We start from the raw sequence: 108,982 nt of genomic DNA on the forward strand, positions 1-108,982 counted from the left end.
GCAGGGCCTCCTTGGAGGTCCAGGGACGCTTGTAGGGACGGATCGACGTCAGCGCCTCGAAGACATCGCAGACGGTGCTCAGCCGCACCGGCAGGTTGAGCGCTTCCTGCTTGAGCCCCAGCGGATAGCCCGATCCATCCAGCGCCTCGTGGTGCAGGCGACAGATATCGAGCACCATCGGCGGAATGCCGGGATAGGTTTTCAGCAACTGGTAGCCGACCTCCGGATGGCTGCGGATCACCTCGCGCTCCGCACGGGTCAGTTCGCCCGGCTTGGTCAGGATCTCGTTGGGGATCAGCAGCTTGCCGATATCGTGCAGCATGCCCGCGACGCCGAGCACGCCGACCATTTCCTCATCGACATTGAGCGCATTGCCCAGAAGGGTCATCATGCCGCTGACGGCCAGCGAATGCACATAGGTGGTTTCATCCTTGCTTTTCAGCCGGGTGACTTCGAGCGCGATGACAGCGCTGTCCTTCCAGGTTCGCGCATTGCTGTCGGCGACAGCCGAGAGATCATCCAGATCGAGAGCGCCACCGGCGACCATATCGGTCAGCCGCGTCTTCAGCGCCTGGCGGGACTGGTCGAGATCGTTGCGCACCTTCTGGATCTCGGCGGCCTGTGCGTCCGCAGCCGAATTCGGGGCTGTACGGCGCCGGGACGGGCGCGCCTCAGGCATGCGGCCCTCGGCATCCAGACCCAGCGCGACATTGATCAGCACGTCGCTTGCCGAACTCTTGGCAATGGCGGCCAGATCACGGTCGCTGGTCAGAATGAAGCGGCGCTTGGCGAACTCCCCGCTCGGGCAGGCGACGCTTTCGATGAACATGCCCTTGCGGATGCGGTCCTTGGTCAGCTTGACGAGCATGGATAGAAACGGCGCTCCGCGGTATCCCACCTTTCTGCCGCGAGACGCAGAGAGGCTTCAGTTTCGATTATCATTATATTTTACGAGAATTATTGAAGGCAGGTAAATATTCTAAAATACAAACAGGACCTGTCGATCCGGCACAATTCTTCTGTCCGGAATGGGCCTGGGGGCGGCACCATGGCGCGCCGGGCACCCGTCCAGTCGCAAGGACCCGGACGGTTTGGCAGGGTCGAGCTGCAGGGCAGAGCCAAACTGGGAGGCTCGCTCAGCCCCGTTTCAAAAGGGTCTGAGGTCGGTGCCTTGCGGCGTGGGCAATGCCGGGAGGGTGGGCAGTTCGACGCGCGGCCAGATGGCCTGGGTGTCCAGCCGTTCGTGGCGGATGCCGGTGAAGAAGAGGATTTCGGCCTTGGTGCCGCCGGTCTCGGCCTTCAGCGGTGCGCGGGCGCGCCGCGCCGCATCCTGCCGGTCCTTGATCCTGATGATGTCTGCCATGCTCGTCTCCTTTTCATCAAAAAAGATCGAGAGGGATGAAGAGAGGATCTCACCCTGCCCCGCTTTCGAGCGGGCCGGCACATTCCGGGTCATGTCGCCTGGTTTTCGCCACGGCCCGGGGTCATCTGCGCCTTTCTCCGACGCCTGTCCCGTTCGCGGATCCGCCCGCGAAACCGGGCCACGCATATGCCTAATATCTTATACTTGTAACGAATCGCCACGCTTTAGCCATCCGTTCGGCCACAAGAAGCCATAGGTTAGTTAACAGCTTGCTAACAAATTCGTTCTAAAGTGACACGCATCTGTATTGCGTTGGAGTGCTTTAGTCGTGAGCGAACAGTTCAGGGAGCTTGAAAGGCCGGCCGGCGCGCGGAACAAGGATGTCGTTCTGATGGCCACCGTCACGAGTTTCCAGGCGCTCTCCTATCCCGGCAAATCCGAACTCCGACAATTTGCCGAGCTCTTCCAGCCGCTCTATGCGAATTCCTCGCCGGAAGCGCGGCGGGATGCTGTGGCGGCCCTGTCGCAAAGCCCCAATCTGCCGCTTGCGGTGGCGGCCTTCATTGCCAGCCAGCCGATCGCGATTGCCGCGACGTTCCTCGCCTCCTCCCCGGCACTGTCCGACGACATGCTGATCATGATCGCCCGCACGCAAGGGGCCGACCATGCGCGCGCCATCGTCAAGCGCGAGAAGCTTTCGCCAACGGTGATCGATGCGCTTGTCGGCCTGCGCCACGCGCTTCCGCCGCGACCGGAACGGCCGGCCCAGACGGAACGCGTCGTACCGCAGCTTTCATCGACCGCATCGAACTTCGAGCGGATCATGCTGGACCTGACGATGACGGACCTGCCGGGTGCGGCCAATGTCGACGCCGAGGCGGTGGCGGCCGAGGCCGATGCCGCGGCAGCGGCGAGAACGTCGCGCGAAGAGGCGCTGCGCCAGACCATCAAGCGGCTCGCCTATCAGCAGACGCCGGCCGCCGATGACCGGCTCGGCCGGCGGCAGATCGGGGCGGTGCAGACCGCTCTCCTCGTTCGGTTTGCCCGGGCACGCGACGGCGGGGCCTTTGCGACGACGCTCTCGGACCTGCTCAGCTCCAGCCGATGGCTGGCCGAACGCATTCTGCTCGACATTTCCGGGCGGCAGCTGGCGACGACGCTTGCCGGTGTCGCCATGGCCGACGCCGACAGCGTCTTCATCCTCGAACACATCTATCCGCATCTCGCGCGCAACGAGGCGGGCGAAAGCCGGGCCGAAAGCCTCATCGCCTCGATCGATCCGGATGCCGCAGAGGCCCGCATCGACAGCTGGCTGCGGGCAGACCGGTATACGTTCGGCGACATGGATGGGCCGGCGACGGAGCGCGAGGCCGAGGGCCTGGCAAAAACGGCGCGGGTGGCGGGGTCGCGCAAGCCTGTCGGCGACGAGCATGCCCGGCAGGTGCTGAGGGCCCGCAAGCGGTAGGCTGTGGGGCAGCAGGATTAGGCAGTAGCCATTAGGCAGTAGGCAGTAGAGGCAGTCGGCGGTCGGCCGCAGGCTCAGGGGCCTTGCCGCGTGGTGGGGGTGGATTACCCCATCCCTGACCTTTGGTCCGACCCTGCCCTTCAAAGGGAGGGCGAAGGGGCCGCCAATTCCAGATAATCCCCGATCCGTTCCACCTCGATCTCCACCAGCCATAGATCGCTGTCGAATTTGGCCTCGCGCGCGATCAGCGCCTCGACGGCCTCCGCCTCGACACGCGCCAGCCTTGCCTCGAACAGCCGGTCGTCCCGGTCCTCGGCCTGGATGAAGGCCTGGGGTGCCGGGCCATACAGCGTTTCCAGACCGTCGCGAAAGCGCTGGAGCACAAAGATGGCACCGGCGGCATCCGAGCCTTTGATCACAACCGCCGCATAACCGCCGTCGTTGAAGACGCGGCGGGTGAGAGCGGAGACGAAGATATCGGAGCGGATGCGCATCGGGGCGTTGTAGGGGATGCGGGGTGGGAGGGGAAGGGCTTGGGTGAGGGTTCTACTGCGAGTAGTGCTCACAGGTCAGCATGCCGGACGCCAGTAGCCTACTGCCCGGCGCCATGATCGGCAGGAATGCCGCCATAAGGCTTTACGTCGATACTCTCCGCTCTCTGGCGCATCGCGGCGATGTCATAGCTGTTCTGCATGCGCATCAGCGTATCCATGGAGACACCGAAGGCCTTTTCCAGACGCAGCGCCATCTCGGGCGAGAGACTGGCCCGTTGGTTGAGCAATGCCGAGAGGGCAGCCCGTGTCACGCCAAGGGCTGCCGCTGCGCCGGTGACGGAGAGGTCGAGGGGCTCAATGATCTCGTGGCGGATGAAATCGCCCGGGTGGACCGGCGACTTCATGCGGTATCCGGCGTCGATGTTCATGCCCAAAACTCCTGGAGCATATCCGGCGAAAACCATCCCGCGTTCAATGCTCTATCTCTTTGTTTTCTCACAATTCCGGACGCAAAACCGCTGCGCAATTTTGCTGAAATCGCTCTAGTGAAAGTCCTCATAGTCAAGATCGACGATCTCGATTGCGTCTCTGTCGATGCGAAAGGTCAATCGCCAGTTCTTGGTGACGAACAGGCTCCAGGTGCCTTTGCGGTCTCCGGTCAGCCGATGCGCCTTCCAACTCGGGACCGACTGCAACTCCTCTTCACGCTGCATGTCCTGCAGAAAGGACAGCATACGGCGCAGTTTCGGAACAACAGCCGGTTGTAGGCCGGACGCATCATCCGCCTCGATCAAACGTCGCAATCCCCTGTGCAACACCGACCTGATCTTCATGCCAAAAGATAGGCGAGAGGCTGCATAGCGTCAAGTGACGCTTTACACCTTCACGGCCAGCCTCAACCCGCCCCAGTGCCGCCCCCCGACAGTGATCGGGGCGGAGATGTCCTTCATCAGGACGAACTGGCCGCCGCCCATGTCGCGGCGGTAGGTCTGGACGAGGAAGGGGGCTTGCGAGCGGCCGGCGGCGAGGCCGACGCGATCGTTGAAGATGCGGCGGTTGCGGCAGTTGGCGGTGTTCCAGACGGTGTCGCCGGGGCGCTGGGCCTGGGCGAATTTCTTGTTGTGGGTCGGCAGATAGCCGTTGTCGTCGATCGCGGCGCAGAAGCCGATGCGGTCGGAGAGCTGGGTCACCGGCTCCTGGATCGCCGGCAGGACCTGGTCGGTGAAGTCGGTAAAGGCGGTCAGCATCTGCACCGGGTCGGTGCCTGGGATCGGGCGATAATTGCGGTCGAAGAGATCGGCCATGCGGATGCGGCCCGTATCCACGGCGCGCTGGAAGGTCTCGGAGATCTGGGCTGCGACCGTAACGGCGGTGTCGATCCAGCGGCTGTCGGAAGTCTCGATGCCGGCGCTGGCGGTGAGCTGGATCAGCGTTTCCGAGAGGGCGACGACCTTGTCAATGCGGCCGGCCGTCTGTTGCAGATGCTGGTCGGACTGGCGGACTTCGCCGGCCATGGTGTCGAGCGTGGCGACGAATTCCGAACATTGACGGTCGACGCGGTCGGTGGTGGCCGAGATCGTCGAGGAGCCGTCGAGGATGCGGGTGATGACGCCTTCCATGGCGCCGAAGGAGGCGTTCATCGCCTGGGAGGTTTCGCGCACGTCGCGGGCGCTGTCGGTGGCGCCACGACCGGCTTCGGTCAGCCTTATGATCTTCTGGCGGATTTCGTTCAGCGTCTGCTGGATGGCGCCGGTCGCCTGGGAGGTCTGGAGCGCGAGTGCCCGCACTTCGGCTGCGACGACGGCAAACCCCTTGCCGGCCTCGCCGGCGCGGGCCGCCTCGATCGCGGCGTTCAGCGCCAGGAGATTGGTCTGGCGGGCGATGGTGCCGATCTCCTCGGCGACCTTGTCGACTTCCGCGAGCGAGCGGGAGAAGCTGCCGATCTCGGTGCCGATTTCCTCTGACGCCTCGACCATGGTGTCGATCTTGCCAACGGCCCCTTGGAGGCGCGTCGCGCTGTCGGAGAGCATGCGGCGGGCCTCGCCGGCGGTCTCGTCGGTCGCGCGCAGGGAGGCTGCGACATCGCGATTGGTTTCGGCAATCGAAAGGGCGGTGCGGGTGATCTGGTCGAAGGTGCCGGCATGGCGCTTGGACACGGCGGCGACATCCTGGATGGCACCGGCGATATCGACGAGATCGACGCCGAGGGTCGAGGCTTCGTTTGCCAGCCGCTCGACGATGCCGCGCAGCCTGGCCGCATCGGCGTTTGCATCCGGGCGCTGGTCAGCCGCGGCTTCGGGCGCAGGGGCATCCCCCTCCCCGGCCAGGGGGTCTCGATCCACGGCAAAATCGGTCGCTGCAGACATCGCGGCACTCATGGACAGGCCCTCCTCCAATCGAAGGAGTATGCCGGCCTTATGCTTAACGAGTTCTTGCCGTCGACAACCTTACATTTCACTTAGACGAAAGGCTTAAGGCCGCGCGCATTAGAGAGCGCCGATGGACCTCAGCTTCTTGAGCACGGCGGCGCTGGGTTCGCCGGTCTCGGGCAGCTGGTAATGGCGCTCGAAGCGGCGGATGGCGGCACGGGTCTGTTCGCCCGGAACGCCGTCGATGGTCACGTCCTTGTAGGCCATGTTGGACAGGCCACGCTGGATTTCCATGACGAGGCCGGGATCGAAGCTCGCCTGCTGCACAGGCGTCGGCTGATCGATGGCAGGTTTCACGTCCTGCGGCGGCAGAGTGGCCGGCGCCGAGACCTTGCCGGGGGCGGTCACCGGGCGGCGCGGCGCCGTGACGAAGCGGGTTTCCGCGCTGCGGATCGCGGCGGCGACGGGATCCTCGGCCGGGCCGGAGATCTCCGGCGCCGGACGCTGGGCGGGCACAGCGGCGGTGACGTTGCGGTCGAGCGCGAGAGCGGCGATCAGTTCGGGGCTGACAAGGCCATCCGCGGGCATGCCGACGGTCTTCTGGAAGACGGCAATGGCCGTTTCCGTGCGCGGGCCGACGACTCCATCGGGTTCACCCTGGTAGAGGCCACGGCGCAGAAGCTCGGCCTGGACCTGGCGGATCAGGGCGGCGGTTTCACTGGCGGCGGCCGGCAGCTGGGCGGCCGGTAGGCCCGCCTTGGGCGCGCCCGGCGGCGGGGCATTCGTCGCCACCGGCCGGGGCGATGCGGATGCGTCAGCGGGCGCAGCAGCAGCGTCGGCCTCGGCCGCGCCCTCCCCTTCCCGCTCGATCTTGAAGGTGGTGACGGTATCGGGATCGTGAGCCTTCAGAAGCGGGCTCTTCGGCATGCCGGCCAGGGCAGTGAAATCGGAGGCATCACGGGTGCGCAGGAAGGGCGACGGATGCTGGCCGGGCTGGTACCACAGGGCATTGGCGGCAACCGTTCCGAAGATCAGCGAAAACAGCGTGACACCGGACACCGAACGCGGATAGCGCCCGGCCAGCCGCGCGAGCGCGGTGCCGCAGCCAAGAAGCAGCGACAGCGCACGGAGCGCCGGCTTTCTCTTCTCAGGCGATTTTCGCTTCCGCTTGGTCATGCCGCGCTGCTTTCCCGCTTTCCTTGTCTGTCGAAACCGTCTGCGACAGGCGCGGCGGGAATTCGACCATGTTGTCCTCGTCGGCGTTCAGGACGCCGGAGCCATCGGCCGGCAGGGTGATGGTCACGACTGTCCCCTCGCCCTTGCGGCTCTCGATCATAAAGGTGCCGCCGTGCAGCGCAGTCAAGCCCTTGACCAAGGATAGCCCCAGGCCAGAGCCTTCATGATTGCGATTGAGGTCATCCTGGATCTGGGTGAAGGGCCGGCCGAGGAGCGCGATCTTCTCCGGGGCGATGCCGACGCCGGTATCGCTGATCGAGACGACGAAGTCCGAACCGCGCCTTGCTGCATCCAGGGTGACCGCGCCACCGGCATCGGTGAACTTGATGGCATTGCCGATCAGGTTGATGACGATCTGGCGCAGCGCGCGGCTGTCGGCGGTGATTTCGCCGAGACCGCGCGGCAAGCGGCTCGAGAGCTTGACGCCCTTGGCGGTTGCCTGCAGCGAGAGCATGCGCTCGCATTCGATGAGCGTCTCGGCAGCGTCAAAGCTCTCCATCATCAGCTCGTAGCGGCCGGCCTCGATCTTGGACATGTCGAGCATGGTGTTGACGACAGACAGGAGATGGGCGCCCGACTGGCGGATCAGCTGGACATATTCGCGCTGGCGGTCGTTTTCGAGCTTGCCGAAATATTCGCCGGCGAGGATGTCGGAGAAACCGAGAATGGCGTTGAGCGGCGTGCGCATCTCGTGGCTGACGGCGGCGAGGAAACGGCTCTTCAGCTCGTGGGCGGCATGCGCCTCATGCTCCTTGACGCGCACGGCATCGCGCATCTTCATCTCGCCTTCGATATCCAGCATCTGGGCGCGCACGGCAACGAGTTCGCCTGCGGCGTTGCGCATGGCGGTCATGTCGAGGCGGACATTGAGAAACTGGGTCTGATCGAGGCCGAGCACGGGGCGATCAAGCCTGACATCGATGACGACGACATCGGCCCCGAGGCGCAGATCATCCAGCGCGCGGGCAAAGGCGATGCGATCGGAGACATGGACCTGTTCGACGAAGGGGCGCGACAAAGGCTCGCGCAGGAAGGAGAGGAACATGTCGCGGTCGCGCCCCCCCGAGCCACGCACCACGCCGGTGGTGTCGAGCGTCAGGAAGAGGCCGGGGCAATAATCCCAGGGATCAACGGTGTTGTCGGCCTGCGGATCGGCCGCACGGCTGGCGAGGCGGGCGCCGAAACGGGTGCCGGCCACGAGTGCAACCGCCGTGATCAGATAAAGGCTGACGGCGAGCGAGACGCCGATCGGGAGACCGGCAGCCGCGCCGATCAGAGCGGAGAGGCCGGCCGGCAGGAGCAGGAGGCCGGCGAGGAAACCGGCGGTCAGACGGCGCAGAATGCGGAGTTCGGCGGCATCGGCGACCCGCGCACCGGCCTCGCTGGACAAGACGTGCGTCAGCGCAGCGTCCATCGCCATCGTCCAAGCATCCGACATTTTACGCAATACAACCACGCCAGAAATCCGCGATGGGTTCATCTCATTTCACCGGCCGACCATAGGCCGGACGCGCTTAAGGAATAGATAAGGCTAAGCCCCGGAATGCCGTCGCAGGGGCCGATCCGACCCGAAACGAGACAGGTGTGCCATGCTTTCAAATTTATGGTTAACGGAGCGTAATTGCTGAAATCATTCTACTTTTCGCAACACCGTTAAGACTTGCGGCGCGGCGTGCCGTCGAAAAGCGGTGGATTGTCGAGGCTCTGCCACAGTTATGCTTAACGGCGAAGGCTAAACTTTGACGGGAAAGGGCAAACAACCGGCGATCGTTCGAATTTTAATCAAATTCGCCTCGAAAGCCCGCGGTTTTCGAAAAGCGATTTTCGCGAATCAAACCTAGGGTCGAGATCACGAGTTCGGGACAAACCCGACGCAGTCCGGCAACGACCGGCAACAGGGATATCGGTGACACCATGTGGTTTCTGATCAAGGGAACTTTCTATTGTTCGGTGGCGCTCGTGGCGCTGTCTTACCTCGGCAGCCCGCCGCGGGAAGAGGCTGCGGGCGGTCCGACCTTCGAGATCGGCGACGCCTTTGCGGCCGCGACCGACGCCTATGCCTATATGAGCTCGCTCTGCATCGAGAAGCCGGATGTCTGCGAAAAGGGCAAGCAGACCTTCCAGGCGCTTGGCCAGCGGGCCCGCGAAGGGGCGCTTGTCGCCTATCAGCTGCTCGACAAGCAGTTTACCGATGACGGATCGGCCAAACTGGCTGCAGACGTGCCGCTGCCGAAGAAGGGCACTGTCGAGATCGTGAAGCCCGAAGTCGAGGAGGCGGACGCCGCTCCGGCTCTTGCCGCCACGCCGGTCAATGCGGCCCAGGCGGAAGCGATCGTGACCGGAACGGTGGTTCCGAGCGCCCGTCCGAAGAACCTGCCGAAACCCTACACGCCGCCCAAGCCTTGAGCGGAGAGATCCAAGCCGGGTACCTCCGAAGAGACGATCCGGCCTGACTTACGAAGATTTCAGGGGCGCCCGCCGCCCCTTCTCCTTGCATCCCTCCCCGCATTGGTGGGTCCGGGATGCCTGTCTGCCTGTCCCTAAACTGTCACCTATCGGCATATGCCGGGCCGCGAGATTTTGTCTCGCGGCCTTTTTTTTTCGGCTGGGGTGCTCGCGAGCCATCTGCCTTGAGAAAGGCAAGGAATTGGCTCATGATCCATAACGTCAAGTGAGGAAGACCCATGGCTCCGGCGAAGCAGAGCGAATCCGTGACACTGCAGATCCCGACGGAGATACTGGCGGATATCGACACGATCGCCGGGGCGACCGAGCGTTCGCGAAGCCATATCATCCTCAGAGCCTTGCGTGGTTATCTGCTGCAGGAAGGTGCCGATATTCTTGAGGCCATCGAAGGGGGTGCGCAGCTGGATGCGGGACAGCACGAGGACTTCGATGACGTTCTTGCCGAGATGGATCGCATCATAGCCGGCAAGGTCGCATGATCTCCATCCGGCTCTCCCCCAGGGCGGCCGATTACATCCGACGCGAGAGCGCCTATCTCAGAGATCGAAGTCCGGCCGCCGCAAAGGCCTTTGCGCAGTCCATGAAGAAAGCACGGCTGCTGCTTCAGGATTTTCCCGAAGCGGGCAACAGGCTGCACGGACTTCGGATACCCGGCACACGCACTCTTGTCGTCGGAGATTACCTGATTGACTATCGCCTTGTCGGATCTGGAGCCGGTCCGGGGCTAGAGATCGTGACGATCCGCCATGGCAGAATGCAGACCCTCGTGCTCGATGGCGAGGAACCGGATTTTCCAGTTGACGAGTGACGACCTCAGCACCTCCCACATTTCGCCAGCAACATTCCTTTCTGCATTCATCATCCCAGGCGGTTCATTTTGCAGCCCGGCTGGCCTATATGGGGCGGACGGAACAAACGGGTGCGCGAATGACCACACTTGCAGCGATGATCGACGACTTCGGCTTTCTCGACGACTGGGAGGACCGGATGCGGTATGTCATCGAACTTGGCAAGGCACTGCCCGACCTGCCGGACGACCAGAAGACCACTGAGAACAAGGTGCAGGGCTGCGCGAGCCAGGTGTGGCTCTCGGTCTCGGCCGGTGACGGCGCCGATCCGGTCATGACGTTTCGCGGCGACAGCGATGCGTTTATCGTGCGCGGGCTGGTCGCCATCGTGCTTGCGGCCTATTCCGGCAAAAAGGCATCGGAAGTCGTCGCCTTCGACGCGCTCGAGCTCTTCAAGCAGATCGGGCTTATCGAACACCTGACGGCGCAGCGCGCCAATGGCTTGCGTTCGATGATCCAACGCATTCGCGAAGAGGCGGCGCGGAAGCTGGTTTAATCCGCACCTCCGGTTCACCGAGAGAGGCCTGCCCTCACCCGATCTCCGGCCGAAAGCCCTCGTCGGCCCAGTGGCGGGTGCGGGGTTTCGGGGGTGGCGGGGTGTAGTGGCGGGCAAGCGCCAGGAGGGCGGCGCGCAGCATCAGCTTGGCGGAGCGGGCCGGCCATTGGCGTTCGCGCTCGACCGTTTCCAGGCCCTTGCCGAAGCAGCAGATGTCGAGGGCGACGCCTGCCAGTTCAGGCCCCATCGCCTCGATGGCCCTGTTGACGCGGGTGCGGGCCGCGATGCGGCTGTTGGCGAGATCCGGGCCGGCGGGAGCGGCCCCCTTCACTTTGCTCGATAGGCGCGGCTGCCAGCTGGCGGTGATGCGGGGCTGCAGATTGCCGTGGTCGAAATCGCGTGCCAGCCGGTCACCGGCCGCGACGGCGTCTTCGGTGAGGAAAGGCCGGCCATCCTTCTCCTTCAGCCGCAACAGCGGGAAAAGCGGGGATTCCGCCAGGTTGCGGCGGACCGGCTGGCGGCCATCCGGCGTCACCAGCGTCTGCGGTTCCAGCGTGCGGTGCTGATCGGCAAAGGGATCACCGGCCTGGTCGCACAGGGCGCGCCTGAGATAGGCGGCCGTCTCCGGCGTTGCATGGAGATGGCCGTGCGCGCGCGTCAGCAGACCTTCGGCAACCAGACGGTCGAGCAGTTGCGGGTCGGATTGGACGATGGCGGAACACGGCTCGGAGGTCAGCAAGATCGGACCATCCAGGGCGCGGCGCAGGAGCATGCGGATGCGTTTGTGGGCATGGCGCCCGACAGCGCTGTCGAGCGGGGCGGAGAGCGGCGTTTGGCGGGCCGGCGGCATGGCGGCGGTGAGAGGGCGGCTTACGGGCTGAGGCCCGGATGCGGGATCGGTGTTGCGGGTCATGGGCGGCGTCCTGCCAGCAGATAGACGGCGCTTGCCATGCGCTCGACAATGGTGACGAAGCCGTCATAGGCGGCGTCATCCCGGCGATCCTCGACGATGCGGCAGGCATGGCCGACGGTGGAGCGGTCGCGGCCGAAGGCCTGCGCCACCTCGCCCATCGGCATGGAATAGGCGACGTGACAGACATACATCGCCACCTGGCGGACATGGCCGGCGGCGCGGCGACGGCCGCCGCTGTCGCTGTCGAGGCCGACGGCCTGCAGCAGCTCATGGGTGAGCTGGCGCACGATCATGCAGAGCAGCCGGCGCTCCGGGGTCAGCGGGCGGTCGAAGGGGTCGATCGCGGGATCGCCCTCGTCCGCCGCCGCATGGTCACCCTCGGCCGTCTCAGGCTGCGAGGCCCGGCCTTCCCCGCCCTGATCCGGCTCGGGGCCAGTCGCCAGATCGTAGGACGAGACCGGCCGGAGGCTGAAGGGGGGTGACGTCGGATGCTCGATCTGCATGGCGATCTCCAAATAGGATTTTCTTCCTATATTGGTAACAGAGATTCCATCGAAATAAACCCCACAAATTGAGGGCTGATTTCACCCCGGCTCGACGCCACCGCAATGAAGGGAATATTTTCCTTTTCGACCCGACAAAAAAGGCCGGACCCTGGGGGCCCGGCCGATCTCTGGTCAACGGCGTTTGCCGGATGACTTACTTGCCGCGCTTGCGGCGCTGGCCGAGGCCCATTTCCTTGGCGAGGCGCGAGCGCGCTTCGGCATAAGCGGGAGCGACCATCGGATAATCGGCCGGCAGGCCCCACTTCTCGCGGTATTCTTCCGGAGTCATGTTGTAATGGGTCATCAGGTGGCGCTTCAGCGACTTGAACTTCTGGCCGTCTTCCAGGCAGATCAGGTAGTCGTCCTCGATCGACTTGCGGATCGGAACCGGGGGCTTGGGCTTTTCGACCACAACCGGCGCCGGGGTGGGCGAGGACGTGTTGCTGAGGGCCAGATGGATATCGGCAATCAAGTTGGTGAGGTCGGTGACCGGCACGACGTGGTTGCTCACATAGGCAGAGACGATGTCTGCCGTCAGTTCAACCAGCAACTGCTGTCCAGGGCCCTGTTGTACTTCACTCATGTCATTCTCCTATTCAAGGATCACGTGCGTCCGCCGATGCACGTGGCAAAAAAATCAACTCTGCACCTGCCGGCCCCAACCAGAACAGGTACACTGCACAGACCACCCCCACTTATGACAGATCCGCCCTCGCTTCCCTCTGGGAAGCCCTATTCAACATCACCGCATTTTCCTAAAAATACTTGTCTCACTATAATAGACAAGCCGAAAATGCGATGATGGAGCGTGATTAACAGCAGATCAGCTCACTGGACATTGGATTATCACTCCACGGCCAAATGTCCACCCGCTATTTCTATCAAATGTAACGGGTGCAAAGCCGTTCTATTCCACTTTAGTTCATCATTCCGAGCTGACGGAAAGCTCAGATTGCAAAGTTCGAATTGACGTAACTTCTGATCATCCGTTGCTGCCTATTTACTCATATCGTCACGCACCGATACATCAGACAATCTGTATCCCGCCTTATGGGCGGCGCGTGCGAGGAGATGGGCGGCGATCGGCGCGGTGAGCACGAAGAAGACGATGCCGGCTGCGGCCCGGCCGAAGGTTGAGAGATCACCGGAATGAATGCCGACGGCAAGAAGCAGCAGGCCGGAGCCGACCGTGCCGGCCTTCGAGGCGGCATGCATGCGGGTGTAGACATCGGGAAAACGCAAGAGGCCGATCGCGGCGACGAGCGAGAAGAGCGCGCCGATCACCATCAGGGCTGCGACGGCTAGCGCCAGAGCGAGTTGAAGCGGTTCTGTCATGCCTTGCCTCCCTTGCCGGCGGCGGATTTGGCCGGTTTGCCGGCCGACGGTTTTGCATTCGCCTTCGCAGCCCTGGACACGGCCGCCGGCTGCGGGCCGGACGCCCCCTGCCCCGGCCGTTCACGCGTGGTGCCGCGGGCAAGGATGAAGCGGGCGAAGGCGACCGTGGCGAGGAAACCGACGAGACCGAGCGCAATCGCGATGTCGACATAAAGCGTGTAGCCCGTTCGAAGCGCGAAGACGGCAATCAGGCCGATGACGATGCCGACCAGCATGTCGAGAGCCACGACACGGTCCGGCAGGGTCGGGCCGACCACGGCGCGCCAGACGGTGAGCAGCGTTGCGAGGACCAGCACGGCGAGCGCAAACTGCCCGGCGGTATCGACGATCAGTTCCGGCGTCATTCTGGAAAGGCCTCCATGATCTTCTTCTCGAAGCCGTCGGCAATGTCGCGGCGCGCGGCTTCGAGGTCGGTGCAGTCGACGGCATGGATGAACAGCGTGCCCCGGTCCTCGGAGACGTCGACCGAAAGCGTGCCCGGCGTCAGCGTGATCAGGTTGGCGAGCAGGCTGATCTGGAAATCGCCCTTGACCTGCAGCGGATAGGCAAAGATGCCCGGATGCAGCGCGAGTTTCGGCTGGAGGGCCATGGTCGCGACCCGCCAGGCGGATTTTGCCAACTCGACGAGGAAGAGCCGCAACAGCGAGAGGATGCGCAGCGTGCGGCTGGTGCCGCCAGAGCCGGGACGGTGGCCGCGCAGCAGCCAGAGCGTCAAAAGCGACAGGGCGAAGCCGAAGAGGAGATTGTGCAGCGAAAAGCTGCCCGAGACGATGGCCCAGACGACGGCCATCACAACGGCGATTGCGGTCGCGGTCACCGGACACCTCCTTCGGGGAAGACGGAGCGGATATAGGCGGTGGGATCGGCGAGATCACCGGCCGCCTGCTGGGTGGCGAGGATCAGGCGTTCGGGGAAGAGGCCGAAGCCGACGATGAAAGCCGAGAGCAGCACGATGGGCGCAAGCCGCCAGCGGTTTTCCGTGCGGGCGAGCGACAGGGACGGCATGGACACCGGTGGTGCGCCCCCGGGCATGGCGGGCATGGCGGGCGCGCTGCCTGCCGCCTCCGGTGCCGGACGCCAGAAGGCGAAGAGGAAGAGGCGGCCGAAGGCGATGGTGGTGAGGAAACCGGAGAGGAGCACGCTTGCCGCCAGCCACCAGGCGCCGATGTCGAGGGCGGCCTTGACCAGGATCGCCTTGGGCCAGAAGCCGGAAAAGGGCGGCAGGCCGCTCGCGGCAAAGAAGAGGGCGAGCGACAGCGCGGCAAAGACGGGCGCCGCAGCCCAGAGACCGCCGAGGCGATCGAGGCGGAACGTGCCGGTCAGCCGGCCCATCTCGCCGGAGACGAGATAAAGCGCCGTCATCAGCAGGATGGAGTGGAGCGCATAGAAGATCGCGGCCCCCACCGCGACCGCGCCGCCGATCGCGACACCGGCCAGCATGTTGCCGATGCCGGCGACGACGATGAAGCCGAGGAAGCGGCGAATATCGTTCTGCGCCAAGGCTCCCATGGCACCGAGGATCATGGTGAGGGCTGCCATCACGGCGATGGCAAAGCTCAGGGCCTCCCGCTCGATCGGCAGAAGCATGACCATGACGCGCAGAAGCGCGTAGACGCCGACCTTGGTGAGCAGGCCGGCAAACAGCGCCTGCACCACGACGCGGGGCGTGTGATAGGAGGCGGGCAGCCAGAAATTGACCGGGAAGGCGGCAGCCTTCATCGAGAAGGCAAACACGAAGAGGGCAGACAGCGTCATCAGCGGCGCGGTGCCGGAAAGCCCCGGCGCCTTGACTGCGATGTCGGCCATGTTGAGTGTGCCGAAGATGGCATAGAGATAGGCGGTGGCGATCAGGAAGAGGGTCGTCGCGATCAGGTTGAGGACCGCATATTTCAAGGCGCCATCGATCTGCTGGCGTTCCGAGCCGAGGATCAGGAGGCCGAAGGAGGAGATCAGCAGGACCTCGAACCAGACATAGAGGTTGAACAGGTCACCGGTCAGGAAGGCGCCGGAGACGCCGGCCATCAGCACCATCAAGAGCGGATAGAAACCGTAGCGACGGCCGCTGGTCGAGACATCGACGCGGGCGTAAAGCGCCGAGGCAAAGGCGACGATGGCGGCGGCGAGCGCCAGAAGCGCGCCGGTCAGATCGACCGTGATGGCGATGCCGAAGGGCGGGCGCCAGCGGCCCATCATCATGGTGAGCGGGCCGTCACTCAGCACGCGTGCCAGAAGCAGCACATCAACGAGGACGAGGAGTGCGAGGCCGACAAGCGCGATCGGGCCATGCCAGTCGGTGCGGTGGCGGATCATCATCAGCACGGCGCCGAAGGCAAGGCAGAGGCCGATCGGCAGGATCGCCAGCCATTGGGCTGCCTCCACCGGGGCGGTGACGAGGGCGGCGGTGAGGTCGACGGTGGTGGCGGGCGTGGCCATCAGGCGGGACCTCCATGGTATGCGGTGGGCGGAATGCGGGTGGTGATGGCGTGAGGGGTACCCCCCTCTGCCCTGCCGGGCATCTCCCCCACAAGGGGGGAGAGCGGGGTGCGGCAGGCGTCGGCGAACACCCCTCTCCCCCCTTGTGGGGGAGATGTCACGAAGTGACAGAGGGGGGTGTGGCCCCAAACGCCAGCCATGGACATCTCAGCGAACCCCATCCTCAATACCCCATCGGCGGCGCGGGATCGTCGGCGGGTTCGGCGACGCGCATCTCGTCGGTGTTGTCGGTGCCGAGGTCCTGATAGGCGCGCCAGGTCAAGACGAGCAGGAAGCAGAAGAAGGAGAAGGAGATGACGATGGCGGTCAGGATCAGCGCCTGGGGCAGCGGATTGGCGGTGGCCGCCGGCAGGACGGTCTCTCCGCCCGGAATGATCGGCGGGATGGAGGGGGTCAGGCGGCCCGAGGTGAAGATCAGCATGTTGACGGCATTGCCGAGCAGAACGATGCCGAGCAGCACGCGGATGATGTGTTTGGACATCATCAGATAGAAGGCGGCGGTGAAGAAGATGCCGACGACGAGGGAAAAGAGCGCTTCCATCAGGCGTCATCCCTTTCTTCAAGCGCGAGCGCAATCGAGGTGAAGGTGCCGACAACCACGAGATAGACGCCGACATCGAAGGACACGACGGTGGCGAGCGGCACCTCGACGCCGAACAGCGTCGGATAGATCCAGACCCCGGTCATGAAGGGATAACCAAGCGGCGCGGAGACGAAGCCCGACAGCGTCGACAGGAGCAGGCCGCAGCCGGCAACCGACATCGGGTGGAACCAGAGCGCACGGCGCACGGCCTGGACGCCGAAGGCGATGCCGTAGATGGCGAAGGCGGAGGCGCCGATCAGACCGCCGATGAAGCCGCCGCCGGGTTCGTTGTGGCCGCGCAAGAGGACGAAGATCGAGAAGAGCAGCATCAGCGCGGTGAGGAAGGGCGCGAAGGTGCGGAAGATGAGCGTGTTCATCGCGGGGCCTCCACACTTCTGACGCTGCAGGTCTGAGTTACCCCCCTCTGCCCTGTCGGGCATCTCCCCCACAGGGGGGGAGAGCGGAAGGTGGCCGAGCGCGGCGATCTCCGCTGATGGCGGGCGGTTGCGGCGGCGTGAATTTTTACAGGCAGGACGCGAGCCTCCACTCTCCCCCCTTGTGGGGGAGATGTCGGCGCAGCCGACAGAGGGGGGTGGGCCGAAGGCCGGCAAAGATCTGCGGTGAGCGGCGTGGAGCGGTGGGCCGAAGGCCGATGGATGTCAGAGCGGTTCATCACTTTCCCCTCCCCTTCTTCTTGCCCTTCACTTCACCAAAGGAGCCGGATGGCGGGGAGACGACGGAGGCGGTGGGGGCCGCCGTGCCGACGCGGATGCGGATGAGCGCGAGAATGGCCAGGCCGGTGATCATGACGACGGAGATTTCGCCCAGCGTGTCGACGCCGCGGAAGTCGACGATGATGACGTTGACGACATTGGCACCGTGGGCGATCGCCTTGGAATAGGCGGCGAAGAACTCGGTCAGCGTGGCATCGAAGGGCGCTTCGGTGGCCCGGATGAGGAGGAGCGCGAAGCCGACACCACAGGCGACGGCAGCGGCGCCATCGAGCAGGCGGGCGATCAGCGGACGGTGATCGGTGGGTGACAGGCGCAGGCGCGTCATGACCAGTGCCAGGATGACGACCGAGAGCGTTTCGACCATGAACTGGGTGAAGGAGAGATCCGGCGCGCCATAAAGCAGGAAGAGTACGGCGAGCGCAAAGCCCTGGATGCCGAGGCAGACAATGGCCGTCAGACGATCCCGGGCCGAGAGGACGGCGGCGACGCCGATGACGGCGATTGTCAGGAAGGCCGCCTCGACGAGGCTCAGATTGGCGGGCCAGGCGGGCATGGCCGGCAGCTCGCCATAGACGACGGGCGTGACCAGCAGGACGTGCGCCAGCAGAATGAAGGTGGTGGTGATGTAGACTTCCAGGCGGCCATTGTGGATGACGCCGGTCACGCGGACCGAGAGCCGGACGAGGCCTGACACGAGATGGTCGAAGCTGCGATCGGGGCTGAGGCCGAAGCCGGTGACGAGACGATCGACGCCGGCGCGGAGCCGGTCGAGGCCGCGATAGAGCAGGATGCCGAGGGCGACGGTCAGTATCGAGAGGGCCAGCGGCATGCCGATATGCGGGATGAGGCCGACCGAGACCGTCTGCGATGCGCCATCGACGGCGCTTGCCATGGGCGAGGAAATGAAGCGGTGGACCATGCCGGAAAAGAGCGCACCGACCAGCGCCAGGAGCGCCAGCGTCAGCGGGCCGAGCCAGAGCAGAACGGGGCCTTCATGGGCATGTTTCGGCGTCTTCGTCTCGGCGCCGATGAAGGGTTTCAACCCGACGGCAAAGGCGATGACGAACATCAGTGCATTGCCGATGACGGCTACAGCCGTGAACAGGATGGCACGCGGGTTTGCGCCCGCGAGCGCCGCATAGATCTCTTCCTTGGCGAGGAAACCGAAGAGCGGCGGCAGGCCCGCCATGGAGATGCCGCCGAGGATGGCGGCGGCAAAGGTGATCGGCATCAGCCTGCGCAAGCCGCCGAGCAGGCGGATGTCGCGGGTGCCGGTCTCGTGATCGATGATGCCGGCCACCATGAACAGGCCGCCCTTGAACAGCGAATGGGCGACGAGATAGAGCACTGCGGCTTCGACCGCATAGGGGGTGTCGAAGCCGGTCAGCATGACGAGCAGGCCGAGCGAGGCAACCGTCGTATAGGCGAGCATCAGCTTCAAATCGGTCTGGCGCACCGCGAGGATGCCGCCGACCAGCAGGGTGATGCCGCCGAAAAAGGGCAAGAGGATTTCCCAGGCGGGCGTGCCGCCCATGACCGGGTTGAGGCGCATCAGGAGATAGACGCCGGCCTTCACCATGGTGGCGGAATGCAGATAGGCCGAGACCGGGGTCGGCGCTTCCATGGCGTTGGGCAGCCAGAAATGGAAGGGAAACTGCGCCGACTTGGTGAAGGCGCCGCCGAGCACCAGGAGCAGGGCCGCCAGATAGAAGGGGCTTTCGCGCAGGATATCGCCGGTGGAGAGCAGCAATGACAGCTGGCTGATGCCGGTGATGTTCCAGATGAAGATGAGGCCTGCCAGCAGGACGAGGCCACCGCCGCCGGTCACAACGAGCGCCTGGAGCGCTGCGCGGCGCGAGGCTTCGCGCGTGTGATCAAAGCCGATCAGCAGAAAGGAGGTGATCGAGGTCAGCTCCCAATAGACGAAGAGCATCAGGAAGCTGTCGGAGACGACAACCCCGAGCATGGCGCCCATGAAGAGCAGGATATAGCTGAAGAACCGGCCCTGCTGCGGATGGCCCTTCATGTAACCGCCGGCATACAGCACGATCAGCGTGCCGATGCCGGTGATCAGAAGCGCGAAGGTGAGCGACAGACCGTCGAGCAGCCAGGAGAAGGAGAGGTTGAGGCTGGGCACCCAGGCGAAACCGCCGGTGATGCGCCCGCCGGATGCAATCTCCGGCAGGACGCTTAGGAAATGCACGAAGGCGAGCGCCGGAAACAGCGCAAGACACCAGGCGGCGGCAGCGCCCAGGCGGGCGGTCAGCACGGGGGCAACAAGTGCGGCGACGAAGGGCAGCAGGAGCGCGAGCCAGGTCAGGCCGCTCGGCAGGTCAGGCATTCCACCTCCTCGTGGGCGGACGACATCCGTCGTCTTAACGATGCAAGGAGGCTCCGTGTTAGGACATGGGTCGCGGCTTTCCAAGCAAAAACGGCGGAAAAACCGATCACGGACGCGTCAGACCCCGGAAATTTTCGCGCTCCCCATGTATTTCGGTGTTTGCTTGAAAGGGAATGGACGATGGCGCGACTGAGGGAGCAGCGGCGCAATTGCAGGGGCCGCCCTGCCGCCCTATCTATAGTGCCAAAGGGCCTGCGCATTGCTTGGACCCCATCCCTTTCTCAAGGAGAAGACCATGAGCTCCACCCCCACCGGAACCACCACCGTGGCGAAAATCGAAAAGACGGACGCCGAGTGGCGCGAGCAGCTGACGCCCGAACAATACCGGATCCTGCGCGAACACGGCACCGAGCGGCCCTTTACCGGGCCATATTGGGACAATTTCGAAAAGGGCCTCTATCGTTGCGCCGCCTGTGACGAACCGCTGTTCATCTCCGACACGAAGTTCGACGCCGGCTGCGGCTGGCCGAGCTATTTCGAGCCGGTGAAGCCTGATGCCGTGACCGAACACCGCGACACGGCGTTTGGCATGGTGCGCACCGAAATCCGCTGCGCCAACTGCGGCGGGCATCTGGGCCATGTGTTCCCGGATGGCCCGAAGCCGACGGGGCTGCGCTACTGCATCAACGGCCATTCGATGGTGTTCGAGCCGTTGAAGTGAGCGGGAGTGCCTGAGGAGGCCCCGGGCCTCCTCCCTCCCAGGCTGTGTCGAGATCTCCACCGAGGAGGGAGCAGGGTTCGCTGAGTGTGGGGGGCGAATTCCCTCCTAGAAATGAGGCATGATCTGCAGTGTTCGCCGCCGTGTGACCTCTGGGGCATGGCCGATGACTGGTCCGACAGTGTCACGGTGTCTCCGCATGAAGAAGGACGGCGACCAGGGCAGGCCCTTGAGCAAGGTCGGCATGACGCGTGTCGGCTCGTATAGGCCACATTCCGAGAGCTCGTGCGGATCGTCGATGATAAAACCGGTGCCCTCGAGCCTGTCGACCTGCTTGGTACAGTAGGAAACATAAATCCAGGGGACTTCCCGATCCCCAAAAGGCATGAAGCCGGCGGCCCGCACCAGACAGGGCCGAGGATAAGGACCAGGGAGTCTGGGACTTCCGTCAAAGGGCCAAGCACACCAAACAAAATCCCACTTCGCGGGAAGTGGGATCAGGTCTGTTCGATACGGCTCGCGGATGACCACCGTCAGTCGCCAGAGACCGGCCTGAACTGGCCGGTAATCGGGCCGTACGCATCTTCGATCATGGCATCAAGCGTTTCAAAGTAGTCCGGATTGAAATCCGGCCCCAGGCGGTTTTCGCGCTGCTTTTCGATATCAATGGCATCGTCAGCGGGAGCTACGGGAACCAGGGCACGGTGCACCACCGGGTCGCGGGGCGACAAGACTGCCTTTGCATGGGGGGCTTCCCCCGTCGAAGAGGCAATTGTCGTCACAACTTTCCGTTGGGTCACCACCGCGCCTCCTTGTCCGAATGAAGGACAACATAACCGAAAACCGGCTTCCGCACAATAATCGGCTTCAATCACCCCTTTTCGACCAGCCCACTTTTGGTTGTGGACACCCTCTCCTTTTGCCGAAACCTGCAGGGTTTGGATTTGACGGCACGCACCTCCTGCGACAGGCATCATGCGTTCACAACTGGGGGTCATCATGAACAAGACAATCACCGCCACCATGGCGCTTGCTGCGGCGCTTTCTTCCTGTGCCAGCAAGCCAAAGGATATCGAGGCGGCCTATGTGTCGTCGACGCTGTATGAGAGCCTGTCCTGCGACCGGCTGCGCGAGGAGGCGACGACCGTGTCGAGCCGGGCCATTTCGGCGAGTGGCGTGCAGCAGAAGAAGGCGGACAATGATGCGGTGGCGGTCGGCGTCGGACTGGTCATCTTCTGGCCTGCCCTGTTCTTCGCCAAGGGCGACGGGGCATCGGCGGCGGAAGTCTCGCGGCTGAAGGGCGAGATGAAGGCGATCGAGACGGCGTCGATCAAGAACAATTGCGGCATAAGGTTCGAGGATCCGACGGCGCAGCCGGCGAAAAAGAAGTGAGGCAACCACCCTCCCCTTGAGGGGGAGGGTCGGAGCGGAGCTCCGGGGTGGGGTGACGGGCGAGACGCCTGCGTTGATCCATGATGTCGGACTCGTCGCCAGGATCACCCCCACCCGCCGCTTTGCGGCGACCTCCCCCTGAAGGGCGAGGTGGAGGGTCTCAGCGCCCGTCGAAGGCTGCCAGCGCCTTCGGCGAAACGCGGCTCCAGAGGCCGGCGAGCAGCAGCACGCTGAGGATGGCGGCGAGGATGAAGGGCATGCCGAGCGCCTGGTGGCGCGGCATGACGTGTTCGGCCAGCGTGACGCTGACGCCGGCCACCAACACGCCGAGCGGCATGGTGCCGAGGCCGAAGAAGCGGTAGACGCTGTTGACCCGGCCAAGCAGATGCGGCGGGATGAGACGCTGGCGCAGCGAGACCGTGATGATGTTCCAGACCATGCCCGTTATGGCCGAGAGGGCGAGCGCTGCCCAGACCAAGGACGGAAAGGGCAGAAGAAGCACGATCAGCGCCCAGACCAGGCACCCGGCGATGGTGGCCCTGAGGCAGGCGGATGCGCCGAAGCGGCGGATGATCGGTTCCCCCAGCAGGCCGCCGATGACACCGCCGATCGCCAGGCCTGTCAGCAGCAGACCGTATTCGGCCGAGTTCAGTTGCATGACCTCCTGAGCATACAAGACCATGCCCGTCAGCAGCATGACCTCGATGGCGTTCAACACGCCCAGCCCGAGGGCGAGATCGCGCAGCAGCGGGCGGGCAAAGAGATAGGCGGTGCCTTCGCGGATTTCGGCGAGCCAGTGGCGCGGTTCCGGCCGTTCGGTGCGAAACGTGCCGGGGATGGAGAGGATCAACAGGCCGGCGAAGGCGAAGGCAAGGCCATAGAGCCCGAAGGCGAGCGGCAGCGCGAGACCGATGACGAGGCCGGCGAGCGGCGGGCCGATCATCATGTTCATCACGGTTTCGACGCTGCCCATGCGGCCGTTTGCGGTTTCGAGCCGGTCATGGGGGACAATCGACGGCAGCAGGGTGACGGCGGAATTGTCGCGCAGGACCTCGGCAAAGCCGACGATGAGGGCGCAGAGCAGCAGCAGGGCATAGAGCGGATTAAGCGGGAAATCCTGGACAGGGGTTTGCGGCAGCATGCCCGGGGCCAGCATGGCGAGCGAGAGCGTGATCAGGGTGATGAAGCGCAAAACGTCCATTGATATGACCAGGCGGCGGCGGTCGAAGCGGTCGGTGATCACGCCTGATGGCAGCGCGAAGAGGAACCAGGGCAGTTTCTGCGCCACGCCGACGAGCGCGATCGCCAGGGGGTCGCGGGTGATCAGCGAAGCAAGCCAGGGCCAGGCGACGACGCCGATGCCATCGGCGAGATTGGCAAGGCCGCTGGACAAAAGCAGGCGGTGGAAGGCGCGGCCGAGCGGGAGCTTGGCCGGCAAGGGTAGACTGGCTTCGGGCGGGGTCATGCGGGGTTCCTTGAAGTGCCCCGACTAAGCACCTGCGGAGCCTGGGAACAAGCCCTGTTTTTTTGGGGGAGGAAACGCAAGCGGCGGCCGCTGCCAAGCCGATGCCTGGACGGCTGCTCCCGTCAGCCCGCCTGGCGGTGGGCGAGCGCGATCAATGGGCAGACGATGGCAAATTGCAGGAGGGTGAAGGCCGTTTCGAGTGCGATGAAATCGCGCACCGAGGCCATCCTGTATTTCGCCGCGACCGGCAGGACGACGAAGGAAAAGGCGAGCAGGCCGAAGACGAGGAAGGCGGCAGCGGCGCTGCGCCAGGTATCGGCGGGCGCGGTGGAGAAGAGGCGCGGATAGGCGAAGGAAAAGATCAGGCCCTGGATGACCATGGAGCCGAGACCGAGCGGGATGAGGACATCGTCGCGATACATCTCAAGACGGTGATAGGCGGCGGCGAAGGTTTTCAGGTGCCAGACGTAACCGAGCGGAAAGGTCGGCAGAAGATAGGCGGCGAAGCCGAGCCAGAATGCCTTGCCCATGACGAAACCTCCCCAGGGTTCCAAAGTGCCATTCCCCAGGGTTATCCAACCATGATAACTTGCATTTTACAAGTGATTTAACCGGATGCCGCCATGACCTCACCTCCCCGCTCGCTCTGCCCCATCGCGCTCGCCCTCGACCTCTTCGGCGACGCCTGGTCGCTGCTCATCGTGCGCGACCTGATGTTCAAGGGGATCTGCAGCTTCAACGGCTTTCTGGCCGCTGGGGAAGGGATTGCCACCAATGTGCTCACCGACCGGCTGGTGAAACTGGAACAGGCCGGGATCATCACGAAGGCGCGTGACGGGCAGGATGGACGACGCTTCGTCTACCGGCTGACCGCAAAGGGGGCGGAGCTTGCGCCGGTGCTGGTGTCGATGGTGCTGTGGTCGGCCAAACATACGCCGACCGATGCGCCGCGGGACATGGTGGCGGCCATGGCGGTCGATCCGCAGAGCTTTGCAATGCAGGTCATTCGGCGCGTGGCGGCGGATGAAGCGGGGCCGGCAAGGCATTGATTTCAGATTCTTTCGGGCAACCTCTTCACGCAGAACGTCAAGACGGCGGAATCGGCGCAAGGGTTGCACAAACTGCGGCGCCCCTCTGACGCGCTGCCAAAGGCTGACCCGCCTCGCGGCTGATGGCTGGCCGTCCTCCGCCATCTTGATGGCAGAGTGCAGAAAGGATAGACTGACGACCAAGGAGCTTATCCATGGCTGAACCGCAATTGTCCGTCCGCAGCGCCCGGGCACGTGATTTGGCGCATCGACTGGCGCGACGGGAAAACCGGTCGATTGCCGATATCGTCGAGCGCGCGCTCGAAGCCTATGAGACGCAGAGGACCGGCCGGGAACCGGCAGCCGATTTCTATCGGCGGATCAGCGCCGAGGTCAGGCTCGACCTGGATCTGGACGCCGTCATTCGTGCCGATCGCGAGCCGCATGAGGGACCGGAGCTTTGATCTTCCTCGACACCAATGTCGTTTCGGAGACATTGAAAAAGCAGCCGAGTGAAGCCGTGATTTCCTGGCTCATCCGGCACGATGCCGAATTGGCCCTGTCGAGCGTGGTCATCGGAGAAGTCGCCTACGGAATTGCAAAGATCCGGGACGATGAGCGGGCACCGCGACTGGAGCGCGCGCTTGATGACTGGCGAGACCGATTTGCCGGACGCATCCATGGTTTCGATGAAGCGGCCGCCCTGACCTATGGCGCGATCATGAGCGATGCCCGGCGTCGCGGCCGGGGCATGAGCGTGCCGGACGGCATGATCGCGGCGATCGCGAGGACCAAAGGCGCAGCACTAGCCACCCGCAATGTCGTCGATTTCCAGAACTGCGGAATCGACCTGATCAATCCCTGGGACTTTTAGCGGCACACCCGGCACTCCCCTTGCCCTTCAGCCTCGTTCCGCCAGCATCTTCAAGCACTGCTCGAAGGCCGTGAGATCCGTCCAGAGCCTGTCGGCTTCCGCCGGATGAACGGCCACCGGGCCGCCGCGGCGCTCGACGCCGCCGTGGAGCATGAGGTTCTCGATCATCTCGAAGTCTTCCAGCATGGTGCCGTCGGGCGCGCGCTTGCGGCCGTCTTCGGCGAGGTGGATCTGGCCCGAATAGAAGTCGGCGGTACGCTTGAAGTGGCTCTCGGCGACATTGGTATAACAGGCGACCAGCTTGCCGGCGCCGCACATATAGCCGAGTTCGAAGACGGTGCCGGGATCGGCGGCGATGCCGCGAAACGGCGTCAAATTTGCGATGACGCCATCGGCGCGGTTCATGAAGCCCTCGTCGACCTCGGAAATGTTGAGGCCGAACTGGTGTTTGGTCGGGGCCGGCGGGATGGCGAGGTCGCCGGGGCAGATGGGGTCAAAACCATAGCTGCGGGTGAGTGCGGCCTTGGCATCGAGGATGGCGCGGGCATCGGGCAGGAAGACCTCGGGGCCGGCGAGGTAGAGTTTGAGCGGGATGGACATGCGGGGGGGAGATCCTTGGAGGCTTGGGAGAGCCCGATCAGGAGCAGTCGGCGGGCGGGGTTGCAAGAGCGGATTGCTGCGGTGCACAGGATTGCAGCGCCAGCGGGATTTTGAACGCGGATATCATCACTGGTTCGATACCGGATCAATTGATCTGATATTATATCAGACAATCGTTTGATTTTATGAGTTGGCAGGGTGCTGGTGGCCTCGCCCTTCGAGGCCCGCCTTTGGCGGGCTCCTCAGGGTGAGGGGAGATGGAGCTTTTACCTCTTCTCGCCCGCCCCTGCCCCGCCTTCAAGAAACCGGGCTAACAAGGTGGCCAGCCCCCTCCCCATCGGCTAGACCTTTGACCATGTCGACTCAGCCCCTCACCGATCCGCTGTTCTCCGCCCATGGCCGGGAAACCCCGCTTTCCGTCTTGAAGCGAGTCTATGGTTATCCGGCCTTTCGCGGGCGGCAGGCGGAGGTGGTGTCCCATGTCGTGTCGGGGGGCGATGCGGTCGTGCTGTTTCCGACCGGCGCGGGCAAATCCCTGTGTTTCCAGGTGCCGGCGCTCTGCCGGCCGGGCGTCGGCATCGTCGTGTCGCCGCTGATTGCCTTGATGCGCGACCAGGTGCAGGCGCTCAAAGGTCTTGGGGTGCGGGCGGCGGCGCTCAATTCGACCTTGTCGAAGGACGAATATGTCGAGATCCGGCGGGCACTGGATCGCGGCGAGCTCGACTTTCTCTATGTGACGCCGGAGCGCACGGCGACGCCGGGTTTCGTCGAGATGATGCAGGGCGTCGAGATCGCGCTCTTTGCCATCGACGAAGCGCATTGCGTATCGCAATGGGGGCATGATTTTAGGCCTGAGTATCGCGAACTCGGCAAGCTCACCGATCTCTTTCCCGGCGTGCCGCGCATGGCACTCACCGCCACCGCCGATCCGCATACGCGCGACGACATCATCGAGCGGTTGGGCCTGCACGATGCGCAAGTGTTCACCACCTCCTTCGACCGGCCGAACATCGCCTATGAGATCGTCGAGCGCGACCAGCCGCGTCAGCAGCTGTTGCGCTTCCTCTCCCGCCACAAGGGATCGAGCGGCATCGTCTATTGCCTGTCGCGCGCCAAGGTGGAGGAGATCGCGACATGGCTCGACGACCAGGGCATCCGGGCATTGCCGTATCACGCCGGCATGGACCGGGCGGTGCGCGATGCCAATCAGGATGCCTTCCTGAAGGAAGAAGAGCTCTGCCTCGTCGCCACCGTCGCCTTCGGCATGGGCATAGACAAACCCAATGTGCGTTACGTCGCGCATCTCGACCTGCCGGGCTCCGTCGAGGCCTATTACCAGGAGACGGGGCGCGCGGGGCGTGATGGCCTGCCGTCTGATGTGTGGATGGCCTATGGTATGGCCGATGTCATCCAGCGCGGGCGGATGATTGACGAGGGTCAGGCGGCCGACGAGATCAAGCGGGTGGAGCGGGCGAAGCTCAATGCGCTCTTGGCGATCTGCGAAACACCGGGCTGCCGGCGCCAGGCGATCCTCAAACATTTCGGCGAGAGCCACGCGGGCAACTGCGGCAACTGCGATACCTGCCTGAAACCGGTCGAGACCTGGGACGGGCTGGATGCGGCGATCAAGGCGCTGGCGGCGATCTACCGGACCGGCGAACGCTTCGGCACCGGGCATCTGATCGATGTGCTCTTGGGCAACGAGAACGACAAGACTGTTCGATTCGGCCATACGGATATGCCGGTGTTCGGGGCGGGCAAGGATGTGCCGGCGAAGACCTGGCAATCGGTGTTTCGCCAGCTGCTCGCCGCCGGTTATGTCAGGGTGGATCACACCGCCTTCGGCGCGCTGAAGCTCGAGGAAACGGCGCGGGCCGTGTTCAAGCGCGAGGTGGACGTGCGTTTCCGGAAGGACCGGCCGACCACGGGCAAGGCTGCGCGCGGGGCAGCCGCGTCGCGCACCGCCCATGCCAAGGCGGGGCTCGATCAGGCGGATCAGGAGCTGTTCGAGGCCTTGCGCGCCAAGCGCATGGAGATCGCCAAAGACCAGGGCGTGCCGCCTTACGTGGTTTTCCCGGATACGACGCTGATTGCGCTGGCCACCGAACGGCCAATGGACGAGGACGAGATGCTCGGCATTTCCGGCATCGGGCAATCGAAGCTGGAGCGGTATGGCGACGCGTTTCTCGAGGTGATTTTGGCGTATTCGCGGTGAGGTTTCGGCCTAGCCCCCTCATCCTGAGGCGCCTGCGTCAGCAGGCCTCGAAGGATCGAGGCCATGGAGGTCACCCCTGCTTCGCGGCGACCTCCGCCTTCGGGGTCATTGCAGCTGAACAAAAAGCCCCCTCCCCACCCCTCCCCACAAGGGGGAGGGCTTAACCCGGCTGCGCCGTCGTGTGCTGGACATGCGCAGTTTGCGGATCGGCGTCTCGCGCGACGTCGCCCCACCCGCCGCTTTGCGGCGACCTCCCCCCTCAATGGGGAGGTGGGGAAATCCGCCGGCGCCAGTCGCTCGGGCTTTCTCCGGTCACACGCAGGAATTCGCGGTTGAAGTTGGATTTGGTCATGAAGCCCGCCTCGAAGAGGATGCGGGTGACGGGCATATCGGTGTCGGCGAGCAGCCGGCAGGCCTCCGCGATGCGGTGGTTGTTGACGTAATGCGAGACGCTCATGCCATGCACGCGGTTGACGGCTTCGGAGACAGCGCGGGCGGGGCTTCCGAGCCGGCGGGCAAGGCGGGCGAGGTTGAGATCCGGATTGGCCCAAAGACGCTTTTCCGTCATCAGGCGGTCGAGGTCGATCGCGAGGCGCTGGTGGTCTTCGGTGGCGGATTTGGCGGGTAACGCCGTCGAGGTCGTGGGGCTCTCGGCCGAGCGGGGCGGCGATATAGACGGTGAAGTGAGCGGTGGGGCGGCGTCCGGCCCCGCATCGGGTCCGCCCCATTCGGCGAACGAGGCGTCGCCCTCGCCTGCCTCTTCCTGGCTGGCGGTGACGGCGCCGATGCCGAGCAGAAGCAGGATCAGCGTGGTGGCGGCAGAGACCACCATGGGGGAATACCGGCCGCCCGACCACAGCATGTCGAGGCTGATCGCGACATCGGTCAGCGCAGAGGTGATCAGGGCCAGGCCGGTCAACTGCAGCGCACGGTAGGAACGCAGCGCGCCATCAAGCCGCGAGGCGACCAGCGCATCCGGCCCCTCCCGGGCCAGCCACAGCAGGGCTGCGCCATAGGCGAGGAATTCGCTGATCAGGACGACATCGACGGGAATGCGCATCACGGCGGGGATGGCGAGCCCGTCCGGCATGCGCGCCGTCAGCATGATCAGGACGACCGCAAGCGTCGGCAGGAGATGCGGCCAGTCGGCGCGTGTCAGGCCCTGGCCCTCGCGGGCGAGATCGCGGAAGGCGAGGAAGGAGAGCGCCGGGATGAGGCTTGCCATGACCGGCAGTACGGCCAGCACCTGCGTCAACCCATACCCCCAGCGCAGGCCGACGAGCAGGCTCTGGATGATGTGCAGCACGATCAGCAGCAGGAAGAGCCCATGCGTGCCCCAGCTGTCGCGGCCTTCGCGCAGAAGGCGGACGAGGAAGATGCCGAGAAAGAGGGCAACGAGGAAAGAGAGCGGGACGAAGAGCATCAGGGATTTCGCATGTCAGGGCATCAGGTTGAGGCGATCATGACCGCAAGCGCGATCAAGGTCGACCTGAAACGTGATCAAGGTCGCCGGTCAGGGCGCTGCGGCGGCAGATGGGGCATCGAAACGGCCCCGGCATCCTGCATGCGGGGCGATACCTGAAGGAGCCCAGCCCATGCGCACACGCACCATCATTCTCTCGGTCCTCGGCGGCATCGTCGCCCTCGCCGTCATCGACGGCAGCATCCAGATGATCCAGGCGAGCGAGTCGATCTCCGGACCCATCGACCTTGCCGGCGTGACCCGGCTCGACGTGACGGGTTCCGCAAGCGACATCACCATTGCCACGCGCCAGGACGGACCGCTGCAGGCGGTTCTTTCGGGGACGCGGCATGGCTGGGGCGCCCTCTTCCGTTCCGCCTGGTTTGCCTCCGGCTGCGCCGGCCAGGGCCGGATGACGCGCGACGGTGACACGCTGACCGTCGACATGGGGGATCGCGGCGGCTTCTTTGGCTGGAACGACTGGGACGACTGCACGCTGACGCTCAATGCGCAGCTCGCGCCGGAGGCGCGCGTGTCGATCCGGCAGAATGCCGCGCGCATGCGGCTGTCGGGCGATTTTGACAGGATCGACGTCGACAGCGATGCGGGCGACTTTTCCTTCACCGGCCATGCGGCCACGATCGCCGCGCGGGGAGCGGCGCTGCGGGCCAAGCTTGCCTTCGAACGGGTGATGAACACCGAACAGATCCAGATCTCCGGCAACATGCTCGACGCATCCCTGCGCTTCCTCGTGCCGACGCCGATCAGCTACGGCGTGGAAGCGGTCGCCTCCTATGTCGACAGCGCGCTGCCGAACACGCCGGGTGCGAAACCGGAGGTCCTGATTCGGGGCGAGATGGTGCGTGTGACGATCCGGTGATCCAAGGCGCGTTGCGGGTGGCGCGGGGTCGTGGGCGGTTGTCGCTGCATGTGCGGGCGTCATCGTCCTGCCGCGACAGGATGTCATGGAACAACGGCAGCCGGATGCCGTTGTTCCATCCATGACCGGTGACGGAAACCCATCCCGCATGGGCCAAGGGGCACCGCAGTTTTTTCACGTGATCCTCACGCGACACGCATTCCAGCACAGGAGATCATCCATGCCGCAATCGAACACGACCAATCGCCGCCTCGTTCTTGCCGAGCGGCCGAAGGGCGAACCCAACGACCAGACGCTCCGGCTCGAGACCGCCGACATTCCCACACCCGCTGATGGCCAGATGCTGTTGCGGACCGTCTTCCTGTCGCTCGACCCTTACATGCGCGGGCGGATGAGCGATGCGCCGTCCTATGCCGCACCGGTCGAGATCGGCCAGACCATGGTCGGCGGCACGGTGTCGCGCGTGGTCAGCTCCAAGCTCGACGGCTTCAAGGAAGGCGACTGGGTCGTCGGTTTCACCGGCTGGCAGGATTATGCACTTTCGGACGGTAAAGGTGTGACGCCGCTTGGCGCTCATCCCAGCCATCCGTCCTGGGCGCTGGGCGTGACCGGCATGCCGGGCTTTACCGCCTGGTCGGGCCTCAAGCAAATCGGCAAGCCCAAGGCCGGCGAGACGCTGGTGGTGGGTGGTGCGACGGGTCCTGTTGGCGCGACCGTCGGGCAGATCGGCAAGATCCTTGGCCTCAAGGTCGTCGGCATTGCCGGCGGGGCGGAGAAATGCGCCCATGCGGTCGAGGTGCTCGGCTTCGACGCCTGCGTGGATTACAAGGCAGACGGCCTGCCCGACAGGCTGAAGGCCGCGACACCCAACGGCATCGACATCTATTTCGAGAATGTCGGCGGCGCGGTTTTCGATGCGGTGGCGCCGCTTCTGAACACGGCCGCACGCATCCCGCTTTGCGGACTGATCGCCCAGTATAACGCCACGTCGCTGCCGGATGGCCCGGATCGGCTGGGCTGGCTGATGGGGCTTTTCCTGAAAAAGCGCGTCACCGTGCGCGGCTTCATCGTCTTTGACGATTTCGGTCATCTCTATCCGGAATTCGCCCAGGAAATGGGCGGCTGGGTGGAGGCCGGCAAGATCAAATACCGCGAGGAGATGATCGACGGGCTGGAAGAAGCGTCGCGCGCCTTTATCGGGCTGCTGCGCGGCGAAGGGTTCGGCAAGCGGGTGATCCGCGTCGGGCCGGACGCATGATCCTTCGAGGCCCTCGCATTCGCGAGGGCACCTCAGGATGAGGGGGGCTGCGCCCGTCGCCTTTGCGAGGGCTCCTCAGAATGAGCGCGGCAGCGGCCGTCGCCTTCGCGAGGGCTCCTCAGGATGAGGCTTGCGCGGCCCTCGCATTTGCGAGAGCTCCTCAGGATGAGGGCGGCAGCGGCACTCGCGTTTGCGAGGCGCCTCAGGATGAGGGAGTCTGCGGCGCGATGCACACATAGTCTCCCCTCACCCTGAGGTGCCCGGCCCGGCCGGGCCTCGAAGGGCGAGGCCACCGATCACGGACATGAACACCCAATCAACACCACAACAAGGACTGACACCCATGAAAATCCTGATGGTTCTCACATCGCATGACGCGCTCGGCGATACCGGCAAGAAGACCGGTTTCTGGCTCGAAGAATTCGCCGCCCCCTATTACGTGCTGAAGGATGCAGGCGCCGAGATCACGCTGGCCTCGCCGAAAGGCGGCCAGCCGCCGCTGGATCCGAAAAGCGACGAGCCCGACGCCCAGACCGAGGCGACGGACCGGTTCAAGGCAGACCAGACGGCGCAGCAGCTGCTCGCCTCGACCACGCCTTTGTCGCGGATCGACCCCGCCGATTTCGACGCGGTCTTCTATCCCGGCGGCCACGGCCCGCTCTGGGATCTCGCCGAAGACAAGGACAGCATCGCGCTGATCGAGGGATTTGCTGCCAAGGGCCGGCCGGTGGCCGCCGTCTGCCATGCGCCGGGCGTGTTTCGCCATGTGAAGGGGTCCGACGGCAAGCCGCTGGTTTCGGGCAAGAAGGTCACGGGCTTCACCAACACCGAAGAAGACGCCGTCGGCCTGACGGAGGTGGTGCCGTTCCTCGTCGAGGACATGCTCACGCAAAACGGCGGCATTTACGAAAAGGGTGCCGACTGGGGCGTGCATGTGGTGACTGACGGCAAACTGGTGACCGGGCAGAACCCGGCCTCTTCGGAAGAGGCGGCCAAGGCGCTGCTGAAGCTGCTGTAAGGCAATGCGCCCATCCGCCCTTGTCCTTCTGATACCGCTTCGCTCCACCTCAGGATGAGGGGTGATCGTTTGCGCGGACCTTCCACCCTCCCCTTGAGGGCGAGGGTCGGAGTGAAGCTCCGGGGTGGGGTGACGTGCGAAGCGTGAGCCCCGATCAATGAGGTCGGACTCGTCACCCTGGTCACCCCCACCCGCCGCTTTACGGCGACCTCCCCCCTCAAGGGGGAGGTGGAGGTCCCAAGGGGACGTTAGAGGGCTCAGTCGAGCTTCAGCTCCATCATCGTCAAATCCAGCCAGCGGCCGAATTTCTGGCCGACTTCATGATGGGTGCCGACCACGCGGAAGCCGAGGCTCGTGTGGAGGGCGATGGAGCCGGTGTTGCCGGCTTCGATGGCGGCGATCATGACGTGGACATTGCCGGCTCTGGCGCGTTCGATCAGGGCCGCCATCAGGGCCTTGCCGAGACCACGGCCCTGATGATCCTTCTCGACATAGACGGAATGCTCGACCGTGTGGCGGTAGCCGTCGAAGGCGCGCCAGTCGCCATAGGAGGCATAGCCGGCAATGATGCCGTCGATCTCGGCGACCAACACCGGAAACCCCTTGGCGCGACGCAGTTCCAGCCAGACCCGGCGGTTGTCGAGATCGATCAGGACGTCATTCCAGATGGCGGTCGTGTGTTCGACGGCGTGATTGTAGATGTCGCGGATGGCGGGCAGATCGGCTGGCGTTGCGTCGCGGAGGATGAGATTGGTCATGCGGGGCTCATGCGTTCGGACCGGACGGACCGGACGTTTCTTCTGGGAAAGCTTGGGGCGTGTTGGGCAAAGCTATAGGGCCGGTTGCACAGTCGGGGAAGACGCCGCTAGACTGGGCCGGCATATTTTTATCACCAAGCTGTTTTCCGGGGGAATTTCAATGCCAAGCTTTATCGTGCCGATGGCCATTCGTTATGTGCTCGTCTCGCTCGCAATCACCGTCGTGATCACGGCTGTGGTCACCGGGCTGATGACCTTCGGCTATATGAGCGACAAGCCGTCGAGCCTCAGCCATCTCGTGGTGATGGGGGCCGGGATGTGGGCAGGTGTCTATTTCGCCAAACAGGCGGGGCGGCCGGCGGAATGGCGCGAATGCTTCCGGATCGGCGCGTTGCTGACGGTGTTGCAGATCGCCTTTTCGGCCGTCGTGACAATCGGTTTCCTCCTGCTGCCCGGCGGCGGCCTTGACGAAATCCAGGCAAACCTCGATCCGCAACTGATCGGCGTGCTGACCGCCGTGCTCATCGTCACCGGCCTGATCTACTGGGTCGGGACGGCGGGTTTCATCCGGATCGGTTCAAAATCGGCGCTCGCCAAGAAGAAGGGCTGAAGGCTCGCCTCACCCCAGGCTGATCGCCGTGAACACGGCCGAATAATGCACGATCGCGGCTGTCACGACGAAGGCGTGCCAGATGGCGTTCTGGAAGCGCAGGCGTTCCCAGACGTGGAAGACGACGCCGGCGGAATAGATGCAGCCGCCGATGATGATCAGCGTCAGCGTCACGCCCGGAATGATTTCCGACAACGGCCCCATGGCGAGCGCGCCGCTCCAGCCCATGCCGAGATAGAGCAGGATGGCGAGGCGGTCGTAGCGGCCGGGGAAGCGGAATTTCAGCCAGATGCCGGTAAAGGCCGTTGCCCATATGCCGAGGAGCAGCGCCAGGATCAGCGGACGATCGGCGCCCTGAACGAGAAAGGGCGTATAGGTGGAGGCGATCAGGATGAAGATCGCCGAATGGTCGAAACGGCGCAGGATCCACTTCACGCGGGAATGCGGCCACATATTGTAGGTGAAGGAGACGCCGAGCGAAATGATCAGGCCGAGACCATAGATCCAGCTCGCAGCGATATTGGCATAGTCGGAATAGACGGTCGCATAGAAGATCAGTGCGGTGGCGCCGACCAGCGCGAAGACGACACCAATGCCATGAATGATCCCGTCGGCGACCAGCTCGGAAAGGTCGTAGGCGCGGCCAAACTTGAAATGCTCGGTGTTCATGACGTCGTTTCGTCTTTCTTAATCTGCGGTGTGTCGCCAGCCGCGAAGCATGGAGTGGAATGATGGCGGAAAAGCCACCGGCGGACAAGCAGGGCGGCCATCACGAAGGCTGACCGAGCGTAACCTTGCTTGCTTGCATTGCGATGACACGAAGGCCACCAAACCTTCGTTAACCAGGCCTCGCTTTGCCGGAAAACTTCGCAGCGGTTCGCCCTGCCCGCGCGCCGCCTCGACCGTTCAAATCGTTAATTGCAATTATCTTTATAATTCAATATTTTGGTTCAACTTCTTGTTATCTGAAATCATCTTCCATTAACCTTCTCTTATGCTGCCACTCCTAGTCTGGTCATGTGGAGCCGGCATAAGGCCGGGACCTCCTTCGACAATGCGTATGAACGCATGCGGCACCGGCGTTGCGATTGCCTCTTCGTTGCAGCCACCCTTCCCCGCGCCCAGGCAGATGATCTGCTCTTCACCTTCACACGATCAGCCAGACTCTCAGCACAGGGGCAAAACCCGTGAAGCATATCTCGATCAGCGGAAAATTTCTGACCATCATGGCCGGATTCGGCCTGTTCTCCCTCGGATCAGCCATCTATTCCGGCCAGACGATCTCGACCATCGACGAAGACTACAGCACACTCATCAGCCGTGACTTGTCCGCATCGGTTGACCTGGCCCGCGCGGTTCGCGGCCTGCAGGCCGCGCGTGCTTCTCTTGCCGAAGGCATGGTAGCGCTAACAGAAGACGAGAAGGTGCAGGCAAAGACGGCCGCAGAAACGGCGGAGGGCGACTTCGTCAAGTCCCTGGATGCCGTGATCACCGCGCTTCCGGCGCGCGCCGAAAGCCTGACCGCCCTGAAGGCGGAAAGCCTGGCGGCGATGTCGGACGCCTGCGGCCCGAGCATGCAGGCCGCCAGCGTTTCGACGACAGCCGACGCGCAACTGAAAGCCCAGGATCTGTTCAGAACGCAGTGCCAGCCGGCCATGCGCGCAGCCGTGCAGAAGTTCTCCGGCCTGACCGGGGAGATCATGGACGAGGCCGAACAGGCCAGCGGCACGCTGTCCGCCCAGGCATCCTCGACCGCCGCTGCGACGCTGGGCTTCACGGTCGGTGCCTTGCTGCTGGTCCTCGTTGCAGGGTATCTCGCCGTCCGGACCTGGCTGGTGCGACCCATTCAGCTGATGTCGCAGACCATGGGCACGCTTGCCAATGGCGATTTGTCCGCCGTGGTCGACGGCACCGACCGGCGGGACGAGATCGGCGGCATGGCCAAGGCCGTCGAAGTGTTCAAGCAGAATGGTCTTAAGACCCGCGCGCTCGAGCAGGAGGCGATCGCCAACCGCTCCGCGAGCGAAGCCGAACAGGCCCGGATCGCGGAAATCGAACGGGTTCGCGCAGCCCAGATGGCGGAAGCGACCACCGGTCTCGGCGAAGGTCTCAAGCATCTGTCGAGCGGCGACCTGACCTTCCAGCTGACGCAGCCTTTTGCCAGCGATTTCGAGAGCCTGCGCGCCGATTTCAACGCCGCCGTCAGCCAACTCGGCACCAGCCTGCGCTCGGTGTCCCAGGCGACCAGCTCGATCGACAACGGCGCGCGGGAAATCAGCCAGAGTGCGACCGACCTGTCGAAGCGCACCGAACAGCAGGCAGCCTCGCTCGAAGAGACGGCCGCCGCCCTCGACCAGATTACCGCCAATGTGCAGAACTCCTCGAAGCGCACGGAAGAGGCGCGCAACGTGGCGGTCGAGGCGAACCAGTCGGCCCGCCGCTCCGGCGAGGTGGTGTCGAATGCCGTCAATGCCATGCAGCGGATCGAACAGTCGTCCAGCCAGATCTCCAGCATCATCGGCGTCATTGATGAGATCGCCTTCCAGACCAACCTTCTGGCGCTGAATGCCGGCGTGGAAGCGGCCCGGGCCGGTGAAGCGGGCAAGGGTTTTGCGGTCGTGGCTCAGGAGGTGCGCGAGCTTGCCCAGCGGTCTGCCCAGGCAGCGAAGGAGATCAAGGACCTGATCCGCAATTCGACCGACGAGGTCTCGACCGGCGTGAAGCTGGTGCAGGAGACCGGCGAGGCGCTGAAGGTGATCGAGGCGCAGGTGGTGACGATCAATGCCCAGCTCGACGCGATCGCCACATCGGCGCGCGAACAGTCGGTCGGCCTGGCCGAGGTCAACACCGCCGTCAACCAGATGGACCAGGTGACCCAGCAGAATGCGGCGATGGTCGAGGAATCCACTGCCGCCAGCGCTTCGCTCGCGGGCGAAGTGACGCGGATGCGCGAGATCATCGCCGAATTCCGCCTGGGGTCGCAGGCGGGTGTCATGCCGGCGAGCCGGCCGCAGCCGGTGCGGGCCGGAGAGAAGCCGGTCGCCTCGCCGGCACGGCGCATGCTGGCCAGGGTCGCCGGTGCCGTCGGCATGGGCAGCAGCGCCCCGGCGGCCGAGAGCTGGGAGGAGTTCTGAGCGCTCGGGATTTGATGGGATGATGGAGACCGGGGCGGCGTTCGCCCCGGTTTTTTTGCGTTTGGGGGCGGAGTTTTTGAGTGTTCGGGACTGGCACAAACCGATCTGCCTCCCTTGCACCCGCCAGGGATCACTTGGCACACCATCCCCCGCATGGTAGGTTACATGTAACCAAGGAGCGTGTGACATGTCCACGGCATCGAAATCGTCAAAGTTGAAGGTCAGGGAGCATCGAGCCCGCCTCCGCGCGCAGGGGCTGAGGCCGATCCAGATCTGGGTGCCGGACGTTCGAACGAAAGACTTCAAGCAAGAGGCGCGCGAGCAATCCATCGCGGTTGCCCAAAGCCGCGAGGCCACGGCGGATCAGGCATTTATCGACGCTGTCTCCGTTTGGCCTGACGAATGAGACGAGGGGAGATATGGACAGTCGCTGGAGCCGGCGACTACGCCGGCAAGCCGCGTCCGGCGGTGATCGTGCAGGATGACAGTTTCATCGAGACAGGATCGGTCACCCTCTGTGGATTTACATCGGATGAAACCGAAGCGCCTCTTTTTCGGATTCCCGTTGAGCCAACGGACAGCAATGGCTTGGTCGGCGCATCGCGATTAATGGCAGACAAGATCACCACAGTCGCCAAGGGAAAGCTCGGTCGCCGTATCGGTGCGCTGGATACGAGCGACATGGTTCGTCTGGAGCGGGCGATGCTGGTGTTTCTCGGTCTTGCCGGTTCAACCAGTCGGAGAGAGTGACCCTGGAAACGCAAACGAGGGAGCGTAACGCCCCCTCGCCTGTCTCACGTCACCGTCGCGGCGCACTCAGAGCCGCGCGTCGACAGCGTGCTGAGCTTGCCGTATACTGAAGGCGAGACACCACGACCATAGGTGACCCGCATGAACCGCCCTTTCCTCCTTGACGATACACTTCAGGCACAGCTTACCGCGCTTGCGCGCCGCAAGCAGCAGACGGAGGATCAGCTGCTTCAGGAGGCGGTGCGGGACTATCTGGCGCGGGAGGATGGGCGCGCCGGGTTTCTGGCCGAGGCGGAGCAGTCGTGGCAAGACTATCAGGCCGACGGGCTCCACCTCACGGGTGAAGAGGCGCGAGCCTGGCTCAGAAGCTGGGGAACTCCGGACGAGAAGGCACTGCCGGAGTGCCACGACTGATCATCACGAAGCGGGCGGCGGCGGGTATCCAACGGTGCCGCGTATTTCTCCATCAGCATTCGCCGGAGGCGGCCGCGCGAGCCGGTAGGATCATCGAGCAGTCCCTGTTGAAACTCGAGACGTCCCCCTTGATCGGGCGTCCCATTGACGGCCAATCCGTCATGCGCGAAGTGGTCATACCCTTCGGCGACAGGGGCTACGTAGCTCTTTACCGCTACGAAGCAGAAGCAGACCTGCTCTACATCCTCGCCTTTCGGCATCAGCGTGAAGGCGGCTACTGAGCCCGCCAAACGCAAACGAGGGGACTTTCGCCCCCTCGCCTGTCTCACGTCACTGCCTCTTAGCTCACGCCGTCTGCATGGCGCCCGGCCCCGGGATGGCGCCGGGAGGGCACTTGCCGAGGATGATCATGCCGAGCACTTCGTCCTTGGTCACATCCTCCGTGCGCGCGTGGCCCACGACGCGGCCGTTCTTCATGACGAAGACGCGGTCAGCGAGGTCGAAGACGTCGTGGATGTCGTGGCTGATCAGGAAGATGCCGATGCCTTCCTTTTTCAGCTGGACGATGAGATCGCCGACCTGGGCGGTTTCCTGGGGCCCAAGGGCTGCCGTCGGTTCGTCCATGATCAGGATCTGGGCGTCGAAGAGGATCGCACGGGCGATCGCCACCGACTGGCGCTGGCCGCCGGACAGCGCCTTCACCGGCTCCTTGAAGCGCTGGAAGTTGGGATTGAGGCGCCCCATGACTTCGCGGGCCTTGGCTTCCATCGCGACGTCGTCGAGCGTGCCCCAGGGGGTGCGCAGTTCGCGGCCGAGATAGAGATTGGCGGCGGCGTCGACATTGTCGGCGACGGCAAGCGTCTGGTAGATCGTCTCGATGCCATATTTCTTGGCGTCGCGCGGGTTGTTGATATCCGCAAAGTCGCCGCGGATCAGGATATCGCCGTTGTCGCGCTTGTAGGCGCCGGAGAGGATCTTGATCAGGGTGGACTTGCCGGCACCGTTGTGGCCGAGCAGGGCGACGACTTCACCGGGGAAGAGATCGACCGAGGCATCGTCCACGGCGTGAATGCCGCCGAAGGAAATGGAAATGTTGCGCATTTCCACGAGTGGGGTGCGGTTTTCCGACATGATTTTCAACTCCCCTTACTTCGCACGGGCGCGGTAGACGGTATCGAGCCATACCGCGATCACGAGCACGATGCCGATGACGATGCTTTGCAGCGGCGTGTCGAGACCGAGCAGGACCATGCCCGAATTCAAGGACTGCATGACGACGGCGCCGAGCATGGCGCCGGCGATGGTACCGACACCACCGGCCAGCGAGGTGCCGCCGATGACGGCTGCGGCGATGGTGTAGAGTTCGTCGAGCGTGCCTTGTGCATTGGTCGCGGCGTTCAGGCGGGCCGTGGAGATCGCGGCAGCGATGGCGCAGAGCGCCCCCATCAGTGCAAACAGCTTGACGGTGACCCACTTCACCTTGATGCCGGCGAGTTCGGCTGCTTCCGGGTTGCCGCCGATGGCGAAGACGTAACGGCCGAAGCGCGTGCGGTTGGTGATGAAGGCCATGACCATCGCGATGCCGATGGCGATCAGGACGGGAACGGCGATGCCGAGGCCGATCTGCAATCCGCCTTCCGGCCAGTCGATGCCATTGGCGGCGGCATATTTCTTCGCCAGGTTGACCGGCATGTAATAGGTGTTGGCAACCCAGACGGCGCCGAGAATGGCGATGCAGCCGGCGCAGACGAGGAAAACCTCGGCCCAGACCGGACGCAGCGGGAAGCCGAAGCGGCGGCGCTGGCGGCGGGTATTGAGGATCGACAGCACGATCAGCAGGCAGGCCACGAGGCCGACGATCCAGCTGGCGGTGACCCCGATAGACCCATCTGCGCCACCGCCCATCAGGCGGTAGGTGGTGTCCATGGGGGCAACCGTCGCGCCCGAGGTGACCATCCAGGCAGCACCGCGCCAGACGAGCAGGCCGCCGAGCGTGACGATGAAGGCGGGCACGCCGAGGAAGGCGATGATCGCACCGTGGAAGGCACCGATGGCGGTACCGACGGCAATGCCGGCGCCAAGCGCGATGATCCACATCATCGGGTGTTCGAAGCCGATGATCGGCGGCAGGATGCGGGCCTGCAGCACGCCCATGATCATGCCGACGAAGCCGAGGATCGAGCCGACCGAGAGGTCGATGTTGCGGGTGACGATGACCAGCACCATGCCGGTCGCCATGACCGACACGGAGGCCGCCTGGACCGAGAGGTTCCAGAGGTTGCGCTGTGTCAGGAACAGACCGTCCCAAAGACCGCCCGACATGATTTGGAAGCCGATCCAGATGATGCCGAGGGCAATGACCATGCCGAGCAGACGGGTGTCGATCTCGGTGGCCTGAAAGAAGCGCTTGAGCGCTGAAACATTGGATGCCCGGGCGCCGGGCGCGGGCGTGGCAAGGCTGTGATCCGCCATACGAATTATTCTCCCCAGTCGGTTTTCGGCTTGCGAAGGGCACGTGGAACACACGTTGCCGCGGGCCCATTGGACCCGCCATGCGGATCGAGGCATCTTCCTTGGTTGCGGTCGGGTCCCCCAAGGCTGCGGCCCCTTAAAGCCGAACCCGGTTTCCAGCCGCGATGCTCCCGACCAGTCGAAACGCCGCAGCGCAAGGGCTGCGGCGTTCCGGCTCAAGCTCTAAAGATCAGTCACGCGATCAATTGCAGGCGGCAACGGAGCCGGCTGCAACGCCCTGGCATGCTTCTTCCTTGGAGATCCAACCCGCGTCGATGACGGTGTTGAGGTTTTCCTTGGTGATCGGCAGCGGAGCGATGAAGTAGGAGTTCATTTCGGTGCCCTTCGGGCCGCCGGAGAACTTCACGGTGCCTTCGATCTCGTCCATGGACTTGCCAGCGGCGAGTTCAGAGGCGATTTCGCCGGCCTTCTTGCCGAGTTCGCGGCTGTCCTTCCAGACAGACACGGTCTGGGTGCCGAGTGCTACGCGGTTCAGAGCAGCCTTGTCGCCGTCCTGACCGGAGACCGGAACGGAGCCTGCCATGCCCTGGGCTTCGAGCGCTGCAACAACACCGCCGGCCATGCCGTCGTTGGACGATACGACCGCATCGACCTTGTTGTTGTTGGCGGTCAGGAACTGCTCCATGTTCTTCTGAGCAGCTTCCGGCTTCCAGCCGTCGGTATAGGCTTCGCCGACGTTCTTGATCTTGCCGGCGTCGATGGCTTCCTTCAGCACTTCCATCTGACCGGAATAGAGGAAGTCGGAGTTCGGGTCGGTCGAGGCGCCCTTGATGAAGACGTAGTTGCCTTCCGGCTTCACCTTGAACACTTCGCGGGCCTGCATGCGGCCGACTTCCTTGTTGTCGAAGGTGATGTAGTAGGCGTCCGGGTTTTCGATCAGGCGGTCGTAGCCGACGACCGGGATGCCTTCAGCGGTGGCCTTTTCGATGGCCGGGCCGATGGCTTCCGAATCCTGGGCCAGAACGATCAGGGCGTTTGCGCCCTGGGCGATCAGGCTTTCGATGTCGGTCAGCTGCTTGGCGGCAGACGTCTGGGCGTCAGCGGAGATATACTTGTTGCCGGCGGCTTCAAGGGCTGCCTTGATCGCGGCTTCGTCGGTCTTCCAACGCTCTTCCTGGAAGTTCGACCAGGAGACGCCGACGGTCAGGCCTTCGGCATTGGCGACGGAATGCAGGCTCACGATGACGGCAGTCGCTGCCATCAGCTTCAATACGGATTTCATTTTAAACCTCCCAAGGTGATAGCGGACCGACGGAAGACCTCCCCACCGAAACGGCCCGCTGCAAAACTGCCCCAACCCCATGGACCCCCGTCCAATGGTTTTTCTCGACAGTCGAGAAAATAACTGTCAGAAGATTCCCACGCTGTCAACACGGGCGGAGGAGGCTTGCAAAGGCAGTGACCAATTGCTTTGGGAGGAGCATGCGGTGGACCAGACGAAATCGGGCGACAGACCCATCATGACAGCCAGTCCGAGGGCGAGTACGGAGGCCGTTCGCCACCAGAACAACGGGCTCGTTCTCAGCACGCTCAGACGGGAGGGGCCGCTTGCGCATACCGATCTGTCATCGGCGACGGGACTGTCCTCGGCGACCGTTTCGGCGATTACCGCCCATCTCGAAAAGAACGGCCTGCTTGAACGACGCGAGGTCGCCAATCCCGGACAGCGCGGCAGGCCGCGCGTTCTCCTTGCCCGGCGCCGGACTGCCGCCCATGTGATTGCCGTGCGCATCTCCTCGCATGCCGTGCAATATTCCCTTGCCGACTATCGCGGCACGATGATCGACCGATTCGAGGAAGCGCGTGATCAGGGGCCGCAATCGCCCGCCGCCTTCCTTGCCGCCTTCCGGGCGGCGCTCGCACGTCTGGTCAGCCGCTCGCGGCTGGCGATCTCCGACATCGCCACCGTCTCGATCAGCAGCAAGGGCCTGGCCGATCGCGAGGGGGCAAAACTCCTGTGGTCGCCGATCTTCGGCTATCAGGCGCTGGATTTCGAGCAGGCACTGTCGGATTTCGGCACGGCCAGGATCCACCTGTTCAACGAAAGCCTGCTCGTCACGCATGCGCTGGTGCTGCGGCTGGAAAAATCTCGGCAGCAGCCGGTGCAGTCGCTCGCCACGCTGTCGCTCGGCCATTCGATCGGGCTTGGCGTGGCGCAGCGCGACCGGCTGGGGCAGATCGAAGTGCGCGCCCCCAATTTCGGCCACATGCTGCATTCGGATGACGGCAAGCGCTGTCGCTGCGGCGCCTATGGCTGCATCGAGGCGTCCGCCGGTTTCTACGGCATCCTGCGCACCGCCTTCGAAGTGCCGCCGGACACGATCCCCGCGACCTTCGTGCCGCTGTCGGAAATGGAAAAGATCGCCGGACGCGCCCGCCAGGGGCATCGCGCCTCCGAATATGCCTTCCGCCAGGCGGGGCTGGCGCTCGGGCAAGGGCTGTCGCGCATGCTGAGCCTCGCCGAGGAAACCATGCCGATCGCGATTACCGGACCGGGCACGCGCTTCATGGATCTCCTGACCCGAGGGCTGGATGAAGGGCTTCAGCAGTCGCAGCATGTGCGGGTGCGCGGGGCACCTGACATCCTGATCATCACGGAAGAGGAAACCCTCGTCTTCGAAGGCCATGTGGACCGGGCGCTCAGCGAGATCGACATGGTGCTGGGGGGATGAGTGCCGCCATCACGGATCCCCTCACCCACAAAATCTGAAGGTTAGGCGGCTTGCGCGCGCCTAACGCTTCGATTTTGTAACCTCTCCCACAGGGGGAGAGGAGACCACGACGACATCGGGCAGGCGTCGCAGCGTTTTGCCGGGTGAGCGGCAAGACATGTCCGGCTTGATCGGCAGGGCGTGCCGCCCTACCCTGCCGGCGGAAGGAGACCGGCATGAGTGCACCCGAGCGAGAACACACAGAGGGGGCCGGTTTTGCCGCCTATGTCTTCGATGCCTATGGCACGCTGTTCGACGTGCATTCCGCCGTCAGGCGTCATCAGCAGGCGCTCGGGGCCCATCACCAGGCCTTTTCGGACCTCTGGCGCACGAAGCAGCTCGAATATACCTGGGTCAGGAGCCTTGCCGGGCAGTATCGGGATTTTGCCGCACTGACGGAAGATGCGCTTGATCATTGCCTGGCGCGGTTTCCGCAGATCGACCGGGGTCTCAAGGCAGACCTGCTTCATGCCTACCAGCGGCTCGATTGTTTTGCCGAGGTGCCAGAGGTGCTGACGTGGCTGAGGGCGCGTGCCGCGCGGATCGCGATCCTGTCGAACGGGACGCCTGCCATGCTGGAGGATGCGATTGCGGCGGCCGGCATCGGATCGCTGATCGACGACGTGTTTTCCGTCGACGCGCTGAAGATCTACAAGACGGCACCGGCGGCCTATGCGCTGGTGACCGACAGGCTGGGGCTTGCGCCGGATGAAATCGCCTTCCAATCGTCCAACCGCTGGGACATTGCCGGCGCCAAGGCCTTCGGCTTTACCTGCCACTGGATCAATCGGAGCGGCGCGCCGGACGAATATGCTGACCTCGCGCCCGACGCGATCCTGCCAACATTGAAGGGACTAACGACATGACCGAGCTTGCATGGTCGGCGCAGACCTATCTGAAATTCGAGGACGAGCGGACACGACCGGCACGGGATCTCCTGGCCCGGGTCGCGTTGGACCGCGCATCCCGGGTGATCGATCTCGGCTGCGGACCGGGCAATTCGACGGCGCTCCTGGTCGAGCGCTACGGGATCGAGGCTGTGCAGGGGCTGGACAGCGACGACGACATGCTGGCCAAGGCTCGGGCGCGGCTGCCTGGGACATCGTTCCTCAAGGCTGATCTGGCACGCTGGCGGCCCGCAGAACCGGTCGACCTGCTCTATGCCAATGCCGTCTTTCAGTGGCTGCCCGGCCATCTCGACATTCTGGCGTCTCTGATGGAGAGCCTCAAGCCCGGCGGCGTGCTGGCGGTGCAGATGCCGGACAATCACCGTGAACCAAGCCATCGCGCGATGGAGGAGACCGGGGTGGACGGCCCCTGGGCGCAGGCCTTTGCCGATGGCCATCTCCGCCGCATACCGCTGCCCGCGCCGGCCGACTATCTGCAAAGGCTGCAGGGCCTGTCAGCCAGCGTCGATGTCTGGCACACGGTCTATTACCATCCGATGGCGAATGCCCAGGCGATCGTCGACTGGGTCGAGGGCACGGGGCTTCGACCCTATCTGGCGGCCGTGGCGCCTGAAGAGCGGGATGCGTTCCGCGCGGCCTATCTCAAACGCATCGACGCCGCCTATCCGCCGATGGCGGACGGACGGCGGCTGCTCGCCTTTCGGCGGTTGTTCGTGGTGGCGGTGAAGGGGTGAGCGTGGCCCCCTCGCGGTCAGGGCCTGGAGATGCAAAGGCCCCGCCCAGACCCTCCCCACACAGGGGAGGGCCTAACCTTGATCCGTCCGCAGGTCTCCCCTGCCGTCTTGCCCCTTACAGCCAGCCGCGCCGGCGGAAATAGAGGAAAGGCAGCAGCGCCGAGAGCACCATGAAGCCCAGCGCCATCGGATAGCCGATGGCCCAGTTGAGCTCCGGCATGGACTGGAAGTTCATGCCGTAGATCGAGGCGACCAGCGTCGGCGGCAGGAAGGCGACCGAGGCGACGGTGAAGATCTTGATGATCTGGTTCTGTTCGAGATTGATCAGACCCAGCGTCGCATCGAGCAGGAAGTTGATCTTGCCCTGGAGGAACTGGGCATGATCGCCGAGCGAGGTCGCGTCGCGCTGCAAAAGCTTGATGCGCTGGCGGGTGTCCTTGGCGGCCTTGCGCCCGGGGATTTCGAGCGCTGCGTGATAGGCCACGAGGCGCGAGATCGAGACCAGGCTTTCGCGGGTCGCGGTCAGGAGATCCCCCTTGCGGCCGATCTGCTCGATCAGGCCTTCGAGGTCACGCGAGGATTTATCCTTGTCGCCGGAAGTGCCTGCCGACTTGCCATTGCCCTTGCGGCTGCGGAAGACCTCGCGGGAGACGGCATCGATCTCGTTGCCGCAGCGCTCCAGGACATCGGCCATGCGGTCGATGATGGCTTCCAAGAGGCCGAGCATGACCGTTTCGCCGGACGAGCAGACGAGGCCGTTGCCGCGCCTGGCGCGGGCGACGAAGGCGGCGAAGGGTTTGGGGTCGGCATAGCGCACCGTGACCAGCGTGTTGCCTTTCAGGATGAAGGTGACCGGGGTTTTCACCGGATCATCGCCATCGAGGCCTGCAAGGGCGGTCATGGTCATGAATTCGGCGCCGTCTTCCTGATAGAGCCGGGCGGAGAGCTCGATCTCCTCCATCTCGTCACGGGTCGGAACGGCGATGCCGAGGCTTGCCTCGACCAGCTTGGTTTCGCGCAGCTCGGGGCTGACGAGATCGTGCCAGACGGGCACGGCACGGGGCTTTGCCACGGTTGCGGGGGCGGATGTCGTAGCGGCGGCCGTCAGGACTTCGCCGTCGAGGGCATCGTTGGCCGGGGCATGGGCCGACAGGATTTGCGCGGTGTCGGGATCGCCGGTTTCGGGTGCCAGGGTCTCAGGCCCGGCAAGCGCAGGGCTTGCGGGCGCCGGATCGAAGGGCACGAGATGATCGGCTTCGCGGGAAAACGAGCGCAGCATGGGCTTCTCCTTCAGCGACCGATCGGCCGCCGCAGCCCCTGCACTTCCAAGGACTAGAGACGGGCCATCGGCCGGATATGTGACGTCGAACTTCGACTGTCGGGGTTCATCTTTCTGTCCTCTTGTCTGGCACGCTTGGAAGGGCGCGCCTCACGCTGGATAAATGTGCCTGTGTCGAGGAAATGTCAAGCGGGAGCATGGGCTTGCCGCGCGTGCGAAGAGACCGTTCCAATGGGAACGCATAGGGCATCAGGCGTGATCGGAGCCAAAACGTCCGGTCGGGGTCGGCCAGCCGCGATTCGCATCCGAAGATGCTCACCACCGAGCTTCTTGATCACCGTCAATTTGGCGAGGGGGACGTCCCCACCAGCTATCCCGCTTAGCCGCACACCTCGCCATCCCATGGCAAATCTGTCGCATTTATGCGACGCTTCAAATTTAGCTTATCCATAATTACTCATAATATTAAGTTGCGAAACCCAGGCTCCGGGGTCTCAGGCGGACGACCGCCGCTGAACAAGGAGCCATCACGTGCGCATACAGTCCATTCAATCGAAGATCGCCCTGCTTGCCGGCGTCTGCGTCGTTGCGGCGAGCAGCGCGCTGGTCGGCTACAGCATCGTCTCTGCCGCCAAGAGCCAGGCCTTTGTCGGCGACCATGTCGCAAGCCTGACGGAGGAGGCGACGAAGACGCAGTTGAAGACGTTGACGCTCGCTCAGGCGTCATTGATCCGGGCGCCGCTCGATACGGCCTTCGATGCGGCCCGCAACATGGCCCGGATGTTCGAGATTTCAGCGGTGAATGACGGCGGCGTCACGCCCGCTGTCGGCCAGCAGCGGGCCCGGTTCAATGCGATCCTGCTCAATGTGCTCAAAGACAATCCCGGCTTCAACGGCACCTATAGCGCCTGGGAGCCGGACGCGCTGGACGGCCAGGACAGACTGTTCCGCGACCGGAAGGACGTGGGTTCGGATATGACCGGGCGGTTCCTGCCCTACTGGACCCGTGGCGCCGACGGCACGCTCGCGGTGCAGCCGCTCGTCGAATATGACAGCACGGCGCTGCATCCCAACGGCGTGATGAAGGGCGGCTGGTATATCGGCCCGCAGGGCGGCGGCGGCGAGAGCATCCTCGATCCCCTGCCCTATGTGGTTCAGGGCAAACCGGTCTATCTCGCCACCATGTCGGTTCCCATCACCGTCGACGGCAAATTCGTCGGGGTGGCGGGCGCCGATTTCGATCTGACCTTCGTGCAGAAGCTGGCGAGCGAGGTGAAGGCCTCGATCTATGGCGGCAAGGCGAGCGTCGACATCGTCAGCTACAAGGGGCTGGTGGTGGCCTCCAGCGACCATCCCGAGGCGATCGGCAGCGCCTATGACCGGATCAACACGGACGCCACGACGCTTCTGTCCTCCATCCAAGCCGGGCGCGCGGATGTCGCCGGCAATGCCGACAGCTTTACCGCGCTTTCTCCGATCGTCATCGGACGGACGAAGACGCCGTGGTCCGTGGTCATCGAGGTGCCGCGCGCGGTTGCCATGGCGGAGGCCACGGCACTGACCGCCTCGCTCGCCGACCGCAACACTGCCGATACGCAGTTCCAGATCCTGGTCGGGCTTGTCATTGCCGCCGGTGGCATCGCCGCCATGTGGTTCGTTGCCCGCAGCATCGCCTCGCCGATCCGGCAGATGACCGCGGCCATGGGCCGGCTGGCGCAGAATGACGTTTCCATCAAGGTGCCGGGGCTTGGCCGGATCGACGAGATCGGCGCCATGGCGGCGGCCGTCTCGGTCTTCCGGGAAAACGCTATAGAGAAGGCCGAGATGGAGCGCGAGGCCGAGGCCAATCGTTCGCTCAGCGAGCGCGAGCGGCTGCAGCGGGAGGCGGACAAGGCACGCGAGGCGGCCGAATCGCAATTCGTCGTCGATGCCTTGGCGGAGGGGCTGAAGAAGCTTGCCGACGGCGACGTCGCCTACCGGATCGCCACACCCTTTGCCGCGCATCTCGACCGGCTGCGGACCGACTTCAACACTTCGCTCGCCAAGCTGCATGAAGCGCTGCAGGCGGTGATGGAGAACGCGCGCGGCATCGACAATGGCGCCAATGAGATCCGCTCGGCGGCGGACGATCTGGCCAAGCGCACCGAACAGCAGGCGGCCTCCGTCGAGGAGACCGCGGCTGCGCTCGAGGAGATCACCACGACGATGCGCGATTCCACCCGTCGGGCCGAAGAGGCCGGGCACCTGGTGGCCCAGACCAAGACCGGTGCGGAAAAGGCCGGCCATGTGGTGCGCAATGCCGTGCATGCCATGCAGCAGATCGAAAAGTCGTCGGGCGAGATCTCCAACATCATCGGCGTGATCGACGAGATCGCCTTCCAGACGAACCTCCTGGCGCTCAATGCCGGCGTGGAAGCGGCACGGGCGGGCGACGCCGGCAAGGGCTTTGCCGTCGTTGCCCAGGAGGTGCGGGAACTGGCACAGCGTTCCGCCAATGCGGCCAAGGAGATCAAGGCGCTGATCAGCACATCCGGCGAGCAGGTGCGCAGCGGCGTTGCGCTGGTCGACGAGACCGGACGCTCGCTGGAGATCATGGTGAGCGAGGTGCAACAGATCAACGCCCATGTCAGTGCCATCGTCGAGGCCGCCCGCGAACAGTCGGTGGGGATTCAGGAGATCAACACCGCCGTCAACACGATCGACCAGAGCACGCAGCAGAATGCGGCGATGGTGGAGGAGACAACGGCGGCCAGCCACAGCCTGGCAAGCGAGGCCGATGCGCTGAACACGCTGATCGCGCAGTTCAATCTTGGACCACAGACCGGCGGCCAGGCAGCGGTGCGACTGGTCAGCCAGACCGCCCATGCGGTCCCCTCACCGGCCAGAGCGCTCGGGCAAAAGCTGGCGACCACATTTGCGACCGCCGCGCATTCCTGGAAGGAGTTCTGAACGGGCGACGCCGGGCCTCACCAGCCCGGCGTCCGCTGGCATCAAGGGGCGCTTCGCCGCCCGGGCACCCCTTGTCACCTCCCGGCAAAGCATGGCACAGACCGGCACCAACCCGTTTCGTCACCCGGCCTGCCCGGCAACTCCCCGGAGAGATCTCATGATCAAGATCATGGTCCTTTTGCATGCCGCCCAGGGCACCGACTGGCAGACACCGCCGAAGGGCACCAGTCTGAAGACGCTTTTCGAGGCGGAGGCGCAGGGTTTCATCCAGGTCCGCGGCGAGTTCCAGAAACGGCAGATGCGCCTGACCAAGCTGGGCAGCGACACGGTGGAGCACGACCGGCGGCGGCTTCAGGCCCGGCGGCAGGCAGACTGACGACAGGCGGACTGGCGGACTGGCGGAAGACGCGTTGACATAAATAGGAATCCTATTTATCTTGCTCTCATGGAAACGCCCGAACGCCCCCTGTCGATCACCGTCCGCATTCTCGAAGGCCTCGCCCGCATGGCGATGGTGAACCGCGTCGACGACTGGAACCGAGCCAAGGCGCTCGGCCTCAATCCCACGCAGCTTGCCATTCTGGTTCTGCTCGAGGGCCGTCACTCCGGCATGAGCGTCAAGGACATCTCCGCGCATCTTGGCGTATCCCAGCCGACCGCCACCGATTCCGTTCTGGCGCTGGAGCGCAAGGGGCTTGTGCTGAAGCAGGTGAGCGAGACCGACAAGCGCGGCTTGGCCATTACGATCACCCGCGAGGGGCTGAGCCTGCTTTCAGGCGAACACAGCGGCACGCTCGCCGACCGGGCCGTGGCATCTCTGACAGACGACGAGCAGCAGGACCTGCTTCTGGCGCTGATCAAGATGATCCGCTCTCTGCAGGCCGAGAATGCCATCCCGGTGCAGCGGATGTGCGTGAGCTGCCGCTTCTTCGCGCCGTTTGCCCATGCCGGCAGCGCGCAACCCCACCACTGTCATCTCGTGGATGCCGCATTCGGACAGCGCGACCTGCGTGTCGATTGCCGCGAACACGAACCAGCCGATCCCGCCTCCCAGGCTGCCACCTGGCAGGCATTCCAAAAGGGATAACTCCAACCTCCAGGCAAGAAAGAAAGGGACTACACCATGTTTCGAGCATTTTTCACCGGGGCGCTCGTCGCCGCCGGAACGGCGCTGCCGTGGCTGACGGTCGCCGAGGCGCACGCCATCAAGGCCAAGCCGGACGAAGCCGTTCAAGCCTCGTTCGACATCATCGAGACGCGCATCGCGACCCGGGACGGCAAGGCGATCTTCACCACCCGCGTGCGCGGCGAAGCCGGCAAGGACAAGCCCGATGCCACGGGCCAGTTCGAGGGCGCGAACGTCTATGCCTATGTCTGGCCGACCACGCTCGACAGCGGCGCGGTCGGCTTCGACCCACAGCAGGGCATCGTCGCGCTGGCCGTGACCTTCCATCCCGACTTCGACGATGCGGCGAATGGCGGGAAGAACCGCCATGTCTGGCATCCCCATTGGGTGGTTCTTGCCAAGGACGATGCCTGCAAGGGGGGCCTGAAGGTTGTCGACATTCCCGCCGAGACCAAGCCGAAAGTGCCGAAGACCTGGCCGGGGGTTCCGCTTTTGATCGACAGCCCTGACTATCCGACCACGTTCAGCGGCGACAGCGTCGATGTGGAGATCCCGCTGTCGCTGATTTCAGGCATCGAAGGCGCGTCCTTCGACGGCGTGACCGCAGGTCTCAAGGTCAATGGCGACCTGCACGCACCGCTTCTGTGCGTGAGCGACGTGTTCAAGGTCGCGTCGGGCGATCTCAGCCTTTCGGGCAAGGTTGAAGCTCGCCAGTGATCGTCGGGTGAGCTGACGTGCCGGTTCGCCGACTGCCATCGACGAACCGGCCTATTCTGCCCTCCAGGCAAATGAAGAACGAGAACGGGAGAAGATTTACCCCCTTTGCCATGACCAAGGCAACAGGCCCCGTTCCGGGTTCCGGCGCCTCACCGCCTGCCCAGGTTAGAGCATTTCCGACGAAAACGGAGTCGCCTTCAATGCTCTATGTCTTTGTTTTCACGCAATTCCGGACGCAAAACCGCTTCGCACTTTTGCTGGAATTGCTCTAGGCCGCCTCAGGCGATGGAGCGCCGGTTTCCCGTTTGCGGTTCTGGACGATCGCGGCAACCTCCTCGGTGTGACGGGTTCCCCATTCGCATAACGGCGCGAGAACGCCGGCCAGGCTTCGGCCGAAATCGGTCAGTTCATATTCGACATGCGGCGGCACCATGCGGAAATCGATCCGTCGGATGACGCCATCATCCGTCATCTCCTTCAGATGCTGGATCAGCATCTTTTCGCTGACATGGGCAACAAGCCGGCGCAGCTCGCCCGTGCGTCTCGGCCCACCCGCGAGATGATAGAGGATCAGCGGCTTCCATTTGCCCCCGAGGATCGCGAGGACCGCCTCCAGACCACAGCTGAAATTCGTTCCGGTCATTTGCTCCTCCACAATGTCCATACTTACCAAATAGTCGGTACTGGATTCAGAGTGTGTATGGTTCTAGCTATGTCGGACAGCGGTGTCGACGGGCATCTGCTCCTTTCCCCAGGCGCGAAACCGCGGATAGCGCCGCAACACCGCGAGCCGACATGACCAATTCCGACACCCCCCTGCTCACCCCCCTCCGTCTTGGAGAAATCGATCTGCCGAACCGCATCGTCATGGCCTCCATGACCCGAGCCCGCACCGACAATGCGGACCACGTTCCCAACGCGTTGCAGGCGCAGTATTATGCGCAGCGCGCATCGGCGGGCCTCATTCTCACGGAGGGAACATGGCCCAACCGGGACAGCATCGGTTTCATCGATGTTCCCGGCCTCTTCACCCAGGCGCAGGCCGGCGGTTGGCGCAAAGTCACCGATGCCGTTCACGCGGCGGGCGGACGAATCGTCGTCCAGTTGGGCCATACCGGGCCGTCGTCGCATCCCGACCTGCTCGAGAACGCCTTGCCACTCGCCGCATCCGCCATCAATCCGGGCCTCCAGGCCTTCACCCCATCCGGGTTCAAGGACACGGTGACACCCCGCGCGATGGACCAAGGCGACATCGACCGGACCGTCGCGGATTATGCCAGGGCCACCCGGCTCGCGCAGGACGCGGGCTTCGACGGGGTCGAACTGCATGGCATCAACACATTCCTCATCCCGAGTTTTCTCTATGAGACGCTCAACCACCGCACGGACCGCTATGGCGGATCGGCCGAAAACCGCGCCCGTCTGGTGCTCGAAATCGTCGATGCCATGGTGGCGGCATGGACCAATGGGCGGATCGGGATCAAGCTCAGCCCCGGATTGACCGGATTCGGCAAATTCATCGCCGGACACGAGACGCTTGCGACCTTCGAACATCTGATCGGTGCGCTGTCGAGGCGAGACCTCGCCTATCTGCAGCTGATGAACCCGGTGAACGACCTGACGGAGACACCCATTGCCGTTCTGGGTCGGGATGTCGTGCGGCATTTCCGCCCGCTCTATAGCGGTACCCTGATTGCCAACGGGGGCTATAACTTCGAGACGGGCAATGCGCTGATCCGTGCGGGCCTGGCTGACGCCGTCGCCTTCGGGGCGCCATACATTGCGAACCCGGATCTCATGGAGCGCTTTCGAGACGGTCTGCCCCTCAGCCCAGGCGACCGGAACAGCTATTACGGCGGCGGACATGTCGGCTACGTGGATTATGCGCCGGCCGGGCACGGGACAGACCAGGCCTAGACCGCGACGGGGCTGCCGGTTGCGATGGCGGTGGCGCCGGCCCGGTGCCGCCGCCATGACCGCGCATTCCGTGGGCGGCTTTGCGCCCGCATCGCGCGCCGCGCGGCGACGATATCGCGCGTTTCAAGAGGGTGGCGAACCGGGCCGGGAGGGCTTATAGAGGGCCCGAGCGGGTCTCCGGGCGTTCCCTGGCGCCTCCCCTGCAGCCCTCGACACCCCTGCCCTGCCGCCTGCCGGCCCGACGAGAGAGACTACCGATGCACCCTACCTGGAGCAAACCCGTGATCCTGCATGCGATCGGCGAAGACGGCGAGGATGTGGTGGTGGAAAACTCGCTCGGCGCCTCCTGGGCGCTGATCGAGGACTGGCCGGAAGAGGATGGCGAAGCGCTGGACAAGGCGCTTCTGGTGCTGGCAGCCGTTGCCCAGGGCAAGGCCAAGGAAGAAGACGGCCGCAAGGCGCTGATTTCGGCGGCGATCGAAGCCGGCGTGAAGTATACGGCCTGAGGGCGAACCGCAGACCGGCCTTCGGCAGCGTCCGGCGGGCGCGGCAGATTCGAGCCCGTTGCTGCGACCGGGCCGCCTGTCGGGTCATGCCGGCAAGTGGCCCGCTGACATCAGGCGCTCCGGATATCACATCAGCCCGAGCGTGACCGCCACCAGCACCGCGTAACGGCCGAATTTGGCGATGGTGACCAGCGCCAGAAAGCGCCAGAACGGCACGCGCAGGACGCCGGCTGCGAGCGTGATCGGATCACCGATCACCGGCATCCAGGACAGAAGCAGCGACCAGAGGCCGAAACGGCGATACCAGCCGGAGGCCTTGTCGAGGGTTTTCGGCGAGACCGGAAACCAGGATTTTTCGCTGTAACGCTCGATGAAGCGGCCGAGCAGCCAGTTCACCACCGAGCCCGCCACATTGCCCAGCGTCGCGACGATGAGAAGGGCCGCAAGCGGATGGCGACCGGTCATGACGAGGCCGACCAGCAGCGCCTCCGACTGGGCCGGCACCAGCGTGGCGGCGAGGAAGGCGGCCAAGAAGAGGCCGACATAGCTGGCGAGATCGATCAACACCGCCGCTGTCTATCTTGCGTGAAGGGCGGTGGCAATCGGAACGCGGGTCATGGGACCTGGCACGCAAGGTTGGGCACGCAAGGGAGATTGGACGCGTTAAGGGTGTGCGGCCTGGGGCCGGAGAGAGCGGCGTCGATCACCGTGCTTTTCTGACATGTGCCGTCGGTGGACACCCCGAAACGGAAAAAGCCGCCATGCTCGGGGGCAGGAGCATGGCGGCTTAAATGGCCACCCCCATGGGGGACGGCCGGAGGGCGGGACGAGGCCTGGAGTATGTCCGGCGAAAACGGGGCGCCTTCCGTGCTCTCTCTTTGTCCTTAAGCAATCCGGGACGCGAAAACGGAGTCGGCTTCAATGCTCTATGTCTTTGTTTTCACGCAATTCCGGGACGCGAAACCGCTGCGCACTTTTGCCAGGCTAGCTCTAGACGACGCGGCGTACCGCCTGTTCGACGGCGGACTGAGAGCCGCGTTCGCCATCGCCATATCCCTGATCGGCATCCTCATCGGGCGCGTGATCGCGCACGGCATGCGGGGTGGGCGTGGTGATGGCGCCATGACCGGGATCGTTGACATCCTGGCCCATGCTGCCGTTTTCATCCGGCATGCGTTCGCGGGCGCTTTCGACGCGGCGGCGGTTGCGCTCCATGTTGGCAGCCTCGATGAGGTCGGTCAGTTCGGCTTCGGACAGGGCGGAGAGGTCGAAAGGGCTGGCCATGGGGATCTCCTCGGTTGGGATGGGCGGCCGGGATGCTGGCCGGCGGTTCGAGGGGATAATGCGCGAGGGGCGAAAAGGTGCCGCAGATGGCGGGACGCGTCAGTCGTCGCGGCGGATCATGCCGGAGATGGCAGCAGCGGCGATGGCGGTGACGACCCAGCCTGCGACGATGAACATTTTTTGCGCGTAGAACATCCAGTAGCCCCAGTCGCCGCGCGCCGGGGACGGCGCCCAGGCGTCGGTCTGGCCGAGGTCGAGGACGGGGACGACGACGTCGAGGGCATAGGCGAAGGAATAGAAGGTTTCGTAGTCTTTGCCGGGGGCGTGGGCATCGGTCCAGTCGGCGGCAGGGTTTTGGGATGAGCCGTCGGCGATGGTCTTCCAGTCTTGCGATGTGAGGATGACAGCGGAATTGGGAGCGAAATCGCCGGCGTCCCAGGTGCGTTGGGCGGCCAACATCATGAGGGCGACGAGGCCGGCAAGCCACCAGAGGCTGAGCCAGGGTTTGTAGCCGTAGCCGGCGACGAGGCGGGTGGCCCCGTCCCAAAGGAAGTTCAGAAGGGCCAGTGCATCGGGGATAAGCCAGCTTTCCGTGCGGGCTTTGCCTTCTCGGATGGCTTTGCGTGTGGCCTTGCGCTGTTCGATTTCCTTGGCGACGAGGATTTCGCGCGCTTCGTAGCGGTGGCCGGTCTCACGGTAAAATTTGGCAAGTTGCTGATAGGGCTGGGGGTGGAATTGGCCATTGAATTGGGAACCATTCTTGAGCCAGCGTTTGCGGAAGCTAATGTCCAACGGATCCGCAAGATTTTCATACACCAGCCCAACCAAAAGAACATTTGATACGAGCTGCCAGCTTTCTATCTCGTCGACCAGCCCCCCACAATTCCCAAAAGTGAAGGTCACTCTCCCAGAAACATTTGCCAAACCACGCCAGAAAAATAGGCCCTTTAGGCGCAATCCTTCGCAGTTCAAGGCATCTCCCTTCAAGCCATTGAGGTTTGCGTGTGAAAAGGTGATTTGACCGCCAACATCTGCTGACGCTAACGAAATTTCTCCGGTGCTCTTGACCTCGTCGAGATATATGCCGCCCTGGATCCTCACGCTGTTGGCATTGAGGGCGGCGCGTTTTCCGCCGTGCAAATCTGCACCGATGCAGACCAGTTGGCCCTCAATATCGGCATTCGCAAGCGTTACTTGACCAGCCGCCTGCAGCCTGTCCATGAAGACAGCGCCCTTTATGATAGTGCTCTGAAGGTTCAGTGCATGACTGTCGCCACCGTCAAATCTACCACTTTGACAACTGAACTGGCCACCAATCTCCGCACCAGAGAAGGATAGAGTGCCATATGACTTCATATCTCGCAGGAACACGCCGCCTTTAATGATGGCGCATTCTGCACTTAGAGCATTACGCTCCTTTGCGGTCACCGACGCCTTTTTGCATGACAGCTGACCGCCTATTTCTGCACGCGTGAAGAATAGCTCACCAAAGATGTTTGTTTCATCGAGAAATGCATGGGCGCCGATTGACGCACTCCCTAGGTGAAGAGCAATGCCGGCACTGTAGAGCTGTCCGCCATTAAGTGAGAATTCCCCTGCGATTTGGGCGCCGCGCATCACCAAATCGGCGTCGCACTTCAGGTCCCGCATTAAGAGGTCAGAGAGAACAACTATGCCTTCCGCCTGCATCCCCGGAATTCTGCTGCCGTTGAGCGCCAATAGGTTAAAGCGCGCCTGCCGTGCATAGAATAAATGAGTAAGTCGACATTGCTTAAGTATCAGTGCACCGCTTGCGAACGCAAAGCTCAAGTCAAGGCTACCGTGAATCCAAGCACCTGAGATCGCCACACCCCTTTCATGTGGCTTAAAATAGGCACAGCCCCCGATGATGAGATATCTTAACAAGTCAGCACGGATGCTCCGCTCTTGACTCGCCCTTTCCGGCAAGCTGCCGTCGCCTAAAATTGTTGGCTCACCAATCCTGCAGTTCTCGATCAGCATCCTCTCAGCCGCGCTCAGCGCGTCCTTGCCCTCCAGCTTCTCGATATCGGCATAGGTTCGGATCAGCATGGTCGCCCCGGAGTTTCGTTTCGGGCGAGCCTAGCTGTGGCATCCCTGCCCTGCAACGCAGGGGCGAGGTCTTTCCTTGATCTTTTGTGGATGCGAATGCGCTGCCGCCCGCCCCTCGTCAAAAAGCCGCCGGGTGAACCCGACGGCTTGTGACACTTGATGAGAAGCGCCGTGCTCCAGGTGAAGCTTGCTCACCGCTCCGGGTTGTCGGCATTCGCCATGGGGGACGGGCGGCCGTCTTTTTCGTCCTCGCCCTGACGCTGGTCGATGTCTTCCATGTCGGCGCCGACGAGGTAGGTGTCGGTTCCGGCTAGGCGGGTCGCTTCGCGCAGCGCGTCGTGATTGGTCGTATCGGCCTGCGGGGCGCGCGCTTCGTCGATGCCCTTGTGACCGCTATCCGGCGCGGAGGACGCATTGCGCGTTTCGTGGCGGGTCATGTCGGTCTCGGTCATGGCATTCCTCCGTTTTTTTCCATTGTTAGGCGGAGCATCAACGACGAGGCCGGGTGCTTCGTTCCCAGGGTCTTTCCGCTCGCCCCTGGCCGGGCGTGATCAGCAGGCATCAGAGGGCATGAACAGAGACAGCCGCCGGGTCGCCCCGGCGGCTGTCGCATGTGATCAGGATCTCTGCTGCCCTTGTCAGGGGCCAAACACAAGACTGGAGCTTGTCGCATGTCCAGTCACAATACCGCTCGAACCATTGTGCGTGACCGTCAGCGACTTCGCCGTTGCAATCTTCTCATCCAGGTAACTCGTCAACTGAGCCATTCGCATCTGCCCTGACATGACCTTGGTCTTCATGTCTGCGATGACGGCTCTCTCTGCCGAAATGTCGTAGATAAAGTGATACTGCTCCAACACCTTCATCCGATCATCGATTTCCTTCTGCTCGGCCGCCGTCAACTCCCTGGTCGCGGGCTGCACCAAGGCGGTCAAGAAGGTTGCAAGGCTCGACAACGGATCAATCTGGCCCGGGCTGGTGGATACGGAGCTGCCGGAAATTGTTATGCCGCGCGACATTCGGTTGGATTGGACTCCGGTGTGATCATTGTCGCTCTCGCTGCGTACGACTTCGAACGTAGGCTTATGGTCGGGAACAGGGATGATTGGGGCCCCAGCCCCTGTCCCGGGGAGCGGGCCGGCGCCTGTGCCCGGCGAACCACCAGCATCCGGATCGGGCGAGCCGGAGCCGCCGCCTGTGTCCGGAGAACCGCCAGCATCCGGATCGGGCGAGCCAGAGCCGCCGCCTGTGTCCGGAGAACCGCCGCTGCCGCCATTCGGATCAGGCGAGCCGCCGCTGCCGCCGTTCGGGTCAGGCGAGCCGCCACTGCCGCCGTTCGGATCAGGCGAGCCGCCGCTGCCGCCATTCGGATCGGGTGAGCCGGTGCCGCCGCCGTTCGGATCAGGCGAGCCGCCGCTGCCGCCATTCGGATCGGGTGAGCCGGTGCCACCGCCGTTCGGGTCGGGCGAGCCGGTGCCACCGCCGTTCGGGTCGGGCGAGCCGGTGCCACCGCCGTTCGGATCGGGCGAGCCGGTGCCACCGCCGTTCGGATCGGGCGAGCCGCCACTGCCGCCATTCGGATCGGGCGAGCCGCCGCTGCCGCCGTTCGGATCAGGCGAGCCGGTGCCACCACCATTGGGGTCGCTCGTATCTGACGTATCCACCTGGATGAGATGGGCGCTGCCGCGCTTCACGTCCAGTTGCAACAGCCGGAAAGGTGTTGCAGAAGCTGCAATCGGGGCAAGGCCAGCCGTCCCTGCCATGGCCAGCACAAGCATTTTCGCAAGGCTGGATCTGTGCATGGTGTGATGCATCGTTATGTTTCCTTGAAAAGGTCTGATTGCAAATTGTCACGCAAAGCCTCCCTCGATGAACGAGGCCGGCATATAAACAAACTCGAACAAATGCGAATCATACGTATAGATTTACTTCTCCTGTATATTTGATTCTTTCTGTTTTCAAATATGTCTTCACGTATTTCTTCGTTCTACATATTCGAAATTTATAAAAAACAATCGATGATATTCATACGCTCAGATACGCGTATGTAATTCCGAGCATAGCTTTCGCTTCAAAGGGAAATCGAGGAAGAGTTGATCGATGTCATTTTCCATCGATGCCTGCGGGATCCATGGCAGATCATGCACGCGGCCCCTGCGGGGCCGCGCCGGCACCCTGCCCTTTCGCCCGAAACGCAAAAAAGCCGCCGGGTTGCCCCGACGGCTTTTTGATCATTGCTGATCCGGATGGATCAGACGAACTGGCTGAGGCCCGGAACCGAGGCCACGACTTCATCCACGACATCGGCGCCGGCATATTCGCGGGCGACCGCCATGGTTTCCTTGGCGAGGGTGGAGATTTCGCCCATGCCGAGCCCTTGAGACATCAGCTGCTGGCCCAGCCCCATGATGCCGCCGCCGCCGATGGCGCTCATCAGGCCGCCGAGCAGGCCCTTGCCGGTGCCTTCGCCATTGTGCTTGGCGACCAGTTCGGCCGCACCCGGGATCGCTTCGATCATCTTGGCTACCGGGCCGTCTGCGGCTTCACGCTGCAGGAAGCCGAGCATCATGCCAAGCGCCGTTTCAGCCTTGTCCGGGGAAATGCCGACATTGTCGGCGATGCGGGTGACGATTTCGCTCATGGTAGTCCTCCTGCGGGATATTTGACGTTAACGTCAACGTAATAGAAGTCGATGGCGAACTCAAGCGTCGCTGCGCGTTGCGCGATAAAAATGCCGGGGAATTTCGGCCGGATTCCGCATGCGCGATCGCCCCGACCTGTTCGCCCCTCTGGCCCGCCGCCTGACGCGCCGAAAGCGCTGCGCGACCGTTGTCGATGTTCCACACTATCCTTATAAGAGCAAGCTCAAGTGTCGATGACATATCCGCACGAGCGATGGGAGAGCATACGCATGCTGCAAGAGGGTTCGCTTTATCTCGGCACCAGCCGCAATCCGGACGACAGCCTGAACAAGGCCGAGTATATGGCGCTGAAATACGGCAACCGCCACGGTATCGTCACGGGCGCGACCGGCACCGGCAAGACGGTGACGCTGCAGGTGCTGGCAGAGAGCTTTTCCGAAGCTGGCGTGCCGGTCTTTGCCTCCGACATCAAGGGCGACCTGTCCGGGATCGCGGCCATGGGCGAGCCGAAGGACTGGATCACGCAGCGGGTTCAGCAGATCGGCTTTACCGATTATGCGCCGGCCGAATTCCCCGTGATCTTCTGGGATCTCTATGGCGAAAAGGGTCATCGCGTTCGCACCACCGTCGCCGAGATGGGGCCGCTTCTTCTGTCGCGGCTGATGAATGCGACCGAGGCGCAGGAAGGCGCGCTCAACATCGCCTTCAAGATCGCCGATGACGGCGGCTTGCCGCTGATGGACCTGAAGGACCTGCAGGCGCTGCTCACCTATATGGCCGAGCATGCCACCGAGCTTTCCAGCCAGTTCGGCCTGATCTCCAAGGCCTCGATCGCCACACTTCAACGTGGTTTGCTGATCCTCGAGCAGCAGGGGGCGGAGAATTTCTTCGGCGAGCCGGCGCTGAAAGTGACCGACATCATGCGCACGACCAATGACGGGCGCGGCGCGATCTCTATCCTCGCCGCCGACAAGCTGATGATGAACCCCAGGCTTTACGCCACCTTCCTGCTCTGGCTCTTGTCGGAGCTGTTCGAGGAACTGCCTGAAGTGGGCGACCTCGACAAGCCGAAGCTCGTCTTCTTCTTCGACGAGGCGCATCTCTTGTTCAACGACGCGCCGAAGGTTCTGATCGAGCGGGTCGAGCAGGTGGTGCGGCTGATCCGCTCCAAGGGCGTCGGCGTCTATTTCGTCACGCAGAACCCGCTCGATGTACCGGAGACGGTGCTCGCCCAGCTCGGAAACCGGGTGCAGCATGCGCTGCGCGCCTATACACCGCGCGAGCAGAAGGCGGTAAAGACAGCGGCGGATACCTTCCGGCCGAACCCGGCCTTTGATTGCGCCACCGCCATCACTCAGCTCGGCATCGGCGAGGCGCTCGTTTCGACGCTGGAGGCGAAGGGCATTCCCTCGATGGTGGAGCGCACGCTGATCCGTCCGCCGTCCGGCCGGGTCGGGCCGGTCAGCGATGCCGAGCGGCAGAAGATGATGAACCTCTCGCCGGTTGCCGGGCAATATGACGCCGATCTCGATTCGGAATCGGCCTACGAAATCCTGACGGCGCGGGCGAAAAAGGCGGCGGAGGCGGACGCCGCCAAACGCGAGGCCGAGACGGGCGCCAAGGCCGACGACAGTGCCGCTGGCCGCTGGACCCTGCCCGGCTTTGGCGACGACCCGAAGGAGAGCGACGGCGAACGCCCGGCGACGAAGCGCGCCGGCGGCTATCAGCGCGAGACGGTGATCGAGGCGGCGATGAAGAGTGCGGCGCGGTCGGTTGCCACGTCTGTCGGCCGGGCGCTGGTGCGCGGGATTTTGGGCAGTCTCCGGCGCTGAGGGCGGTGGGGACCCAAGATCCGGCACGGCCTGTGCCGAGGTGAGACAGGTGCAAAGTCAGGGCCAAAAAGTGAAAGATGAAAGCTTATCCTCATGTTTTGTGATTTGTTCATCTCCGGGCAACCCTTCCTGGTGTAAAGTGGGCGGTGACATTGTGTCGGTGTCCGCCGGTGCGGCATGAGGTGGAGCGTGGACAGCAGTCTGGATCAACTCGTTCTGGTGAACAATGCGAAGCGGGCGCTTGATCGCGGCCACTTCGAATTGATCTATCAGCCGGTCTATTCGGTGGACCACCGCGAGGTGGACAGCCTGGAGACGCTTTTGCGCTGGCGCACCCGGCCGAACATGCTGGCCGCCGCCCAGGAGTTTCGCGCCATCTTCCACGATCCGGCGCTGTCCCTGTCGATCCGGGATTTCGTTCTGGAAAAGACCCTGTCACAGGCTGCGCAATGGCGCGCCGCAGGGCACGATTTCGGCCGCATTGCCGTCAACACCACCGCCTTCGACCTCTGCTCCGGCGATTTTGCCCTGTGGCTGTCGGAGATGATGGATGCCCATAACCTGACTGCCGACATGCTGGAAATCGAAGTGCCGGAAACCGCCTTCTACGGGCCGCAGGCCAAGAAGGTGGGACTGGCGCTCGAGGCGTTGCATTATTGCGGCTTCTCGCTGGCACTCGACAATTTCGGCGCGACCCATGCGGGGCTTTCGGCGCTCAGGCAGCATCCGTTCCGGCGGCTGAAGATCGATCACGGCCTGATGCGCAGCGCGCTCACCAATCCGGTCGACAAGGCGATCGTCAAACATGTGATTTCGCTCGGCCACGATCTCGGGCTGATCGTGACAGCGGCCGGGGTCGAGAACGAAGACCAGATGGAAACCGCCGTGCAACTCGGCTTCGACAGCGTGCAGGGCTTCTTCGTCTGCTTCCCGAAGGAAGCCGAGATGGTGCCGCGCGTCTGCCAGATCCTCAATCTGCAGGGGCGCTCTGCCTGAGCGCCGGCATACCCTTTCCCCCGACCCGGCCGCATGGCAGGATCGGGCGATGACACTGCTGATCTATCCCGCCGCCGCCCTTGCCGAAATCGCCGGCTGTTTTGCCTTCTGGGCCTGGTTAAGGCTCGATCGCTCGCCGTTCTGGCTGGCGCCCGGCCTTGTCTCGCTTGCCGTTTTTGCCTGGCTCTTGACGCTGGTGCCATCCGAGGCTGCGGGCCGCGCCTATGCGGCCTATGGCGGGGTTTATATCGCCGCGTCGCTCGTCTGGCTCTGGCTGGTCGAGGGGCAGCGGCCTGACAGATTCGACCTTGTGGGGGCGGCGATCTGCCTTGTTGGGGCGGCCGTAATCCTGTTGCCGCAGCGGGGATGAGCGTCGGAAAGCCCTGAAAAGGCAGGATGCCGACTTGCGGAATTTCCGTATATACATAAACTATGATCATCGTCTGGGATGAACCGAAGCGGCAGCAGAATCTCGCGAAGCACGGCCTCGACTTTGCCGAGCTCGATGAGCGCTTCTTCCTTGAAGCGTTCATCCGCCCTGCAAAACTGGGCCGGGCCATCGCGATCGGCGCATTAAACGGAAGGCTTGTCGTCGCTGTTGTCCATACGCCTCTTGGCCGCGAAGCGGTGTCGATTATCTCCATGCGACCGGCCAGTCGGCGGGAAAGGAGCTTGCTGTGAGCGTGAAATTTTCATCGAAGCGGCCGCTGACGGATGCGGAAGAAGCCGAGATCCAGGCGATGATTGCGTCTGACCCCGACAATCCCGAAGTGACTGAGGCCGAACTGAAGGAATTCCGCCCGTTTCGCGAGGTGTTTCCCGAACTGGCTGCCTCGATCGACCGCAAGCTCGGACGGCCGAAGGCGGACAGTCCGAAGAAGGCGATCAGTCTGCGGCTCGATGCGGAAGTGATCGAGCGGTTCAAGGCGGGTGGCGACGGTTGGCAGTCGCGGATGAACGAGGCGCTGCGCAAGGCGGTGGGGCTTTGAAAGCGCCTGGCCATCCGCAATCAGACCCTTTCCCTGATCCCGACAGCGCCATGCAGACTGATCTCCGCATCATCCAGGAATCCCCGCGCCAGGCGGGTGTCATCCGGTTGCTGGAACAGTCGAGCGCCTATGCGGCCTCGCTTTATCCGGCGGAGAGCAATCATATGCTGCCGCTCGACGAACTCGAACAGCAGAATGTCTCCTTCTTCGTGGCGCGGGCGGGGGACGCGATCCTCGGCTGTGCCGCCCTTGTCGGCCAGGACGACGGGACCGGCGAGATCAAGCGCATGTTCGTCGACGAGGCGGCCCGCGGGCTGAAGCTGGGCAAGCTGTTGCTGGCGCGGCTGGAAGAGGAAGCGCTGCGACGACAGATCGATATCCTCCGGCTTGAGACGGGCATCTATCAGCCGGAAGCAATCGGGCTTTATCGCAAAGCGGGCTATCTCGAGATCCCGCCCTTCGGCGGCTACACGGCCGATCCGCTCAGCCTGTTCATGGAAAAGCGTCTGGAGACCCTCACCAGCCCTGCCAGCTCCTGACCAGCATGTAAGCCGCGACAGCCACCAGCAGCCAGCCGGCCGCACGGCCGATGGCGATGGTGAGGCCGGGATGGGAGACCAGCGCTTCGCGGCCACGGGCGGCGGCGAGAGCCAGGCCGCCATAGACGATCAGCTGGATGGCCATGGTCAGCGCACCCATGACGAGGGCCTGTGACCAGAAGGGGCCATAGACCGGTTTCATGAATTGCGGATAGACGGCGAGGATGAAGGTCCAGGCTTTCGGGTTGAGCAGGCAGGTGAGCAGCCCCTGCCCGAAGATCTTGATCGTGGCGCGGCGCGCTTCGCCTTCGACATGGTCGACGGTGATGCTGCTGCGGGCAAGGCTGATGCCGATCCAGATCATATACGCAGAACCGAGGATCAGCATGACGGGGGTCAGCGTCGGGATGAGCGTCGAGAGCGCCGCCACGGCGACAGTGCCGAAGAGCGTGTGGCAGGCGCCGCCGGCCATCATGCCAAAGGTGGCAGCCAGTCCGGCGCGGCGGCCGCCGGTCAGCGCATTGGCGAGAACGAAGAGCATATCCATGCCGGGGACGACGATGATGCCGGTCAGCAGGAGCGTGAAGAGCCAGAGGTTTTCGCTATAGGTCATGTCAGTTGCCTGTCGTGTCTGATCTGTCTGATGTCTCGATCACGCCGGTTTTTCAGCGTGTTGGGGCGTGCTATACACAGGGCCAACTGACAGAGATGTGTCAGGAGTGATGAGGTGACCGCATGCGCAAGGCCTCCCGGCTGTTCGAAATCATCCAGATCCTGAGGCTCGCAGGCCACCCGATAACCGCGCTTCAGATGGCGGAGCGGCTGGAGGTGAGCGAGCGCTCGATCTACCGCGACATTGCAGCGCTCCAGGCGATGCGCGTGCCCATCGAGGGCGAGCGCGGGATCGGCTATATCCTACGGCCCGGTTTTCACCTGCCGCCGCTGATGTTTTCCGCAGAGGAGACGGAGGCGATCGTGCTTGGCATGGCGCTCAACAAGCGCACCGGCGACCGGGAGCTCGGCGAGGCTTCGGGTCGCGTGCTCGACAAGATCGCGGCGGCCCTGCCTGCCCCCTTGCGCCAGGCGCTCTCGTCGCGCGCGCTGCATGCCTGGGGCAGCGCCATCCCGACTGCCGACGCGGTCGATCTCGGCCTTGTGCGCCGGGCGATCCGCGACGAGGAGAAACTGGCGATCGACTATCGCGACGAGCAGGCCAATGTGACCCATCGGATCATCCGGCCGGTTGCGCTGATCTATTATTCCGAGGCGGCGGTGGTCGTCGGCTGGTGCGAGCTGCGCGACGGCATCCGCAATTTCCGGATTGACCGGGTGCTCACCTGCCAGCCGACGGGCATTGGATTTCGTGGCGAGGGCGAGGCGCTCAGGCGGGTTTGGATTGCGGGGTGGCAGACAGGTGGCTCAACCGCGCCGGCATCCGCCTGAAAGGCAACAAAAAAGCCTGCTGCACGGGTGGGTGCGGCAGGCTTGTTTCTCTCGGCCAGGCAGGCTTGCAACCTGCCGTAGCCTGTTTTTAATCAGGCAACGACAGCCAGACGGTTTGCCTCGCGGAACGACACGAGACGGCCGAGTTTTTCGTCCCAGAGCACGAGCTTCACGCAGGCGAAGCTTTCCTTCAGGGTGATGCGGCTGATGGTCTTCAGCTCCGGATGGTCGCGGAGAACCTCCGGCAGACGGTAGAAGGGGATCTTGCTCGACAGGTGATGCACATGGTGCACGCCAATATGGCCGGTCAGCCAGCGCAGGCCCCAGGGCAGATCGTAATGGGATGCGCCGTGCAGGGCTGCGTGCTGGAACTGCCATTCCGGCGGGGCCGACCAGTGGGTGTCCTCGAACTGGTGCTGGACATAAAAGAGCCAGATGCCGGCGGCACCGGCCAAGAGCACGATCGGCAGATGCACGACGAGGAAGGGCCAGAGGCCGACGGCCCAGATCATCAGGGCGGCGAAGAGCGCCATGCCGAGATTGGTGGCCATGGTCGAGATCCAGGGCAGCGCGCCTTCCTTCATCATGCCGATCGGCAGGCGCTGCTTCAACAGGAAGACCCAGGCCGGGCCGACGCCGAAGAGGATGATCGGGTGGCGATAGAGGCGGTAGCCGAAGCGGCCCCAGGCGGAGAGCGCCTTGTATTCGGCGACCGTCAGCGTGGTGATGTCGCCGACGCCGCGTTCGTCGAGATTGCCGGCGGTGGCGTGATGTTCGGCATGCGCCCGGCGCCAGTAATCGTAAGGCGTGAAGGTGAGCACGCCCAGGATCCGGCCGGTCCAGTCGTCGACGCTGCGGCGGGCGAAGAAGGCGCCGTGGCCGCAATCATGCTGGATGATGAAAAGGCGCAGCAGGAAGGCCGCTGCCGGCACTGTCAGCACGAGGCCCGGCCAGAAGGCGAAATGGTAGCTCAAGAGCGCGCCGACCCAGAGCATGACGAAGGGCACGATGGTGATGGCGAGTTCGAAAGTGCTGCGCGCCAGGCGCGGCTTGCGGTAGGCATTGACGATCTTCAGCCACATCTTCGCGTCGGGTGTCTCGTCCGCGATGGCAATGTCGTTGCTGTAGTCGATAGCGGCACTCATGCGGCACCTCCAGACAAAGGATGGCGACGCTCGGTCGCAAGACGGATTGCAACGTGCAACAGCAGCGCACGCGGCTCTGGGCATCCAAGGGAGAGGCCCGAAGGGGTGGTCATGGTCGGCTGGCTTTCGTGACGGGAGAAATCGGCCCGCCCTCCCAGGAACGGGTGCGCCCTCCTAGCAGGTCGCGCGCCGCTTGTCGCCCCGGAACTCGGATGCTCGGCCGGATGCGGCAATTTCGACCGATGCGCAGAACAACCTGAGAACGCAAAACGCCCCGGCTGGACGAGAGCCGGGGCGTCGATGACTGGAGGGTAAAGACCCGTGATCAGCCGGCCGGCTTGATCGAGGACAGGATCTTGTTGACTTCCGGCATATTCTTTTCTTCGGTTTCGGCCGATGCCCAGTAGGTGACGATGGCGATCTTCTCGGGCGAGAGGGTCACGATGCCGACGCCGATGGTGACCGGGCCTTCCTTGTCGGTGCCCTTCCACGACAGGGTCTCGTAGGCCATGCCGTTCTGCTCGCCCTTCGATTCGGTCTGGCTGGCCGGGTCCGGGGTCACGCCGTTCTGTTCGAGGAACGCGAAGGTGTCACTGATGACCTTTTCCATGTCTTCCGCGCCGGCGACGTCGAAGGAGATGTAGGTGCCGTGGTCGGGCGAATTGCCTTCGACGCCGTAGTCGGTTTCGGTCGGCTGCCAGTCATCCGGGATTTCGACGGTGGCCGCCGGCTCGTCCGAGGGGAAGGTGAAGGTGCCGGCGAGCGAGGTGCCCGCGGTCAGGAGGATGATTGCCGTGGTGGCAAGAAACTTGTTCATCGGATGTGCCCGTTGGTGAGAGATGGTCCAGCGCAAAACGCCTGCGGCCACTCGGCTCCCAGACGATCACGCAGGCCGCTTCATAGCAGGTGTCCGTGAAGAATCGTTGTACTCTTTTTGTAGAGACTGACAGCATTTGCAAATATATTGCGATAAGGTGAATGAAGAGATGGCGGGGTGCGGCAAGGGGTCTGCAAGGCGTCGTTACCGGTGAAACCGATCGTTGTGCCGGGGAGAAACCGGACCGGGAATGATCGGGAAAGCCCCTATTCTCCAAGCGATTGGGTGATTGCCTGCAGGCGGCCGGCCACGGCAAGTCCTGCCGGCGGCGGATTTTCACTTGTCACCACGAGGCAGAGTCCCTATATTGCAGCCATCGAAGATTGCGAGTGACTTTGTCTACGCGCCTCAAGCGCACGCCAGATTTCCTTCAACGTCGATATACCGCCGGTCGAATGTCTCTCCGGCAAGCCCAACGATTGAAAGGAAATCGTTATGAACACAGGTACCGTCAAGTGGTTCAACAGCACCAAGGGTTTTGGCTTCATCCAGCCGGATGAAGGCTCTGCCGACGTGTTCGTCCACATCTCCGCAGTTCAGCGCGCTGGCATGCGTGACCTCGTCGAAGGTCAGAAGATCGCTTACGATCTGGTCCAGGACAAGCGTTCGGGCAAGAGCTCGGCCGACAACCTGCGCGCCGCTTAAGGATTTGTCGCTCGCCCCGCTTTTCGTCGTTTCGTCGGCTTGCGGGGTAGAGTGACGAGGAAAGGTCGGGTGTTGCCCGGCCTTTTTTGTTTTGTCTATGGCCTGCCGACAGGTTATACGACAGCCCATTCATCCCGACCCGTTCGGGATCTTCGCCGGGGCTTGGCGCGTTTTCTCTTACGCACCCCTCATCCGAAACTCGAGATAATCGGGCCCCAAGCCCGGAAAGGAAACGACCGTGCAAGTTCTCGTTCGTGACAACAATGTCGACCAGGCACTCCGCGTGCTCAAGAAGAAGATGCAGCGCGAAGGCCTGTTCCGCGAAATGAAGGCGCGCAGCGCATTCGAAAAGCCGTCGGAAAAGCGCGTTCGCGAAAAGGCAGAAGCCGTTCGCCGTCAGCGCAAGCTGGCGCGCAAGAAGATGCAGCGCGAAGGCCTGCTGCCGGCGCCGAAGAAGGCTGCCGTTCGCGGCGGCGCTCGCTAAGACCGCCCAATCCATCCGTGCGCCCCAGGGCGCGCGGATCGCCTGCCGACCGTATTCCGTCCCCACTCCGTCCCGTCGGGGCACGCCCGTCGACCGAGAGCATCCGTTTCAAGCGGCGCCCCTTAAATGCTCTCCCTGTTTGTTTTTCCGCATTTCCGCCCGCAAAGCCGCTTCATCCTTTTGCTGGAAATGCCCCAGAGCCGACACGCCCATCCCTGCAGGAAGGACCGGACATGACCGCCACCAAAGACACGTTTTTCAAGCCTGAAAAGGTTTCGCCCCAGGACAAGGCGGCCACGACCGACAGCGTTGCACGTTCGCTGATCGAGGCCGAAGCCGTGGCGCGCGAGAAGAAGACCGAAGCCTTGAAGGCGCTGCGCCTTCAGCGCGAGGCACTGGAAGCCGAAAACGCCCCGGCGCCGAAGAAGCGCGCCGTGCGCAAGGCTGCCGTCAAGCGCGGCTGACGGGCGAAACGACCCGCAGACCTCCGACTATCCCGCCAGAGTTTCCCGCCGTGACCCGTCTCGACGGCTTCAGGCTGTGTCATTGATCCACAATCTGCCGCGCCAGACCGGCATCTCCCCCATGGCTGGGAGAGAGCCGGCCAGCGCTTTGGCTGAAACTGCTCCAGGCGCAGTTGCGACTACCGCGCCCCTGCCGTCAGGTTGAAATAGGCGCCCTGCGGATCCTGGCAGGCAGCGATCCAGGAGCCACCCGGAACCGGGTGCGGCTCCATCAGCACCTGCCCGCCGAGCGACTTCACCTTTTCGACCGCAGCATCAATGGCCGGCACAATGAAGTAGAAACCCCAATAGGGCATGGGCATTTCCGGACGCTTCGTCATCATGCCGCCAATGCCACGCTCGCCCAGCTTGAAGGTCTGGTAGATGCCCATGGCGTCCATATCGACGGCCATGTCCTTCTGCCAGCCGAATCGGGCGGCGTAAAAGTCCCAGACCTTTTCCCAGTCGCCGGCCATCAGCTCGTTCCAGCCGACGGTTCCGGTGCTGCCGGGGGTCGGCCAGCTGCCGGTCTCGCCATCGGGCATTTGGGGCGTCATGATGCAGACGACGGCCCCTTGCGGATCGGCGACCACGGCAAAACGACCGATGCCGGGAATGTCTTCCGGTGCGCGATGGACGGCGCCACCATTGCTCTCGTATTCGGCTGCGGTCTTGTCGACGTCATCGACATGGATGTAGCCGGTCCAATTCGGCGGGATGCCCTGGCCCTTCATCTCATCGCTCAGCGTCATCATGCCCGTGACCCCCATCGGAAAGCCTGAAATGGCGAAGGTGGTGTAGGTAAAATCCCCCATGTCCATATCGGTCGGCTCCCAGCCCAGCAGCGGGCCGTAAAAGGCTTTGGCCGCAGCCGTGTCCGGGGTCATCAGTTCGTGCCAGATAAATGTGCCGTGCATGCGCAATTCCTCTCTGTTTTTCCCGGCCGTCAGCCGATCCGTTTTGCTTCGCTTTTCATGAAGGTCTTGAAACTGCCATCCGGCTGCCGGACGCTGCCGGAAAAGGTCCTGGTGTCATCATCGATGAAGTGAATGACATCCCGATAAAGCTCGTTTCGGGACGGGTCTTCCATGCTCGGACCTTCCGCCTCGAGCACCAGGGTCTGGCCATCGTCTTCCAGCCAGCCCTTGTAGATCCAGAACGTGTCCATCATCGAGCCGATCCAGCTGCCGACATAGTGGCCGAGCCTTGGATCGTAGCCGACGGTCATGACCAGGCTGGCCTGCATGCCGTCGCCCATGGCGCCCTGCCCTTCGGCCACGACCCAGAGGCCGCCGAGGGAACGGACCTTCTCGGTCCAACGCTTCATCGGGTCTTCGGGATCATAGCCCTCCACGGCAGAGGAGGTGACATAGAGCCAGTCGCCAACCAAACGATCGAGCACGCGGTGATGTTCGGTGGGTTGGGGAAAATCCATGACGACGCCTCCTCAGTGACAACAGCCGGCCTTCTCGACCGGCTTCTGCGCATATTCGTCCTTGCGCTTGACGAAGCTCAGCGTGCCCGTCTCGTTGCGACCGAGCGGCGCGTGGTCGAGGATCATCAGCGTGCCCAGGGCTTCCTCGCCGCCGCGGGCATATTGGGAATAGGTATGGAAAACCTGGCCCTGCCCGTCCTTGTAGAAGGAGGAGAGGCCGGGCAGTTCATCATGGGCCTTTTCGCTGGGTGTCTGACGGAAATTGTAGGTGACCGAGCCGGAGGCCAGCTGTTCCGGCGTGAAGGAAACGTGGAAGTCGTAGTTGAAATCGCTATCCGCGGAAGAGACCCAGGGGAAATGCCAGTTCATCCTGACCTTGTAGGCTTCGATCTTCGAGAGCGGCGCGCGGGATACGGTCACGAAGGTGACGTCGTGATTGTTGAGATGCGGCAGCATGCCTTCGATGTGGTCGGCGAAGAAGGAGCAGCCGGGACAGCCGGCATCCCAGTCGGGGCCGAACATGAAATGATTGATCATCAGCTGGCTGCGGCCCTCAAAGAGATCGGAGAGCGTCTTCTCGCCTTCGGGCGTCTGGAAGCGATAGTCCTTGTCCACCTTGACCCAGGGCAGCGCGCGCCGGGCTGCATTGACGCTGTCGCGCTGGCGCGTGAGTTCCTTCTCCTGCTGCAGCAGGGCCTTGCGGGCTTCAAGCCACGCTTCACGGGAGACGATTCGAGATGCCGGATCGGACATCGGCGGCAACTTAGCGGCATATTCCATTGTTCTGATCCTCCTCTTGACATATAGGTTGATATCAACATATTTAATCCATGTCAAACTTGCCTGTGATTCCCTATTCCACCACCATTCATGTGCGCGATACCTGCCTGTGTCTGCATGCGCAGCGTGCCGCACGCGCGCTCGCACGCCGCTTCGACGCGGCGCTGAAGCCTTCGGGGCTGACCAATCAGCAGTTTTCCCTGATGATGGCGTTGAACCGGCCGGAACCGCCGCCGATGGGCCCTGTTGCCAGGCTTCTGGCCATGGATCGCACAACATTGACGGCGGCGCTCAAGCCACTTTCGACGCGTGGCTGGGTGTCGGTCGAGCCGGACCCGAAGGACAGGCGGGGCAGACTTCTGCGACTGACGTCGGAGGGCGCCGAGGCACTGTCGAGCGCCGTGCCGATCTGGAAGCAGGTGCATCGCGACATCGAGGCGGGGCTGACGAGCGATCCGCAGGTGCTGCGGCAGGGCTTGCTGGAGGTGAGCGTCTGATGGGGCGTTGCAAGGTGGGCCGCTGGGTTCCGTCCGCCTTTGGAAAAGGCGGCCCGATGCGCAGGTCGTCGTCGCGGATCCAGCGTGAAAGAGGCTAAGCCCGTGGCGCCGCACCCGGCCCTGGGCGTGTAAACCTCTGCTCCAAAACCTCCCTGCCCCATTGATCGCCCGGACGCTGCTCGGCCAGCGCAAAGCCATGCGCTTCATAGAGGTGACGGGCGGCGCTGAGACCGTCGAAGGTCCACAGATCGGTTCTGGCAAAGTCCCTGATGTCGACGAAGGCGAGCGCCTGCGCCATCAGCCGGCGCCCGAGACCGGAGCCGCGCAAACGATCGTCAAGAATGAACCAGCGCAGATGGGCGACGGGGGCGCCTTGCACGCGCGCGAGATCCTGGCCGTCAATGGCAATCGAACCGAGAATGCGCCCTGCGCTGACCACCGTCCAGACCTCGTTGTCCGGATGATCGAGGCGGCTGCAGAAATCGGCGAGGCCGCCGGCCACCACCGCCTCGAAGGCGCGGCCGAAACCGGCTGTGCGCGCGTAATAATCGATGTGCATGCCGGTCATGTCTGCGATCAGGCCGGGGCGGTAACCCGCGACGATCTCGATCGGCGGCGCGGCGTCATCGACCCCGGGCGCCAGCGCGCCCGCATAGAGCTTGAGACCGTCGAGCACCGTGCGGTGGTGCTGCGGCGGCAGACGATCGAGCGCCGCTCCGACCTGACGGCGGGCGAAATCGTGGATCGCCGCCACCCGGCGCCTTCCCTGCGCGGTGAGCGTGAGCCGCTTGACGCGGGCATCTCCGGCATCCCTGACGTCGATCACGTCTCCCGACTGGACGAGTTTGCCCAGCAGGCGGCTGACGCTCGATTTGTCCAGTTGCAGGCGCTCACACAGACGCACCGCCGTCAGATCCGGCGTGGCTTCGATCTCGATCAGGGCATGCACCGATGACGGTGGCAGATCGGTTCCGGCAAAGGGGCCGCCCATGAAGCCGAGCGCCCGGACAAGTTTTCGCGACTGAATGCGGATTTCATCAATGGGCGGCGGATCCTGCGGCATGGACGGCCCTTTCGTTGCGTGACGCAACCATATGACCAAAGGCGAGGCCTGCCAAGGGGCGTTTCGGGGCTGCACCGCGTGATCATCGCATTGATCCTTGCACGCCTGCAGCCTCGCAGGGGCGCTGGCCTGCCCGCCCCGATGCTTCTTTCGCCGCCGTGGCCACGCCTCATACCACGCAAGGATGAGACAGGGGCACGATATGCCCGCGTCTCCGGCGGTTGAAGCGGAGGTCGCGCAATGATATGACCGAAGAATGAGGTACGTACCTCATCGCAACACGGGAGGAGGTGGCGGATGTCGGAGGTTTACGAGGTCAAGCCGGACCACAGGTTAAGAGACGAGAGGCAATTGCGATCTCTCTTCGAGCCAACGCATGATCTGGCCGTCGCCAAGTGCCAGACGCAGCTTGGCGTGCATGCGCAGACCTTCATCAAGCGGTCGCCATTTCTCTGCATCGGGACGCAAAGCGCAGACGGGCGGGCGGATGTCAGCCCTCGCGGTGATCCGGCCGGTTTCGTGCAGATCCTCGACCCGAAGACCATCGTGATACCCGACCGGCCGGGCAACAATCGGCTCGACACCTTGTCGAACATCATCGCCAATCCGGCCGTCGGACTGCTGTTCATCATCCCCGGCTTCGACGATACGCTGCGCGTGAACGGCCGCGCGCAGCTCAGCACCGATCCGGAGCTGCTGGCGCGCATGGCGGTCAACGGCAAGGTGCCGAAGCTTGCCATCGTCGTTGCCATCGACGAGGTGTTCCTCCACTGCGCCAAGGCCTTCCGTCGCTCGCATCTGTGGGATCCGGACCATCGCCAGGATCGTCGCGAAATGCCCTCGCTGATGCAGTTCATCCTGGAGGAAACCGGGGCGGCACCTGACGATTTGGAGGACATGCGCAAGTTGGACGAAGGCCTGGAGCAGGCGTATCAACGGTCGATGTATTGAGCTGGACAGCCATGAAGCCGTGAGCGGCGCCGACGCCCCTCCCCCATCCTCTCCCGACGCAAAAAGGCCGGCACAGAGGCCGGCCTTCTCGCGGTGGATCATGGAGGGTGTCTAGCAGCCCGAGCTTACCGGACGCTGACCGGAACTTCGGTCGAGGTGCGCATGGCGTGGCTGTAGGGGCAGACGATGTGGGCTGCCGCTGCGAGGCGCTCGACGGTTTCGCGGTCGAGGCCCGGGACTTCGACGGTGAGCTTGACTTCGATGCCGAAGCCGCCGCCGTCTTCACGCGGGCCGATGCCGACGTCGGCGTGAACCTTGGCGTCTTCGGGGATCTTGATCTTTTCCTTGCCGGCGACAAACTTCAAGGCGCCGAGGAAGCAGGCGGAATAACCGACGGCAAAGAGCTGCTCGGGATTGGTGCCGGTCGCGCCGTCGCCGCCGAGTTCCTTCGGGGTGGTCAGCGTTACATCAAGGACGCCGTTATCGGTCACGCCGTGGCCAGAGCGGCCGCCGGTGGCATGCGCATGTGCGGTGTACAGGATTGCCATTTCGATGTTCTCCTTGTTTGCGAGGCGATGGTTACCTATGTAGTACACAATTGAGTTGCGTGCAATTGATTTTTGCACATTGCATCTCGAAAGGCTTTTCGCCATTGTTGCAACCTATCTGATGCCCGGAAGTTCCTCTGACATGATCAGCGATCTCGACCTGGAAAAAGAGCTGAGGCTCGACAAGCAACTGTGTTTTGCACTGTATGGCGCAGCGCATGCCTTCACGCGCGCCTACAAACCCCTGCTCTCCCCGCTCGGCCTCACCTATCCGCAATATGTGGTGATGATGGCGCTGTGGGAAGAAGACGATCTTCCGGTCAAAGGCCTGGGCGAGCGGGTGGGGCTCGATTCCGGCACGCTGTCTCCGCTCCTCAAGCGGCTGGAACAGGTGGGTTATGTCGCGCGTCGCCGGGATGTGGCCGACGAACGGCAGGTGTTCATCACGCTCACCGAGGAAGGCCGTGCGCTGAAGGCGCGGGCCGTCGGCGTGCTGAGAGCGATCGGCGGACAGACCGGCTGCGATGTTTCGGAAATCCAGAGCCTGCGCGACAGCCTGAAACGGCTGAAGGGCCATCTTGAGGCAATCGACCCGCCCTGAGGGTTATCTGGATAGGGCGGCAAGGCGGCGCAGCTGTGGACTGCCACAATCTTGCCTGCTCGCCGTCCGTTTTGCATGGCACGAGCTTCTCTCGCGTTGCGGAGATCCCCGATGAAGCTGCCTCTCCTTCTGTGCCTGAACCTTTCGCTTCTGCTGCCCGCCCTGTGTGCATCGCCGCTTGCCGCAGCCGAGGGGCCGATCACGGCGGCGGCCCGCCAGGTCGAAAGCCGGCTCGGCGCGCGGCTGGGTCTGATGGTGGTGGACACCGAAACCAATCGACAATGGCAGTATCGTTCGGGTGAACGCTTCGCCATGGCCAGCACGTTCAAGGCCCTGGCCTGCGCCGCGCTGCTGGATGCCGGCACCCAGCTGTTGTCGCGCGACATCAAGATCGAGGCGAAGGATCTCCTGGCCCATGCGCCCGTGACATCGAAGCGCGTGGGAACACGCATGACGGCCGGGGACCTGTGTGCCGCCACGCTCAGCACAAGCGACAACACGGCCGCCAATCTGGTGTTGTCGACACTCGGCGGCCCGAAGCGGGTCAACGCGTTCCTGCGCTCCATCGGCGATACCGTCACGCGGCTCGACCGGATGGAGCCTGCCTTGAACGAGGCCACACCCGGCGATCCGCGCGACACGACGACGCCCGAGGCCATGGCGCGCACCATCGGGGAATTGCTGATCGGCGACGGGCTGGCATCCTCGGCGCGCCGCCAGCTGACGCGGTGGATGGAAGCCAATGCGGTGGCGGATGACCTGTTGCGGGCCGGTGTGCCCAGGGATTGGCGGATTGCGGACCGAACCGGGGCCGGCGGCCATGGCACCCGTGGCATCGTCGCGGTGATGTGGCCACCCGGGAAGAAGCCGGTGGTGGCGGCGATCTATCTCACGGAGACCGAGGCGTCGCTCGCCACGCGCGATGCGGCCATCGCAGAGCTCGGACGCGTGCTGGCGGCCGAGGTGGTGCGATGAGGGCAAGACCGGGGCCGTCCGGCAGCGGGCTGCGTTTCCTGCTGGCATCGGCTGTTCTTGCGCTCGGCCCTGCAGGGGGCAAGGCGGAAGATGAGGCGGGTGAAACACAGTCCAGCCGCTCGGCCTGGCAGATCGAGAAATGCGACGTCTATCGGAAGGCGCTGAGCGACATCCTCGACCACGTCGGGCGCGACGGCGTTTCGCCATCCTTCCTGGACCGCAATGCCGAGTTCATTTCGAGCGGGTGCCTGGCCGATGTCGACGCCTGCCCGCAAACGGACAAGGACGTGGAGATTGCCAACGGGCTGACGATTGCCACGATGAATGCGGGTGCTGCCAGTTCGTTCAGCCCGTTCCGCTGCCGTTCCTGAAAGGCTGACGATCCCTGAGGATCGAAAGCCGGAGTGGCGCGTTGTGGAACAATGGACAAGACCCGCAATTTCCTCGCTCTTTTGCAGGGCAAGCTCTGGCTGCTGCCCTTGATCTTTACCGTCGGTTCGGCAGCACTCGCCGTGATCCTCATCCTGTTCGGCAATCGCCTGGCATCGGCAGGCTCCGGGCATCTCTGGTGGCTCTATAGCGGCGATGCCGAGACCGGCCGGCAGCTGCTCAGCAGCCTGCTCTCCGGCCTGATGACCATGACCTCGCTGGTCATTTCGGTCACCTTCGTCATCCTGACACTGGCCGCCAACCAGCTGGGGCCGCGGCTGATTTCACGCTTCATGGCCGACCGGCAGATCCAGACGGTGCTGGGCTTGTTCATCGGCACCATTCTCTACCTGATCATCGTGCTGCGCAGCGTCACCGACCAACTCGGGGCCAAGGGCGTGCCGCATCTCGCGATCACCGCCGGCAGCGTGCTGACCGTGCTCTGCCTCCTCGCGCTGCTGTTCTACATCCACAAGGTCGCGCGCTCGATCATTGCCGACAATATCGTCAACGCGCTCTACACCGACATGCTGGCAACGATGGACAGCGTCTTGCCACCGCCGGAGACGCCGAAACACGAACCGCTCGGCGCCCGCTTTGCCGGCCCCTTCCACACCCTCGCGATCGGCAAGGTCGGGCATGTGCAGGTGGTCGACTATCAGCGGCTCCTCGATCTGGCCGTCAGCGAGGATATCCGGATCGCCGTCGATGTGCGGGCCGGGCACTACCTGCTGGCCGCAGGCGATCATGTGCAGGTGTTTTCCGAGAAAGCCCCTGATGACGCCCTTCTCGACAGCATCCGCGCGGCCTTCACCATCGGGGCGGAGCGGACGCCGGCGCAGGATCTCGAATTCGGCATCCGGCAGTTGACCGAAATCGCCGTCCGGGCGCTGTCGCCTGGCATCAACGATCCGTTCACGGCGCTCGCCGTGATCGACCGCATCAGCGCTGCGGTGGAGTGTCAGATCGGCCGGGCGGTCCAGCCGGCGGAATATCGCGACGACCATGGGGCCCTGCGTCTGCTCGTCAGCCGGACGGATTTGAGGGGCCTGATGGATGCCGGCTTTCGCCCGATCCGCCAGGCGGGTGCCGACCACCCGGCCATCCTGACCCGGATGGCGATCCGGCTTGCCGATCTTGTGGGTCCGGCCGTGCTTGAGGCGGAGCGCGAGGCGCTCTCCGCGCAGATCGAAGCCTTGGGCCAGGCGGGAGAACAATGCGCCGGCATCCCGATGGACCGTGACGAAATCCGTTTTCAGGTGGAGGCGGCCCGGATGCGCCTGCAGGCCGGCGATCCAGGAAGCGAAACGGAGAGATCGTCCATCCATGGCGGCACGTCTGGAGGAACAGACTTTCCCGTCAGGGGTTGACCCCTCGCACCCTGCGGTCCCTGCACCTTCGGTGGATACCGCCTCGCGCAAACAGGAGAACACAGATGCATATTCCGCAGAACACCGTCATCGCGGTTGCCGATGGCACGAAGCTCAGCCTTTTCCAGAACGAGGGCACGCCCCTGGACATCAAGCTGACGGCCCTGCCGCAGGAAGAGATCGACGCCTCGAAGATCGCCTCGGGCGCGCGCCATCAGAGCAGCGCCGCCAATCCTGACGACAGCCAGCAGGACGAAGACGGGTTCAGCAATGGCGTGACCGAGATGCTGAACCGGCAGGTTCTGGACGGCAGGATCACCAGCCTGGTGATCATTGCGGCGCCCCGGACGCTTGGCGAAATGCGCAAGGGTTATCACAAGCAGCTTTCGGCCGTTTTGGTCGGCGAACTCGACAAGGACCTGACCGGCCATTCCGTTCAGGCGATCGAAAAGGCGCTTGAGGCGGCCTGATCCGGATCCGATTGCGGCAGTGCCTGTGCCTGCCTTGAAACGACAAACCCCGCCAGCGATGGCGGGGTTTGTTGGTTTTGGCCAAACTCTACAGCGGCGGCAATCGCCGCTTGACCGATGTGCCCTTAATCACGGCGGTGCTGGTCACCGCATGCTCGGACAAAGCTTCCAGCACATCGTCCATCTCCTCGATCGAACGGACGACGAGACGCGCCAGAAACGGATCATCGCCGGTGATCTTGTCGCATTCGATGAATTCCGGCCGTTCCTGGATCAGCCGCTCGACCAGATGCAGTTTGCCAGGCAGCGGCCGGATACGGACCATGGCCCGGATCTGATAGCCGATGGCCCGCGTGTCGAGATCGATGGTGAAACCCCTGATAACGCCGGCGGCTTCCAGCCGACGAACGCGCTCCGAAACGCTGGGGGCAGACATGCCGATCAGGCGCGCGAGTTCACTCATGGACAGACGGGCATCGGCATCGAGCGCCGCGAGAATGCGGGCGTCGGTGTCGTCCAGAGATGATTTTCCGTTTCGGACGTTTTTGGGGCTTTCTACCTTCGACATAGGGAGAAGATTACGCAAAATGCCTTTCAATTTCCATAGAATTCGGCAGAGCGCCCTTGCATGATGGCTCCAGAAGGAGACTTTCATGTTTTACGGGATCATGGCCGGCCTGATTACCTGCGCCTTATGGGGCCTGACTTTTGTGGCACCCCGCGCGGTCGCACCGTTCACCACCTGGGACCTGACCATGGCGCGCTACGGCGTGTTCGGATTGGCCTGTTTGTTGCTGATGATTGATCGACGATTCCGGCCTAGGGGGCTGGCGCCCGGGCGGATCCTCACCGGACTCTTGCTCGGCGGCGCAGGATATGTCGGTTACTTTGTCTGTGCCGCTTTCGCCGTGCAACTGGCCGGGGCCGCGATACCTCCCATCATCATTGGCACGATGCCGGTGTTTCTGGCGATCATTGCCAATCTGCGCGACCGCTCCATCGCCTGGTCCCGTCTTGCCTTGCCGCTCACGCTGATCGCGATCGGCGTCGCGCTGGTGAATGGGGCGACGATCAAGGACGCAGGCGTCAGCGAGACAATGCCGATCGTCGGCGGGTTGCTGCTCAGCACGGCGGCACTCGGCATCTGGATCACCTATGGCCTCGTCAATGCGGCGGTGATGCGATCCGCCGACGCGCCGAACGGACTGCAATGGACCGGACTGCAGGGCATCGGTTCTGCCATCGGCAGTCTTATGCTGCTGCCGCTCGGATCTTTCGACCTTATCCAGACGGCATCCAGCTCAGACATCCTGCGTTTTGCCGGATGGGCAATTCTGATGGGCCTAGCCGGATCATGGCTTGCGACCTGGTGCTGGACCGTCGCGTCGAACCGGTTGCCGCTGGCGCTTGCCGCGCAACTCGTCGTCGCCGAAACGATGTTCGGTCTCGGCTATGGATTCGGGTTCGAAGGTCGGTGGCCGACGGTGGCGGAAGGCTTTGGCGCGGCGCTGCAGATAACGGGCGTGTGCCTGGCCATCGCCGCATTCAGGGGGAGCCAGGCCCCTCCCCGATCGGCACTGCCGTCATGGGGAGGGTCGGCGTAACCCGTCCGACTACTGCCGGACGATGATGCGTGCCTTGGTCGGCACACGTTCGTAGAGGTCGATGATGTCATGGTTGAGCAGGCGCACACAGCCCGACGAGACGGCCTTGCCGATGGAGTTCCATTCGGGATTGCCGTGCAGGCGGTAAAGCGTGTCCTGGCCGTTCTGGAAGATGTAGAGCGCACGGGCGCCGAGCGGGTTCAACAGGCCCGGCGGCATGCCGCCGTTGCGCGACGAATACTTCTCGAGCTCCGGCTGGCGGCCGATCATTTCATCCGGCGGGGTCCATTTCGGCCATTTCTGACGCCACTGGATGACGCCGGCGCCGCCCCAGGAGAAGCCGTCGCGGCCGATGCCGACGCCGTAGCGCATGGCCGTGCCGCCGGCTTCGACGAGATAGAGGAAGCGGCCGGGGGTGTCGACAACGACGGTGCCGGGGGCCTCGCCGGTCGGGTCGATCACCTGCTGGCGATAGAAGCGCGGCGGGATCTTCCAATAGGGAACGGCCGGAATGACGAAGCCGCCGTCATAGATCTCGCCATACATGGCGTCGAGTTCGGGCGTGCGGCCGGCGGGAGCGGCCGGAACGACCGGGCCATCAAGGCTCAGGCCGGGGGGAAGCGGCCGCGAGGTGGTGCAGCTGGCGAGCAGGCTTGCGGCGCCAAGCCCAGTCAGGGACAGCAGGGATCGGCGCGTCAGAGGATGTGCGGGGGACATATGTTCTCAAATTTCCTGTGGCAAAGCGGCGGACAGAAGACGCCGGAGCCGGCGCTTTGTTCCGCGATGGTGCGATGCAAACAGGAAAGGAGCCGTTAACGCAACCGCTTGCGCCCTTCACGTTTTGGAGAGAGGGCAAGGTCGCAAATGAGTGTCGCTAAATGACAACAATCGGCGTGCGTTCCGGCACGCGGTCGAAGAGATCGATGACATCCTGGTTGAACATGCGCACGCAGCCGGACGACGTGGCCTTGCCGACGGACTGCCAGTCCGGCGTGCCGTGGACGCGGTAGAGCGTGTCCTTGCCGTCCTGGTAAATGTAGAGCGCGCGGGCGCCGAGCGGATTGTTGAGGCCGGCGACCAGACCGCCGCGTGCTGCGGACACGGTTTTCAGGCCGGGCTGGCGCTCAACCATTTCGTCCGATGGAGTCCAGTGCGGCCACTTGGCCTTGCGCTGGATGACACCCCTGCCCGACCAGGCAAAGCCATCCCTGCCGAGACCGACACCATAGCGGATCGCCTTGCCGCCGGGTTTGACCAGATAGAGGTAATGCGCCTTGGTATCCACCACGATGGTGCCGGGCGCTTCCGCCGTCTCGTAGGAGACCTCGTTGCGCAGCAAACCTGAATCGACGCGATCCAGCGGGATGGCCGGCAGGGTATGACCGTCGTCCGACAAGACCCCATACATGACCTTGTGCAGCGGATTGGAAACGGGCAGGCCATAGGTCTGATGGAACTGGGTCTGGTAGAGATTGCGCCTCTGCGGCGCCGTCTGGTCGGCCGCCGGCGGCGTGCGGGCGGGATCGTACCAGACGGGCGAAACCTCGTCCTGAAAGACGTCGATGTTCATGCGGCTGGTGTCCTGCACCAGGATGCAGCCTGAGAGCGAGGCCGTCAGGGCCGTGCCGAGCCCGAGCGCCAAGGCACGCCCGACAAGAGAAGACTGCGGCCTTGCGGCGAAAGAGCGAGAAAGCTTGGACATGCGGCACCGATTCAGACTGACGTCGTTGGCGGCAACCTGTCAGCTGCGGCTGGCGCGAAGCTTATGCCGGGATGGGGCATGGCGTGCAAAGCCATGTGCGGGGCCATTTCCTCGCCACGTTGCCTTCGGTCGTCGCTCGCTCTGCCTTGCGTGCAGATCTGGCGCAGACCAACCGCAGAGTGAACAAAAAAAGTCGAATAACCTCAGAAAGCCCTCCCTAACATTTAAGGCTGATTAAATCTTAGCCTTAATAATTCTCCCATGCTGACAACCACTGGGGGTATTTTCCATGCTGAACAACATGAAAATCGGGCAGAAGATCTATCTCGGCTTCGGCCTCGTGCTGCTCGTGCTGTGCGGGGTTGCTGGTAGCGGTATCTTTGCCAATATCACCAACAAGGCGATGTTCGGCGAATACCGTGCCGCCGCCAAGCAGACCAATGCTGCGAGCAGCATCCAGACCGACATGCTCGATGCACGGCTTGCCTTCCGCAAGTATCGCGCGGAGCCGACGGAAGAGCTCCACCAGGAAGCGCTGGAGCGACTGAAGGCCACCAAGGCTTCCATCGATTCCCTGATAGCGCTCTCAACCAGCGACGCGGAAAAGGCCAAGATCAGCAGCTTCCACGGGATGGTCGACACCTATGCAAAGGCCTTCGAAGACGTCGTTGCCCTGCAGAACCAGCGCGACGAGATCGTCAGCGGTACCTTCGAGAAACTGGGACCGGAGATGGCCACCGAACTGGGCACCATCGCCAAGACACTGGAAAACAGTGGCGACCTGCAGAGTGCGGCCGTGATCGAAGATGCCAAATATGCTGTCGCGACGATGCGACTGAGCACCAACAAGTTCCTGCTGAGCAACAACAAGGCTGCGCATGACACCGCGCTGGAATCCGCGACGGCTGCCTATGGCGGCCTCGATCAGGCTCTGTCGAAGGTGAAATCGGACAAGGACAAGGCTGGCATCGAGGAAGTGATCGACGATTTCAGCACCTACAATACCGCGCTGCAGAAGATCGATGACATCATCAACAGCCGCAACGAGATCATCAACAACACGATGAACACCACCGGCAACAACCTGTCGGATGGCGTCGAACAGCTGAAGGTCGAGCTGAAGAAGGCACAGGATACGCTGGGTCCGGAAATTCAGGCGACCATGGAAACCGGGGTCATCACCGGCATGACGCTTGGCGGTCTCGGCGTGGTTCTCGCCAGCATCATCGCTTTCGTCATCGCCCGCGGCATTACCCGGCCGATCGGCGCAATCACCCATGCCATGGGCGCGCTGGCCGACAACAGGCTGGAGACCGAGATCCCCGGCCTCGATCATCGAAGCGAAATCGGCCTGATGGCGAAAGCCGTCGACGTGTTCAAGCAGAATGCGCTCAAGATCCGCCAGCTGGCGGCGCAGGAAGCGGCCCTGCAGGAGAAGAATGCCGACCTGCAGTCGAACATCGCCACCGTGGTCAATGCGGCTGTTGCCGGCGACTTCTCGCACCGGATCACCAAACGTTATGACAATCCGGATCTCGACGCCTTCGCGGCCAATGTGAATAAGCTGGTGGAATCGGTCGACACCGGCATTGCCGAGACCGGCCGGGTGATCAACGCCCTGTCGCAGGGTGATCTCACCGAAAGCATGGAAGGCCAGTATCAGGGCGTGTTTGCCGAGCTGCAGAGCAATGTGAACGAGACCATGACGACGCTGCGCCGCCTGATGGACGAGGTGCGGCAGTCGTCGGATGCGATCAATGGCGGGGCGGACGAGATCCGCGACGCCTCGAACGACCTGTCGAAGCGCACCGAAACCCAGGCCGCTTCGCTGGAAGAGACCTCCTCGGCGCTCGAAGAGATCACGGTTGCGGTGAAGACCTCGACCGAACGGGCACAGGAATCGAGCCGCATGGTGGCCGATGCCCGGCAGTTCGCCGAGCGTTCCTCAGGCGTGGTGGAAGATGCAACCGCCGCCATGGCCCGCATCGAGCAGGCCTCGAACGAGATCACGCAGATCATCAACGTGATCGACGAGATCGCCTTCCAGACCAACCTCCTGGCGCTCAATGCCGGCGTCGAAGCGGCACGCGCCGGGGAAGCCGGCAAGGGCTTTGCGGTTGTCGCGCAGGAAGTGCGCGAACTCGCCCAGCGCTCTGCAACGGCGGCCAAGGACATCAAGGCACTGATCAACAAGTCGGGCGAAGAAGTGCAGACCGGCGTTCGGCTGGTAACCACCACCGGCGACGCACTGCGCGAGATCCAGACACGGGTCATCGGCATTGCCGGCCAGGTCACCTCGATTGCGACGGCTGCCCAGGAGCAGTCGACCGGCCTGCACGAGATCAGCACGGCGGTGAACCAGATGGACCAGATGACGCAACAGAACGCGGCCATGGTGGAAGAAGCGGCCGCCAGCACCAACCGCCTGGCCGACGAGACGGCGCATCTGAAACAGCTGATTTCGCGCTTCAAGGTGCACAAGGCCGGCATGGCGACGCGCCGCGCGGCGTGAGCGTTTCGCCAACAGCACAAAATCAGCCCCCGGTCGCCCTGCGGCCGGGGGTTTTCTCATTTTGCATCAGGGGAGTACACGCTGATCAGTCTCGTCATCGGCACCCCCCTAGGTACACCTAAAAAGTCTCAGGCCGAGACGAGGTCCAGAATCTCGTCGATTTGTGTTTGCTGTATGGCTTCCAGAGGAGCCGACGACGCCTCGGATGACTTGCTCAGGACGTCGAGCAACTGGTCAACGAAGCTGTTGGAGCCCGGTGAAATGTTATAAGCCGACATTATGGCTCCGACGTTCTCTGAGGTCAGATCCCCTTCAAAATAACCTTCGTTTCGGAAAATCATGACGTCAGATATGAAATCGAATGCCTGTTTAACTGACGATTGATCGGCTTCTGCCGGCGGAAAACCATCATCATCAAGCACCACAGAGGCGTCTCCCAGTCTGAAAAGGTTGTAGCCGGTTAACTGCTTGAACAACTGGGCATCAGAATCAGACGGGAACATCATGCCTTCGGTCCCGATGAGACTGAAGCTTTCGCCATTGAGTTCGGTGATGATTGCGCGCGCTGCGAAGCTCTTTTCTGACCAGCTGTATGACTCCGTACTGAAACTGTAACTGCCGTCCTCGTTTTCAGTAATGCGATCGTCAATCGTGGGATCCTTACGCAGATTTTCGAGCATCTGCTCCAGATTTGCTGTGCCTTGCGACTCGGTATCGGCGCTCTGGTTGTCGCTCTTGGCAAGCTTCGTCGTGGCCGCATAGGACGATGAGAGATAATTGGATTGCACTTGCATGCTGGGAGCGCCTCAAATGGATGAAACAAGGTGAACGTCATTGAGGATACAGCATAGGGTTGCATGCTTGCGCGGAGCGTTTGGTGGCTACTAACGATGCGATGCTATCTCACGGTCCCCACATCCGATTGCCAAAGCCAGAGCCCCCACTCTCCCGGGCGGAGGCCCTCTATTCTTGCCGGCATTCACAAGAAGTCTCTCAGGCCTTTTTCTCAACCGCCGTCGGCAGGCGGACGTTCGGCAAGAGCAAAGCTGCGATAAGCCCGATGATCATCATGCCCGACGCCGTGAGGAAGAGTGGCACGAAGGCATCCGAATAGGCATTGGCGACGAGGGCGCGTGTGGCATCCGGCAGGGTCGAGAGGATTTCCGGCGTCAGGTTGCGGAAGTCCTGACCACCCGGCAGCGGGATCGCGACATGCGAGAGGCTTGTGCCGATGATCGCGCCGTAGATCGAGATGGCAATGGCGGCGCCGCCCATGCGGGTGAGCGTGACGGTGCCGGTGGCGGCCCCGACATCGGCGCGGGAGGCGGCGTTCTGGACGCCGATGACGGGCACCTGCTGGCCGATGCCAACGCCAAAGCCCTGGAGCAGCATGACCAGCGCAATCAGCACGACGGGCGTTCCGGCATGGACGAACGAGAAGATGCCGAAGCCGATGACGCCCAGCGCCGTCGAGGCAATGCTGAAGGGCTTGTAGCGGCCGGACCTGGCGATCAGGCGACCCGAGGTCAGCGAGCCCACGGCGATGCCGCCGGTTGTGGCGATGAAGAGCAGGCCGGCCATGGAGGGCGAGAGGCCGGTCGTCGTCTGCAGGAAGAGCGCGACGTAATTGACCGAGCCGATGCCGATGGCGCCCGAGACGATGGAGATGATCAAGAGCAGGTTGATGGTCGGCTTGGAGAAGAGCGAGAGCGGCACGACAGGTTCGGGCGCGCGGCGCTCGACCAGCACCCAGCCGATGGCGCAGAGCATGCCGAAGGCGACGATGGCGAGGCTTTGCGGCGCAAGCAGCCCGCCGAACAGCTGGGCGCTGTCGGCCCAGAAGACGATGGAGGCCACGGCACCGGCGAGCAGGAGGGCGCCGGCATAATCGATCTTCGGTTTGCGATGCGGCTTGCGATAGGGCAGCAGGAAGGCAAGGCCGGTCAAAACGGCAATGCCGATCGGCAGGTTGACCAGGAAGATCGAGCGCCAGCCGAAGAGATCGGATAGCGTGCCGCCAAGCACGGGACCGAGCGCGCCGGATGCCATCAGCACGAGGCTGGAATAGCTCTGGTAGCGGGCGCGTTCACGCGGTTCGAAGAGATCGGCATTGATCGAGAAGATCGACACCATGATGCCGCCGCCGCCCAGCGCCTGCAGCACGCGGGCGGCAATCAGCGTGTTCATCGAGACGGCGAGGCCACAGACCAGCGACCCCAAGGTGAAGATCGAGATGGCGGCCATGATGACGTATTTGCGGCCGAAGAGATCACCCAGCTTGCCATAAAGCGGCATGACGGCGGAGGTGGTGAGCAGATAGGCGGAGCCAACCCAGCCGAATCGTTCGAGGTCACCGAATTCGCCGACGATGGTGGGCAGCGCCGTCGAGACGATCTGGTTGTCGAGCGTGGCCATGAACATGGCCGACATCAGGAGCAGATAGACGAAGAGGCGCAGGCGCGGGTCGGTGACCAGAGGTCCCTCGCCGGCTGTCGGCGGTGCGGCAGATACCGTGCCCGGATGCGGTTCCAGGCGGGTGGCCGGGTGAGAACCCGGCTGGATGACTGTGGGATCGGTGCGGCTGTCCATGGATCGGGGGCTCCTGTAGGGCGCCAAAATGTGCCGCAAGCATTTATATGTCAATAGCATATATTTGCGGAGCGCATGCATTTTGCTTTGTGCGAGAGCGTGAAGCTGCTAAAGTGCCGGCATGCAGAACACAGCCTCCTCTTCGCCCTATCGCCACGCCACCAGCCCGTCCCCGCAGCCGGAGCCATCGAACACGGCCCTTGGCCTTGTCGGCCAGGCGATGACACGCATGCGCCTGCTGATTGGACGGCGTTTCATCGGTCGCATGGCATTGAAGCGGATGGGTACGGGACTGGAGCTTTCCGATATCGACGCGATCGGCGTGATCAAGCGAATCGGCAGCCATGAAGAGGCCACCGTCGGTGCGATTGCCGAACAGATGCGGATCGACCCGTCACGCGGCAGCCGCATCGTCGCGGATCTCGTGCGCCAGGGGTTGCTGGAACGGGCGGCATCGCAGGAGGACGGCCGGCGCAGTCTGGTCCGGATCACCGAGGCCGGCCGCGGCGTGCTCAACGCGATCGAGGCGATCAAGCGCGAGACGATCATCGAGGCGACGAGCGGATGGACTGAGGAGGAGATCGAGACATTCGCACGGCTCTATCTGCGATTCACGCAAGGGCTCGAGGCGCAGCTCGACACGTTCGAGCAGGATGAGACGTAAGTACCGGGGTTCGTGCGGGGTCGTGTCACGTGCCCCGCAAAAACGACCCGACCGGCATCTCCTCCCCCGAGAAAATGCCGGCCGGTCGTCACGAGGCTGGTTTCCACCGCCAATCCCGTTCCGCCAGGACAGGACCAGTCTTTCACCCCGTGCCGAAGAGAGAACCTTTCAGACCGGTTTCGGCCCCTGCAAGGCGTTGTAGATGCGGCGGGCAAGCAGTGCCGCAATCGGGATCGCCACCACCAGACCTGCCGCGAAGGCCGCTGCGATCTGCCAACCCTGACGCATGTCGAGCGTCAGCACCGCGATCACCGCCGCGCCACCGACTGCACTGGCGACCAGAATGTAAAGAACCGCAGCAAGACGTAGCATGATCCGACCTCCGAACTGTGTCGGGGCGCTCCGGCGCTGACATCGTCATCCGGGGCCCTTCGAGGATCAGAATAGCCGTCTGTCCGTCGATTTCCTTGATCTGGCGCAAGTCGGGAGGGTGTGAGGGTTAGACGATAGGCGAAGACGCGGGCGACAAAACACATTCACCGCCGTTAACACTGTTTTAAGCCTGTCCTTGCCCCACCCGCTCCTCTTCTCCAGTGTCTCCTGCGCATGGGGCGGCTCCTTCCGCCGCCATGAAGAGGTGAACGATGCCGACACGGCGTGACATTCTGACGGGCCTCGGTGCTCTTCTCCTGTCGGGAACGACAGGGGGCCTGCACCGCGCCTCAGCGCAGACGCTCGCCATGGCCGAGCTTCGCGGCGGATTCGACGCGGCGGAGGCCGGAATCCTGCCGGGCGCCGAGGACGACCAGAGCCGCAAGCTGCAGGCGCTGCTGGATGCGGCCGCGAAGGCCGGGCAGCCGGTATTTCTACCGGCCGGGACCTATGAGGTCGCCAATCTCGAACTGCCTGACGGCACGCGGCTGACCGGCGTGCCGGGGCTGACGCGGCTGTCCTATCGCGGCGACGGGCATCTGATTGCGGCCCAGGACGTCAAGCATGTCAGCCTCTCCGGCATCACCTTCGACGGCGCCAATCGCTGGCTTGCAGACTATACTGAGGGGCTGCTGTCGTTCCGCAATGTCGGCTCCGTCGTGCTCGAGGATTGCGAGGTGGCCGGCAGCCGGAAATACGGCCTGCATCTGGCGCAATGCGGCGGCCGGATCGAGGGATGCCGGGTGAGCGGGGCTGCCCTTTCCGCGATCTGGGCGATCGAAGGCCAGGCGTTTGCGATCCGCGACAACACGATTTTCGACTGCGGCAATGGCGGCATCCTCGTGCATCGCTGGACCCCGGGCGAGGACGGCACGGTCATTTCCGGGAACCGGGTGGCGCGGATCGGCGCTGCCGAAGGCGGCACCGGGCAGAACGGCAATGGCATCAACCTGTTTCGCGCCGACAATGTGATCGTTTCCGGCAACCATGTCTCAGACTGCGCCTTTTCGGCGATCCGAGCGAATTCGGCCTCCAATGTCTCGATCACCGGCAACCAGTGTTTCCGCTCGGGCGAGACCGCCATTTACGCCGAGTTTGCCTTCGAAGGGGCTCTCATCGGCGACAATGTGATCGACGGGGCGGCGAACGGGATCTGTGTGGTGAATTTCGACCAGGGCGGGCGGCTGTCGACCGTGTCGGGCAATGTCATCCGCCATCTCGTCGACAAAGGCCCCTACCCCCAGGAGGTCGGCGGTTTCGGCTTCGGCATTTCCGTCGAGGCCGATACCGTGGTGTCCGGCAATGTCATCGAGGACGCCGCGACCGCCGGCATGATGCTCGGCTGGGGGCCTTATCTCCGCAATCTCGTCGTTTCCGGCAACATCGTTCGCAAGGCGCGTGTCGGCATGCGGGTGAGCGTGGTGGAGGGGGCCGGTCAGACGGTGATCTCGGGCAATGTGCTGCAGGAGGTCAAAGAGGGCGCGATCCTCGGCTATCGCTGGGCGGAGCGCAGCACGGACGAGCTGATCAACGATGGCGGCGGATTTTCCCATCTGGCAATTTCCGGCAACCGGTCGGCGTGATCCGCTCGTCAGATCCATACACCAGGGGAAACGCTGGCGGCCATGCGCCGCCTTGCGCCGCGGCGGTCCCGGTTGGTGACCTGAAATGGCACGAATTTGCGGAAATTCGTTAAGGCTGCGCGAACCAATATTAGAATTGTGACATTTTCGTAAGTGACGATTAAACACTCTGGGCGTTAATGGCGGCAGTGAAACCCATGCGGTCGCCATGCTGTTGCAATTGCAGAACACGATACTCGAGAAGATCGCAACCGGGCAGTCGCTTGCGGAGACCATCGACTATCTGTGCCGGGAAGTGGAAGCCCAGGCGCATGACGTCGTGTCATCCGTTCTCCTGTTGGATAGCGACTTCCGTTTGCGCCATCTGGCCGGGCCTTCCCTGCCTCTGGAGTATACCGAAGCGATCGACGGCATCCAGATCGGCCCCGGTGTCGGTTCCTGCGGAACCGCCGCCTTTACCGGGCGACCGGTCATGGTCGACGATATCGAATCCCATCCCTACTGGGAGCCCTACAAGGGACTTGCCTTGCCGCTCGGCCTCAAAGCCTGCTGGTCGACGCCGATCATCGCGGGGGACAAGGTGCTTGGTACCTTTGCCTTCTACTACCGCACGGCACGCGGGCCATCCGATCGAGAGCAGGATATCGTGCGCGCCTGCGTGCATCTGTCGGCCATCGCCATCGAGCGGGACCAGCGCATTGCCGAGCGGCGACGCCTGGCCGAGACCGATGCGCTGACGGGCCTGCCCAACCGCAGCCGCTTCAACGAGGTTCTGGCGCGGGTCGCGCAACGGCCCCAGGTGTGGAGCCTGCTGCTAATCGACCTCGACAATCTCAAGATGGTCAACGACACCTTCGGCCACGCCGCCGGCGACGATCTGATCCGGGTCGCGGGGCACAGGATCGGCGACAGCGCGCCCGACGGCATGGCCTTTCGCCTCGGCGGCGATGAATTCGCGGTCATCATCCCCTGCATCGATACGCTCAGACCCGCCGATCTTGCGACGACGCTCATTGAGCGCATCAAGGAGCCTGCGGATTGCGACGGTCACCTGATCTATCCGGCCGCCACACTGGGCGGCGCCGTCGTGATGGCCGGCGAAGGCCATGATCAGGTGCGACAGAATGCCGACTACGCACTCTACCATGCCAAGGAACGGGCGCGCGGCCAGTATGTGCAATATCATTCCGGCCTGGGAACGGCGATCGTCGAGCGCTTCCGCTCCGTGCAGGAGGTGGGGCTGGCATTGCGCGAGGACCGGATCGACGCCCACTACCAGCCGGTGGTGGAACTCGCCACGGGCCGCATCATCGGCTTTGAATCGCTCTGCCGCATGACGACGCGGGACGGCGAGATCATTCCCGCCGCACAGTTTCACGAGGCGATGAAGGATGCCCATGTCGGGCTCGACATCACCGACCGCATGCTGGAACGCATTGCCGCCGATTGCGGCCGCTGGCGTTCCATGGGGCTTTCCTTCTCGCGGGTCGGCTTCAATCTGACGGCCGCCGACTTCCATCGGGGCGGACTGACCCGGCGGATCATCGACGCCTTCCACCGGCACGGCCTGCCTGCGGGCACCATCGTGGCGGAGGTGACGGAATCCGTCTACCTCACCCAGAAGGGCACCGTCGTTTCCGACGAGATCCAGGCCATGCGGGATGTCGGCATCAAGGTTGCCCTCGACGATTTCGGCACCGGATTTGCCTCGCTGACCCATCTTTTGACCATGCCGGTCGATATCATCAAGATCGACAAATATTTCGTGCGGCGGCTTTCGGAAGCCGATGCCGGGGCCGTCATTACGCGCGGCCTGCTGGAGATCGCCCGCGGGCTGGGGATCTGGGTGGTGGCCGAGGGGATTGAAGAACTCAGCCAGGCGGAGCAGCTGCTGGCGCTCGATTGCAAGGCGGGCCAGGGCTATTACTTCGCCCGGCCAATGGACCGGACGGCCGTGGAGGCCCTGCTCAGCATCGGCAATACCATTCCGTCCTGGAGCAGCCTGCTGCTCGACGGCGACCAGAAGCTGCCGCGCAGCGCCGCCGGCTGATCCCATCCGTGCCGACAGGACGCGGGGCCGGCGCGTCATGTCGCGCCGGACCGCTCTTTCCATTCATCACGCGCCGTCGATGCGCCCCGAGGTCACCAGGCGGATCAGAGCACGTGCTTCAGGCGGCGGACGCTTCTCCACGCGGCGATAAAGCCGGCAATCGGGCGTGCGCGTCAAAAGGCCCATATTGACCAGCTCCCGCCGGAGCAGCACGTGATCACCGAATCCGTTGTGGCGCATGAGCACGGCGTTCACGTCCTTCTCGACGACTTCGCTCCCCGCCGGCAGAAAGGACCAGATGACCCAGAGCGCCAGTTGCTGCTGATTGCGCTTGCCCGGCCAGCGGACAAGCACCTCCGTTCCGGCGAAACAGCGGGCGGTCTGCTCGACACGGCGGAAATCGACGGCCGGTTCGGCTTCGATCGCGTTCGGCTTTGCCAGCCGATCTTCCGCCGCCCGGCTCGCCTTGAAATGCTGGTAGTTGCGAAAGCCGACAGCACGGGTCAGCATGTTCAAGAGCTCGACATGACCCGGCAGTTCGGCCCGGGCATCCAGTTCGCGCTTCAGGGTTTTGGCCAGCGCCGACAGATCGGGCGCAGAAAAAGCATGGGTCGTCCTCGACATCTCATTTCTCCTGGGCGTGCCCGGCTGCTCAGCAAGCAACCAACAAGGCCGGTGGTCACCGACTTCCGACGGGGCACGGGAAAACGAGCTTTCGTCGACAAGAGAAACGGCAGGTTTAGCTCCCCTTTTCGGGGCGGTGACGCCTGGGTGAACTGCGGACCCATGTCGACACGGATAAGGCGGCAAGGGGGGACGTGTCAACCGCGTCCTTTCATCAGCGAATTTCATCGGTGGCATCAGCGGGGAAGGCTTTTCCGCGCGGCCTGCACACGCTAGCCTCCGGCGCATCGTTCACGGGAGAGACCGGCATGCTGAAGATCTACGGCGTCTACAAGTCACGCGCGACGCGCATTCTCTGGCTGCTGGAAGAGCTGGGGCTGCCGTTCGAACTGGTGCCGGTGTTGCAGGCCTACAAGTTGAAAGACCCGATGGCCGAGGGCGTTCGGCTCAACACCCGCTCGCCGGAATTCCTGGCCATCAATCCGATGGGCAGCATTCCGACGATCGAAGACGACGGGCTGGTGCTGAACGAGTCGCTGGCGCAGACGCTTTACGTGGCGAAGAAGCAGGGCGGCCCCATGGCGCCGCGCGATCTCCACGAGGAAGCGCAGATGCTGCAATGGTCGCTGTTTGCCGCGACCTCGATCGAGACGGACGCGCTGAAGATCTCCACCGCCAACAATGAAGGCCGCTTGTCGACCGAGGCCGGCCAGCAGGAGGCCAAGGTGATCGCCCGCATTCTCGCGCGGCCCTTCGGCGTGCTGGAGAAGCATTTCTCCCACAACGACTACGCCGTCGGCGGGCGTTTCACCGTCGCCGATATCAACCTCGCCGAAATCGTTCGCTACGCCCAGGCTTACCAGCCGCTGTTCGACGCCCATCCGAAGACAGCCGCCTGGCTCGCGCATGTGCAGGCAAGGCCCGGCTTCAAGGCGATGTGGGAGAAGCGGCTGGCCGAGGTGGAGTAAGCGGCAGCCCGCTCGCTCAGCCCGCGATCTTACTCGGCCGGCCGCCTTTTAGGCCTCAGCCACACCCCGGCACATCCTCCAGCCGATACCAGACCGGGATGCCGCGTTCGGTGGCGATGCGGACGTCGTTGTCGGCGCCCTTGGAGGCGCCGGGAAGGCGCAGGACGCCCTCGCACAGTGCCAGAAGGCGGCCAGCGACGGGGTGGAAGATCTGCTCGTAAAGGTCATCGCCAACGGTCTTGCCGCCGGCGGCATGCCAGATGGGCAGCGCCACCCATTCGCCGATCATCGGCACGTGGCCGGCCTGAAACAGGGCATGGGACGGCGCCTCGAGCACCTTCAGGTTGGCGGCCATCTTTTCCGGATCATCCCCGGTGCCCGAGCGATAGGGACCCGCAATCAATATCAACATGTCTCACTCCTTCATCATCCGCCTCATGCGGATACGTGCACATTTCCGCACGATTCTTCTGGAATGTCGAATCCAATTCGATATTATTCGGAAATATCGTGAACAAACGGGCGAGATCATGCTGACCGAACAAAGACGCAGAGAGATCCTGGAGGTGCTGAAACGCGACGGGCGGGCCCTGGCGGGCGAGCTGGCCAGGCTCTGGGACGTGTCCGAGGATACGATCCGCCGCGACATGCGCGACATGGCGACGGCGGGGCTTCTGGTCAGGGTGCATGGCGGGGCGCTGCCGGTTGCCGCCCCTCTACCCGACTTCTCCACGCGGCAGACCCTTTCGACCGAGGAGAAGCGGCGGCTGGCGGCCGCCTGCGTCCGGCTGATCAACCCCGGCCAGACGGTGTTTCTCGACGGCGGCACGACGACGGCGGAGATTGCGCGGCAGATCCCGCACGACATGACGCTGACGGTCGTCACCCACGCCCCGACCATCGCCGCGGAGTTCGAGCAGCATCAGCAAATCGAGGTGATCCTGATCGGCGGGCGGATCTTCAAACATTCGATGGTGGCGGTGGGTCCGACGGCGCTTTCGGCGATCGAGCGTATCAGGCCTGACATCTTCTTCCTCGGCGCCACCGCCGCCCATCCGGCCGACGGGCTGTCGACCGGCGATTTCGAGGAGGCGGCAATCAAGCGGCGGATCGCCGAGCGCAGCGTGGCGAGTTACTGCCCGTTGACGGCGGAGAAACTGGGCGCCGTCTCGCCTTTCGGCATCGTGTCGCTTTCCGAGGTGACGGGGCTGATCGTCGGCACCGAGACGCCGGAGGAGGTTCTCGCCGGTTATCGGGCGGCAGGCGCGGAGATGATCCCGGCGTGAGCGCTCAGGCTCAGCCGAACAGCACGTCGGTGACCCGCACCTGGCCGACCTCGATGCCGTTCCAGTTGCGCATGCCGTGATTGGCAAGGCCCATCAGCGCCGCATGCTCCTCGCTTTCAAGCTCGAAATGCCGGGCCAGCAGGGCTGCGATCATGGCTTCGGCGGCGCGGGTGGCGCCGTCCTCGGCCTTGACGGCGAAGGACAGGCCCTTGTTTGGCAATACGGCGCAGAAGACGCCTTCGGCGCCGGTCTTGGCGAAGATTTTTCCAGGTGCGACTTGCATCAGCTTTGTGCAGAAGCGTTTCGTGCCGGCGACGTAGAAGGGTTCCGCCATGCAGGCCTGGATCAGCCGGCGGGCGGCAGCGGCGCGGATGGGCGCGAGCCCCTGCCCCGTGCCGAGCTTGGCGAAACCATGGGCAAGCCCGGTGAGCCGCACGGCATAGGTCGGGATCGAGCAGCCGTCGGTGCCGCAGATGTCGGGGCCGAGGGCGGCGCCGGTCAGGTCTGCCATGATCGCGCGGATCGACTGCTGCAGCGGGTGGTCATAGGTCGAATACCCCTTCGCCGCCTCGCCCATATGGGCGCAGGTGCAGACGAAGCCGGAATGTTTGCCCGAGCAATTGTTGTGAAGGGCCGAGGGGCGGTCGAGGCTGCGGGCCTGGGCGATGATGGTTGCCTGATCGAAGGACCAGTGGGCGCCGCATTCCAGCTCGCTTTCGCTGCGACCGGCGGCTTTCAGCATGGCGGCGGCGGTTGCCACATGGTCCGGCTCGCCGGAATGGGAGGAACAGGCGAGCGCCAGTTCGCGATTGCCGAAGCCGAAGGCATCCGCCGCACCGCTTTCGACCAGCGGCAGAGCCTGCATGGCCTTGCAGGCGGAGCGCGGGAAGACGGCCGCATCGACATCGCCGGCGGAAAAGACGATTTTGCCATCGCCATCGACGACCACCGCCAGCCCGCGATGGCGGCTTTCGACGAGTTGACCGCGCGTGACCTCGACCGTGACCGGATTGCCCATGATGAACCTCAAAACGCCATGATTGCCAGATGCTTGTTAGAGCATGTCTCGCAAGCTGGTTCGAGGTCCGGATTGAAGTTTCTGCTGCGTATCGTCTCCGTCATCCTGCTCGTTTTCGTGCTGCCGACCCTGGTGTCGGCCGGGCTGTGGGCGACGCGCGAGCATCCGTCCGGCTGGAGTTCGGCAAAATGGGGCTCATCCGGCCTTTTGCCGTCGGCGCAGGACAGCCCGGAGGCGGCGATCTACGTGTTCTCCGCGATGACCGGCGGCCTGAAAGGGGCGATTGCCAGCCATGCCTGGATCGTGACCAAGACGAAAGACGGCGCCTATCAGCGCTATGACAAGGTGGGCTGGGGCGCGCCGCTCCGGCGCAACCACCGGGCACCGGACGCCTTCTGGTATTCGAACCCGCCAAGGCTGGTGGTGGAATTGAAGGGCCCCGAGGCGGAACGGCTGATCCCGAAGGTGGAGGCAGCGATCGAAGGTTACCCCTACGGCCAGCCGGGCGGCTACCGGATCTATCCGGGGCCGAACTCCAACACCTTTGTCGCCCATGTGCTGCGGCAAGTGCCCGACCTCGGCGCCGTCTTGCCGCCGGATGCCGTGGGTCGTGACTATCTCGGCGACGGCACCTTCTATGCCTTGGACAGCGACGGCCGCGACCTGCATGTCAGCCTCGGCGGGCTTGCCGGTTTTTCCGTGGGGATGCGCAGCGGGCTGGAGGTGAATTTTCTGGGCCTGGTGGCCGGCGTCGATCTCACCCGGCCGGCGCTGAAGGTGCCGGGCTTCGGGGCGGTGGGGCTCTGAGCGATCTGGTCGTCAGTCCGTGAACTTCCCGCCAGATCACAGTGGGTTGTAGCCTGCCCGAGAGCATAGTCTCGGGTCGTCCTCCATACGGGCAGGCCAGACGTGCCAAAGTGCATATCCCCCTCGGCTCCGGTTAGGGACGAGCCCAACTTCCTACGCGACCAATGTGGCACGTGATTCAGCCGACCTATTTGCTGCAGTTTCCAGCCTTGTCCTTGGCGAGACACTCGTTGCAGAGCTCACCGCTGGTCGGTTTCGAGGACTGCTCCACGTAGTCTGACTTAGGCCAGTTGGAGCAGTTCTTGCACCAATGCCACGCGTCCTTGTCCTTCCGCCTTCTGTAAGCCATCGCACGCCTCCCTCCTGATTACCAAGGAATACTACACCTAATCTTTTTTGTTGCAATAACCAACCTTGTGATTACTAAAGGTTGTAATTTGTCACCGATCAGGTTGGCTGCTTGAGGCGATGATCCCGGCTTTCAATCGGCCCTGAATCAAAAGAGCCACCCGCGAGGGTGGCTCCCATGAGCTTTAGTCCTTTGTCTGGACCCGGACGGGGTAACCGCCCGAAGGAAGGCTGGATCAGGCCGAGGGCTGCCCCGTCAAAACCGCACCCTTTCCAAAGTCACACACGCAGACCGAAATCTCATTAGACATTGGATCACCTTCCTTTCGTTACGTTGCCGATGATTGAAAGGTAGGGCGCTTCGAGGATTTCGACAAGGCACGTTATGTGACGTCTTGTTTGTATAATTGTGTTGCGTTGCGGCAGAATTCGTTCACAATTCGCGCGCCGGAGCCGAGATCATCCCCTTCGCGGGAGTGGTGTCAGGAACATGCGCTCATAGCTGACGAAAGGTGGATCGTCGCGGAAACGCGCGTTCGCGGCTATGCCATCCGGATCTTTCGCCACCTGCTCCCGATATTGCGCATAGGCGGCTTCATCAGCAAACGTGAACAGCGCGATGGCAATGTCACGCGCACCGTCGCTGCCCTGCCCCGCAAAACTGACGCTCGCCTCATCCGGCCTTTTGCCCGGCAGGAAATAACCGTGATGCATGCCGCCGTGACGTTCGATGAGTTCGGTCCAGATGTGCGCATAGGCTTCAAACTCGGACATACGATCCGGATCGATGCGGTAACGAACCTCACAGGTGACGGGCATCTTGCGCATGCGGGGCGACTTCTCCGATTACCGCCCATCCTGCACGGGTGCGTCCGGCGGGCCGGGCCATCCTATGACATCGCGCACGCTTCGCAAACAGATCGCGCGATGGCCGCACAGCCGATCGCATCGGCTGGAGAGAGGCGTAACACAGGCCCTTTCTCCCGATCCAGACTTCGCGTTTTACCATTGAAATTACGGGATATTCCGCAAATTTCGGCCCAGATTTGGACCATTGGATAACGGCCGTTTCTTTTCTAAACGTCATGACCTCTGAACGGCTTTGCCGATCTGCGCCTCCCTGGAGAAGCAATCATGACGCGCATGAAACCCTTCCGGTACAAAGAGCAGATGGCCGTGATCCTGGTCTCGTTGCCGCTGTGGACGATGGGCTCGGGCGCGCGGGCGGACGATGTTTTCACGCAGCGCTGGGATCCCTGGATCGAGGTGGGCGGCCATGTCGGCACCGGGCGTTCGATCGGCAATGCCGATCTGTTCATGCCGCTTGCCCAAGACAGCGATAGCCTGCTGTTTGCCGATATCCGGGGCATGTTCGACAATCAGGACGCATCGGAAGGGAACTTTGGCCTCGGCCTGCGCCAGATGCTGGCTTCCGGCTGGAACATCGGTGCCTACGGCTATTTCGACCTTCGCCGCTCCGCCTATGGCAACATGTTCAAACAGGTGACGCTCGGGGCCGAAGCGCTGAGCGAACACTTCGATCTGCGCGGCAACGTGTATCTCCCGGTTGGCCCGAGCGACGTCTACATGGAGGGGGGCAGCTCGTCTTCCGTGGGCTCCTGGACGAGCGATGCGATTGCCACCGGTGGATCTCTGGCGATCCGGCATCAGGCGGTGCGGACAACGACCACCCGCTATGAGGTCGAAAAAGCGCTGGCCGGTGTCGATGCCGAGGTGGGTGTGCGCCTTCCGGTCTTCGAGCCGGGCTCCGGCTTCGACCTCAGAGCCTTTCTGGGCGGATACTATTTCGACGGCTCGGATGTCGACCCCGTTGCCGGCCCCCGGGCGCGGCTGGAACTGGTGGCGGACAATCTGGCCGGGCTGCCGGGCGTGAAGCTGACGGGCGGTGTGGTCTATCAGCATGACGACGTGCGTGGCGACCAGTGGATTGCCCAGGCCAGACTGCGCGTGCCGCTGCAGCCGCCGTCCCTGCCAAGAGATCCGTCCGATGTCATGGAACGGCGGATGACGGATGCCATCGTTCGGGATGTCGACATCGTCTCCAACACCGCCAACGCTTCCACCGCGACGAACGAAACGCTGACCACGACGGAGGCGGCTGTCAGCGACTGGAACGGTTCGGCCGTCGGATCTTTCATCCTGATTGACGGGGCGAACCAGAACGGGGCCGATCTGCAGGCCGCCCTCAATGCTGCGGGTGCCGGCAGCATCGTGCTCGTCAACGGAACGGTTTCGACGGCGGCGGGCATCACCCTCAATGCCGGGCAAACGGTGCTCGGCGGGGGAACGGTCCTGCGCCTCAAGGGGGCGACGAGCGGCACTGCGGTCGACTGGACCGCAGGCGGCGGTTCGGGCAGCATCAGCGGCTCTGCCGGAACGCTCGTCCAATTGGGACAAGACAGCTTTCTGGGCGGCATCGCCGTCGAAAACCTGTCGACTTCCGGCGGATCGGTTGCGGTGAATGCGGCAAACGGGGCTGTGCTGCGCAACGTCGACGTGACCTCGGCAAAGGGCGGCATCCGGGCGTCCGGCGTCTCCGGATTTACCGTCGATGGCGGTTCGATCTCGGCCCGTGGCGGCAACGCGATGGAGCTCGTCTCCAGCAGCGGCCTCGACATCCAGAACATGGCGATCGCCCAGAACGGAGACAGGTCGCTCGGCATTCGTGCAGACAATGCAACCGGCCTGCTCAAGGGCAACCGGGTGACCACAAACGGCAATGGCAATAGCAGCTATGTCGACACGGATGCGCAGGCCCAATCGACGCACGCCTTTTCGATCGCCAATAGCGGCGGGCTCGTCGTGACCGACAATACGATCACGACCAATGGCACCCAGGCGAACGGCTTCTACATCAACAACAGCGGCGGGATCGCGATCTCAGGCAATAGGGTGACAACCAATGGCTACATGTCCCGCGGCATCAACCTGATCACCAGCGATGGCGCGGTGATTTCCGACAATGTGATCAGGACCAATACGACCAACGACAGCAACTGGCATTCCGGTACGATCGCCTACGGGATTGTGGTGGATCACAGCAGCAATCTCAGCATCACCGGCAATGACGTCGCCACGCAAATGCGCGGAGGCACGGGCATCTATATACGTTACGGCGCCAACAATACCGCCAGCGGCAACGTCGTCGAGACCAAGGGATCGAGCGCCAGCGCCATCAGTGTCCTTCGCTCGACCGGTGCGACGGTCCGCGGCAATACACTCACGACGGCGCAGAGTGCAGACGGCTCCGCCGGCATCTCCTTCGGCATCGATTCGCATAATGGTCTCGTGGAGAACAACACGGTCACCTCGCCGGGAAGTGCCGGCGTGACGATCTATATCGCTAACGGTCTGACGGTGAGGAACAATCGATTGGTCGGCAAGGGTGATGCGGGCGTCTATGTCCGGGATTCGTACAACACGACGGTTTCGGGCAACACGCCGTAAGCGAGACAGGTGTTGACCGGTGGAGCCGGGAAGACGACACTTCCTTCCACAACGGGAGGAGAAGACCATGGAAGACCCCATCCGCTGGCGAAACATGGCGAGCGCGCCGAGAGATGGGAGCCGCATTCTCGTGACCATCCGCGCCACCGAACAGGGGCCGGGTGCCGTCGATCTCGTCTATTGGTCGAACGGCGACCGGTTCGGCGCCGACGGCTGGCGCTCCTCGGATTCGACGCCGGGCGTGATCATCGCCTATGCCGAACCGGAGCTGAAATGCTGGATGCCGCTGCCGGGGGTGGATCCGGATGCCATGATCCGGCCGCCCGCCTGGGAAGGCGAGGACGAGGCGGAACTGGACGGATCGGGGATCTGAGTTTCCCACGCATCGCAGGCGACATTGCGGACTAAGGCAAAGGGCCTTCGCCGGGATGCTCCGGACCTGACAGACCATCCCGCAAGCAGGCGCGGTTCGGTCGATCTGCCCTCTTCCCATTTCTCACTTTTCTGGAGACAGCATGTTCACGCACATCATGATCGGCAGCAATGACCTGGCACGGTCGAAACGCTTTTACGACGCCACCTTCATTGCCCTGGGCGGTCAGCCCGGCGAGACGGATGCACGCGGCCGGCTGATCTATCTCCACAATGGCGGTCGCCTGATGATCACGGCACCGATCGACGGGAAACCGGCGAGTGCTGCCAATGGCGGCACGATCGGCATTCTCGCGGCGCGGCCGGAGGATGTTCGGGCCTGGCACGACGCCGGGACAGCGAATGGCGGCATGTCCATCGAGACCCCGCCATCGCTGCGGCCGAATGGCCAATTCGTCGCCTATCTGCGCGATCCCGATGGCAACAAGCTGACCGTGCGCTCGCTGCCGCCCGAACAGGACTGAACGGGGCTTTGTGCGAGGGGCAAGCCGTTACGTCTTGAGGCAAACCACCAGGCGTTGAATGACGGAAAGTGCCGACGGGTTCTTGCCGGGCGGGCGAGCGTTTTTCTTCGAATTGCGAAAGCGGTGTGACCGTCTCGCTTTACGCAATTCCGGACGCGAAAACGATGTCGTCTTCAATGCTCTATGTCTTTGTTTTCACGCAGGTCCGGACGCAAAACCGCTTCGCACTTTTGCTGGACTTGCTCTAGTTCTTCTTCGCCTGCTTTGCCGCCGCCACGGCCGCAGTCGTCAGCTTGAACTCCGCCATTTCCTTTGGCGTCAGGTAGTAGAGCCGGTCCGGCGGCGTTTCCAGCGCGTGAATCCACACGCCGTCGGCAATGCCCATCTCGTCCAGATGCCGCGCAATGCGGGCCGTCGTGCGCTGGGCTTCCGACATGGCCTGTTCCGGCGTGGGGCGGGTCTGCCCGGCGTTGAAGACCTGATGCACGCCGAGGATGGCATTCTCGGCCGCTTCGCGCGCAACACCGCCGGCGAAGATCAGCGGGCAGGACGAGGCACAGAGCGCCCGGGTTTCCACCTGCGTGTTCAGGCCCTTTTCCCGGATCAGCTTCGACATGGCGAGCGCATCCTCGACGGAGCCGCCGGGGGAATTCAGGGATACCGCCTTCACATATTCGCCACGCGCGGCGATCTCCTCGGCGAAGCGGTCGGCGGTGCCGAGATCGATGGCGCCTTCGGCCTTCAGGATGCCGCCGGGCTGTAGGTCGAAACGCATCGGCTGGCGCAGCACGTCCGGCGCGCTTGCCGGCTCGACCGGCGGCGCCTGGGGCACGCCATCCGTCAGTGCCGGGGGAAGAACGGGGGCGTCCGTCGTCAGCGGATCGTGGCCGGGCAATGCCGTATTCGCCAGGCTCATTTCCCTGATGTCGACGAAAAGAAAGGCGCCTGCCGTCGCCAGCAGGGCAAAGAAGGCGCCGCGCATCAGCAAGCCGTCATCGGCCCGCAGAAAGGCGTCTCTCAGACGCGGGAGGAGCGCTGCGGGTCTCACGCGGGCGGTCCCTTTCGCGGCGCCTTGCTCGCCATGTCGAGGCTGGTGATGTTGGTTTCGGCGCGGCTGCGCTCGTCCTCGGCCTCCGCTGCCTGCACGGCTTCTGCCACATCGATGCCCTGACGGCTCAGCGCGCGCTGCACCTCCAGCGCTTCCAGAAGTTCGGCGGCGGTGATCCGCTGGGCAAAAGGCAGCCGTTCGTCCTGGCGGCGGATCGCGCCATGGACGACGGCCAGGATGAAGACAAGGACGGCGGGAAGGAGATCGATGGAGATCGCGCCTGCCCAGGCCGGAATGAAATCGGCGGCATAACGCAGCACGGCTTCTGCCGCAGACAAGGGGACAAAGCGGCGCGCGGCCACCGGCTCACGCGCCAGGATGGCGTCTGCGGCCTGGGAGAGAACCTGCGACTGGGAGGTGACCGAGGTGCGGATGGTCTGCATCACCTGATCCTGGCGGTCGGCCAGATCGGCGGCCTGGCCATCGGCAACGGGGGCGATGAAACCGAGCGACAGGTCTTCGGCCGCGCGCTTGACCGAAGGTGCGATCGAGGTCTGCTCGAGCGAGGCGATGACGCCCGACAGCGCCACCACCTCGGCCGAGAATTCGTCGCTGCGCGGCTCGACGGCGCCGGGCGCCGAAACCAGCTTGCGCATGGTTTCGAGATGCGCGCGGCCCTGGTCGAACAGGGTCGTCACCCGCTCGCGCGAGGCGGTGATGCCGGTCTGCAGCTCGTTGAGCTGGGCGGACATCTGCGACAGAAGCTGGACGACGCTGCCCGAGCCGGTCGTGCCGGTGAGCGCGCCGTTCTGGCGTTCGTCTTCGGCCAGACGGGCAAAACGTTCGGAGGTGCGCTGGATGTCCGGCAGCAGGCTTTGCGCGGCCAGCGCGTTTTGATGCGCCTGGTCGAGATCGGCCGTATAATCCTCGACCGTTTCGGCCAGATGCTGTTCCAGCGCTGCCGAGCCTGCGAGCGCTGCCGCATTCAGCCAGCTCGACATGGCGATGATCATGGCGCAGCCGAGCGCCATGACGCCGAGCATGGCGCCCCGCGCCGCCGTTCCCGTCACATGCGGATAGAAGCGCGCCATGTAGGACCAGAAGGCATAGATCGCCACCGAGACGGAGGCCGAATAGATGATGGCGGCAAAAAACACTGCCGTCGGCGAGCCGTCGAGGATGCTGCGCACCCCGAGATAGGTGTAGACGCCGGAGGCGAGCGCGAGCACCGCCAGCGCAAAGCGGGTCATGGTTTCGACGGCCAAGACGCCATCCTGCAATCGATGCGATGCGCCAAGCGCCATGAAGACCTCCAGGGGACAAAGAAGCGTTAACAAGCGCTTAAGAAGGGGGCGGAATCAAGGCTTGGGGTGGGTGGTGAGGGGTGCCGTGCGACGGCGCAAACCGTTCATGGTCTCGACCAAGCTCGAAGTCGTCATCCTAGCTCCCGACGTTGGCATTGACCAGCGCATCAAGAGGCGAGACTGTCGCATCTCTAACTGGCCCAACTGTCGCATTACTAAATAGCCCTATATATAAAGATCACGTAATCTATCTATGGAGCCAAGTTGTCTCCGACCATACTTGTTGGTGAGGTGTTAACCTGACAGCGCTACCTAAGGCTGAAACCTAGGAGCACACTGCATGTATTGGGCCGTCCCTTTTATTCTCACCGTTTTCCCCGCTGTTTGGCTCTGGCCGTCCGTCAAGGATTGCTGGGCTACACACGAACCTTACATGGTGGATGATGCTCCAAGCCAGAAGGGACCCCAGCATCCCTACAAGAGGACTGTGGGGGAGAAGTTTTCTTGTGCGGTGAAGCATCTTGTCTGGCTGGCTCTTTCGGGGGCGGCGGGCTATTCGGCATTTATGTTTGGGACGACATTTTGGACCGCCGGCCACTGATCACCTCGCTGCTCAGCGTGGCTGCAAGCCGACCGTACAAATCACCACGGGATAAGGCTGCCTTACGCCTTCGCGGGTCTTGCGTCAGTTGGTTGGAATTGGTTTGGTGGAATCACGCGCTACTCGCTGGCACGTCGGCTTCCACCCCCGATGGCTGTCCGGGTCCAAACTGGACAGTTCAGGACGGCGAGTGCGAATAGTCGAGAAGAAGAATGCAGCTTCAACACTGCTTCTCCTTCTCGGCGCTCCCTATCCCCTTCCGGGGATGCCCTATGTGTGCCGCGTGTATCCGGCTCTGGCAATCCCTCAACCCAGACTTTTTCGACGTTATGCACTACGCTAGGTGCCAGTGCGTTTTTCGAACAGCTCAAGATGCCGGTCCCGGATCATTTTCACGATCACTTCGCTGCCCGAGATCCCATAGAGATCCGCCAGGGCCGCGAGCTTTTCGCGGTCCTCGGCCGTACCATATGCGATGATTCCCTTGTCACGCGGCTTGCTCACAGCACCCCCATATCTGCCTGATAGCCGGCGACGAGAGAGTCAATCTGCGTCGGTGTGCTTGCGGTTCTGATATTTGCCTTCACCAGAAGACGCTGGGCTTCGATCCCACTGGACAACGAGCGCCAGTAGTTTGCAGAGGTCAGGACGATGACCGCCTGGTCGAAGATAGAGATGCCGAACGAAGCGGCTTCGGCAGCGAAGTGAGGAACGAGTCCAGGGCTGATGTCCGGTTTTGCGGATCTGGAACAGATGATGGCGAAAGCGGACAAGGGCTCCTACCGCGCCAAACGAAACGGCGGCGGGATTGACCGTGAAATACCGCCGACGCTGGACCTCGGGAAGTTCTCTGTCGCCGCATGACGGCGGCTCGTGAAGCGCCCGCCTGTTGCGAGCGCCGCTCGCCTCACCCCACCCGCAACACGATCTTGCCAATATGCGCCGAACTCTCCATCAGCCGGCGCGCTCCACCACCTAATCGAACGGCAGACCCGCGTGTATGACCCCACCGCCGTCGTCGCGTTCAACGCACAAATCCCCAGCGTGCCAAGCACCTTCACTGTGAAAGCGACCAAACTAGCCCCCCGACAACAAAACCATCATCCATCGAGTTATCAGATTTTGTCGTTCAACCTGACCGAATCTTAAACTCCCCGGCCTCATTATCCTTGCAGCTCTGGGCCCCTGGCGGGCCCCAGACCATGGGTTTGAGGGATTTGGCGTGCGCTACAGAGAGACGGACGAGGTGTTCAAGACGCTCGTGTCGGAGCTGCACTCGACGCTGACCCCGACGACGATCATGGGGATCACGATCCTTGCTGTTGGGCTGTTCGCCCACCAGAGCCTTGGCAATACGCCGCTGTTGATCGCCACCATCGGCGGGGCCATCGCCTCCCTTGGCAAGATCGCGGTTTCCCTGGCTCATCGACGCGCGGATGCCAGGAAACGCTCGACGGTTGCGGATGCGGCCTACTGGGAAAAGGTGCAGGGTTTTTTCATCTTTCTCATTGCGGCCTGCGTGGGGATGATCGCCACCATCGCCTTTTCCTACCCGGACCTCGCGGTCCACATGCTGGCCGCCGTGCTGACCTTCGGATACTGCGCCGGGGTGACGGTGAGGATTTCCGTAAGGCCGATGATCGCGGCGACCGCGATCCTGCTTGCCGCTTTGCCCACCTCCGTGGCGATCATCGTATTCGGCGATACGGCCCACTGGATCATGGGTCTGCTGGCGGTGATCTTTTTGGTCGCCGCGATGCAGAGCATGCTGCATGTCTATCGGACGAGCATACGGCAAATCCGTCTGTTTCTGGAGATGGAGCATCAGGCACGCCACGATCCGCTGACCGGGCTTTGCAACCGCACAGCGCTCAGCGAGGCCTATATGAACCTCGACGCTGCTGACGATGTGCTCACCTGCGTGCATTGCTTCGATCTTGATGGTTTCAAGCATATCAACGACCGCTTCGGTCACGCGGTCGGCGATGCCTTGCTGGTAGAGATCGCCGGGCGGCTTCGTGAGACCCTGGTTCCGCCTGACATCGCCGCCCGGATCGGCGGCGACGAGTTCGTCATTTTGCAACCCGATGTTCGGGATCCAGGCCATGCAAACGCCCTGGCGCATAGGGTCGCCAAGAGTCTCTGCACCCCATACCAGATTGCCGGTGAAGAGATCACCATCGGCATCAGCCTCGGCTATACCATGGCGCTTTCCGGCTCTGCTGATCTGGAACAGATGATGGCAACAGCCGACACGGCCTCTTACCGCGCCAAGCGAAACGGCGGCGGAGTTGACTGTGAAATACCGCCGACGCTGGACCTTGGGAAGTTCTCTGTCGGCGTGTGATGGTCGCGGGTGAAGCGCCCGCTGGCCGCGCGTGCCCTTCGCCTCACGCCAGCTTCAAGACAATCTTGCCGATATGTTCCGAGCTTTCCATCAGCCGGTGCGCCTCGACCACCTGGTCGAAGGGCATGACCGCGTGGATGACCGGGGCAACCTCACCTTTTTCGATGATCGGCCAGACCTCCGCCATCAACTCGTCGCGGATGGCGCGTTTTTCTTCCTGACTGCGCGGGCGCATGGTGGAGCCGGTCACGGTGAGGCGCTTGACCATGATCGGGGCAAGGTTCGCCTTTTCGACCGTCGCGCCGCCGAGGAAGGCGATGATCGAGAGGCAGCCGTCCTTGGCGAGCGCCTGCAGATTGCGATCGAAATAGGCAGCGCCGATCATGTCGAGGATGACGTCGACGCCCCGCCCCTGCGTCTCTTCCTTGACGATCTCGACGAAATCCTCGGCCTTGTAGTTGATCGCCCGCGCCGCGCCCAGATCCATGCAGGCCGCGCATTTTTCGGCCGAGCCTGCGGTGGTGTAAACCGTGGCGCCAAAGGCTCGTGCCAGCTGGATGGCGGTGGTGCCGATACCCGACGAGCCTCCATGGATGAGTACGGTCTCGCCTTCGGTCAGGCCCGCCATCTGGAAGAGATTGGCCCAGACGGTGAAGAAGGTTTCGGGAAGGGCGGCGGCCTTCACGGCGTCATACCCCTTGGGGAAGGTCAGCGCCTGGGTGGCGGGCACCGTGCAGTATTCGGCATAACCGCCGCCATTGGCGAGCGCACAGACGCGGTCGCCGAGACCGAAACCCGTCACGCCCGCCCCGAGTGCGACCACCTCGCCTGCGACCTCAAGGCCAAGCACCGGGCTTGCATCCTTCGGCGGCGGATAGGCGCCCTGACGCTGCGCGACATCCGGCCGGTTGACGCCTGCGGCCTCGACCCGAACCAGGATTTCGCCGGCGCGTGGCTGGGGAAGAGCGCCGGTCGCGAGCACCATCACCTCCGGCGCGCCATGGGCGGGAAGATCGACATAGCGCATGGTTGACGGAAGAGACTGGTTCGCTGGATTGGACATCGCGTGATCGGACATGGGCGCGCTCCTGAAGACATCTGGGATGATCGGCGGTTGGTTGGGCATAGAGCCTCTGAATTGCGATGAAAAGGAGGCCCTTTGACGCCCGCGACAAATGGTGCCGACCGGCCGTCAGATCGCGCGCCGCGTCAGGTCGGCTTCCATGAAGGTGGCGATCGGGGTCGGCTCGTAGCGGCCGAAGGGGCCGCGATTGCGGAAGCCTGCGCTTTCGTAAAGCCGTCTTGCCTCGACATTGCGGATGCCGACTTCGAGCAGCACGGACCGGAAACCGCGCGCCCGGGCGGACTGGAGAATGGCCGTCACGAGGTGGCGGCCGACACCCTGCCCCGCATGGTCAGGATCGACGATCATGCGCTTGAGTTCACCCGTGCCATCGCCGAGATCAAGAAGCGCGGCGCAGCCGAGCGCCTGGCCGTGATCCTCACGGGCGACGAAGAGGGCAATGTCGGGCCGCGAGAGCGTGGCGGGGGTGAGCGGCTGGCGGAATGCGCCTGGATAAAGGCGCGCGGCGATGGCATCGGACTGCCGCAGCAGGGTCGCGACGGCGGGCTGGTCGGGCGGTTCGATGGTGACGGTGATCTGCATGGATGGCCTTTGGCGGCGAACTCTTCTCCGCGTGTGCTCAAGCGCTGGACAGAGCGGAGCGATCATCATAGCGCGCGCGTTTCAGCGACGACAATCAGGCGGGGGCATTTCGCGACACCGAAAACAACCCATGGATGCCGTCCTTGCGATTTTCACCTTTTTCTGGTCATGCGGGGCGAGTTGCAGTAGCTTCCAGCCTGGCCGGACAGGAGATCATACCTGGGCCGTGTCCCGCTAGTCGCATGCAGCGTTGAGGGGCGCCAAAGCATGGCTACAAAATATCCGACCCGGATCAAGGCAGCACCTAAGGTCGGCAATATCTATTGGTGTAACTTTCACCCCGAAGGGGTCATCCATATCCCGGAATTCTGGAAGAAGAGGCCTGTCATCGTGGTGAGCCGGAACGCCACGCTGAACGGCAAAGTGACGGTTCTGCCGATGACGACGGACGAGGACAATGCCACCAACATCAACGCGATAGAGCTGAGCGCCGAGGTGCAAGGCAAGATCGACAGCAAGCGCAGCTGGGTCATTTGCGACCACCTGATGACGATCGCTACCAGTCGCCTCGACAACGTGTCGACCACACCTCCAAGAGTGAAGGGTGACGAGTTGACGGCTATCCTGCAGAAGGCCCACTCCATCATTGCCGGCTGGATGCCTGCTGCCACTGTCCAGGTGACAGAGGTAGCAACCACCACCACGGTCGAAACGCCATCCGGGATCGTTACCGAGACAGTGGACACGATCACGGTTACGATGGGGGAGAAGCCCGCGAGGTAAGGCGGGAGGCACCACTTTGCTTGACTGAACACCGAGCGACCAGTATAAAGACCAAACATGCGGGGCCGAGAGGTCGCCGTCTCTCCGCAAGGAGACTCATAAGCCAAGCCACCCTAACGGGTGGCTTTGGTCGTTTCGGCGGGTGGTTCTTTGGATCACTGCGCGTAACCTATAAGATCAGCAATCCTGGCGGTGATCTGTGAAGATGCATCGGTCTGGCCGGCCCGACCCTTCTCACCCCTCCCCGAACATCCCGATCACCAGGCCTTCCGTGCTTTCCTTCGCCTGCTTCTTCAGCTCGGCGATGGCGGCGCTGATGCGGTTGACGTCGTCGATGACGAGGCCCTGGGGGAGTTCGATGACGCCGATCGAGCAGCGCATCAGGGGGAAGTCGCGCTCGACGCCCTGGCGGTCCAGG

General features: G+C 63.4%; 120 protein-coding genes and 1 riboswitch (2 of these 121 only partly in view). Of the genes, 59 read left to right on the plus strand and 61 right to left on the minus strand.

The genetic code is table 11. From position 1 onward, the window contains the following. Both DFO46_RS11905 and DFO46_RS11910 read right to left on the minus strand, forming a co-directional pair. On the minus strand, positions 1 to 868 hold the 5' portion of the coding sequence (locus tag DFO46_RS11905; RefSeq protein WP_120277433.1) for an HD-GYP domain-containing protein. It extends 86 nt beyond the left edge of the window; 868 of the gene's 954 nt are visible here — the first part of the coding sequence; it begins with the start codon at positions 866 to 868; its stop codon lies off the left edge, out of view. A gap of 279 nt (positions 869 to 1,147) precedes the next feature. Continuing rightward, positions 1,148 to 1,363, minus strand: a complete 216-nt coding sequence (locus tag DFO46_RS11910; protein ID WP_147412760.1) for a hypothetical protein — start codon at positions 1,361 to 1,363, stop codon at positions 1,148 to 1,150. A gap of 391 nt (positions 1,364 to 1,754) precedes the next feature. Here DFO46_RS11910 and DFO46_RS11915 point away from each other — a divergent pair, with 391 nt between their 5' ends. Beyond that, a complete protein-coding gene (locus DFO46_RS11915; RefSeq protein WP_120278235.1) occupies positions 1,755 to 2,828 on the plus strand; it encodes a DUF2336 domain-containing protein in 1,074 nt (357 codons plus the stop codon). Between the two features lie 140 nt (positions 2,829 to 2,968). On the opposite strand, the gene DFO46_RS11920 is transcribed toward DFO46_RS11915, so the two are convergent. The 6 genes from DFO46_RS11920 to DFO46_RS11945 all read right to left on the minus strand — a co-directional run bounded on the left by DFO46_RS11920 (position 2,969) and on the right by DFO46_RS11945 (position 8,347). Continuing rightward, positions 2,969 to 3,322, minus strand: a complete 354-nt coding sequence (locus DFO46_RS11920) for a DUF1491 family protein (RefSeq protein WP_120277435.1) — start codon at positions 3,320 to 3,322, stop codon at positions 2,969 to 2,971. Positions 3,323 to 3,420: 98 nt separating this feature from the next. Further along, the gene (locus DFO46_RS11925; RefSeq protein WP_120277436.1) at positions 3,421 to 3,750 is read right to left on the minus strand and encodes a HigA family addiction module antitoxin; all 330 of its coding nucleotides are present in this window, start codon (positions 3,748 to 3,750) and stop codon (positions 3,421 to 3,423) included. Between the two features lie 114 nt (positions 3,751 to 3,864). After that, entirely contained in the window at positions 3,865 to 4,155 is a 291-nt protein-coding gene (locus tag DFO46_RS11930; protein WP_120277437.1) for a type II toxin-antitoxin system RelE/ParE family toxin, read from the minus strand. 42 nt (positions 4,156 to 4,197) lie between these two features. Then, positions 4,198 to 5,700: a methyl-accepting chemotaxis protein gene (locus DFO46_RS11935; RefSeq protein ID WP_245422559.1), complete on the minus strand. Its 1,503-nt coding sequence runs from the start codon at positions 5,698 to 5,700 to the stop codon at positions 4,198 to 4,200. 108 nt (positions 5,701 to 5,808) lie between these two features. Next, complete coding sequence (locus tag DFO46_RS11940) at positions 5,809 to 6,867, minus strand: peptidoglycan-binding domain-containing protein (RefSeq protein ID WP_120277438.1); 1,059 nt, start codon at positions 6,865 to 6,867, stop codon at positions 5,809 to 5,811. Next, positions 6,839 to 8,347, minus strand: a complete 1,509-nt coding sequence (locus DFO46_RS11945; protein WP_245422560.1) for a HAMP domain-containing sensor histidine kinase — start codon at positions 8,345 to 8,347, stop codon at positions 6,839 to 6,841. The genes DFO46_RS11940 and DFO46_RS11945 overlap by 29 nt, the downstream gene beginning before the upstream one ends. Positions 8,348 to 8,841: 494 nt before the next feature. Between DFO46_RS11945 and DFO46_RS11950 the strand changes: the two genes are divergently transcribed. From DFO46_RS11950 to DFO46_RS11965, 4 genes are all read left to right on the plus strand, one after another. Then, positions 8,842 to 9,333 carry a DUF5330 domain-containing protein gene (locus tag DFO46_RS11950; protein WP_110789399.1) on the plus strand — a complete coding sequence of 164 codons (492 nt, stop codon included), beginning with the start codon at positions 8,842 to 8,844 and terminating at the stop codon, positions 9,331 to 9,333. Positions 9,334 to 9,611: 278 nt separating this feature from the next. After that, entirely contained in the window at positions 9,612 to 9,872 is a 261-nt protein-coding gene (locus DFO46_RS11955) for a ribbon-helix-helix protein, CopG family (RefSeq protein WP_120277440.1), read from the plus strand. Next, entirely contained in the window at positions 9,869 to 10,201 is a 333-nt protein-coding gene (locus DFO46_RS11960; protein WP_120277441.1) for a type II toxin-antitoxin system RelE/ParE family toxin, read from the plus strand. Before DFO46_RS11955 ends, DFO46_RS11960 begins: the two co-directional genes overlap by 4 nt. A 119-nt stretch (positions 10,202 to 10,320) precedes the next feature. Further along, positions 10,321 to 10,737, plus strand: coding sequence for a SufE family protein (locus DFO46_RS11965; RefSeq protein WP_120277442.1), 417 nt, complete (start codon positions 10,321 to 10,323; stop codon positions 10,735 to 10,737). Positions 10,738 to 10,771: 34 nt separating this feature from the next. Here the strand turns inward: DFO46_RS11965 and DFO46_RS11970 are convergent, their stop codons facing one another. From DFO46_RS11970 to DFO46_RS12015, 10 genes are all read right to left on the minus strand, one after another. After that, on the minus strand, positions 10,772 to 11,650 hold the full coding sequence (locus DFO46_RS11970) for a DUF6456 domain-containing protein (RefSeq protein WP_245422561.1): 879 nt from the start codon (positions 11,648 to 11,650) through the stop codon (positions 10,772 to 10,774). After that, positions 11,647 to 12,153, minus strand: coding sequence for a helix-turn-helix domain-containing protein (locus tag DFO46_RS11975; protein ID WP_245422562.1), 507 nt, complete (start codon positions 12,151 to 12,153; stop codon positions 11,647 to 11,649). Before DFO46_RS11975 ends, DFO46_RS11970 begins: the two co-directional genes overlap by 4 nt. Before the next feature lie 196 nt (positions 12,154 to 12,349). Then, positions 12,350 to 12,778 (minus strand): MucR family transcriptional regulator, encoded by a 429-nt coding sequence (locus DFO46_RS11980; protein ID WP_110789405.1) that lies wholly within the window; start codon positions 12,776 to 12,778, stop codon positions 12,350 to 12,352. A gap of 413 nt (positions 12,779 to 13,191) precedes the next feature. Then, complete coding sequence (mnhG, locus tag DFO46_RS11985; protein WP_110789406.1) at positions 13,192 to 13,530, minus strand: monovalent cation/H(+) antiporter subunit G; 339 nt, start codon at positions 13,528 to 13,530, stop codon at positions 13,192 to 13,194. After that, complete coding sequence (locus tag DFO46_RS11990; RefSeq protein ID WP_110789407.1) at positions 13,527 to 13,934, minus strand: cation:proton antiporter; 408 nt, start codon at positions 13,932 to 13,934, stop codon at positions 13,527 to 13,529. Before DFO46_RS11990 ends, mnhG begins: the two co-directional genes overlap by 4 nt. Further along, positions 13,931 to 14,407: a Na+/H+ antiporter subunit E gene (locus tag DFO46_RS11995; RefSeq protein WP_120277443.1), complete on the minus strand. Its 477-nt coding sequence runs from the start codon at positions 14,405 to 14,407 to the stop codon at positions 13,931 to 13,933. Before DFO46_RS11995 ends, DFO46_RS11990 begins: the two co-directional genes overlap by 4 nt. Continuing rightward, positions 14,404 to 16,023, minus strand: coding sequence for a Na+/H+ antiporter subunit D (locus DFO46_RS12000; RefSeq protein WP_120277444.1), 1,620 nt, complete (start codon positions 16,021 to 16,023; stop codon positions 14,404 to 14,406). Before DFO46_RS12000 ends, DFO46_RS11995 begins: the two co-directional genes overlap by 4 nt. 223 nt (positions 16,024 to 16,246) lie before the next feature. Beyond that, complete coding sequence (locus tag DFO46_RS12005) at positions 16,247 to 16,624, minus strand: Na+/H+ antiporter subunit C (RefSeq protein ID WP_110789409.1); 378 nt, start codon at positions 16,622 to 16,624, stop codon at positions 16,247 to 16,249. Next, on the minus strand, positions 16,624 to 17,043 hold the full coding sequence (locus DFO46_RS12010; RefSeq protein WP_110789410.1) for a Na+/H+ antiporter subunit B: 420 nt from the start codon (positions 17,041 to 17,043) through the stop codon (positions 16,624 to 16,626). Before DFO46_RS12010 ends, DFO46_RS12005 begins: the two co-directional genes overlap by 1 nt. Before the next feature lie 295 nt (positions 17,044 to 17,338). Then, complete coding sequence (locus tag DFO46_RS12015; RefSeq protein ID WP_120277445.1) at positions 17,339 to 19,741, minus strand: putative monovalent cation/H+ antiporter subunit A; 2,403 nt, start codon at positions 19,739 to 19,741, stop codon at positions 17,339 to 17,341. A 295-nt stretch (positions 19,742 to 20,036) separates the two neighbouring features. Between DFO46_RS12015 and msrB the strand changes: the two genes are divergently transcribed. Continuing rightward, positions 20,037 to 20,462: a peptide-methionine (R)-S-oxide reductase MsrB gene (gene msrB / locus DFO46_RS12020; protein ID WP_110789413.1), complete on the plus strand. Its 426-nt coding sequence runs from the start codon at positions 20,037 to 20,039 to the stop codon at positions 20,460 to 20,462. 530 nt (positions 20,463 to 20,992) lie between these two features. Here msrB and DFO46_RS23765 read toward each other — a convergent pair. Continuing rightward, the gene (locus DFO46_RS23765; RefSeq protein WP_147412761.1) at positions 20,993 to 21,466 is read right to left on the minus strand and encodes a hypothetical protein; all 474 of its coding nucleotides are present in this window, start codon (positions 21,464 to 21,466) and stop codon (positions 20,993 to 20,995) included. Here DFO46_RS23765 and DFO46_RS12035 point away from each other — a divergent pair. Next, complete coding sequence (locus tag DFO46_RS12035; RefSeq protein ID WP_120278238.1) at positions 21,459 to 21,851, plus strand: hypothetical protein; 393 nt, start codon at positions 21,459 to 21,461, stop codon at positions 21,849 to 21,851. The two genes, DFO46_RS23765 and DFO46_RS12035, sit on opposite strands and share 8 nt — an antisense overlap. A 160-nt stretch (positions 21,852 to 22,011) precedes the next feature. Here DFO46_RS12035 and DFO46_RS12040 read toward each other — a convergent pair whose 3' ends face one another. Both DFO46_RS12040 and DFO46_RS12045 read right to left on the minus strand, forming a co-directional pair. Further along, positions 22,012 to 23,316 carry an MFS transporter gene (locus tag DFO46_RS12040; RefSeq protein WP_120277448.1) on the minus strand — a complete coding sequence of 435 codons (1,305 nt, stop codon included), beginning with the start codon at positions 23,314 to 23,316 and terminating at the stop codon, positions 22,012 to 22,014. Positions 23,317 to 23,438: 122 nt separating this feature from the next. Then, the gene (locus DFO46_RS12045; RefSeq protein WP_120277449.1) at positions 23,439 to 23,846 is read right to left on the minus strand and encodes a hypothetical protein; all 408 of its coding nucleotides are present in this window, start codon (positions 23,844 to 23,846) and stop codon (positions 23,439 to 23,441) included. Positions 23,847 to 23,939: 93 nt separating this feature from the next. On the opposite strand from DFO46_RS12045, the gene DFO46_RS12050 reads away from it, so the two are divergent. From DFO46_RS12050 to DFO46_RS12060, 3 genes are all read left to right on the plus strand, one after another. Further along, positions 23,940 to 24,365 carry a helix-turn-helix domain-containing protein gene (locus DFO46_RS12050; protein ID WP_120277450.1) on the plus strand — a complete coding sequence of 142 codons (426 nt, stop codon included), beginning with the start codon at positions 23,940 to 23,942 and terminating at the stop codon, positions 24,363 to 24,365. 194 nt (positions 24,366 to 24,559) lie between these two features. Next, positions 24,560 to 24,808: a type II toxin-antitoxin system VapB family antitoxin gene (locus DFO46_RS12055; RefSeq protein ID WP_120277451.1), complete on the plus strand. Its 249-nt coding sequence runs from the start codon at positions 24,560 to 24,562 to the stop codon at positions 24,806 to 24,808. Further along, positions 24,805 to 25,218, plus strand: coding sequence for a type II toxin-antitoxin system VapC family toxin (locus DFO46_RS12060; RefSeq protein WP_120277452.1), 414 nt, complete (start codon positions 24,805 to 24,807; stop codon positions 25,216 to 25,218). The genes DFO46_RS12055 and DFO46_RS12060 overlap by 4 nt, the downstream gene beginning before the upstream one ends. Before the next feature lie 27 nt (positions 25,219 to 25,245). Here DFO46_RS12060 and DFO46_RS12065 read toward each other — a convergent pair whose 3' ends face one another. Next, on the minus strand, positions 25,246 to 25,818 hold the full coding sequence (locus tag DFO46_RS12065) for a nucleoside 2-deoxyribosyltransferase (RefSeq protein WP_120277453.1): 573 nt from the start codon (positions 25,816 to 25,818) through the stop codon (positions 25,246 to 25,248). A gap of 355 nt (positions 25,819 to 26,173) precedes the next feature. Here DFO46_RS12065 and recQ point away from each other — a divergent pair, with 355 nt between their 5' ends. Then, a complete protein-coding gene (recQ, locus tag DFO46_RS12070) occupies positions 26,174 to 28,033 on the plus strand; it encodes a DNA helicase RecQ (RefSeq protein WP_120277454.1) in 1,860 nt (619 codons plus the stop codon). Between the two features lie 259 nt (positions 28,034 to 28,292). Here the strand turns inward: recQ and DFO46_RS12075 are convergent, their stop codons facing one another. Next, positions 28,293 to 29,456, minus strand: coding sequence for a helix-turn-helix domain-containing protein (locus DFO46_RS12075; protein ID WP_120277455.1), 1,164 nt, complete (start codon positions 29,454 to 29,456; stop codon positions 28,293 to 28,295). Between the two features lie 172 nt (positions 29,457 to 29,628). On the opposite strand from DFO46_RS12075, the gene DFO46_RS12080 reads away from it, so the two are divergent. From DFO46_RS12080 to DFO46_RS12090, 3 genes are all read left to right on the plus strand, one after another. Continuing rightward, entirely contained in the window at positions 29,629 to 30,375 is a 747-nt protein-coding gene (locus DFO46_RS12080) for a hypothetical protein (protein WP_120277456.1), read from the plus strand. Between the two features lie 220 nt (positions 30,376 to 30,595). After that, positions 30,596 to 31,633, plus strand: a complete 1,038-nt coding sequence (locus tag DFO46_RS12085; protein WP_120277457.1) for an NADP-dependent oxidoreductase — start codon at positions 30,596 to 30,598, stop codon at positions 31,631 to 31,633. Positions 31,634 to 31,976: 343 nt separating this feature from the next. After that, a complete protein-coding gene (locus tag DFO46_RS12090) occupies positions 31,977 to 32,651 on the plus strand; it encodes a type 1 glutamine amidotransferase domain-containing protein (RefSeq protein ID WP_120277458.1) in 675 nt (224 codons plus the stop codon). A gap of 257 nt (positions 32,652 to 32,908) precedes the next feature. On the opposite strand, the gene DFO46_RS12095 is transcribed toward DFO46_RS12090, so the two are convergent. Beyond that, entirely contained in the window at positions 32,909 to 33,409 is a 501-nt protein-coding gene (locus DFO46_RS12095) for a GNAT family N-acetyltransferase (protein WP_120277459.1), read from the minus strand. Positions 33,410 to 33,569: 160 nt separating this feature from the next. Here DFO46_RS12095 and DFO46_RS12100 point away from each other — a divergent pair, with 160 nt between their 5' ends. Beyond that, positions 33,570 to 34,019: an ABZJ_00895 family protein gene (locus DFO46_RS12100; RefSeq protein WP_120277460.1), complete on the plus strand. Its 450-nt coding sequence runs from the start codon at positions 33,570 to 33,572 to the stop codon at positions 34,017 to 34,019. Positions 34,020 to 34,028: 9 nt separating this feature from the next. Here DFO46_RS12100 and DFO46_RS12105 read toward each other — a convergent pair whose 3' ends face one another. Then, complete coding sequence (locus DFO46_RS12105; RefSeq protein ID WP_120277461.1) at positions 34,029 to 34,688, minus strand: hemolysin III family protein; 660 nt, start codon at positions 34,686 to 34,688, stop codon at positions 34,029 to 34,031. Between the two features lie 518 nt (positions 34,689 to 35,206). Here DFO46_RS12105 and DFO46_RS12110 point away from each other — a divergent pair. The 5 genes from DFO46_RS12110 to DFO46_RS12130 all read left to right on the plus strand — a co-directional run bounded on the left by DFO46_RS12110 (position 35,207) and on the right by DFO46_RS12130 (position 38,598). Next, positions 35,207 to 37,153 carry a methyl-accepting chemotaxis protein gene (locus DFO46_RS12110; protein WP_120277462.1) on the plus strand — a complete coding sequence of 649 codons (1,947 nt, stop codon included), beginning with the start codon at positions 35,207 to 35,209 and terminating at the stop codon, positions 37,151 to 37,153. Positions 37,154 to 37,340: 187 nt separating this feature from the next. Next, complete coding sequence (locus DFO46_RS12115; RefSeq protein ID WP_120277463.1) at positions 37,341 to 37,559, plus strand: antitoxin MazE family protein; 219 nt, start codon at positions 37,341 to 37,343, stop codon at positions 37,557 to 37,559. Continuing rightward, on the plus strand, positions 37,556 to 37,903 hold the full coding sequence (locus DFO46_RS12120) for a type II toxin-antitoxin system PemK/MazF family toxin (RefSeq protein WP_120277464.1): 348 nt from the start codon (positions 37,556 to 37,558) through the stop codon (positions 37,901 to 37,903). The genes DFO46_RS12115 and DFO46_RS12120 overlap by 4 nt, the downstream gene beginning before the upstream one ends. Before the next feature lie 141 nt (positions 37,904 to 38,044). Further along, positions 38,045 to 38,317 (plus strand): CopG family transcriptional regulator, encoded by a 273-nt coding sequence (locus DFO46_RS12125; RefSeq protein WP_120277465.1) that lies wholly within the window; start codon positions 38,045 to 38,047, stop codon positions 38,315 to 38,317. Next, positions 38,305 to 38,598, plus strand: a complete 294-nt coding sequence (locus DFO46_RS12130; protein WP_120277466.1) for a type II toxin-antitoxin system RelE/ParE family toxin — start codon at positions 38,305 to 38,307, stop codon at positions 38,596 to 38,598. Before DFO46_RS12125 ends, DFO46_RS12130 begins: the two co-directional genes overlap by 13 nt. A gap of 64 nt (positions 38,599 to 38,662) precedes the next feature. Here DFO46_RS12130 and DFO46_RS12135 read toward each other — a convergent pair whose 3' ends face one another. The 3 genes from DFO46_RS12135 to xylF all read right to left on the minus strand — a co-directional run bounded on the left by DFO46_RS12135 (position 38,663) and on the right by xylF (position 42,071). Beyond that, the gene (locus DFO46_RS12135) at positions 38,663 to 39,448 is read right to left on the minus strand and encodes an ATP-binding cassette domain-containing protein (RefSeq protein ID WP_110789437.1); all 786 of its coding nucleotides are present in this window, start codon (positions 39,446 to 39,448) and stop codon (positions 38,663 to 38,665) included. A 15-nt stretch (positions 39,449 to 39,463) separates the two neighbouring features. Further along, positions 39,464 to 40,789 carry a sugar ABC transporter permease gene (locus tag DFO46_RS12140; RefSeq protein ID WP_110789438.1) on the minus strand — a complete coding sequence of 442 codons (1,326 nt, stop codon included), beginning with the start codon at positions 40,787 to 40,789 and terminating at the stop codon, positions 39,464 to 39,466. 241 nt (positions 40,790 to 41,030) lie between these two features. Beyond that, on the minus strand, positions 41,031 to 42,071 hold the full coding sequence (gene xylF, locus DFO46_RS12145; RefSeq protein WP_120277467.1) for a D-xylose ABC transporter substrate-binding protein: 1,041 nt from the start codon (positions 42,069 to 42,071) through the stop codon (positions 41,031 to 41,033). Between the two features lie 238 nt (positions 42,072 to 42,309). Between xylF and DFO46_RS12150 the strand changes: the two genes are divergently transcribed. From DFO46_RS12150 to tam, 3 genes are all read left to right on the plus strand, one after another. Beyond that, positions 42,310 to 43,521 (plus strand): ROK family transcriptional regulator, encoded by a 1,212-nt coding sequence (locus DFO46_RS12150; protein ID WP_120278239.1) that lies wholly within the window; start codon positions 42,310 to 42,312, stop codon positions 43,519 to 43,521. A 215-nt stretch (positions 43,522 to 43,736) separates the two neighbouring features. Continuing rightward, a complete protein-coding gene (locus tag DFO46_RS12155; RefSeq protein WP_120277468.1) occupies positions 43,737 to 44,426 on the plus strand; it encodes a haloacid dehalogenase type II in 690 nt (229 codons plus the stop codon). Next, positions 44,423 to 45,202 (plus strand): trans-aconitate 2-methyltransferase, encoded by a 780-nt coding sequence (tam, locus tag DFO46_RS12160; RefSeq protein WP_120277469.1) that lies wholly within the window; start codon positions 44,423 to 44,425, stop codon positions 45,200 to 45,202. The genes DFO46_RS12155 and tam overlap by 4 nt, the downstream gene beginning before the upstream one ends. Positions 45,203 to 45,317: 115 nt before the next feature. On the opposite strand, the gene DFO46_RS12165 is transcribed toward tam, so the two are convergent. Next, a complete protein-coding gene (locus DFO46_RS12165) occupies positions 45,318 to 46,481 on the minus strand; it encodes a magnesium transporter CorA family protein (RefSeq protein WP_245422563.1) in 1,164 nt (387 codons plus the stop codon). A 531-nt stretch (positions 46,482 to 47,012) separates the two neighbouring features. On the opposite strand from DFO46_RS12165, the gene DFO46_RS12170 reads away from it, so the two are divergent. The 4 genes from DFO46_RS12170 (at position 47,013) to DFO46_RS12185 (ending at position 51,273) form a co-directional block, all read left to right on the plus strand. Further along, the gene (locus DFO46_RS12170; RefSeq protein WP_120277470.1) at positions 47,013 to 49,430 is read left to right on the plus strand and encodes a methyl-accepting chemotaxis protein; all 2,418 of its coding nucleotides are present in this window, start codon (positions 47,013 to 47,015) and stop codon (positions 49,428 to 49,430) included. Between the two features lie 169 nt (positions 49,431 to 49,599). Next, positions 49,600 to 49,806 carry a hypothetical protein gene (locus DFO46_RS12175; RefSeq protein ID WP_120278241.1) on the plus strand — a complete coding sequence of 69 codons (207 nt, stop codon included), beginning with the start codon at positions 49,600 to 49,602 and terminating at the stop codon, positions 49,804 to 49,806. A 69-nt stretch (positions 49,807 to 49,875) separates the two neighbouring features. Then, positions 49,876 to 50,517, plus strand: coding sequence for a MarR family transcriptional regulator (locus DFO46_RS12180; RefSeq protein WP_120277471.1), 642 nt, complete (start codon positions 49,876 to 49,878; stop codon positions 50,515 to 50,517). A gap of 36 nt (positions 50,518 to 50,553) precedes the next feature. Further along, positions 50,554 to 51,273: a hypothetical protein gene (locus DFO46_RS12185; RefSeq protein WP_120277472.1), complete on the plus strand. Its 720-nt coding sequence runs from the start codon at positions 50,554 to 50,556 to the stop codon at positions 51,271 to 51,273. A gap of 268 nt (positions 51,274 to 51,541) precedes the next feature. Here DFO46_RS12185 and DFO46_RS12190 read toward each other — a convergent pair whose 3' ends face one another. Continuing rightward, a complete protein-coding gene (locus DFO46_RS12190) occupies positions 51,542 to 51,916 on the minus strand; it encodes a helix-turn-helix domain-containing protein (RefSeq protein WP_120277473.1) in 375 nt (124 codons plus the stop codon). Between the two features lie 152 nt (positions 51,917 to 52,068). On the opposite strand from DFO46_RS12190, the gene DFO46_RS12195 reads away from it, so the two are divergent. Both DFO46_RS12195 and DFO46_RS12200 read left to right on the plus strand, forming a co-directional pair. Continuing rightward, entirely contained in the window at positions 52,069 to 53,190 is a 1,122-nt protein-coding gene (locus DFO46_RS12195) for an alkene reductase (protein WP_120277474.1), read from the plus strand. Positions 53,191 to 53,447: 257 nt separating this feature from the next. Continuing rightward, entirely contained in the window at positions 53,448 to 53,696 is a 249-nt protein-coding gene (locus DFO46_RS12200; protein WP_120277475.1) for a DUF982 domain-containing protein, read from the plus strand. A gap of 126 nt (positions 53,697 to 53,822) precedes the next feature. Here the strand turns inward: DFO46_RS12200 and DFO46_RS12205 are convergent, their stop codons facing one another. The 6 genes from DFO46_RS12205 to DFO46_RS12230 form a co-directional block, all read right to left on the minus strand. Beyond that, positions 53,823 to 54,260 carry a YqaA family protein gene (locus tag DFO46_RS12205; RefSeq protein WP_110789448.1) on the minus strand — a complete coding sequence of 146 codons (438 nt, stop codon included), beginning with the start codon at positions 54,258 to 54,260 and terminating at the stop codon, positions 53,823 to 53,825. A 426-nt stretch (positions 54,261 to 54,686) separates the two neighbouring features. After that, on the minus strand, positions 54,687 to 54,980 hold the full coding sequence (locus tag DFO46_RS12210; RefSeq protein WP_183041885.1) for a hypothetical protein: 294 nt from the start codon (positions 54,978 to 54,980) through the stop codon (positions 54,687 to 54,689). A 99-nt stretch (positions 54,981 to 55,079) separates the two neighbouring features. Further along, entirely contained in the window at positions 55,080 to 57,050 is a 1,971-nt protein-coding gene (locus DFO46_RS12215) for a hypothetical protein (RefSeq protein ID WP_120277476.1), read from the minus strand. A 191-nt stretch (positions 57,051 to 57,241) separates the two neighbouring features. Further along, entirely contained in the window at positions 57,242 to 57,502 is a 261-nt protein-coding gene (locus tag DFO46_RS12220) for a hypothetical protein (protein WP_120277477.1), read from the minus strand. A gap of 186 nt (positions 57,503 to 57,688) precedes the next feature. Further along, positions 57,689 to 58,864, minus strand: coding sequence for a hypothetical protein (locus DFO46_RS12225; RefSeq protein ID WP_120277478.1), 1,176 nt, complete (start codon positions 58,862 to 58,864; stop codon positions 57,689 to 57,691). A 437-nt stretch (positions 58,865 to 59,301) separates the two neighbouring features. Next, complete coding sequence (locus DFO46_RS12230; RefSeq protein WP_120277479.1) at positions 59,302 to 59,691, minus strand: hypothetical protein; 390 nt, start codon at positions 59,689 to 59,691, stop codon at positions 59,302 to 59,304. A gap of 270 nt (positions 59,692 to 59,961) precedes the next feature. Here DFO46_RS12230 and DFO46_RS12235 point away from each other — a divergent pair, with 270 nt between their 5' ends. From DFO46_RS12235 to DFO46_RS12260, 6 genes are all read left to right on the plus strand, one after another. Continuing rightward, complete coding sequence (locus DFO46_RS12235) at positions 59,962 to 61,524, plus strand: helicase HerA-like C-terminal domain-containing protein (RefSeq protein ID WP_120277480.1); 1,563 nt, start codon at positions 59,962 to 59,964, stop codon at positions 61,522 to 61,524. A 189-nt stretch (positions 61,525 to 61,713) separates the two neighbouring features. Further along, positions 61,714 to 62,520, plus strand: coding sequence for an EAL domain-containing protein (locus DFO46_RS12240; protein WP_245408794.1), 807 nt, complete (start codon positions 61,714 to 61,716; stop codon positions 62,518 to 62,520). A 49-nt stretch (positions 62,521 to 62,569) separates the two neighbouring features. Further along, positions 62,570 to 62,890 carry a YnfA family protein gene (locus tag DFO46_RS12245; RefSeq protein WP_120277481.1) on the plus strand — a complete coding sequence of 107 codons (321 nt, stop codon included), beginning with the start codon at positions 62,570 to 62,572 and terminating at the stop codon, positions 62,888 to 62,890. A gap of 62 nt (positions 62,891 to 62,952) precedes the next feature. Beyond that, the gene (locus DFO46_RS12250; protein ID WP_120277482.1) at positions 62,953 to 63,201 is read left to right on the plus strand and encodes a BrnT family toxin; all 249 of its coding nucleotides are present in this window, start codon (positions 62,953 to 62,955) and stop codon (positions 63,199 to 63,201) included. Then, positions 63,198 to 63,509, plus strand: a complete 312-nt coding sequence (locus DFO46_RS12255; RefSeq protein WP_120277483.1) for a BrnA antitoxin family protein — start codon at positions 63,198 to 63,200, stop codon at positions 63,507 to 63,509. The genes DFO46_RS12250 and DFO46_RS12255 overlap by 4 nt, the downstream gene beginning before the upstream one ends. Positions 63,510 to 63,559: 50 nt before the next feature. Next, positions 63,560 to 64,048: a GNAT family N-acetyltransferase gene (locus tag DFO46_RS12260; protein WP_120277484.1), complete on the plus strand. Its 489-nt coding sequence runs from the start codon at positions 63,560 to 63,562 to the stop codon at positions 64,046 to 64,048. Here the strand turns inward: DFO46_RS12260 and DFO46_RS12265 are convergent. After that, positions 64,026 to 64,661, minus strand: a complete 636-nt coding sequence (locus DFO46_RS12265; protein ID WP_120277485.1) for a LysE family translocator — start codon at positions 64,659 to 64,661, stop codon at positions 64,026 to 64,028. The two genes, DFO46_RS12260 and DFO46_RS12265, sit on opposite strands and share 23 nt — an antisense overlap. A 122-nt stretch (positions 64,662 to 64,783) precedes the next feature. Between DFO46_RS12265 and DFO46_RS12270 the strand changes: the two genes are divergently transcribed. Beyond that, positions 64,784 to 65,491: a YafY family protein gene (locus DFO46_RS12270; RefSeq protein ID WP_120277486.1), complete on the plus strand. Its 708-nt coding sequence runs from the start codon at positions 64,784 to 64,786 to the stop codon at positions 65,489 to 65,491. 92 nt (positions 65,492 to 65,583) lie between these two features. On the opposite strand, the gene DFO46_RS12275 is transcribed toward DFO46_RS12270, so the two are convergent. Next, the gene (locus DFO46_RS12275) at positions 65,584 to 66,636 is read right to left on the minus strand and encodes a fatty acid desaturase (RefSeq protein ID WP_120277487.1); all 1,053 of its coding nucleotides are present in this window, start codon (positions 66,634 to 66,636) and stop codon (positions 65,584 to 65,586) included. 325 nt (positions 66,637 to 66,961) lie between these two features. After that, positions 66,962 to 67,453, minus strand: coding sequence for a histidine kinase (locus DFO46_RS12280; RefSeq protein ID WP_110790322.1), 492 nt, complete (start codon positions 67,451 to 67,453; stop codon positions 66,962 to 66,964). Between the two features lie 495 nt (positions 67,454 to 67,948). Between DFO46_RS12280 and DFO46_RS12285 the strand changes: the two genes are divergently transcribed. The 3 genes from DFO46_RS12285 (at position 67,949) to DFO46_RS12295 (ending at position 69,106) form a co-directional block, all read left to right on the plus strand. Beyond that, the gene (locus tag DFO46_RS12285) at positions 67,949 to 68,158 is read left to right on the plus strand and encodes a cold-shock protein (protein ID WP_110789461.1); all 210 of its coding nucleotides are present in this window, start codon (positions 67,949 to 67,951) and stop codon (positions 68,156 to 68,158) included. A 238-nt stretch (positions 68,159 to 68,396) separates the two neighbouring features. After that, entirely contained in the window at positions 68,397 to 68,642 is a 246-nt protein-coding gene (rpsU, locus tag DFO46_RS12290; protein WP_110789462.1) for a 30S ribosomal protein S21, read from the plus strand. 233 nt (positions 68,643 to 68,875) lie between these two features. After that, positions 68,876 to 69,106 carry a hypothetical protein gene (locus tag DFO46_RS12295; RefSeq protein WP_110789463.1) on the plus strand — a complete coding sequence of 77 codons (231 nt, stop codon included), beginning with the start codon at positions 68,876 to 68,878 and terminating at the stop codon, positions 69,104 to 69,106. A 179-nt stretch (positions 69,107 to 69,285) separates the two neighbouring features. Here DFO46_RS12295 and DFO46_RS12300 read toward each other — a convergent pair whose 3' ends face one another. From DFO46_RS12300 to DFO46_RS12310, 3 genes are read right to left on the minus strand one after another with little or no spacing between them, the layout of a single operon-like run. Continuing rightward, on the minus strand, positions 69,286 to 70,062 hold the full coding sequence (locus DFO46_RS12300) for a VOC family protein (protein WP_120277488.1): 777 nt from the start codon (positions 70,060 to 70,062) through the stop codon (positions 69,286 to 69,288). Between the two features lie 29 nt (positions 70,063 to 70,091). After that, complete coding sequence (locus DFO46_RS12305; RefSeq protein WP_110789465.1) at positions 70,092 to 70,580, minus strand: DUF1579 domain-containing protein; 489 nt, start codon at positions 70,578 to 70,580, stop codon at positions 70,092 to 70,094. Positions 70,581 to 70,592: 12 nt separating this feature from the next. After that, positions 70,593 to 71,360 (minus strand): thioredoxin family protein, encoded by a 768-nt coding sequence (locus tag DFO46_RS12310; protein ID WP_245422564.1) that lies wholly within the window; start codon positions 71,358 to 71,360, stop codon positions 70,593 to 70,595. A gap of 50 nt (positions 71,361 to 71,410) precedes the next feature. Here DFO46_RS12310 and DFO46_RS12315 point away from each other — a divergent pair, with 50 nt between their 5' ends. Further along, entirely contained in the window at positions 71,411 to 71,857 is a 447-nt protein-coding gene (locus DFO46_RS12315) for a MarR family transcriptional regulator (RefSeq protein ID WP_120277489.1), read from the plus strand. A gap of 94 nt (positions 71,858 to 71,951) precedes the next feature. Here DFO46_RS12315 and DFO46_RS12320 read toward each other — a convergent pair whose 3' ends face one another. Next, a complete protein-coding gene (locus DFO46_RS12320; RefSeq protein WP_120277490.1) occupies positions 71,952 to 72,920 on the minus strand; it encodes a helix-turn-helix domain-containing GNAT family N-acetyltransferase in 969 nt (322 codons plus the stop codon). Positions 72,921 to 73,217: 297 nt separating this feature from the next. Between DFO46_RS12320 and DFO46_RS12325 the strand changes: the two genes are divergently transcribed. Further along, on the plus strand, positions 73,218 to 73,871 hold the full coding sequence (locus DFO46_RS12325; protein WP_120277491.1) for a pyridoxamine 5'-phosphate oxidase family protein: 654 nt from the start codon (positions 73,218 to 73,220) through the stop codon (positions 73,869 to 73,871). A gap of 125 nt (positions 73,872 to 73,996) precedes the next feature. Here the strand turns inward: DFO46_RS12325 and DFO46_RS12330 are convergent, their stop codons facing one another. After that, the gene (locus DFO46_RS12330; RefSeq protein WP_110789469.1) at positions 73,997 to 74,419 is read right to left on the minus strand and encodes an organic hydroperoxide resistance protein; all 423 of its coding nucleotides are present in this window, start codon (positions 74,417 to 74,419) and stop codon (positions 73,997 to 73,999) included. A gap of 142 nt (positions 74,420 to 74,561) precedes the next feature. Between DFO46_RS12330 and DFO46_RS12335 the strand changes: the two genes are divergently transcribed. The 5 genes from DFO46_RS12335 (at position 74,562) to DFO46_RS12355 (ending at position 78,264) form a co-directional block, all read left to right on the plus strand. Beyond that, positions 74,562 to 75,020: a MarR family transcriptional regulator gene (locus tag DFO46_RS12335; RefSeq protein WP_183041886.1), complete on the plus strand. Its 459-nt coding sequence runs from the start codon at positions 74,562 to 74,564 to the stop codon at positions 75,018 to 75,020. A 111-nt stretch (positions 75,021 to 75,131) separates the two neighbouring features. Beyond that, positions 75,132 to 75,995: a class A beta-lactamase gene (bla, locus tag DFO46_RS12340; protein ID WP_120277492.1), complete on the plus strand. Its 864-nt coding sequence runs from the start codon at positions 75,132 to 75,134 to the stop codon at positions 75,993 to 75,995. Then, a complete protein-coding gene (locus DFO46_RS12345; protein ID WP_120277493.1) occupies positions 75,992 to 76,366 on the plus strand; it encodes a hypothetical protein in 375 nt (124 codons plus the stop codon). Before bla ends, DFO46_RS12345 begins: the two co-directional genes overlap by 4 nt. Positions 76,367 to 76,417: 51 nt before the next feature. Then, positions 76,418 to 77,794, plus strand: a complete 1,377-nt coding sequence (locus tag DFO46_RS12350; protein WP_120277494.1) for a DUF2254 domain-containing protein — start codon at positions 76,418 to 76,420, stop codon at positions 77,792 to 77,794. 65 nt (positions 77,795 to 77,859) lie between these two features. After that, the gene (locus DFO46_RS12355; RefSeq protein ID WP_120277495.1) at positions 77,860 to 78,264 is read left to right on the plus strand and encodes a host attachment protein; all 405 of its coding nucleotides are present in this window, start codon (positions 77,860 to 77,862) and stop codon (positions 78,262 to 78,264) included. Positions 78,265 to 78,352: 88 nt separating this feature from the next. Here DFO46_RS12355 and DFO46_RS12360 read toward each other — a convergent pair whose 3' ends face one another. Beyond that, entirely contained in the window at positions 78,353 to 78,832 is a 480-nt protein-coding gene (locus DFO46_RS12360; protein ID WP_120277496.1) for an Lrp/AsnC family transcriptional regulator, read from the minus strand. Positions 78,833 to 78,917: 85 nt separating this feature from the next. Here DFO46_RS12360 and DFO46_RS12365 point away from each other — a divergent pair, with 85 nt between their 5' ends. Further along, a complete protein-coding gene (locus DFO46_RS12365; protein WP_120277497.1) occupies positions 78,918 to 79,868 on the plus strand; it encodes a DMT family transporter in 951 nt (316 codons plus the stop codon). 9 nt (positions 79,869 to 79,877) lie between these two features. On the opposite strand, the gene DFO46_RS12370 is transcribed toward DFO46_RS12365, so the two are convergent. Next, positions 79,878 to 80,585, minus strand: coding sequence for a L,D-transpeptidase (locus DFO46_RS12370; protein WP_110789476.1), 708 nt, complete (start codon positions 80,583 to 80,585; stop codon positions 79,878 to 79,880). A gap of 157 nt (positions 80,586 to 80,742) precedes the next feature. Then, positions 80,743 to 81,570: a L,D-transpeptidase gene (locus tag DFO46_RS12375; RefSeq protein ID WP_120277498.1), complete on the minus strand. Its 828-nt coding sequence runs from the start codon at positions 81,568 to 81,570 to the stop codon at positions 80,743 to 80,745. A 289-nt stretch (positions 81,571 to 81,859) separates the two neighbouring features. Between DFO46_RS12375 and DFO46_RS12380 the strand changes: the two genes are divergently transcribed. Next, positions 81,860 to 84,082, plus strand: a complete 2,223-nt coding sequence (locus DFO46_RS12380; protein ID WP_120277499.1) for a methyl-accepting chemotaxis protein — start codon at positions 81,860 to 81,862, stop codon at positions 84,080 to 84,082. A gap of 128 nt (positions 84,083 to 84,210) precedes the next feature. Here the strand turns inward: DFO46_RS12380 and DFO46_RS12385 are convergent, their stop codons facing one another. Both DFO46_RS12385 and DFO46_RS12390 read right to left on the minus strand, forming a co-directional pair. Continuing rightward, positions 84,211 to 84,876, minus strand: coding sequence for a hypothetical protein (locus DFO46_RS12385; protein ID WP_120277500.1), 666 nt, complete (start codon positions 84,874 to 84,876; stop codon positions 84,211 to 84,213). Between the two features lie 199 nt (positions 84,877 to 85,075). Next, positions 85,076 to 86,671, minus strand: coding sequence for an MDR family MFS transporter (locus DFO46_RS12390; RefSeq protein ID WP_120277501.1), 1,596 nt, complete (start codon positions 86,669 to 86,671; stop codon positions 85,076 to 85,078). A gap of 121 nt (positions 86,672 to 86,792) precedes the next feature. Between DFO46_RS12390 and DFO46_RS12395 the strand changes: the two genes are divergently transcribed. After that, positions 86,793 to 87,335: a MarR family transcriptional regulator gene (locus tag DFO46_RS12395; RefSeq protein WP_120277502.1), complete on the plus strand. Its 543-nt coding sequence runs from the start codon at positions 86,793 to 86,795 to the stop codon at positions 87,333 to 87,335. 168 nt (positions 87,336 to 87,503) lie between these two features. Here the strand turns inward: DFO46_RS12395 and DFO46_RS12400 are convergent, their stop codons facing one another. Next, positions 87,504 to 87,707 carry a hypothetical protein gene (locus DFO46_RS12400; RefSeq protein ID WP_110789481.1) on the minus strand — a complete coding sequence of 68 codons (204 nt, stop codon included), beginning with the start codon at positions 87,705 to 87,707 and terminating at the stop codon, positions 87,504 to 87,506. A gap of 272 nt (positions 87,708 to 87,979) precedes the next feature. On the opposite strand from DFO46_RS12400, the gene DFO46_RS12405 reads away from it, so the two are divergent. Together DFO46_RS12405 and DFO46_RS12410 are read left to right on the plus strand one after the other, a co-directional pair. After that, positions 87,980 to 89,350, plus strand: coding sequence for a TIGR03808 family TAT-translocated repetitive protein (locus tag DFO46_RS12405; RefSeq protein ID WP_120277503.1), 1,371 nt, complete (start codon positions 87,980 to 87,982; stop codon positions 89,348 to 89,350). Between the two features lie 208 nt (positions 89,351 to 89,558). After that, positions 89,559 to 91,400, plus strand: a complete 1,842-nt coding sequence (locus DFO46_RS12410; RefSeq protein WP_110789483.1) for an EAL domain-containing protein — start codon at positions 89,559 to 89,561, stop codon at positions 91,398 to 91,400. A 66-nt stretch (positions 91,401 to 91,466) separates the two neighbouring features. On the opposite strand, the gene DFO46_RS12415 is transcribed toward DFO46_RS12410, so the two are convergent. Continuing rightward, on the minus strand, positions 91,467 to 92,024 hold the full coding sequence (locus tag DFO46_RS12415) for a DUF2087 domain-containing protein (RefSeq protein ID WP_120277504.1): 558 nt from the start codon (positions 92,022 to 92,024) through the stop codon (positions 91,467 to 91,469). A gap of 308 nt (positions 92,025 to 92,332) precedes the next feature. Between DFO46_RS12415 and DFO46_RS12420 the strand changes: the two genes are divergently transcribed. After that, on the plus strand, positions 92,333 to 92,992 hold the full coding sequence (locus DFO46_RS12420; RefSeq protein WP_110789485.1) for a glutathione S-transferase family protein: 660 nt from the start codon (positions 92,333 to 92,335) through the stop codon (positions 92,990 to 92,992). A gap of 55 nt (positions 92,993 to 93,047) precedes the next feature. On the opposite strand, the gene DFO46_RS12425 is transcribed toward DFO46_RS12420, so the two are convergent. Then, positions 93,048 to 93,404 (minus strand): DUF4406 domain-containing protein, encoded by a 357-nt coding sequence (locus DFO46_RS12425; protein WP_110789489.1) that lies wholly within the window; start codon positions 93,402 to 93,404, stop codon positions 93,048 to 93,050. 118 nt (positions 93,405 to 93,522) lie between these two features. On the opposite strand from DFO46_RS12425, the gene DFO46_RS12430 reads away from it, so the two are divergent. Continuing rightward, positions 93,523 to 94,278 carry a DeoR/GlpR family DNA-binding transcription regulator gene (locus tag DFO46_RS12430; protein WP_120278244.1) on the plus strand — a complete coding sequence of 252 codons (756 nt, stop codon included), beginning with the start codon at positions 93,523 to 93,525 and terminating at the stop codon, positions 94,276 to 94,278. Positions 94,279 to 94,288: 10 nt separating this feature from the next. Here the strand turns inward: DFO46_RS12430 and DFO46_RS12435 are convergent, their stop codons facing one another. Further along, positions 94,289 to 95,296, minus strand: coding sequence for an asparaginase (locus DFO46_RS12435; protein ID WP_120277505.1), 1,008 nt, complete (start codon positions 95,294 to 95,296; stop codon positions 94,289 to 94,291). 72 nt (positions 95,297 to 95,368) lie between these two features. Here DFO46_RS12435 and DFO46_RS12440 point away from each other — a divergent pair, with 72 nt between their 5' ends. Beyond that, positions 95,369 to 96,103, plus strand: coding sequence for a DUF3750 domain-containing protein (locus tag DFO46_RS12440; RefSeq protein ID WP_120277506.1), 735 nt, complete (start codon positions 95,369 to 95,371; stop codon positions 96,101 to 96,103). 807 nt (positions 96,104 to 96,910) lie between these two features. Here DFO46_RS12440 and DFO46_RS12445 read toward each other — a convergent pair. Then, on the minus strand, positions 96,911 to 97,279 hold the full coding sequence (locus tag DFO46_RS12445) for an NIPSNAP family protein (protein ID WP_245422565.1): 369 nt from the start codon (positions 97,277 to 97,279) through the stop codon (positions 96,911 to 96,913). Positions 97,280 to 97,585: 306 nt separating this feature from the next. On the opposite strand from DFO46_RS12445, the gene DFO46_RS12450 reads away from it, so the two are divergent. The 3 genes from DFO46_RS12450 (at position 97,586) to DFO46_RS12460 (ending at position 100,815) form a co-directional block, all read left to right on the plus strand. Then, positions 97,586 to 99,919: a right-handed parallel beta-helix repeat-containing protein gene (locus DFO46_RS12450; protein WP_120277507.1), complete on the plus strand. Its 2,334-nt coding sequence runs from the start codon at positions 97,586 to 97,588 to the stop codon at positions 99,917 to 99,919. A gap of 67 nt (positions 99,920 to 99,986) precedes the next feature. Beyond that, complete coding sequence (locus DFO46_RS12455) at positions 99,987 to 100,292, plus strand: hypothetical protein (RefSeq protein ID WP_120277508.1); 306 nt, start codon at positions 99,987 to 99,989, stop codon at positions 100,290 to 100,292. A gap of 142 nt (positions 100,293 to 100,434) precedes the next feature. Beyond that, the gene (locus DFO46_RS12460; RefSeq protein ID WP_120277509.1) at positions 100,435 to 100,815 is read left to right on the plus strand and encodes a VOC family protein; all 381 of its coding nucleotides are present in this window, start codon (positions 100,435 to 100,437) and stop codon (positions 100,813 to 100,815) included. Between the two features lie 244 nt (positions 100,816 to 101,059). On the opposite strand, the gene DFO46_RS12465 is transcribed toward DFO46_RS12460, so the two are convergent. From DFO46_RS12465 to DFO46_RS12475, 4 genes are all read right to left on the minus strand, one after another. Beyond that, complete coding sequence (locus DFO46_RS12465; protein ID WP_120277510.1) at positions 101,060 to 101,797, minus strand: hypothetical protein; 738 nt, start codon at positions 101,795 to 101,797, stop codon at positions 101,060 to 101,062. 62 nt (positions 101,798 to 101,859) lie between these two features. Further along, positions 101,860 to 103,167, minus strand: coding sequence for a hypothetical protein (locus DFO46_RS12470; protein WP_120277511.1), 1,308 nt, complete (start codon positions 103,165 to 103,167; stop codon positions 101,860 to 101,862). A gap of 578 nt (positions 103,168 to 103,745) precedes the next feature. Next, positions 103,746 to 103,826, minus strand: a riboswitch (SAM riboswitch). 281 nt (positions 103,827 to 104,107) lie between these two features. Further along, entirely contained in the window at positions 104,108 to 104,272 is a 165-nt protein-coding gene (locus DFO46_RS23915; RefSeq protein ID WP_165826119.1) for a hypothetical protein, read from the minus strand. Next, positions 104,269 to 104,541 (minus strand): hypothetical protein, encoded by a 273-nt coding sequence (locus tag DFO46_RS12475; protein WP_110789497.1) that lies wholly within the window; start codon positions 104,539 to 104,541, stop codon positions 104,269 to 104,271. Before DFO46_RS12475 ends, DFO46_RS23915 begins: the two co-directional genes overlap by 4 nt. Before the next feature lie 590 nt (positions 104,542 to 105,131). On the opposite strand from DFO46_RS12475, the gene DFO46_RS12480 reads away from it, so the two are divergent. Continuing rightward, positions 105,132 to 106,115, plus strand: coding sequence for a GGDEF domain-containing protein (locus DFO46_RS12480; RefSeq protein WP_183041887.1), 984 nt, complete (start codon positions 105,132 to 105,134; stop codon positions 106,113 to 106,115). A gap of 43 nt (positions 106,116 to 106,158) precedes the next feature. On the opposite strand, the gene DFO46_RS12485 is transcribed toward DFO46_RS12480, so the two are convergent. After that, a complete protein-coding gene (locus DFO46_RS12485) occupies positions 106,159 to 107,193 on the minus strand; it encodes an NAD(P)H-quinone oxidoreductase (RefSeq protein ID WP_245422566.1) in 1,035 nt (344 codons plus the stop codon). A 114-nt stretch (positions 107,194 to 107,307) separates the two neighbouring features. After that, positions 107,308 to 107,781 (minus strand): GNAT family N-acetyltransferase, encoded by a 474-nt coding sequence (locus DFO46_RS12490; protein ID WP_183041888.1) that lies wholly within the window; start codon positions 107,779 to 107,781, stop codon positions 107,308 to 107,310. Between the two features lie 267 nt (positions 107,782 to 108,048). Here DFO46_RS12490 and DFO46_RS12495 point away from each other — a divergent pair, with 267 nt between their 5' ends. After that, positions 108,049 to 108,564, plus strand: coding sequence for a type II toxin-antitoxin system PemK/MazF family toxin (locus DFO46_RS12495; RefSeq protein ID WP_120277514.1), 516 nt, complete (start codon positions 108,049 to 108,051; stop codon positions 108,562 to 108,564). Positions 108,565 to 108,798: 234 nt separating this feature from the next. Here DFO46_RS12495 and DFO46_RS12500 read toward each other — a convergent pair whose 3' ends face one another. Further along, a protein-coding gene (locus DFO46_RS12500; protein WP_110789501.1) for a GGDEF domain-containing protein crosses the window boundary here: on the minus strand, positions 108,799 to 108,982 show its 3' end. 1,619 nt of this gene lie beyond the right edge of the window; 184 of the gene's 1,803 nt are visible here — the last part of the coding sequence; its start codon lies beyond the right edge, outside the window — the gene reads right to left on this strand; the stop codon is at positions 108,799 to 108,801.

The organism is Rhizobium sp. AG855, from assembly GCF_003610655.1.
GTDB lineage: Bacteria > Pseudomonadota > Alphaproteobacteria > Rhizobiales > Rhizobiaceae > Allorhizobium > Allorhizobium wuzhouense.

Bases quoted from the DNA above. Each gene is read 5' to 3' on its own strand.
- DFO46_RS12245 (WP_120277481.1), top strand. From the start codon at position 62,570: ATGACACTGCTGATCTATCCCGCCGCCGCCCTTGCCGAAATCGCCGGC.
- DFO46_RS12155 (WP_120277468.1), top strand. From the start codon at position 43,737: ATGAGTGCACCCGAGCGAGAACACACAGAGGGGGCCGGTTTTGCCGCC.
- DFO46_RS12135 (WP_110789437.1), bottom strand. From the start codon at position 39,448: ATGTCGGAAAACCGCACCCCACTCGTGGAAATGCGCAACATTTCCATT.
- DFO46_RS12380 (WP_120277499.1), top strand. From the start codon at position 81,860: ATGCTGAACAACATGAAAATCGGGCAGAAGATCTATCTCGGCTTCGGC.
- DFO46_RS11990 (WP_110789407.1), bottom strand. From the start codon at position 13,934: ATGACGCCGGAACTGATCGTCGATACCGCCGGGCAGTTTGCGCTCGCC.
- DFO46_RS12230 (WP_120277479.1), bottom strand. From the start codon at position 59,691: ATGAGCGAAATCGTCACCCGCATCGCCGACAATGTCGGCATTTCCCCG.
- DFO46_RS11950 (WP_110789399.1), top strand. From the start codon at position 8,842: ATGTGGTTTCTGATCAAGGGAACTTTCTATTGTTCGGTGGCGCTCGTG.
- DFO46_RS12165 (WP_245422563.1), bottom strand. From the start codon at position 46,481: ATGCTGCGCTCGTTTTCCCGCGAAGCCGATCATCTCGTGCCCTTCGAT.
- DFO46_RS12065 (WP_120277453.1), bottom strand. From the start codon at position 25,818: ATGTCCATCCCGCTCAAACTCTACCTCGCCGGCCCCGAGGTCTTCCTG.
- DFO46_RS12415 (WP_120277504.1), bottom strand. From the start codon at position 92,024: ATGTCGAGGACGACCCATGCTTTTTCTGCGCCCGATCTGTCGGCGCTG.
- DFO46_RS12085 (WP_120277457.1), top strand. From the start codon at position 30,596: ATGCCGCAATCGAACACGACCAATCGCCGCCTCGTTCTTGCCGAGCGG.
- xylF (WP_120277467.1), bottom strand. From the start codon at position 42,071: ATGAAATCCGTATTGAAGCTGATGGCAGCGACTGCCGTCATCGTGAGC.
- DFO46_RS11980 (WP_110789405.1), bottom strand. From the start codon at position 12,778: ATGAGTGAAGTACAACAGGGCCCTGGACAGCAGTTGCTGGTTGAACTG.
- DFO46_RS12210 (WP_183041885.1), bottom strand. From the start codon at position 54,980: ATGGCCAGCCCTTTCGACCTCTCCGCCCTGTCCGAAGCCGAACTGACC.
- DFO46_RS12275 (WP_120277487.1), bottom strand. From the start codon at position 66,636: ATGAGTGCCGCTATCGACTACAGCAACGACATTGCCATCGCGGACGAG.
- DFO46_RS12140 (WP_110789438.1), bottom strand. From the start codon at position 40,789: ATGGCGGATCACAGCCTTGCCACGCCCGCGCCCGGCGCCCGGGCATCC.
- DFO46_RS12100 (WP_120277460.1), top strand. From the start codon at position 33,570: ATGCCAAGCTTTATCGTGCCGATGGCCATTCGTTATGTGCTCGTCTCG.
- DFO46_RS12150 (WP_120278239.1), top strand. From the start codon at position 42,310: ATGACAGCCAGTCCGAGGGCGAGTACGGAGGCCGTTCGCCACCAGAAC.
- DFO46_RS12195 (WP_120277474.1), top strand. From the start codon at position 52,069: ATGACCAATTCCGACACCCCCCTGCTCACCCCCCTCCGTCTTGGAGAA.
- DFO46_RS12305 (WP_110789465.1), bottom strand. From the start codon at position 70,580: ATGGATTTTCCCCAACCCACCGAACATCACCGCGTGCTCGATCGTTTG.
- DFO46_RS12090 (WP_120277458.1), top strand. From the start codon at position 31,977: ATGAAAATCCTGATGGTTCTCACATCGCATGACGCGCTCGGCGATACC.
- DFO46_RS12055 (WP_120277451.1), top strand. From the start codon at position 24,560: ATGGCTGAACCGCAATTGTCCGTCCGCAGCGCCCGGGCACGTGATTTG.
- DFO46_RS11945 (WP_245422560.1), bottom strand. From the start codon at position 8,347: ATGGCGATGGACGCTGCGCTGACGCACGTCTTGTCCAGCGAGGCCGGT.
- DFO46_RS11960 (WP_120277441.1), top strand. From the start codon at position 9,869: ATGATCTCCATCCGGCTCTCCCCCAGGGCGGCCGATTACATCCGACGC.
- DFO46_RS12180 (WP_120277471.1), top strand. From the start codon at position 49,876: ATGGAAACGCCCGAACGCCCCCTGTCGATCACCGTCCGCATTCTCGAA.
- DFO46_RS12490 (WP_183041888.1), bottom strand. From the start codon at position 107,781: ATGCAGATCACCGTCACCATCGAACCGCCCGACCAGCCCGCCGTCGCG.
- DFO46_RS12385 (WP_120277500.1), bottom strand. From the start codon at position 84,876: ATGCAAGTGCAATCCAATTATCTCTCATCGTCCTATGCGGCCACGACG.
- DFO46_RS12405 (WP_120277503.1), top strand. From the start codon at position 87,980: ATGCCGACACGGCGTGACATTCTGACGGGCCTCGGTGCTCTTCTCCTG.
- DFO46_RS12270 (WP_120277486.1), top strand. From the start codon at position 64,784: ATGCGCAAGGCCTCCCGGCTGTTCGAAATCATCCAGATCCTGAGGCTC.
- recQ (WP_120277454.1), top strand. From the start codon at position 26,174: ATGTCGACTCAGCCCCTCACCGATCCGCTGTTCTCCGCCCATGGCCGG.
- DFO46_RS12120 (WP_120277464.1), top strand. From the start codon at position 37,556: ATGAGACGAGGGGAGATATGGACAGTCGCTGGAGCCGGCGACTACGCC.
- DFO46_RS12200 (WP_120277475.1), top strand. From the start codon at position 53,448: ATGCACCCTACCTGGAGCAAACCCGTGATCCTGCATGCGATCGGCGAA.
- DFO46_RS12115 (WP_120277463.1), top strand. From the start codon at position 37,341: ATGTCCACGGCATCGAAATCGTCAAAGTTGAAGGTCAGGGAGCATCGA.
- msrB (WP_110789413.1), top strand. From the start codon at position 20,037: ATGAGCTCCACCCCCACCGGAACCACCACCGTGGCGAAAATCGAAAAG.
- DFO46_RS12235 (WP_120277480.1), top strand. From the start codon at position 59,962: ATGCTGCAAGAGGGTTCGCTTTATCTCGGCACCAGCCGCAATCCGGAC.
- DFO46_RS12035 (WP_120278238.1), top strand. From the start codon at position 21,459: ATGAACAAGACAATCACCGCCACCATGGCGCTTGCTGCGGCGCTTTCT.
- bla (WP_120277492.1), top strand. From the start codon at position 75,132: ATGAAGCTGCCTCTCCTTCTGTGCCTGAACCTTTCGCTTCTGCTGCCC.
- DFO46_RS11925 (WP_120277436.1), bottom strand. From the start codon at position 3,750: ATGAACATCGACGCCGGATACCGCATGAAGTCGCCGGTCCACCCGGGC.
- DFO46_RS12465 (WP_120277510.1), bottom strand. From the start codon at position 101,797: ATGCGCGGCGCCTTCTTTGCCCTGCTGGCGACGGCAGGCGCCTTTCTT.
- mnhG (WP_110789406.1), bottom strand. From the start codon at position 13,530: ATGACAGAACCGCTTCAACTCGCTCTGGCGCTAGCCGTCGCAGCCCTG.
- DFO46_RS12425 (WP_110789489.1), bottom strand. From the start codon at position 93,404: ATGTTGATATTGATTGCGGGTCCCTATCGCTCGGGCACCGGGGATGAT.
- DFO46_RS12330 (WP_110789469.1), bottom strand. From the start codon at position 74,419: ATGGCAATCCTGTACACCGCACATGCGCATGCCACCGGCGGCCGCTCT.
- DFO46_RS12410 (WP_110789483.1), top strand. From the start codon at position 89,559: ATGCTGTTGCAATTGCAGAACACGATACTCGAGAAGATCGCAACCGGG.
- DFO46_RS12125 (WP_120277465.1), top strand. From the start codon at position 38,045: ATGAACCGCCCTTTCCTCCTTGACGATACACTTCAGGCACAGCTTACC.
- DFO46_RS12190 (WP_120277473.1), bottom strand. From the start codon at position 51,916: ATGACCGGAACGAATTTCAGCTGTGGTCTGGAGGCGGTCCTCGCGATC.
- tam (WP_120277469.1), top strand. From the start codon at position 44,423: ATGACCGAGCTTGCATGGTCGGCGCAGACCTATCTGAAATTCGAGGAC.
- DFO46_RS12095 (WP_120277459.1), bottom strand. From the start codon at position 33,409: ATGACCAATCTCATCCTCCGCGACGCAACGCCAGCCGATCTGCCCGCC.
- DFO46_RS12280 (WP_110790322.1), bottom strand. From the start codon at position 67,453: ATGAACAAGTTTCTTGCCACCACGGCAATCATCCTCCTGACCGCGGGC.
- DFO46_RS11955 (WP_120277440.1), top strand. From the start codon at position 9,612: ATGGCTCCGGCGAAGCAGAGCGAATCCGTGACACTGCAGATCCCGACG.
- DFO46_RS12435 (WP_120277505.1), bottom strand. From the start codon at position 95,296: ATGGGCAATCCGGTCACGGTCGAGGTCACGCGCGGTCAACTCGTCGAA.
- DFO46_RS12040 (WP_120277448.1), bottom strand. From the start codon at position 23,316: ATGACCCCGCCCGAAGCCAGTCTACCCTTGCCGGCCAAGCTCCCGCTC.
- DFO46_RS12225 (WP_120277478.1), bottom strand. From the start codon at position 58,864: ATGCATCACACCATGCACAGATCCAGCCTTGCGAAAATGCTTGTGCTG.
- DFO46_RS12355 (WP_120277495.1), top strand. From the start codon at position 77,860: ATGCATATTCCGCAGAACACCGTCATCGCGGTTGCCGATGGCACGAAG.
- DFO46_RS12260 (WP_120277484.1), top strand. From the start codon at position 63,560: ATGCAGACTGATCTCCGCATCATCCAGGAATCCCCGCGCCAGGCGGGT.
- DFO46_RS11910 (WP_147412760.1), bottom strand. From the start codon at position 1,363: ATGGCAGACATCATCAGGATCAAGGACCGGCAGGATGCGGCGCGGCGC.
- DFO46_RS12455 (WP_120277508.1), top strand. From the start codon at position 99,987: ATGGAAGACCCCATCCGCTGGCGAAACATGGCGAGCGCGCCGAGAGAT.
- DFO46_RS12045 (WP_120277449.1), bottom strand. From the start codon at position 23,846: ATGGGCAAGGCATTCTGGCTCGGCTTCGCCGCCTATCTTCTGCCGACC.
- DFO46_RS12310 (WP_245422564.1), bottom strand. From the start codon at position 71,360: ATGGAATATGCCGCTAAGTTGCCGCCGATGTCCGATCCGGCATCTCGA.
- DFO46_RS12010 (WP_110789410.1), bottom strand. From the start codon at position 17,043: ATGAACACGCTCATCTTCCGCACCTTCGCGCCCTTCCTCACCGCGCTG.
- DFO46_RS12320 (WP_120277490.1), bottom strand. From the start codon at position 72,920: ATGCCGCAGGATCCGCCGCCCATTGATGAAATCCGCATTCAGTCGCGA.
- DFO46_RS12220 (WP_120277477.1), bottom strand. From the start codon at position 57,502: ATGACCGAGACCGACATGACCCGCCACGAAACGCGCAATGCGTCCTCC.
- DFO46_RS12370 (WP_110789476.1), bottom strand. From the start codon at position 80,585: ATGTCCCCCGCACATCCTCTGACGCGCCGATCCCTGCTGTCCCTGACT.
- DFO46_RS11940 (WP_120277438.1), bottom strand. From the start codon at position 6,867: ATGACCAAGCGGAAGCGAAAATCGCCTGAGAAGAGAAAGCCGGCGCTC.
- DFO46_RS12375 (WP_120277498.1), bottom strand. From the start codon at position 81,570: ATGTCCAAGCTTTCTCGCTCTTTCGCCGCAAGGCCGCAGTCTTCTCTT.
- DFO46_RS11920 (WP_120277435.1), bottom strand. From the start codon at position 3,322: ATGCGCATCCGCTCCGATATCTTCGTCTCCGCTCTCACCCGCCGCGTC.
- DFO46_RS12390 (WP_120277501.1), bottom strand. From the start codon at position 86,671: ATGGACAGCCGCACCGATCCCACAGTCATCCAGCCGGGTTCTCACCCG.
- DFO46_RS12460 (WP_120277509.1), top strand. From the start codon at position 100,435: ATGTTCACGCACATCATGATCGGCAGCAATGACCTGGCACGGTCGAAA.
- DFO46_RS12325 (WP_120277491.1), top strand. From the start codon at position 73,218: ATGTCGGAGGTTTACGAGGTCAAGCCGGACCACAGGTTAAGAGACGAG.
- DFO46_RS12215 (WP_120277476.1), bottom strand. From the start codon at position 57,050: ATGCTGATCCGAACCTATGCCGATATCGAGAAGCTGGAGGGCAAGGAC.
- DFO46_RS12445 (WP_245422565.1), bottom strand. From the start codon at position 97,279: ATGCGCAAGATGCCCGTCACCTGTGAGGTTCGTTACCGCATCGATCCG.
- DFO46_RS12250 (WP_120277482.1), top strand. From the start codon at position 62,953: ATGATCATCGTCTGGGATGAACCGAAGCGGCAGCAGAATCTCGCGAAG.
- DFO46_RS11930 (WP_120277437.1), bottom strand. From the start codon at position 4,155: ATGAAGATCAGGTCGGTGTTGCACAGGGGATTGCGACGTTTGATCGAG.
- DFO46_RS12285 (WP_110789461.1), top strand. From the start codon at position 67,949: ATGAACACAGGTACCGTCAAGTGGTTCAACAGCACCAAGGGTTTTGGC.
- DFO46_RS12350 (WP_120277494.1), top strand. From the start codon at position 76,418: ATGGACAAGACCCGCAATTTCCTCGCTCTTTTGCAGGGCAAGCTCTGG.
- DFO46_RS12050 (WP_120277450.1), top strand. From the start codon at position 23,940: ATGACCTCACCTCCCCGCTCGCTCTGCCCCATCGCGCTCGCCCTCGAC.
- DFO46_RS12075 (WP_120277455.1), bottom strand. From the start codon at position 29,456: ATGCTCTTCGTCCCGCTCTCTTTCCTCGTTGCCCTCTTTCTCGGCATC.
- DFO46_RS12175 (WP_120278241.1), top strand. From the start codon at position 49,600: ATGGTCCTTTTGCATGCCGCCCAGGGCACCGACTGGCAGACACCGCCG.
- DFO46_RS12295 (WP_110789463.1), top strand. From the start codon at position 68,876: ATGACCGCCACCAAAGACACGTTTTTCAAGCCTGAAAAGGTTTCGCCC.
- DFO46_RS12450 (WP_120277507.1), top strand. From the start codon at position 97,586: ATGACGCGCATGAAACCCTTCCGGTACAAAGAGCAGATGGCCGTGATC.
- DFO46_RS12395 (WP_120277502.1), top strand. From the start codon at position 86,793: ATGCAGAACACAGCCTCCTCTTCGCCCTATCGCCACGCCACCAGCCCG.
- DFO46_RS11975 (WP_245422562.1), bottom strand. From the start codon at position 12,153: ATGCAGATCGAGCATCCGACGTCACCCCCCTTCAGCCTCCGGCCGGTC.
- DFO46_RS12080 (WP_120277456.1), top strand. From the start codon at position 29,629: ATGCGCACACGCACCATCATTCTCTCGGTCCTCGGCGGCATCGTCGCC.
- DFO46_RS11970 (WP_245422561.1), bottom strand. From the start codon at position 11,650: ATGACCCGCAACACCGATCCCGCATCCGGGCCTCAGCCCGTAAGCCGC.
- DFO46_RS12265 (WP_120277485.1), bottom strand. From the start codon at position 64,661: ATGACCTATAGCGAAAACCTCTGGCTCTTCACGCTCCTGCTGACCGGC.
- DFO46_RS12360 (WP_120277496.1), bottom strand. From the start codon at position 78,832: ATGTCGAAGGTAGAAAGCCCCAAAAACGTCCGAAACGGAAAATCATCT.
- DFO46_RS12485 (WP_245422566.1), bottom strand. From the start codon at position 107,193: ATGTCCGATCACGCGATGTCCAATCCAGCGAACCAGTCTCTTCCGTCA.
- DFO46_RS12430 (WP_120278244.1), top strand. From the start codon at position 93,523: ATGCTGACCGAACAAAGACGCAGAGAGATCCTGGAGGTGCTGAAACGC.
- DFO46_RS12000 (WP_120277444.1), bottom strand. From the start codon at position 16,023: ATGGCCACGCCCGCCACCACCGTCGACCTCACCGCCGCCCTCGTCACC.
- DFO46_RS12315 (WP_120277489.1), top strand. From the start codon at position 71,411: ATGTCAAACTTGCCTGTGATTCCCTATTCCACCACCATTCATGTGCGC.
- DFO46_RS12105 (WP_120277461.1), bottom strand. From the start codon at position 34,688: ATGAACACCGAGCATTTCAAGTTTGGCCGCGCCTACGACCTTTCCGAG.
- DFO46_RS12300 (WP_120277488.1), bottom strand. From the start codon at position 70,062: ATGCACGGCACATTTATCTGGCACGAACTGATGACCCCGGACACGGCT.
- DFO46_RS12470 (WP_120277511.1), bottom strand. From the start codon at position 103,167: ATGGCGCTTGGCGCATCGCATCGATTGCAGGATGGCGTCTTGGCCGTC.
- DFO46_RS12365 (WP_120277497.1), top strand. From the start codon at position 78,918: ATGTTTTACGGGATCATGGCCGGCCTGATTACCTGCGCCTTATGGGGC.
- DFO46_RS12495 (WP_120277514.1), top strand. From the start codon at position 108,049: ATGGCTACAAAATATCCGACCCGGATCAAGGCAGCACCTAAGGTCGGC.
- DFO46_RS12420 (WP_110789485.1), top strand. From the start codon at position 92,333: ATGCTGAAGATCTACGGCGTCTACAAGTCACGCGCGACGCGCATTCTC.
- DFO46_RS12400 (WP_110789481.1), bottom strand. From the start codon at position 87,707: ATGCTACGTCTTGCTGCGGTTCTTTACATTCTGGTCGCCAGTGCAGTC.
- DFO46_RS12015 (WP_120277445.1), bottom strand. From the start codon at position 19,741: ATGCCTGACCTGCCGAGCGGCCTGACCTGGCTCGCGCTCCTGCTGCCC.
- DFO46_RS11915 (WP_120278235.1), top strand. From the start codon at position 1,755: ATGGCCACCGTCACGAGTTTCCAGGCGCTCTCCTATCCCGGCAAATCC.
- DFO46_RS12185 (WP_120277472.1), top strand. From the start codon at position 50,554: ATGTTTCGAGCATTTTTCACCGGGGCGCTCGTCGCCGCCGGAACGGCG.
- DFO46_RS12345 (WP_120277493.1), top strand. From the start codon at position 75,992: ATGAGGGCAAGACCGGGGCCGTCCGGCAGCGGGCTGCGTTTCCTGCTG.
- DFO46_RS12005 (WP_110789409.1), bottom strand. From the start codon at position 16,624: ATGGAAGCGCTCTTTTCCCTCGTCGTCGGCATCTTCTTCACCGCCGCC.
- DFO46_RS11965 (WP_120277442.1), top strand. From the start codon at position 10,321: ATGACCACACTTGCAGCGATGATCGACGACTTCGGCTTTCTCGACGAC.
- DFO46_RS11935 (WP_245422559.1), bottom strand. From the start codon at position 5,700: ATGAGTGCCGCGATGTCTGCAGCGACCGATTTTGCCGTGGATCGAGAC.
- DFO46_RS12335 (WP_183041886.1), top strand. From the start codon at position 74,562: ATGATCAGCGATCTCGACCTGGAAAAAGAGCTGAGGCTCGACAAGCAA.